The organism is Morganella sp. EGD-HP17 (assembly GCF_000512315.2).
GTDB lineage: Bacteria > Pseudomonadota > Gammaproteobacteria > Enterobacterales > Enterobacteriaceae > Morganella > Morganella morganii.
Map to the genome: position 1 here is coordinate 1 of NZ_AZRH01000002.1, position 115343 is coordinate 115343.

Consider the following 115343-nt stretch of genomic DNA (forward strand, 5'->3'; position numbering starts at 1 on the left):
CCGATATGGCTCCGAACATCTTCGGCGTGGCCGTGGGGGGCAGCCGCTGGGGCGGTATCCCGAAAGCAATTGGTGCAGGTATGAGCCTGGCAGCCTCCGCCACCAAAATTACTGCGGATAATATCAGCCAGTCTGAAGCATGGCGCCGCCGCTGTCAGGAATGGGAAATCCAGAAAAATAATGCCGAATCTGAAGTGAAACAGATTGATGCCCAACTGGAAGCCCTGGCCGTCCGCCGCACCGCCACAGAGATGCAGCGCGAACACCTGGAAATCCAGCAGGCGCAGACTCAGGCACAACTGGAATTCCTGCAGCGCAAATTCAGTAATAAAGCGCTCTACAGCTGGCTGCGCGGCCGTCTGGCATCCATCTATTACCGCTTCTATGACCTGACAGCGGCACGCTGCATGATGGCGGAAAAAGCTTACGCATGGCAGACCAATGATACGGCTACCCGTTACATCAAATCAGGCGCATGGCAGAGCAATAACGCCGGGCTGATGGCCGGGGAATCTTTGCTGCTGAACCTGGCAGAGATGGAACAGGCATGGCTGAAACGGGATAGTCGCTCACTGGAGGTCACCCGTACTGTTTCTCTGGCGGCAGTGTACCGTACTGACAATGTGACTCTGGCAGAAGGAATTGCTGACCTCCTGAAAGGTAATGGCAGCGGGAATATACCGGCATCAACCGGGCTTTCAATAACCGCCGATAACCAATTGCATGCCGCGTTCAATCTGAAAGCACTGAACATTAAAGATGACTACCCTGAGGCTCTGGGCACAACACGCCGTATCAAACAGATCAGCGTGACATTACCGGCACTCGTAGAGCCCTATCAGGATATGCGGGCCATATTCCGCTATGGCGGTAACTCGTTGCCGGCCGGCTGCAAAGCCATTGCGCTATCCCACGGTATCAATGATGACGGCCTGTTCCGGCTTGATTTCAATGACGGCCGCTGGCTGCCGTTTGAAGGTATCCCGGTGGATGATGATAACAGCCTGACCCTGAGCTTCCCGGACGCAACCGGTGAGAAGCAGAAACCACTGCTACTCAGCCTGACCGACATCATCATTCATATCCGTTACACCATTTGTTAATTTTTATCCTGGCGACAAGCTGCGGGTATCAGATTGTCGCCAATAAAAACAACCCGCAGTGATCAATAACAGCCTGTCATTCAGGCTGTTATTTTTTTATTCATACTGCAGACGGGTGACTTTACCCGGCGTGCAGTCAAAATTGATCGCGCGGGCGATAGCCCGTCCCTGCTCCTGAGAAAATGCCGGATTCGTGACCGGGCTGAACATATCTGCATAATCAAGACTGGCTTTGCCGTAAATAAACCCGCCGATAAGGGGATTATTCACTGAATACATTTGCGGCAGCATTGCCATCATTGAGGATACCGGCACACCGATAAGGTGCTTTTCAAGATCACCTTCCTGTATTGTGTCCTGAGGATAAAACCACAATGGCGTACTGATAAAAAAGCGGGCATTATCATTCATGTTGGTCAGGATATATCTGACCAGCTCAATGGCGGTATCTCTGTCCAGATGCTCAATCACATCCGGCAGACAAATAACATCATATTTGGCAAATAATTCCTGCGGGATATCCTGTGCCAGTCCGTGCCAGACATTCCGGTACCAAAACCGATATCCAGCACATTTACGGAAAGCTGAGTCATCAGGTCAGTTAACTGAAAAACCAACCCCCGGGGAGAGGCGGAGCTCCCGGCACTGATCCCCTGAAACATTTTTTGTCTGCCTGAAAAACGGTAATCCTTTACTGTCTGTACCAGCATTACTGCCCTCACTAATCAGGATATTTTCTTACACGGAAGTTCCTCATGCTACCTGAGCAGCATAAGAAAAATATAGGAATCACTGACATTCCTGCGGTAAAAAAAATGCCGGTCAAATCATGACCGGCATACTTCACAACAGGAGAGCCCGGATAAATCAGGACTCACACATATCAATGCTGAGCTCTGACGGCGGCAGGCCGATTTGCAGGATGACCGGCTCATAATCCGCTGAGCCGCTCCAGTGGCGGGCAATTTTACGCGCCAGCAGGAACCCGGCAGCGCCGCCGAGCAGGCCACCCGCGAGAACCGCAGACTGACTTTCCGCCAGTGCCTGCACCAGCCCCGCACCGGCAAATAAACCCAGCAGCGGCGTGAGATACACCAGCATTGCCGAGCGCAGCAGGCTGCCTTCCGGGATCCCGACTTCCACTTTCTGGCCGGTCACCAGCGGTTCACTGACCGGAATTTCAAGCTGATGCTCCGCTTCCGGCCCCAGTTTATTCAGCAGATAAGAGCCGCATGCCGCCCGGGCTTTGCAACTGCCGCATCCGGCAGATGACCCGTAACGCAACACCGCACGCCCGTCCTGCCAGCGCACCACGGTTGCCCACTCTTTTACCATATTAACCTCCGCTGAATGTCACACCGTCAGCTATCTGCCGGGCTGTCGCCGGGGGCAGTTCGCCAAAGACAGTGATCTCATTATCACCTTTACGTATGGTGTACAGCGTACGCGAACCCTGGCGCATTGTCTGTTGATTTTCTGGTGTCTTCACCGCTTTGGCGACATTCACGGAAAATGAGAACAGGCCGTCACTGAACATCACGGTCTCAACCCATTCCTGCTCACCCACCTGGCGGCGGTTGCGGGTCATTTCTTTAAACCCGTTCGGCAGACGCATCACATCCCAGTCAAATTTGATCTTTTCCGGCTGCGGAATAGCCAGTACCGGTGGCATAGTGACAGACTGTACCGCTTTCAGTGCTTCTGTCACACTGCTGTTATTCACGGAAGCAGAAACCACGCGGAACTGTTCGAGTGAGACATTATTCTGATCCAGCAGGTCCACCTGTAACGGCAGGCCGGTTTCTTCATCTGCGACCACAATATAATTGTAACGTGAGTTATCTTTTGAGGTGATGCGCACGACCCGTCCCGGATGATCGCCGATATGGATCCGTCCGACATCAATAAAATTGTAATAGGCTTTCAGCGCACTGAAGTCCGCGAAAATAATCGACGGCAGATAATCAACAATGTGATTACCGCTCAGGCTGAATGAATCCAGCCCCGGCTCATAGTAGCTGATCTCCTGACCACGCTGGACAATTTCCCGGCGGGAGCTGTCCATCTGCATAATCTGGGCGACAGGCTGACCATCCATAACCGCATAGCGGTAACGGACCGGCGTGATACCTTTCGGGGAGATGGTGATAAAAGAGAGTTCATAACTGAGTGTGCGGGAAGCGTTACCCATATTCTGCAGCAACGCCTCAGCACTTTGTTGTGCTGAGGCCGGTGCTGCGAGTAACAGGCTGCCCGTCAGAAAAGCAACGGATAACCAGATTCGTTTCATTACTACTGCTGTGGTTGTGAAGACGCGCGACCCTGTTCCGGGGTGGCTGTCTGTTTAACTTCAGGCTGACCATCCGTGTGTACACGGCGATCCAGTTCATACTGCTGGAAAATCGCATTCAGACGCGCACCGCGCTCCTGATCAAAACGGGTCTGCGGGGCAAGACCGGCGCCGTTTTTCAGATCGAGGCTGACAGGTGACGCACTGCCCATAAACGGAACGGTATTGAATGCGGATGCATCACCGTTAACCACGCTCTCTGTGCCGTCGGTATTATAGTGCTGAACACCGATAATCACGGCCAGTGATACACAGGCTGCCATACCGATTTGTGTTAACTGACTGGCCCACGGGCGCAGTTTTGCCACAAATCCGTAATCACGCCATGTTTTCGGTTCAGGCTGAGACTCAGGGATCGCCTGAGGTGCGATATAAACCGGCTCCTGCGCCAGTGCTTCAGCTACCCGTGACGCAATATCAAAATGCATAACATCCGGCAGGTCGCCGCGCATGGTATCACGGATAAGGTGATAACCAGCCCATTCTGCCTGCAGATCTGCATCCTGTGTCAGTGCGGTAACCACTTCACTGTCAAGAGTTTCTCCGTCCATCAGTGCGGAAAGTGTCTCTTTTTGCATGCCTACGTTCCCTTCAGTGTGATTTAAGTGCTCACTGATTTTGTATCAGTGGCTGAACTTTATTATCGATGGCTTCGCGTGCGCGGAAGATACGGGAACGAACCGTGCCGACCGGGCAATCCATAATCTCAGCTATTTCTTCATAGCTCAGACCATCGAGCTCACGCAATGTAATCGCCGTTTTCAAATCCTCAGGTAAGGAATCGATCGTGCGGAAAACCACCGCTCTTAATTCTTCAGACAACATTAAGTTCTCAGGGTTCGAAATTTCTTTTAACGCCCCTGAGGATTCAAAATTCTCAGCATCTCCGGCATCCACATCACTGGACGGCGGACGGCGCCCCTGAGCAACCAGGTAATTCTTTGCTGTATTGACCGCAATACGGTACAGCCAGGTATAAAATGCACTGTCACCGCGAAATGACCCGACTGCGCGGTACGCCTTAATAAAGGACTCCTGCGCCACATCCGGAACATCACTCTGCGGAACATAACGGGATACCAGACTCGCCACCTTGTGCTGATAGCGTACCACCAGCATATTAAAGGCTTTCTGATCCCCTTTCTGTACCCGATCAACCAGCATTTGATCCGTTAACTGCTCGCTCATTCGCAGTGTTATCTCCCGAAGCTCAGCTTCACCATTCTCTTTCCTGTTTCGCTTCACTTCATCATGAGCAAGCGATACTTTGAGTCAGCTAAAATAGCGAAGTTCATTTTTCTTTTAAAAAAATTACAAAAAAGATCCTTTTTGTGATCCTCACTACATATTTTCCGGATAAATCCTGCGTATTTATCCGCAGCCTGTTTTTCCGGCAATTAACGTTACAGATTACCACGTTTTCAGCGGTAATCCCTCTGATAATCACGGAAAATTGCCGCAGGACAGTGTAAATATCCTGTAAAATCCGCTTTTGACTGAAAAAAGCACCGCCGTAACCGCCACAGTGACGCAGTTCAGTATTTCAGATAAAAACCGGTGATAAATGATTTGAAATCAGCGCTGTAACGGCCCTCTTCCGTTTTAATACTCATCGTTTTGTGCAGCGCACTGACCGGACGGCGCGATAAGGCGATTAATGTCCGGTGAAAAGGGGTATCCGGTTTATCTGACACGGCAATCTGTGTGTGCAGAAACCAGTTCTGCTCACCGGCGGCAGCGATAAAATCCTGTCCTGTGGTGTACGGCAGCACCACACAGAGCAGACCGTCCGGCGTGATAAGCTGTGCCGCATGCTCCAGCAACTGAGGGTGATCCAGTGATGTGGTGTAACGGGCGGTTTCCCGGGCACTGTTACGGCAGGCGACCGCCGGGGCGAAATACGGCGGATTACTGACGATAAGCTCATAACGGGATTGCGGGCAGGCAGCGGTAAACTCACCGATATCCTGATGAAACACCTTCATCCGGCCACCCCACGGTGACGCGAGGAAATTCTCTGCGGCCTGCGCTGCGGCGTCAGCATCAATATCCACCGCATCAATCCGTGTATCCGGCAATGACCGCTGCGCCAGCATCAGCGCCACCAGCCCGCTGCCGGTACCGATATCCAGAATACGGCGGGCATTTTCACACGGTGCCCAGCCACCGAGCAGCACCCCGTCGGTACCGACTTTCATGGCACAACGGTCGTGGGCCACAAAAAATTGTTTGCAGGCAAAACCACGGCGGCGCGGAAGTTGTTTTTCGTTTGTCATCATCACGGAACTGTTTGTCTGTTAAAATAAAGAAAACCCGGCGACAGGATACGGACTTCTGCCCGCAGAAGAAAGTCCCGCACGCTGACAACTATTTTTGATGAAGATCCTGTCCAAGCCGTTTATAATCAGCGGTCCAAACAGAGGTATATAATGACTGCAACTACTTTTTCTGAACTTGAACTGAACGATGAACTGATCCGCGCACTGGATGCCAAGGGCTATGAGCGTCCGACCGCCATCCAGGAAGCCACTATTCCGGCTGCGCTGGATAATCGTGATATTCTGGGTTCAGCCCCGACCGGCACCGGCAAAACTGCCGCTTATCTGCTGCCGGCCATTCAGCACCTGTCTGACTTCCCGCGTAAAAAATCCGGGCCGCCGCGCGTGCTTATCCTGACTCCGACCCGCGAACTGGCTATGCAAGTGGCGGATCAGGCCAGAGAATTCTGTCAGTTCACCCATCACGATGTCGCCACCATCACCGGCGGCGTAGCTTATATGAACCACGCCGAAGTGTTCAGTGAGAACCAGGATATTGTTGTCGCGACCACCGGGCGTCTGCTGCAGTATATAAAAGAAGAGAACTTTGACTGCCGCGCGGTTGAGATCCTGATCCTCGACGAAGCTGACCGCATGCTGGACATGGGCTTTGCCAACGATATCGAAACCATCGCCGGTGAAACCCGCTGGCGCACACAGACTATGCTGTTCTCCGCCACCCTCGAAGGTCAGGCTATCCGCGATTTCGCCAAACGGATCCTGAACGAGCCGGTTGAGATCGAAGCTGACCCGTCACGCCGTGAGCGCAAAAAAATCCAGCAGTTCTACCTGCGTGCCGATGACCTGGAGCACAAGAAAGCCCTGCTCGCACATTTGCTGAAACAACCGGATGTCACCAAAACGGTGGTGTTTGTCCGCAAACGTGAGCGCGTGCGTGAACTGTCTGACTGGCTGCGCACACAGGATATTGTCTCCTGCTATCTTGAAGGCGAAATGGTTCAGGCGAAACGCAACGAAGCCATCAGCCGTATGACTGACGGCCGTGCTACTGTGCTTATCGCCACCGATGTGGCCTCCCGCGGGATCGACATCGAAGATATCAGCCACGTATTTAACTTTGACCTGCCGCGCACCGCGGATGTCTACCTGCACCGTATCGGGCGCACCGCCCGTGCCGGACGCAAAGGGGTGGCTGTTTCACTGGTGGAATCTCACGACCAGCCGCTGCTCGGCAAAATCATCCGTTATATTGAAGAGCCGGTTAAAATGCGCGTGATTGATGAGCTACGGCCGAAAACCCGTGCGCCATCGGAGAAAGCGACGCACAAGCCGTCGAAAAAAGTGCTCGCCAAGCGCAAAGAGCAGAAAATCGCTGAAACTGAGAAGAAGAAAAAAACCAAAATCCGTCATCGCGTCAGTAAAAATATCGGAAAACGACGCAAGCCAGGCGCAGATCACGCGGGACAAACTCCTGCGGCCGCTGAGCCACAGGAATAAACGGAACTCCTTCTCTCTGATAAAAGAAAACGGACTGTCACAGTCCGTTTTTTTATGCTTACTCCCGGATTTCATCCATCTGTTCCATCGCGGTAACCACCTGCGACAGGGTATGTGCCTTCACGCCGAGAACCAGTTTCTGCAAAACGGAATGCGCATGCTGCGGCGGATAATACTCCAGCGCTATCCGCTGCCCCAGTGCTTTCGGAAGATCCAGCCCGTCCTGGATATGCGTGAGCCAGTCATGCTCCAGCACATAATGACGGATAAGCTCTGCCCCGCGCGCACGCGCCGTCACCAGAGAAACGCCCTCTTCCGCCAGCGTATTTTCCGCCAGCCCCGCCGCATTGAATATCACCGCCGGCTGCTGCAGCACCACAGCACAGAATGATGCCAGCCCGCCGCCGAGAGAATGCCCGACAAACAGCCACGGACAAACGGATTGCGACAACAGATGTGCTGCCAGTGACACCGCCTCCTGATACTGCCGGGCCGGTAATCCGTGCCCCTGGCGGATATTGGTCATCATATCTGACATATCATTACTGCCCGCAAACGCCAGAATACCGGTATCACGGTAATGATAAATCATACTCTGCAGGCCGGACGGGCTGCTTAACTGCTCTTCCGTCAGCGAGAGCGAGGCCAGTGTCTGCGCATCAGAACGACTGACCCCGCCGATATCACGGCTGCCGGGCTGATAACTGTCTGAACACAGCCGGGCCAGGGTAATATCATCGGGAAAACCATCCTGCCGGATCCCGGCGGGTGCCGGCAGCAATAAATCCGCTGCGGTTAAATGCTGCCGCTGCAAAAGGGACTGACAATGCGGCGTGGATGAGAAAGCCAGTAACTGCGAAAAATAGTGTTCAATCAACATAAGTATACCTCCCCGGATACAGAAGGCTTCACTTAACGCTATTCATCACACTGTAACAATATCATTTTTTATCAGTGAGTTACCATATCCTTATCCGTCAGACATAAAAAAACCACGCCGGAGCGTGGTTTTCGGAACAAGGACTATTGCCGGAACGATTACAGGCTGGCAGTAAAAGTACGGGCAATAACGTCGCGCTGCTGTTCAGGAGTCAGTGAGTTGAAACGCACTGCATAACCGGAAACACGGATAGTTAACTGCGGGTATTTTTCCGGATGGTTAACAGCATCTTCCAGAGTTTCACGACGCAGAACGTTCACGTTCAGGTGCTGACCACCTTCAACACGGACGGTAGGCTGAACCTGTAAATTCACTTCGCGGTACTCGAAAGGACCTAATGCGGCACGGGAAACAACATCACCGTCTGCATATTGTTCTTTTGCACAGATGCAGCGTACTTCGTCTTTGCTGTCATCCAGCAGCCAGAAAGAGTTAACCAGTGCAGCGTTTTCGGATTTAGTAATTTGAATACCAGTAACCATGATGACCTCCGGGTGATTCGTTATCAATTTATTGATTGTCATTTAACTTGGAATATTGGTCTAACCAATGTCTCTGCATCTTATATACCAAGAATACAGGGGTGATTCTTTGACATATATCAATAAAAATCATATCAATTTTTAACCGCTATGGTAAAAGTCTGTTTTAAATCAAAATTTCATTTTTGCTATTTTCAGTTTTTTTTGTAAAAAATCAGCCATTTTCGCCCTGCCACTGCGGTTATCAGAACCGGCCCGCAAAAAAATCCCTTCTTATTTCCTAACAACGGATAAGTCAGGTAAGCTGAATGCAACTCTTGTAATAAATGAAGGATAACGACACGATGTCTGCATCACTGACCTGGCATGATGTCATCGGCCATGAGAAAACCCAGCCCTATTTCATTGAAACACTCCGTGTTGTCGCTCATGAACGAGAAATTGGTAAGACCATTTACCCACCACAGAAAGATGTCTTTAACGCATTCCGTTATACGGAGCTGTCTGATGTGCGGGTCGTGATTCTGGGACAGGATCCGTACCACGGACCGAACCAGGCACACGGTCTCTCTTTCTCTGTGCTGCCGGGTATTCAGCCGCCGCCGTCGCTCGTAAATATGTATAAGGAACTGGAAGCGGATATCCCGGGATTTACCCGGCCGAATCACGGCTGCCTCGTCAGCTGGGCACAACAGGGCGTGTTACTGCTTAATACCGTGCTGACGGTTGAACGCGGCCAGGCACACTCACACGCCAAACTGGGCTGGGAAACGTTTACCGATAATGTGATTGCGGCCGTCAATGCCCATTGTGAAGGTGTGATTTTCCTGCTCTGGGGCGCACATGCCCAGCGGAAAGGCCAATACATTGATCAGCAAAAGCATGTGATACTGAAAGCGCCACACCCGTCACCGTTATCCGCACACCGTGGTTTCCTGGGCTGCGGTCACTTCTCAAAGACCAATGCGATACTGACAGAGCGCGGTCAGGCACCCATCGACTGGCAGCCGGTGATCCCGGCAGAGCTTCAGCCCGGCGCATAATACTGAGACAAAAATGCCGCCCTTGCGGCGGCATGAGATTGCAGACAAAGCAGGATAAAACGGGATTTTTCCTGCTTTGTGTTATCAGCCGAAAATCAATAAATTGATTTTCCTGGTTTATTTTTACAACCTCTTTCGGCCGCCGCCAACCCCTGCGGGTTTGTCAACGGCCTGATGCCGCCTTTGCGGCGGCATTCCGTTGTTGCGTGGAAACGATCCTTATTTGGAGACCATCACCATCGCCGGACGCAGCAGGCGGCCGTTTAAGGTGTAGCCTTTCTGCATCACTGTCACCACATGGTTGGACTCGTGATCCGCAGCATCCACCATACTGATGGCCTGATGCACATCCGGATTGAACGGCACTTTTGTCTCTTCGACCACTTCGATACCGAATTTTTTCACGGCATCCAGGAAGGATTTCAGTGTCAGTTCCAGCCCTTCCAGCATACTTTTCTGTGCTTCATCTTCCGGATTCACCGCACTCAGTGCACGCTCCAGGTTATCAATCACAGGTAATAATTCATTAGAAAAACGTTCTAATGCAAACTTATGGGCTTTTTCAACATCCTGTTCCATACGGCGGCGGTTGTTTTCAATCTCCGCTTTGGCGCGCAGCATCGCTTCGCGTTCCGTTTTACGGGACTCTTCCAGCTCATGCTCCAGTTCCGCAATACGGGCCTGTGCTGCTGCGGCGGCATCCGCCTGCTCCGTTTCCGGCTGCTCTGCTGCCGTGTTCAGGGTCTCCGCTGCATCTGCAACAGGTTCTTCGTGCGTTTTTTGTTCGTGACTACTCATAAAATCTCCGCGTATTTCGCAATAATCCTGATTCTTGTTTATTATGGGGATCAAACTCAGAGATTCAAGGGAATGGCGATTAAGTGAGGCTAAAACGCACATGCTGACGGACAATACCGCAAAAAACAAATCGTTCCGCTGTATCGGAATTGTCGGCCATCCGCGCCATCCTGAAGCGCTGGCAACACACGAACTGCTGTATCACTGGCTGTTGAAAAAAGGTCTGCGTGTGATTGTCGAAAGTGATGTTGCCGCTGAAATGCGGCTGACCGATGCTGTCACCGGCACACTGCCGGATATCGGGCAGCAGGCCGACCTGGTGATTGTGATCGGCGGGGACGGCAATATGCTCGGCGCCGCCCGTGTGCTCTCCCGCTATGGCGCGGATGTGATCGGCGTAAACCGGGGAAACCTCGGCTTTCTGACTGATCTCGCGCCAGACAATGCACTCCAGCAGCTCGACCGCGTGCTGACCGGGGAATACCACGTCGAAAAACGGTTTCTGCTCGATGCCGGGGTACTCAGCCCCAACGGCAAACTGCGCCGCAGCACCGCGCTCAATGAAGTGGTACTCCACCCCGGAAAAGTCGCCCACATGATTGATTTTGAAGTCTATATTGATGAGCGCTTTGCCTTTTCCCAGCGTTCTGACGGCCTGATCATCACCACCCCGACCGGCTCCACCGCCTATTCACTTTCAGCGGGCGGGCCGATCCTGACACCCAATCTTGATGCTATCGCCCTGGTACCGATGTTCCCGCACACCCTCTCCTCGCGGCCGCTGGTGATCAGCAGTCACAGCACCATTACCCTGAAATTCCCGCAGACCAATATTGACTATGAAGTCAGCTGTGACAGCCAGATAGCACTGCCGATACAGGAAGGGGATGTGGTCAGGATCAAACGCAGCAGCAAAACTCTCGATCTCATACACCCGATTGATTATAACTATTTCAATACGTTAAGCACAAAACTCGGCTGGTCTAAAAAAATGTTCTGATTTTTTTCATTCCGCCTCTTTACCGGATACAAATCCTGATTATACTGTATGTAAAAACAGGTATGTGTATATCCACAGGAGAGGCGGCATGTTAACCCAGCTCACCATTAGTCAGTTTGCCATTGTCCGCGAGTTAGAAATCGACTTCCGCGCCGGTATGTCCGCCATCACAGGTGAAACCGGTGCCGGTAAATCCATTGCCATTGATGCACTGGGATTGTGCCTCGGCAACCGCGCGGATGCCAATATGGTGCGTCCCGGCGCTAACCGCGCTGATATCTGCGCCCGCTTCTCTCTGAAAGATACCCCGGCTGCCCGTCTCTGGCTGGAGGAACACCAACTGGATGATAATCAGGAATGCCTGCTGCGCCGCACTATCAACAGCGACGGGCGTTCCCGTGGTTTTATCAACGGCACAGCCGTACCGCTGTCACAACTGCGTGAGCTCGGCACACTGCTGATCCAAATCCACGGACAGCATGCCCATCAGCATCTGCTGGAAAGCAGTCACCAGAAAATTCTGCTGGATACCTATGCCAACCAGGGCTTACTGCTCGGTGAAATGAAAAAAGCCTGGCAACAATGGCACAACGCTTGTCAGGCACTGGCGCTCTATCAGCAGCAGGCACTGGAGCGGGAAGCCCGCCGGCAACTGGTTGATTATCACCTGAAAGAACTCGGTGAATTTGAACCCCGTGAAGGGGAATTTCCGGATATTGATGCGGAATATAAACGCCTGGCGAATGCCGGTCAGTTTCTGAGCCTGAGTCAGGGCACCTTAAACATTCTCAGTGAAAATGATGAAAACAACATTATCAGCATGCTCAATCATGCCCGTCATGAACTCAGCGAACTGATCTCACTGGATGAAAGCCTGTCCCCGTTACTGACCATGCTGGAAGAAGCCGCCATTCAGGTGGATGAAGTCAGCAATGAACTGCGTCACTACAGTAACCGCGTGGATCTCGATCCAAACCGGCTGTATGAACTTGAGCAACGAATCTCCCGTTACATCAGCCTGAGCCGTAAACACCACACCACGCCGGAAGAATTATATGTTCTGTATGCACAGTTGCAGGAAGAGCAGCAGATGCAGCAGGAGAGTGAACAGCACAGCGAAGAACTGAGTCGCGAAGCGGAACAATATTATCAGCAGGCGCTGACAATCGCACAGCAGTTACATATGGTCAGAGAACACTACGCCGCTGAACTGAGTGAGCTTATCACACAGAGCATGCACCATTTATCCATGCCGCACGGCCGCTTTACCGCTGATGTGATTTTTACCCCGGAACAACTGAGTATGGACGGCGCGAGCAGAGTTGAATTTAATGTCACCACCAACCTGGGACAGCCTCATCAGGCACTGGCGAAAGTGGCATCCGGCGGGGAGTTATCCCGTATTGCCCTGGCAATTCAGGTGATCACCGCGAAGAAAATGGACACTCCGGCACTGATTTTCGACGAAGTGGATGTGGGGATCAGCGGCCCGACAGCCGCTATCGTCGGGAAACTGCTGCGTGAACTGGGCGAATCCACACAGGTCATGTGTGTGACTCACTTACCACAGGTTGCGGGTTGCGGACATCAGCACTACTTTGTCAGCAAACACACCAACGGCACGGAAACTGAAACCGCCATGCAGTTGCTGGATAAAAAAGCACGGGTACAGGAACTGGCCCGGTTACTTGCCGGAACTGCCGTCACCAAAAATACCCTTGCCAGCGCAAAAGAATTGCTGGCAGCATGACAAACAAGCTGATTTCATCTAACTTTTATGCGATCCTGCGGTCATAGAAAAATGTAAAGGTTTTCAATTTGATTATTGTCGATTATCATCGTCACAAAGAATCCTAAAGGAATGAAATCACCATGCGTTGTAAATTGCTGATTGCCGCAACGACATCTTTGTTGCTGTTAACTGCCGGTTGTTCCACTCTGGAGCGTGTCGTTTACCGCCCGGATATCAACCAGGGTAACTACCTGACACCGGCAGACGTGGCGAAGATCCAGAAAGGAATGACCCAACAGCAAGTCGCCTATACACTCGGTACCCCGATGTTACGTGACCCGTTCGGAACACAGACCTGGTATTATGTCTTCCGCCGTGAACCGGGCCATGAGCCGGTGAAACAGGAAACACTGACACTGGTCTTTGACTCAGCCGGTACACTGAGCCAAATCACGAACACCAATTACAAGCCTGACGGCGGTGACGAAACAGCAAGTGAAATCGCCAGTGAGACTGTCACTGACTGATCACCTGTTGTCACGCTGAAACAACGTGTGGTTAACAACAAAAAACCCGCTGATATATTACAGATCAGCGGGTTTTGTTCATTTATCTGTTCCGGTTTGGTGTTACTGACTGGTGTCACCGGCCAGCCCGCCGCACACAATCCATTCATTGGATTTATAACGAATAATTATTCATCACCATGATTTATCACTCTCCGGTATTTTATCTGTTCCATCCTGGTAATAATCATGATACTCAAACATTACTTTCCTTATATTTCCGCCAATTAGCCGGAGATATATTATTTACCAGGGTAACCACACTATAAAAACGGATATAAATCATTAGTATAATTAACTTTTCAGAAATATCTCACTGACCGATAGTATCGTGCTAGTATTCACGATTATTTTATTTTCACGCATGTTTAATAAGTAAGGTTAATGGCATGTCTAATCGCTTAAAGCTACAGGACGGAAAAACGCTGACTCTTGCGTCTTTGGGTGGTGCGCTGGAATTTTACGATTTTATCGTATTCCTCACCTTCGCACCCTTTTTGCAGACACTCTTCTTTCCGAGTGACTCACCGCTGCTTTCGAGTATCATGACCTATCTGACCTATGCGGTCGCTTATTTTGTCCGCCCGCTCAGCGGCGTGATAATGGCACATTTCGGCGACCTGATTGGCCGCAAAAAAATGTTTATGCTCTCCCTGTTCCTGATGGCGATCCCAACCCTGCTGATCGGCCTGCTGCCGACCTATGAGCAGATTGGCTATGCCGCGCCGGTCTTGCTGCTGATTATGCGTCTGTTACAGGGCATCGCATTAGGCGGAGAAGTGCCGAGTGCACACGTCTTTGTCACCGAGCATGTCCCGCAGAACCGTATCGGTCTGGCGAACAGTATGATTGCCAGCGGCCTGACATTCGGCGTGGTTATCGGCCATTTCGCGGCTTACCTGATTTACACCAATTTCAGCAATGACCAGATCTTAAGTTTTGCATGGCGTTATCCGTTTATCTGCGGCGGGGTTTTAGGCCTGATTGCCGTGTATTTACGCCGCTATCTGCGTGAAACACCGGTATTCCTGGAGATGAAAAAGCGCAAAGAACTGATTGATATGCCAATCAAAGAGGTATTGAAGAGCTACAAACCTGCCACGATGATCTCTATTCTTGCCACCTGGCTGCTGACCACCGGTGTGGTTCTGGTCGTCCTGGCACCAAACCTGATGAAATCCGATATCTTTAAAATCGACCCGGAATTTGTCAGTAAAATTGCCATCCTCGCCACCGTCATGAACATGGTCGGCAGTATTATTGCGGGGATTGTGTCCGATAAACTCGGCATCCGCAAAACTGTTGTGATATACAGCATCCTGCTCGCCGCCACCAGCTATGCCTTCTTTAATTCCCTGGGCAGCGGTGACCACACCACGATCGGCTTCTTATATTCCCTGGCCGCCCTGTTCCTGGGTCTGGTTGCCTGTGTGCCGATTATTATTATCAAACTGTTCCCGGCCAATATCCGCTTAAGCGGCATCGGGTTCTCTTATAACATCGGTAACGCCCTGTTCGCCGGACTGACCACCTTCACCGTACCGGTTATCGCTGAACACGTTAACCCGATGTTTATCGCCTACTATATTCTGTTCCTCTGTGCTCTCGGCCTGTTTATCAGCTTCTGCCTCGGCAAAAAATCGATGAAGTTTTATGTCTGATAACGATATCTGATAACAAAGCGCAGTAATAAAAAACGGGGAATATTCCCCGTTTTTTATTTATCTGTGTGACAGTACACTTTTTATAAATCCAGTGACCGTTTCCACAGCAGAAAATCGAACTGCTCCAGACGGTCTGCTTTCACCTTATATTCCCCGCCTGCCGTTTCAATCACGCGCTCAAACAGCCCTTTGCTGATTTCCGGCAATGGCACACCTTCTATCACCGGACCGCAGTCGTAGTCAATCATATCTGACAAACGCTGAGCGATAGCGCTGTTGGTGGAAATCTTGACGACCGGCACGATAGGGTTTCCTGTCGGTGTTCCCAGCCCGGTGGAAAAAATAACAACGTTACAGCCCGCAGCCACCAATCCGGTCACCGCATCCACATCATTTCCCGGTGTGCAGACCAGAGACAGTCCGCTGTCCGGCATCGGTTCCGCATAGTCACACACCGCACTGATCGGCGATTTTCCGCCTTTTTTCGCCGCACCGGTTGATTTAATCGCATCGGTAATTAATCCATCAGCAATATTTCCGGGACTCGGGTTATCCGCGATAGTGGTATTAAAGAAGTTCGCGGTTTTCTCATACTGTCCCATCAGATCGAGGAATTTCTTTTTATCCTCAAAGCGGATGCAGCGTTTTACCATATCCCCTTCCGCACCGCACAGCTCTGGGAATTCCGCCAGGCCGGAAGCGCCGCCAAGTGTCACCAGCCAGTCAGACACCAGTCCCATCGCCGGATTGCCGGAAATGCCCGAGAACCCGTCAGATGCCCCGCACTTTACGCCGAGCTTAAGATATGACAGCGGTACATCCGTACGGCTCTGAGGTTTCACCGCTTTCATGCACTCATAGGTTTGTTTCAGCGCCGTCTGCATCATCTCTTCTTCGCTGTTCCATTCCTGCTGCCGGAAATAGAGCGCCGGTTTATCAAATGCCGGATTACGTGCCGCCAGCGACTCTTTGAACATCTTGCGCTGTGCTTTTTCACATCCCAGGCTGAACACAGTAATGCCAATCACATTCGGGTGGTCCGCATACGCAGCCAGTACATCACACATGGTTTTACTGTCAGAGGTGGCACCGCCGCAGCCGCTGGTCACAGTAATACAGCGCACGCCCTCAATATGCGGGAACAGCTTAGGTTTTGTGGCCTGCACCTGCTCACCGGCGGTCAAATCCAGAGCGAAACTTTTCAGGCTGTTATTGGTGTAGCCCAGCGCCTCATTCAATGCATCCGTCAGCTTGGTGACATTGCGGTTCTCACAGAACACCAGCGGGAAAATCAGCCAGTAATTAGCTGTTCCGACCCGGCCATCGTCACGGACATAACCTTTAAATGTCCGGTCTTTCCAGGCCGACACATCTGGGATCTGCCATTCATAATCTCCGTTCTCCTCCAGTGATACCGGGGCTGCATAATGGCGGATATTATCCACGGTAATCACTTCCCCGCGTGCAATCGGTTTTGTTGCTTTCCCGACAGCAGTGCCGTACATGGAGACAATGCCGCCTTCCGGCACCGCTTCCAGAGCAAACTTGTGTTTGGCTTTTACATTCGTGACCAGAGTGATTGATTCATCACCCCACTGATACACCTCACCGGCATGTAAATCCTTCAGTGCCACGATTAAATTATCAGTTTCATCAATACGTAATATCTTTTGCATAACTCACCTTCCGGTTATTGCCGCCAAAATGACGGCAATGAATCAGGATTATTTTTGTGTGTTCTTTTTCAGTAAGGCAATCAGGAGTGCACAGCCGACGGTGATCACCGCGAGTGTGATAATCCCCGCCGTATTGCTGTTCATCAGTTTATCCATTTCCACACGGATGATCGGTGCGAGGAAAGAACAGAATGCCCCCATCGTGGTACAGAACCCGATACCGGCAGCCAGTGCAGGACCGCTCAGTAACTGCGGCGGGAATGTCCAGAATACCGGCTGTACTGACAGGAAGCCAACAGCACTGAGACACAGCGCGGCGATGGCAAAGACCGGACTGGCAAAGGCGGATAATGCCAGACCAACTGCCGCTGCCAGCATACACATCACAGAGATAGCCACACGGCGGGACGGATTTTTATCAGCCAGACGCGGGATGTAATACACACCGAACGCCGAACATGCCCACGGAATAGCCGCCACCAGAGACGCTTTAAACCCGAGGCTCTGTCCCATCAGGGAAGCCACCTGCGACGGCAGGAAAAACATCAGCCCGTAGACCGAGATCTGGATGGTGCCGTAGATAAGTGCCAGATGCCAGACCTTGATATTCTTCAGTGCGGACAGCACAGACGTGGTTTCTGTTTTCGCATTCTCACTGGCTAACTGCTCTGTCAGGGCTTTCTTCTCTTCCGCTGTCAGGAAGCGGGCTTTCTCCGGGCTGTCATCCAGCCAGAAAAAGGCGAAGATCCCGATAACAACCGCCGGTAAACCTTCAATCACAAACATCCAGAACCAGCCCGGACGCCCCATCCAGCCGTGTAATTCCAGCAGTGCGCCGGATAACGGCGAACCGAGTGTCAGTGCCAGCGGTACGCCGAGAACAAAAATACCAATCACCGAGCCGCGGACTTTATTCGGGAAATAGATGGAGGCCAGTAATAAAATTCCCGGATAAAAACCCGCCTCACCCAGTCCCAGCAGAAAACGCAGCACAATAAATTGCGTCTCGTTGGTCACGAACCCGGTCATTGCGGATAACACACCCCAGATAACCGTTGTAATACTCAGCCACTTTTGTGCACCGATTTTATTGAGGATCAGGTTTGCCGGGATCCCGAACAGTGCATAAGCGGCGAAGAAAATCCCCGCCCCCAGCGCAAAAGCGGAATCGGACAGCCCGATATCCAGTTGCATAGCATCTTTCGCAAAGCCCACATTCACACGGTCAATAAATGCCACAAAATACAAAATAAACATCAGGGGTACTAAACGCTTCCACGATTTCTGAATCGCGGAATTTAAAGCAGCATTGTCATAAGCTGTGATAGTCGCCATGATAATATTCCCTGTCGGTAAGATGTTCTGTCGTTATAATCAGGAAAAATCAGCGTGCTGTTTCAGCATCCGCCAGTATCTGCATCAGCTGTTCAGTCTGCTCCGCATTCAGGCTGCTGAATGGCGCTGTGCAGTAGTCTGACTGAATAATGCCCCGCATCTGTAATGCTTTTTTAAAGGTCGGGATAAACGGTGAATGCACGCCGTAAACGGCCATCAGCTGATCCACTTTGCGCTGATGTGCCGCTACGGCAGCCATATCACCTTGTGCAAATGCCGCCATCCAGGAAGCGAAGAACTCAGGCACAATATTGGATAACCCGCCGATACAGCCATTTCCCCCCGCCAGCACAACATGGGCGAAGTTATTGTCATAACCGGCATAAACCTCAAAATGCGGGATCTCTTTTTTTACCGTCTGAATAATCTGCGACGTATGTAATGTATCGGGGATCGTATCTTTCAGCCCGATAATATTCGGATAGCGATCCGCCAGACGCAGACACACCTTCGGTGACACCGAGTAACCGGTACGTTCCGGGAAGTTATAGATAAAAATATTGGCTGACGTTTTTTCCGCGACCGCGCTGTAAAACCGGTAAACGCCCTCATCATCCAGCGGGAAATAGTACGGGCTGATAATCATGACCCCGTCCACCCCCTGCTCATGAGCATAGTTCGCCAGCGCGGCGGACTCATTCACATCCGGGCGGCTGGTCCCGGCATACACTTTCATTCCCCCTTTGTCATAACTGCCGCATAACCTGATCAGTGTTTTTGAGCTTTCCATATCCAGTGAAAAAAACTCGCCGGTACTGCCCATAACCACAAATCCGGAGACATGCCCCTTCAGAGAGTCATACACCCGCTGGTTTTGTTCGGTATCAATCCGGCCTTTGTCATCAAAAATTGTTACGGCCGGCGTGATGTAACGGCTTTCCATACCCACATTGTTCATATATACAAACCTTGTTAATAAATAAAAACACAGGTAAGTAATCATGAAACTCTGAGTGAGTCAAATTTTGTACATTCGCTGAAAAAACAGGCTAACAGGCTGTTTTAATTGCGGTTGAAAACTATATCTGCGGAAAAACCCGATCCGGATTGCGGTTATTTATTATTTATCTGTGAGGAGCAGCACATTACGGGAACAATAAAGCGGATTGTCGTGATACCGGCAGGCAATGTCACAAACGGACACCCGGACATGATTTACTTAGCGGGGCTTTGTACCTAGAATAACGGCATAAACTGTCAGGGAGGTGAATTGATGTCAACGGAGCATATGCCGACAATACGGGTGTTAGAGGTACTCAGCGTTCTGGCGGCAGAAAACACCGGGATTTCCCTCACGCAGCTGGCCGGGAAGACCGGCATCTTAAAAGGCACGCTCTACCCGATTCTGAAAACTCTGGCAGAACGCCGTTATATTAATTATGACGAAAACACCCAGCTTTATTTTCTGGGTATCGCCTGCTCGATTCTTTCCCGTTCATTCTTTGAAAAATCGTACTGGCTGAAAATGGTGCACCGCGAGATGAATAATATTGTCAACGAGTGCAACGAAGTGTGCCAGATGGGTATATTAGATGGCCCGGATGTGCTGTATATCGATAAAGTGCAGTCTGCGCAAAAAGTTCAGTTAGTCTCCAATATCGGCACCCGCTTACCGGCGGTTTATTCTGCATTAGGTAAAGCGATGATATGCCATTACAGCGATGATGATATTCTCCGCTTATATCCTGACGGCTTTACCCCGCTGACAAAATACAGTATCACCACCATTGCGGAATTACGTCAGCAACTGGAAGAGGTCAAAATAAATCATTACGCCACTGACAACCGGGAAATAAACGAAGAAACCCGCTGCTATGCCGTTTCATTACGTCAGCGCAATAAAATTATCGCCGCTATCAGTGTCTCCGTCCCGACATTCCGCAGTAATGATGAAAAAAACAACCAGATTATCAGTGTATTACTCAGCAGCCGCGAACGTATCGAGCAGGAATTGCATACATTGCAGGATGTGGAGTTTTATCAGTAAGGGTAATACAGGACGTTTTAGTCCGCGGCGTTTTTTAATTGAAAACGGAGCTGAATTGCTCCGCTCTGCAGCCTTTAACTAAAATCAAAATGCAGACGTAATTTTTTACAATGCAGGCAGCGGAATAAATATCCCTGTGCATCGCTGTCCTTATGTAACAGGCCGGATAACTCTTCAACAGAAAAACCATATTCCTGAATATCATCTTCCAGAGAAACAAATTCATCCAGCCGGTCTTTTATATCATCCCAGCAAACATACCCGATAAATTCACAGGGCTCATTGCAATGTGCCAGCCACACTTCCTGCTGCCATCCCCGGTAACCGGGTGTGCGTTTAACCAGTTCATCCAGCATTTCATCCGGATACGGGTTAGTAGTGTGTGAAAATTCACCATCGTCATCATATTCACAGTCAATTCCTTCCACGCTGGCGCTATCCTGGAATTCACCCTCAAATTTCCGGCTGGCGGAACCATCCGCAATACACCACGGGCATAATGCATCAATGTCAGCGACAGAATAAAACGGATTTTCATAGTAGGTATCAGTAGATTGCTGACAGCAATCACACTTAACTGTCTTGTCGTCTGAAAAAGCACCGGTTCCGAGCGGATCGGGATGATATTTAAAAACAGGTAATTTTCGGTTGTTTGGTGTCATGGGGAGTCCTGTTCAGAAGAAAATTAAACCATTGTAATCATTCCGGGAAGCATCAGCTATGATGACTGACACAGATTTTAAACTGATGTTTTTTATTTTCCATACAAAAAATGATCTTATCATTCAGAATGTTAACTATTAATATCATAAACATTTATGAGTAATTTAAAAAATAAATGTCTTGTTTGCATTAACAACATAACCGCATTAATATTTAATGAATCAGTATTATATTAAATAAACAAAAAATATTAAAAACAACAAGGCCGGTTAAGTCAAACCGCCTTATTATACAAAGAATTATGGACTATCAACTTAAATCATATAGCCAGAGCAACAAGAAAAAATTTTCCTCTGTTTTCCTCATCCTGGTTCCTTTTGGTATTTGGATAGCATTCATGTATTGGTCTATGTTTTTAGGCCAAAGCGTTGTGTTATTTAAATGGTTCCCTCAATGGACTATTTCCGTCATTTTTGCTGCTGTTGTGGGGATAATCGGCGGGATTTGGAGTATTTGGCGTCGCCCGATAAAACAGGTATTTAAAAGTTTTCTCTGGAGCGGATTCTTTGGCCTGATATTAATTGTCCCTGTATTCGATGTCATGGCGTATTTACTGACAAACAAAACAATTCACTATCAGACTGAATATGAAATTACATCACCGGGCCCTGCCACCAGCAGATTTGGCCGGTGCAAACACGGCATATGGATAAAAGAAGTCTATACGGAACGGTGGAAATTGCTTTGTATCGATAATGCAAAACTGGCAACTCAGAAAGGCACAGATACGGTTTGGGTCACAACAAAAACAGGTCCTATTGGTTCATATATAGTTGATTACCAGTTCTCACCTTCCAGCCCTTAACTATGATTCATAATCAGGGGAGTTTTTATCGTATTGACCTCTGCTGTTTTCAGAACAGAGAATCTAATTATAGTTGTTCCATTTTAGGGGAAGTGGACAGAGTGACCAGCTCACGCTTAAAAGCGGGCTTTAAAGCTTTTTTCGATAACGTCCTTCAGCGCCCGGTTCTCGTCCTCAAGCTCCTTAATCTTTTTAATATCAGATGCTTCCATTCCGCCGTATCTGGCTTTCCAATTATAGTAAGTGGCTTCAGAAACACCGGCTTCCCGGCAGACATCTTTAACAGTTCGTCCGGCTTCAACCGACTTAATCACAACGATGATCTGATGCTCAGTAAAACGGGCTTTACGCATAGCGATCTCCTTAGTTGGCAGATTGATTATGCCGGAGGATCTCTAAATGTGAATGGCACGATTATGCGGGATGTTTACATAAATAAACTAATGTATTCACTGATGTCAGAGGAATAACTGAACCTACTGATAGTGTCATATCTCTGGTTAAGAACAGCAATGGCTGGAAAGCCAACTAACAGTTTCCTCTAAAGATCTGTGAAGAGCAGAGCTAGGGGCTTATGAGGGCGAGTTGCTGCCCTCATCTGAATTTAATCTTTTCTTATTCAGTCGTGAAGTCAACGAGTGTTAATTATATTTGTATTTGGCATATTTTTATATATATCAAAATATAATTTCCCAAGCAAATATTTTCTATATTCCCTTTTGTCAAATCTTAACATACTACTTTCTGAGTTATTTCTAAAATAGGATATCCCAGTAGATAAAGCATATTCAAAATTTAATTTTGCAGTTGCAAATTCTATTGCTTCTATTATCATCTCTTGATATCTTTCGTTTATCAAAAAAGTATTTACTGAATTTTTAATTGAAGAATTTTCCATATCGAAAGATATATTTATTTTTATTTTTTCGGGTGATGAAATTATTCCATCTATTAATGTAAAAACGCCATCATCATGTGTTAAAACGAAATTTATAACTTCATCATCCCATAATGGATTTAAATGTTCATTTGCGAAGAAATCAATTTTGCCTTTAAGGCTTGAGTTACATGAGCTACAACTTGGGATTAAATTATTAATTACCAATGCAAGGTGAGGAAAGTCATCCTTACTATAAAAATGGTCTAATGTAGGACGAAACCCTCGATTCTTTTTTTGTATCGAAAAAGCATATGCTTGATTGCAATACGGACATGTTCTTGTTATTGATTTTTTACATAACGTATATGCATTCCATGATCCTGTTTTTCTAACAAATTTATTGTAATTAAAAACAGATCTTATTTCTTTGTCAAATTGCTTCGATATATCTGGTGTTATTAACAATCTATTTTTGTAAGCTCTGTATATATCAATACTCTCCAATATATCTTGTTTACCTGCAAGTATTAATAAATGATGTACATCCATAATAAATTTTTTAGCTTCGTCTAGTCCTTCAGAACGATGAGTAGTTTTATCCAAAAAATCGCATATCAAATTATTTAAATAATGTGTATGTGGTTTTATTGCTTGTTCCCAGTTGTTTTTAATTGAAATAATCATATATGAAGACCTTCAAGCCTTATACTGAATAATTAAGCGTTCGATTTCGCTTTTTATTAGAGGATTGTCTATGTTATTTATAAGGTAATGATCTTTTTCAGTCAGTGTTTCATTAGGTATTTTATCGATGATAGCTTCAATTTTATTTGTTGCAAATTCCCCAATGGTTTTAGTTCCAAAAGATTCATTTAGTAAAATATAAAGAGGAGATGCAAAACCACTTAACGTAGCATTTTCAATTGGTAGCCTACTTATAAAATCTTTGGGAACGTCTGTCGCTAACAATGGAGAGTGTGAGGCTAGAATAAGTTGTAAATTATCTATGCGAAGAGATGTTTTTAATAATCCTAACATTTTATTTAAATTAGAAATATATTTCCTTTGCCAATCAAGATGCAAAAAAGCGTCCCCTTCATCTATTAATAATAGTATTGATTTAATACCTCTCTCTGAAAGTTTATTAATAGAATCAGAAATGGCACCAATTTGAGCTAGAATAGCAATTTGCCCAGAACTCATATCAGAAAAGTCAATTTTAAAAATATCATTTAAATTATATTCTGTTAATAATTTTTGCCCTTCGTAAGGATCTATTTCGAATTCCAACCTTAAAGTTGATTCATTAAATCTTGAATCTTTAATAATTTCATGACCTTTCACCGCATACTTTAAAATTCTTACTAAACTATCTATTTTCCTTTCACATTCTAAATATAATTTAGTTTCCCTTAACTTTTTATTTAAACGAATATTTAAATTAAAATATTTGTTCAATAATGGAATTACTACGTTATCACTGAATTGTTTCTTTGTACTTGCCCAATCTATTATGCTGAATATGTAAAAGAGTTTTTCTTCACCTGCATTATGAAGTATTTCATCAATCAGATGGGCGGAGCAACGCTGCATAATATGATCAATTTCTGCTTGAATATTTTTATTGGCACTGTACTTTATAGTGTCTGAATTATTACCATCCATATTAGCATCAATTTTTTCACGCAATGATAAAATATCAAGGAGACCGTGATTCAGCAGTATACTATTCTGGTTAAGATCTTTATTATCCAGAGCAATATTAAGTATTAATCTTGCAACTTTACTAATATTTGTCATCTTCATGGCAACAACTTTTGGATAAATACCAAAGTCAGATATTAAGTCCTTATATCCGACAAGGTCAAATACAGTATTTTTTCCATTCGGACTTGGAGATGCGTTAATAAACCTATTATCTCTGATATCCAACTTTGGTCTAAACGGCAATGGAGTGAAATATATAACCCCCCAGCTTCTAATTTCAGAATGATCTATTTTTTCTCCGCGAGAGTTTAATATTGTACATTCGCCTATTATTTGCATATTGTTTTTAGGGAAAAAATAGTTAATTACGCTGCATAAGAATTTGGTCTTCCCTGAACCATTTATACCAATAAGTAAAGATAAAGAATCCATGTCATAAATATTAATGTCATTATCACTAATATTTCTTAGTTTTATTTTAGTGCCATTCATTGTAATTTCACTAATCATAATTTCCTTTTAATGCTATTTTTAATGAGAAGTTTAGTAATTCAAGATTTATATTAAATAAAAATATCACAAAACTTGTTCATATTGCAATTCATATTTATCTGGAATTTTATGCTCTAACATTTGGTTTATCTATGTTCATTTTTGACGATTTAAATTGATTATTTTTAGGGTGGAAATCCATACCTTTACCTGACTCTAATTGAACTTGCTTGAGACGGCTTGGAAAGCGAGTTATCTCCTCCTTGGCTGGTTGATAGTTATCACTGTTAAATTTAGCTCGTTTCTCATGCTCAGAGCGTTGAACTGTAGTGGTTTAATAAATTTAGCCACCTAAACAGAGGTGATATGCTTACCTCAGAATGACACAGGTGCCTTGATCTCTTCCCTTTCTTCAGTACCAGTATAAAGTAGATTTTCCGGCCTTTCTTCTCCTGAAAAAAGAGGTCATCTGACATGAAAAAGACACGTTATACCGAAGAACAGATAGCGTTTGCCCTGAAATAGGCTGAAACCGGTACTAGGGTAGAGGAAGTGTGCAGAAAGATCGGTATTTCTGAAGCCACTTTTTACAATTGGAAATCAAAATACGGTGGTATAGAAGCTGCCGATATTAAATGGCTTAAAGAGCCTGAGGATGAGATTGTCAGACTTAAAAAGCTATTTGCGGAAGTCAGCCTGGAAAATAATGCTATGAAGGAGCTTTTTGCAAAAAAGAGCTGGTGATGACCGAAAAAAAGACCTGCATTCAGGAATTAACTCAGTCAGGTTTATCGGTTATAGTCGCCTGTCGGTTATTCTCACTGCCCAGAACCACTTTTTACCTGATAAATACAAACTGGAGAATTAAGAATGATCCGGTTATTGAAGCGAGTTATACCGAACTGGAATTATCACCATGGGTCGGATTCTGGAAATGTTTTCACCGGATGCAACAGAAAAAGTACTCTTTTAATCATAAACAGGTTTATTGAGCGTTTTAACGGATCATTCCGCCGAGAGTTTTTAAATGCGTATTTGTTTAAATCACTGAGTCAGGTGAAAGAAATGGCCTAGTTCTGGATGCAGGATTACAACCGGAACCGGACACATGAAAGCCTGAATAATCTTCCGTCAGAGCTTTACCAGAAGCAACTGGAAAACTCTAATCAGAACCATTTCAGATAAGGAGAAGTGGATAATCAGAACCAACACACCAAGCCAAAGGATAAAGTGACCAAAAAATATGCAATGGACGCTAAGTGGATATCAGAAAAGACAAAGGGGCTACGCTTTCGCGTAACCCCTTGTTTTATTTGGTGGAGCTGGCGGGAGTTGAACCCGCGTCCGAAATTTCTACACCTTCGGTACTACATGCTTAGTCTGGTCTTTACATTCGCTTGCCAGCTGCGGACAGACACGCCACTAACAAACTAGCCCGATTCGTTTTAATGCTTTCTCCCCGGGCAGGAAGTCCACACGATCTCTTTTGGGTTTGACCTCTCTTGATCCCCGTCCTAAGAGCGGAGGCTAGGGAGAGAGGGCTCAGAGCAGGTTATTAAGCTGCTAAAGCGTAGTTTTCGTCGTTTGCGACTATTTTTTTGCGGCTTTTATCGTGGCCAACCGCCCCACGGCATGCACCTTGGGTTTCGCAAATCCCGTCGAATCCAGAATCAGCCCCAAGTTGTGAAACGCAGTATATCAGAAAATCAGTACGGAATACCAGTACTTAACGCCCTGCGTGCTTCATAATTCTTGCTTTGTCTAATTTCCACTCACGTTCGCGGATGTCATCGCGTTTGTCGTGTTCTTTCTTACCTTTGGCAATGCCGATTTTGACTTTGCACCAGGCGTTTTTCCAGTACAGCGACAGTGCAACCACGGTGTGCCCGTCACGGTTGATTTTGCCGTACAGGCTGTCCAGTTCACGCTGGTTAAGCAGCAGTTTGCGTGTCCGGGTCGGGTCGCAGACAACGTGGGATGAGGCCACGCTGAGCGGTGTGAAGTTGGCACCAAACAGGAAAGCTTCGCCGTCACGGAGGATGACGTAACTGTCCCCCAGATTGGCTTTACCTGCGCGTAATGATTTGACTTCCCAGCCCTGCAGCGCCAGACCAGCCTCTATCTCTTCTTCGATAAAGTAGTCGTGACGGGCGCGTTTGTTCAGCGCGATGGTGGCAGAGCCTGGTTTGTGAACTTTTTTCTTTGTCATAATGACCACTATTATACGTTATGCACACCCGAAATAAATTGCTTATTTATCCGTCGCACGGTAAATGCTGCTATTTTAAGCGCCTTTGCGGGTTTTCTGTCCCTGTACGCTGTTTTTAACATGTCAGCGGGATTTGGCAAGTGCTTTTTGTGACAAACATCTTTGTTGTCATTAAGATACATTCTGTCATCAGCGCGCGCCGTATTGTGCATTTATCTCCGCGCCGGAGCACAGTATAATACGATTTAACAGGCGGCGATAATTTCCGCCGTTTCGTGATTTTTGACCGCAGGATGTGTTATGCCGCAAATTAGCCGCTCCGCACTGGTTCCGTTCAGTGTGGAACAGATGTACAACCTGGTGAATGATGTCCGTGCGTATCCGGAATTTTTACCGGGCTGCGTGGGAAGCCGTATTATCAGCCACGAACAGGATGAGATGACCGCGTCTGTGGATGTATCCAAAGCCGGTATCAGTAAAACCTTTGTGACCCGCAATCAGCTGACCAGCAATCAGCATATCCGTATGCAGCTGGTGGAAGGCCCGTTCCGTAAACTGATGGGCGGCTGGTCGTTTATTCCGCTGAGTCCTGAGGCGTGCAAAGTTGAGCTGAATCTGGATTTTGAATTCACCAATAAGCTGGTTGAGCTGGCCTTCGGCCGTATATTTAAAGAGCTGGCCGGTAATATGGTGATGGCATTTACCAAACGGGCAAAAGAGGTTTACCGTGTCTGATATTTCTGTCGAAGTCTGTTATGCCCTGCCTGATAAACAGTTTCTGATCCCGGTGAAAATAAACGAAGGCGCCACGGTGGAAGCCGTTATTCTTGCCTCCGGTATTTTAGCGTTACGGGATGATGTGGATTTAACGCAGAATAAAGTCGGTATTTTCAGCCGTCCGGCAAAACTGACCGATATTGTCAGTGATGGTGACCGCGTGGAAATATACCGCCCGCTGATTGCTGACCCGAAAGAAATGCGCCGTAAACGGGCAGCAGAAGCCAGCCGTAAGAAAAAAGAAGAGTGAGTCTGTATTCCCGCTGATTTCCGGTTTATTTACCGGGCCGGCGGGAAATAACTGTCCAGATTATCCAGCCCCTGTTTTTCCTGTGAAAATGTCACGGTGGTCTCTGTCTGACTGCGGGTAATGGTCAGTATCCACAGACTGTCAAAATCATCACGCGGCCAGGCCGGCATATACGAATAGTCCCCGCCGGTCTGTTTCAGAATATCCCTCACCACTTTTATCAGATTATCGTGTTCCCAGACCACAAAGACCGTGTGCCCGTGATGGGCTTTATCCAGCAATGCATCGCGCAGAGCTTTGGTTTCTTTGGCGTGAAATTCCAGATGCACCGGCAGTGACAGGCGGACAGCCACCGGAGTGATGGTCTGAAGGGAACGCAGCGAGTGACCGAGCTTGCTTTGTTTCGGTGCGGCGGCATACAGGGCATCCGCCTTTCCGTAACGGGCGATCAGGAGATCCGCCAGCGCCAGTGCGCGGTTTAATCCTTTGCCGGTTAACTGGCCGCTGTCGTTATCCGGTTTTTCGCCGTGGCGCAGAAAAACCAGTGTCTGTACTGAATGAGTCATCCGGCTGATACCTGATTTGCAGAATACGGATTTAAGAAACCGGACGTCCATGACAATCCCTTTTGTTTCCGGAAGGATTCAGTGTAATCGTCCGCCGCCGGTTAGCCTACTTTTTTGCAGGAATTTTTATTTTTCAGAGAAAATGCACTTTCCTGCTTATGTCAGTATGTTACCCCGCTTATTTTATCGTCATCTTTCATTCTCAGACAGTTTGACCCGTGAAAAAGAAAATAACAGGAAAAAACGCGGTTACGCCATTTTCGCCTTCCCGGTCAGGCTTTTTCATTCCGTTGACGGGTACACTATTTCGATGCCATTAATAAGGGAATATAACAGTATTACATAAAGGATATTATTTATGCGCCAGATTACAATCCGCTTAGCCGACCCTTCCGATGCAGCGGCGCTGTGCGATATGCACCAGGATTTTACGTCTTATGCCAATACCTTACAGATGCCGTACACCTCGCGGAAGTTCTGGGAACACCGGATGAGTCAGGGTGATCAGTCTGCCACCCGGCTGGTGGCGGTTGTTGACGGCGTGGTGGTCGGGCTGCTGGGTATCAATCAGAACAGTAATCCCCGCCGCCGCCATGTGGTGAATTTTGGTATTACGGTAAATAAAAGCTACCGCGGCCAGGGTGTCGGCAGTGCATTAATGCAGGCAATGATTGATTACTGTGATAACTGGCTGGGCATCCGCCGTATTGAATTAGAAGTATTTGCCAATAATCCGGACGGCCTGGCGCTGTATGAAAAATTCGGTTTTCAGCGCGAAGGGATTGCCCGCGATTATGCATTCCGCGACGGACGCTATGTCGATGCTATTCTGATGAGCCGGATAAACGACCAACCCAAATAACCGGATAATCCGGAAAGACGAAAACGGAAACGGAAACGGAAACGGAAACGGAAACGGGAAATAATGTATGGAACATAAATGGGTCTGTATTCAGTGCGGGGAAAAAGAAATTCCGCAATACGCGGAATATTGTGATGAGTGTGCGGAAAAACGGATGTCGCGGATCGGCGGCTGGTTGTGGCTGCCGTTAATCACCCTTTTTCTGTCACTGGGTGCCGGTGGTTACACACTGAGTGAGTGGTATGATTTATATCAGCAAAATGCGGGGTATATTCCTGACCGCGTATTGCAGGTCATGTATATTAATATTGCTTTTACCATACTGACCATGCTGCTGATACTGACAACGCTGTATTATTTCTTCAGGCTCTCCCGTTATCTGCCGAAGCTGTTTATTGCCTTTATTCTTTTTGCCATCGCCTCGGAAGCCATTCAGGAAATCGTGCTGGTTAATCTGCTGGATGTTAATGTTGACTTCACTCTTTATTATCCGCTGATAAGATTGGTTATTTACGCTATCATCTGGGTTTCGTATTTCCTGGTGTCTGAACGGGTAAAAAGAACATTTGTTCATTAAATTAAGGGAAACAGCATGAATAAGTTTATTTTTCCGGCAATCGTTTGTGCCGCCACACTGGTCACACTGCCTGCGAATGCAGGTAAACTGCCGGATAATCCTTATTTATCGACTGCGGTACTCAGTAGTGCGGGTAGTGTCTACAGCTCTGTGATGATAAGCGGTGCGATTTTATCGCCGATCATTTTACCGGCTCAGCTGAGTGCGGAGTCTGTGGAAAACAATAAGAAAGAAAAAGTCACCACCATCACCGGCAAAACCGATAAAAATGAAGATGTCGCCCTGCTGGTTGCCACTGAAAAACTGGAGAAAACCCCGGTGAATCCGGGTGATAAACTGACACTGGAGCCGGCTGAAAAAGGCCCCGGTGCGTATCTGAAAAAGGACGGGAAAATCATTTCCCATATGGTAACTCAGGATGATCGTGAATTAACCCATCAGGAGAAGATGCCATAATATGCGACTGCTGAAATCCGTTTTTGCGGCTGCCCTGCTCACTGCGTCCGGCCTTGCATACAGCGGCAGTCAGAACTGTGCGGATAAATCCCCGCCCACGCCGCAGGAAGCCGCACAGCGCACCGCACAGGCCAAAGTACTGAATGACTGGCTGGAGAAACAGGGCGACCGGGTCGTTCTGCTGGTCCGTCAGGGTCAGGCACTGAGTGACTACGGGCTGAGCTTTTCCCATGCCGGTTATGCCGTACGGGAAAGGAACGGTACCTGGCGGGTGTATCATAACCTCAACACCTGCGGTACTGCGCAGTCTGAGCTGTGGATCCAGGGACTTTATCAGTTTATTGATGATGACCTGGCCGAGAATACCATCGCCACCCTGCACTTCCCGCCGGCCTTACAGTCCCAGTTGCTGAAAGTGCTGCGTGACCCGGAACTGCGCAAAGCCCTGCATAATCCGGCGTATAATATGGTGGCGCATCCGTTTGCGACCGACAGCCAAAACTCCAACGGCTGGGTGCTGATGGTATTCGCGGCAGCCCGCTCTCCGGGCGTGAATTCGGTTTCTGCCGGGGTAAACTGGCTGAAATCAGAATTCTATATCGGCTCCTCCGCCGAGGCCGGATTAATCAAACGGGCACTGGCGGACAGCCTGATGCCGCATATGTCCACTGACGGGCAGCCGGTGACCGGTATTGTCACCTTTAACTCCGGCGACAGCCTGCTCGGTTTTCTCAGCCGCTACGGCAAATTCCGGGTTGAGTGCAGTCACGGCAGCTTCGGCAGCGCCGTCTGTATGGTGCCGCTGCCGGAATAATTACCACCCCGGTTATTTTATATCCTGCTGCCATCGTTTCTGATGGCAGCATTTTTCGTCGATTTTTTGTTCTCCTTCCCGTTTATGTGATTTCCCTCCCCGCTTTTGCCGACAACCTGTCCGTTATATTAAATTTTCTTTTCCTTTTATTTTCATTAATTTAGTTGCAAACAATTACTTTACCAGGCTAATAATAAATCATAACAAGAGCATGGCCTTTTATTTTAAAAACACCTTTAGCGGCAACTGCCAACACCACGTAAGACAGGGGAAACACCATGAGCAAACACGAAACGTCATCCGCGCCTCCGGCGCATGACCACGATTTTATGTTTACGCCCATACCGATGACACACCGCCGCGAGACCTGGAAACAGGTACTGGTCTGGATAGGTTTCGGTTATGTGGCAACCGGGTTATTTATCGGCGGGGCCCTGGCCGGGGCCAACGGCGGACCGGGAATGTCATTCCCGATGGCGCTGCTGGCTATCGCCATCGGGATGGGATTGTTGTTTATTCTCACCTCACTGCTCGGCATTATGGCGCAACGCACCGGGCTGAGCCTGGCGCTGATCAGCCGTTTTTCCTATGGCCGTTTCGGTGCGAACCTGCCGATGATTGCGATGGGGCTGCTGACCCTCGGCTGGTTTGCGGCGATCACCGGGATGGTCGGGGATATCTGGGGCACGTTCCTGGGCAATCCCAGCGGGATCATTGTCTTTAACCCGGCAGAGCACGGCTACAACGGTGTGCCGATCACCCTGGAAGTCTTTCTTTCCTGTGTCATCGCCGGTCTGCTGTTTACGTACACTTCACTGCACGGCATGAAAGGACTGGAAATTATCGCCATTCCGGTATCGCCGATTATTATGATTATCGCCGTTATCACCGGTTATGCGATGTTGCAGGAGGGCGGCGGGTTATCGGTCTTTATTGAGAATTCCAACCGCAATGAAGGGCTGATGCTCTCCACCGCGATCACGATGGTGGTCGGCAGCTGGATTGCCGGGGCGGTGATGGGCGTGGATCTGTTCCGCTTTAATAAGAGTATTTCTGCGGTATTCTGGGGATCGGCAGCCTGTTTTATTTTCACCAACCCGCTGCTCAATGTGGTCGGTTATATCGGCACCATGACGGTCGGGATGCCGAACTACATTACCTGGATGATCGAGAAAAGCTTCCTGCTGGCGCTGATCGGGGTGATCACCTGGACACTGTCACTGTGGACCACCAACGATGCGGAACTCTACTGTAACTCGCTCTATACCGGGCCGGTGCTGGATTCCGTTGGTGTGAAAGTCAATAAAAACGTCCTGATTCTGACCACCGGGATTATCGGTACTGTGCTGGGCGCTATCGGTTTTTACCAAATCTTCTTTGCTGATTTTATTAACTATCTCGGCATTATGGCACCGCCGCTGGCCGGGCCGCTGCTGGCGGATTACTACATCACCCGCAAATGCCGTTACGACATCACGCAGATTAACAGCCAACCGAAATACAATTACGCTGGGGTGATCAGTGCACTGGCCGGGATGGCTTCCGGTCTGGTGATGGCATTGAACAATATTCTGTCTGACTGGCCGACCGGCCTGCTGGCATTAGTTATTACCGTTATTATTTATCTGATATTGCATCCGCTGCTGGCGGCAAAAGCCACCTCACCGGCCACAGGGAGATCATAATGAAAAAAGTTTATCTGAATGAGTTCACCACTGAAGGGCTGAAAAACCGGTTCGATAAAGGCGAGATCGACAGCGCCATTACCATTTTCGGCAGTTGTGAGAGCCACGGCCCGCATCTGCCGCTCGGTCCGGATCTGTTTGTGCCGGAAGCCGTTGCCCGCCGTGCGGCACAGCGTTTATCCCGTACCATTGTGGTACCGGGCGTGCCGTTCGGCACTTCCGCGCACTATAACGGTACACCGATGGCGATTAATATCCGCTTTGAAACGGTGATTGCGATTGCGGAAGATATGTTTGAGAGCCTGATTCAGTACGGCATCAAACACATTTTTGTCTTCAATGGTCACGACGGCAATATTCCGTCGCTGGATATCGCACAGCGGAATGTCAAAGCGCGTCATAAAGATGTGGTCTTTGCATTCCTGCCGGCCTGGTGGTCCGTACTCGGCGGCCGTCTCGGGGAGAATTTCTTCCGTGAATGGAACGGTCTGGGACATGGCGGTGAGGGGGAATCCTCCATTACCGCTGCGGTGTGTCCTGATCTGTGCGACCTGAGCAAAGCGGTGCGCCAGATGCCGGAAGACAGCATCCGCCACGGCGATAATGTGCAGATTATGTGGGATATCACCGAGGTTTCGGTGACAGGTGCCACCGGCGATCCGACTTACGCCAGCATTGAGAAAGGCGAAAAAATGCTGGATGCCCTGACTGACCTGGTGGTGGAAAGTATTGAGGCGCTGGAAAAAACCAACTGGAATTATGATTTACGCGCTAAGTAAACAGTAAAATGCCCCGCGATGCGGGGCATTTTTTCAGAGTCCGGCAAATTCAGGGATTGGCGGTCGTCCGTGTGATTCCAGAAAATCCAGTACCCGGCGCGGGGTGACATTCAGGATGCGCGCTTCAGGAAACTCAATTTCCCGCAGCATGGTCACCACCCGCTCAAAATTCCCCAGATAACCGGCATAGTGGGAATCTGAGCCCAGTGAGATCCAGCCGCCGTGGTCACGCACCGCCTCAGCAATCGCACGGCAATTTTTCTCGCTGCCCGCCCGCGAATGCAGAAATGAGGAGTTATTCATCTCCAGCGCCACATTGCACTCTTTTGCCGCCTGCACCACCGCATGAATATCCAGCGGATATTTCGGGTTTCCGGGATGGGTAATAATCTGCACTTTTCCGCTGCGGATAGTGGCGATCATGGCTTCGGTATTGGCGGCCTGTCCCTGCGGCTGCAACACCGGCTCGTGAAAACCGGCGAGGATAATATCCAGCTGCTGCGCCATTTTATCGGTGCAGTCCGTCTCTCCGGCCTGATTTTTAATATTAGCCTCAATACCGTACAGCAGCCCTGCACCGTTAATCATGCGCGGCAGAACCGGCATATTGGCAAAATGCCACGGATGCGGCCCGTCCGCCATTTCCGGCCCGTGGTCGGTGATCGCAAACAGGGTTATTCCTTTCTCCGCCGCTTCGGTAAAATATTCACGGACGGTACTGTAAGCATGGGTACTGGCAACCGTATGGGCATGTAAATCAACCGGATATATCACTCTGCTCTCCTTTCTGCGGTTAAGCACCTCTTAACCCTATCAGATTCTGAAACGGGTCTTCAACCCGGCACACGGATTAACACACTGGCGGGTGTCAGGGTTATCATGCACTTTTTCCGTTCTGTAACAGCTGTTCAATCAGCGCGGGCAGTTCCGGATGGTCTTCATGCCAGACCGTGATCCCGTTTGTCTCAAACAGCGCCGTTGCCACACCGTTGCCGGATTTAAGCGTGCCGTCAAATGCGCCGCTGTAGATCAGATCGCTGCCGCAGGACGGACTGTTAGCTTTAAGGATCACATGCGTGATATTCCGCTGTTGCAGATGTTCCAGTGCCCGCAGTGCGCCCTGTTTAAAGGCGTCAGTGACATCTTCGCCGTCACTGCCGGTAACCCGGGCGGTGCCAGCCCAGACATCACAGCCCTCACCGCCGGTGATTTCCGCCGGGGCGCGGGGCACCGGCAGACCGCCGAGGATTTCAGGGCATACCGGAACCGCCATTCCGCTGTTCTGCAGCGCTTTCAGCGGGGCATATAATTTATGGCTGCCGTCGTAACGGACGGCTTCACCTGCCAGACAGGCACTGATTGCAATCATCATATTCTCGCAGTGTATACCGGTATAATTCAGATAGTGATAATCAATACCTGATAGTAAATAACTTATGAGCGCGGGACAAGCCGGGCAGATGTCTCCTTTTGCCGGAAAAAATGCTAAACTCTGCACGATCACCTATTTAACCGGAGTATACCTCTTTATGCACGCACCCACCCCGTCAGAAAAACCGGTGTTATCCGTTTTTGATTTTGACGGCACGCTGACCCGCCGTGACAGCTTTGTTCCTTTCCTGCGTTTTGCCTTCGGGAAACGTGTTTTTTCCCTGCGGATGCTGCGTCTGGTTCTGCCGACACTGCGCTGCTTCTCACGTAAACTGACCCGCGACGAGCTGAAAGAAGTGCTGATCACCACCTTTCTGACCGGTACCGATGCCCGCTGGGTGGAGAAAAAAGCACAGGAATTTTGTGAACGTTACTGGCATAAGATGATGCGCCCGGAAGGTCTGCGCGCGGTGGCAGCGGAAATTGCATCGGGTGCGGAAGTCACACTCTGTTCGGCATCCCCGGAGCTGGTGCTGCGGCCGTTTACAGAGCGGCTGGGGATCAAGCTTATCGGCACTCAGCTGGAAGAGAAAGACGGCATTCTGACCGGGAAAATCAACGGCAACAACTGCCGCTGCGGCCAGAAAATTGCCCGGCTGCAACAGGTTTACGGCGATTTATCCGCTTACCATATGCGTGCCTGGGGCGATTCACGGGGGGATTATGAGCTGCTGTATGCCGCAGGCGAACCTCACTGGCGCCATTTTCACCGCAATCCGGCGAAATATGAAAAACGCCGCAAACAGTTTTCATCCCGCTGAAAACAAAAACGGGCTGTATCATACAGCCCGTCAATAATCACAGCGACCGTTATTTCGGCATTTGCTGTTCCATCATAGCTTTAGCCCGGGCTAACGCATCAATACCCTGTTTACAGGCTGCATCCTGTGCATCAGCTGGTAATTCCATAAACTGCTTTTTGAAGTGATAATGCAGCACGCCGTAACCGGCAATTTTGCCTTCACGCCGCAGCACAAAACAGACTTTCTGCTCAATCCAGCTCCGGATCGCCTCACAGCGTTGCGGCTCCTGTGCCGCAACGGTATCAAGGGCAATTAACGCCGTGAGATCCTGTTCCGTTGCCGGGGATATTTCCCCGGCGCTCCGGTTATTTGTCATCATGACGTTCAGGCATCCTCCTGAACAATGCCGGTTCCGGCCGGTTCAGATTTCTGTGAGGCCAGCAATTCAAGCAGTGCATACTGTTTTGCCGTCCGTTGTTCCGCTTTTTCCGCCAGAACAGCGGCTCTCGCCGGGTCACTACTGCTGAGGCGGTTAAAACGCTGCTCCTGATGCATCACCTCCGCCAGGGATTGTGACGGCGGACGGGAATCCAGTACCAGCGGCGCTTTGCCGGTTCCGTCACGACGCGGATCAAACCGGTACAGCGGCCAGAACCCGCTGGCGGTCAGGGCTTTCATCTGGTCGTAACTGAATGCCAGATCATAACCATGCTCCTCACACGGGCTGTAGGCAATAATCAGGGACGGGCCGGGATAGGATTCCGCTTCCTGAATCGCTTTCACCGTCTGATTCATCTGTGCGCCGATGGCTATCTGTGCCACATACACATTGCCGTACATCATCATGGACACGCCCAGATCCTTGCGGGATTTGCCTTTACCCTCCTCCCCGAATTTAGTGACGGCTCCCATCGGTGTCGCTTTTGATTGCTGGCCGCCGGTGTTGGAGTAACACTGGGTATCGAGCACCAGCACATTGACATTCTCACCGCTGCTCAGCACATGGTCGAGCCCGCCAAAGCCGATATCATAAGCCCAGCCGTCACCGCCGATCAGCCAGACGGATTTCGGCAGAAGGTAATGCGCATCCTCTGACAGCTCACGGGCTCGCGGATCCGGGTTATCCGCCAGTAATGTCCGCAGTTCCGTGATAGCCGCACGTTTTTCATCCGCAGACAGTGTCTCATCCGCCAGCCGCTGCCGTAATTCATCAGGCAGTTGGGCCGCAAAGGTCATCAGCAGACGTTTCACCCGTTTTTTGTGCTGGTCAGCCGTCAGGCGGAACCCCAGCCCGAACTCGGCATTATCCTCAAACAGCGAGTTGGCCCAGGCCGGACCGCGTCCCTCTTTATTGGTGGTGTACGGCGTGGTCGGCAGGTTACCGCCGTAAATAGAAGAGCAACCGGTGGCATTGGCGATCAGCAGTTGTTCGCCGTACAACTGGGTCAGCAGTTTGATATACGGCGTTTCACCGCAGCCCGCACAGGCGCCGGAGAATTCAAACAGCGGCGTGATAAGTTGTGATGTCCGGATATCAATGCGCTCAAGCCGGGATGCGGGAGTGTCCGGCAGTTGCAGGAAGAAATCAAAGTTGGCTTTTTCCTCTGCCAGATGCGCCAGCCGCGGCTGCATATTAATGGCGCGGACGGACGGATCCTCCCGGTCTTTTGCCGGGCAGACCTCATAACAGAGATTACAGCCGGTGCAATCCTCCGGGGCGACCTGAAGGACATAATCCATCCCTTTCATATCGCGGGATTTAACCGGCAGACGCTGCAGTGTATCCGGTGCACCGCTGAAATCCGCGGGATCGGCCACTTTGGCGCGGATAGCCGCATGCGGACAGGCCGCGACACAATAGTTGCACTGGGTACAGAGAGACGGTTTCCAGATGGGGATCATCTCCGCGATATTGCGTTTTTCCCAGCGGGTGGTGCCGGAAGGCCAGGTGCCGTCCGGCGGGAATGCCGATACCGGCAGGGCATCGCCGCGTCCGGCCAGCATCATGGCGGTGACGGTTTTGACAAAGTCCGGCGCGTTATCCGGCACGACCGGCGGACGTGGCTGACTGAGCGGATCTACCGCCTGCAACGGCACGCGGTGCAGGGCTTCCGGGGTGCGGGCTATCGCCATCAGGTTATCCTGAACGACACTTTCCCCTTTTTTGCTGTAGCTGCGGATAATCGCCTGCTGTAAATAAGACTGAATTTCTGCTGCTGGTAACAGGGCAGTCAGATAGAAAAACGCCATCTGCATAACAGTATTGATACGGGCACCGAGGCGGCATTCACGGGCAATGCGGTAAGCATTGATAACATACAGCTGCGCCTGTTTTTCCGCCAGGATCGCCTGAACATCCTGCGGGATATGATGCCAGACCTCATCCGCCGGATACGGGCTGTTGAGCAGGAAAATCCCGTCCGGCGCCAGTTTTTCCGCCATTTCATATTTGTCGAGGAACTGCCACTGATGACAGGCAATAAAATCCGCCTGCCGGATCAGGTAAGTAGAGCGGATCGGCTGTTCACTGATGCGCAGATGAGAAACGGTAAGGCCACCCGCCTTTTTCGAATCATAAACAAAAAAGCCCTGAGCATAGTTATCTGTATGACTACCGAGGATCTGAATGGCATTTTTGGCGGCTGAAACCGTACCGTCACTGCCCAGCCCGTAAAACAGCGCACTGAGGCGGTGAGTGACCGGCAGCTCCGCCGGAACCGGTGCCAGGGACAGCCCGGTGACATCATCAATAATACCGGACGTAAAGCGGCGTTTCGGCGAGGTTAACGTCAGTTCGCGGAAAATCGCCATCACACAGTCCGGATCAAACTCTTTGGATGACAGCCCGTAGCGTCCGCCGATAATACGCGGCAGCTGCGCCCGCTCCCCGTTCTGATACGCTTCGGCAAAGGCGGTCATCACATCCAGATAGAGCGGCTCCGCCTGGGCACCCGCTTCTTTGGTCCGGTCAAGTACAGCAATGTGCTGCACACTGTCCGGAATGGCATCAAGGAAATGCTGTGCGGAGAACGGCCGGTAGAGATGCACTTCCAGCACGCCGACTTTTTCGCCCTGCGCAATCAGTTTGTCCGCCACTTCCTCTGCCGGACCGGCGGCAGATCCCATCAGGATAATCAGGCGCTCTGCCTGCGGGTGTCCGTAATACGTAAACGGCTGATAATAACGGCCTGTCACCTCACCAAATGCAGCCATGGCATCAGTGACATGCTGATAAACCGCGTCATACCACGGGTTAGTCGCTTCACGGGCCTGGAAATAGGTATCCGGGTTTGCGGACGTGCCGCGTATTACCGGATGTTCCGGCGATAATGCTCTGTCGCGGTGAGCGCGGATCGCCTCTGCCGGGATCAGTTTGCTCAGCTCCGCACGGCTGACAGCAATAATTTTGTTCATCTCATGAGAGGTACGGAAACCATCAAAGAAATGAATAAACGGCACGCGGCTGTTCAGTGTGGCTATCTGTGAAATCACCGCAAAGTCCTGAGCCTGCTGGACGCTGTTGGCACACAGCAGAGCACAGCCGGTCTGGCGCACCGCCATCACATCCGAGTGATCGCCGAAAATAGAGAGCGCGTGAGTCGCGACCGTCCGCGCCGCCACATGCAGAACAAACGGGATCAGCTGACCGGCGATTTTATACAGGGACGGGATCATCAGCAGCAATCCCTGGGAGGACGTGAAAGTGGTCGACAATGCGCCGGTCTGAAGTGCGCCGTGAACGGTGGCAATGGCTCCGCCCTCTGACTGCATTTCCATCATGCGCGGGACATCGCCCCACAAATTGGGTTCCCCGGTCGCGGACCAGTGGTCAGCATATTCGGCCATGGTGGAACTCGGGGTAATAGGATAGATGGCGATCACTTCATTCAGCTGATACGCCATCCGGGCCACCGCCTGATTGGCATCAGTGGTGATCATGCTATGTATTTCGTTACTCACAATAAGACCCTTCATTTTTATTATTTTTTACAACATAACAGAATAAAAAATGCCGGATTATCGTGATTGTGGTTTGTTATCTGTCTGTAAGCGCGGTTTACTCCGCCGCCGTCAGTACATATTCCGCCGCTTCACAGCGGTATATTTCCGTGACCTGCGGACGGTCGCGCAGTGCCGGGAGTGAATCATCACTGACACTGAGGCGGATCCCCAGACCACAGGCTTTGCCCAGTGACGGCGGGATGTCCGTCACGGTGAAAGGCTGCCCGGCCGCTGTGAGATGCTTACGCATCGCCACCACACCGAGCATATTTTCAAATAAAATCAGATAGTCATTCATGAACGGATATCCCCGGAGGTCATGACGGCCTGTTTCTGTAACTGACGGATGCCGTAAATGGCCGCACCGATAGCACCGGCAAACTGCCCGTCCGGATGTGTGATTACCTCTGCTCCCAGGTGCTGTGAAAGCCGCTCACAGAACGTCTGACTGCGGCTGACCCCGCCGCTGAACAGCACTGACGGCACGGTACTCAGCCGCTTGGCAAACCCGGCGGTACGTTGTGCCATTGAATTCACAATTCCCGACAGAATCGACTCCGGCTCCACCCCGGCAGATCGCAGGCTGATCACTTCCGATTCGGCAAAGACCGTACACATGCTGGAGATAGCATGCGGCTCAATCCCGCGGATGGTGTCATCCACCGCCGTGATATCGGTACCGAGTGTCCGGCTGATCACATCCAGAAAACGCCCCGTCCCGGCGGCACATTTGTCGTTCATCAGAAAATCCGTGAGATGCCCCTGCTCATCAAGCCGGATTACCTTGCTGTCCTGGCCGCCGATATCAATAACCGTGCGGGTCTGCGGATGCAGCCAGCGCGCCCCGATACCGTGACAGGAGATTTCCGTGACCTGTTTGTCAGCAAAGTCCGCCAGCTTGCGGCCATAGCCGGTGAGGGTCAGATACGGTTTGGTGTCACATTCACCGCAGAGGGTTTCCCAGGCTTCCAGAATCGCGGACTGCGGCCGGAACGGAGTCGGGATCAGGAAGCGGCGCAGGATCACGCCGCCGTCTTCATCACTGAACAAAATCCCTTTGGTGGCCGTCGAGCCCGAGTCAATACCGATACTCAGCATGACGCCTCCTTATAACATCTCAATAAAGGCGGCAATGCGGGTAGCAAGCTGACCGGTGTCAGAGGTGGAATAATCTGTCTCAATCGCCATATCCGGAATATCGTGTTTTTCACGGATATGCCGGTTTATCAGCAGCGATTCCACCGCATAGGTGTGACAGGCCTGGAGGATCACATCAATCACCCCGTCCACCTGATAGTCCTGCACCATCTCACTGAGCATATTCAGACGCTGTGTGTTCGGTGAAATACAGGAGCAACCGATAGCAAGGTATTTTTCGGTCAGGGCATCATAAACATCGGCCTGCGGATTTTCATCCACACACTGTTCAGTGGCTTTCGCGCCTGTGCAGTTTTCATAACCGACCACCCAGCCGCCGTTCTCTTCGATAATCCGCACCACTTTTTCCGCCGCCCCGCCAATCGGGCAGCCGGTGATCAGAATGCGCGGACGCGGATCCAGCCGTTTACCGGCAGCATATTCCGCACGCACTTTGGCGGTCAGCGTTTCCAGCTCACCGATCAGAGCGCGTTTATCAAATTTGAAAGTAGCACCATAGACCACACTGAGGATCTCACGGCCGGTCATGGCTGGCGGATTGAGCTGCCCGAGGCGGTAAAATTCGGTTAATGCGCGGCGTTCGCGGTTGCGTAAATCAATTGCATCGCGGATCCCCTGTTCTGTAATTTCACAGCCGAACTGCGCTTCCAGCCGTTTCTGAAAACGGATGATTTCCGAGCGCCAGAGCGCGACAGATTCCGCACTTTCACTGTTATTCGGCAGTTGCATCACATGGACAGGTTTAAATTCCGCCATATATTCATACATTTTCTTTTTGCCGTCGCAGGTGGTTTCACCGACCACGATGTCAGAAAAATAGAAGTAGGGGCATTTATCGGTTTTACCGAATCCGTAGCTGCTTTTGATCAGAGGACATAAGTTGCGGGGTAAGGTTTTTTCCGCTTCTTCAATGGTTTCATCACTGGTTGAACAGAGGGAGACAACCGCTGCACCGGCGGCCATAGCAATCTCCTGCGGCATAAAAGTGCAATAGGTTCCCACCAGCGGGACACCCTGCTCTTTCAGTTCCATTACAGTGAGAAAGCCCTGTTGGCGGGCATCGGAGAAATCAGAAAAGATCGACGGAAGTTGTGTGACTAATGACATAAGTAGACCTACCATTATCATTATTAAAGTGTGGCGCCAGAGTAGACCTATTAATAATAAGGATAATTGAGGTAAATCATATTCAGGGTGAATATCCCTGACGGGACTAAATTAACGTGATCTTAAATCACAACGCCCGGCAACGGAATTATCTGGCACCCTGCGTTGTCAGTCAGTAAGCTTCAGGGTAATCATAAACCTGACTGATATTTTACCCTGAGAGCTTCCTGATGATGATAACCCCCCACCGTACAACCACTGATACGGCTTCCTTTCACCTGACTCAGACGTGCTGTTTATAACAGCCGGATGCTGACGGAGGATATATGTTAACAGGAATGAATCATCTGACCCTGGCGGTCGCCGATTTGGATCGCAGCCTGCATTTTTACCGGGACATTCTGAAAATGACGTTGCATACCCGCTGGAAATACGGCGCTTACCTGACCTGCGGCGAGTTGTGGATCTGTTTATCGGCAGACCCGGAAATCATTCACCGGCCTATTCATCAGGGTTATACCCACTACGCTTTCACCCTTCCTCCCGAACAGTTCCCGGCTTTCCGCTCACTTCTCGCCGCTCATCAGATAACACTCTGGAAACGTAACCGCAGTGAAGGTGATTCCGTCTATTTTCTTGACCCGGACGGGCATCAGCTTGAGGCACATTCCGGCGGGATACAGCAGCGGCTGGATGCCTGCCGTGAAGCACCGTATGAAGAGATGATATTTCCGGCACCCGGGCAGATTAATGTGTAAGATGGGATAAACCCTTATCTTACGGAGACACTGCTATGTCTGATTACCCAGCCGTTCCCGGTGTGCTGTTTGTCGCCGGTTTTGGTCCGGTGACCCGCGACCCCGCCCGCAGCAAACACTTCTTTGCGGATACTGTCGGCCTGCCGCTCAGTGAATCTGAAGGCGTGCCTGATTACCTGACCGCAGATCACAGCCTGCACGGTGTGAAACACTTCGCGCTCTGGCCGCTCAGCCACGCCGCTGTCTCCTGTTTCGGACAGGACAGCTGGCCGTCGTCACATCCGGAGCCGCAGGCATGGGTCGAGTTTGAAGTGCGCGACCTGGCAGCGGCCACGGAATTTTTACAGTCACAGGGCTACCCGCTGCTGGTGGCAAACAGAACCGAGCCGTGGGGACAGTCCGTCACCCGTCTGCTCAGCCCGGAAGGTTTACTTGTCGGGCTGACTATCACTCCGTGGCTGCGGGATAACACCGGCGAATAACCGCCGGTGCCGGCTTGCTGTGATCCGCTACTGACGCAGACTGACAGCAATCCGGTTGAAGGCATTCATCAGCCCTGCCGCGATTGTCAGATCACTCATTTCCGCATCAGAAAAATGTGCCTTCACACGCTGCCAGGTTGCCTCATCAGTATTCTGAGCCGATAACTGTGTGACAGCTTCCGTCCATTCCAGCGCCGCCCGCTCGCGATCACTGAAACGTTCACTCACGCGCCAGCCCGCCAGTGCGTCAAGTTTCTCCTGAACCATCCCCCGCTTGCGCAGTGCCGCCGTGTGCATTTCCAGACAGAATGCGCAGCCGTTAATCTGGGATACCCGCAGATACACCAGCTCAACCAGTTCAGGGGATAACGCGCTGCTTTCCAGTGCATTTTTACAGGCAATCAGCCCCGCATACGCTGCCGGACTGAGTTTCGGATAAGATAAACGTAGTGATGACATAACAGACCTGCCTTGATCAGAGTGAAAAAGTATCCCGGAAACCGGGCGCTATACCCGGCAATAATCCCTGGTGATATAACCAGTCACCCCGCTATATTATGGATAAATTCACAGTATCGTTATCGTCATTGTGTGGTGGCGGTTAAAACGGTCCTTTAAAAATAAAGAAAGCCCCGGCGGCAATAAATCCGAAGCCGATAAGGTGATTCAGCGTGATGCTTTCACCCAGATAAGCGACAGAAAATACCATAAAGACACACAGAGTGATCACTTCCTGCATAGTTTTCAGCTCGGCGGCACTGTAGTACTGATGACCGATCCGGTTGGCCGGCACCGCCAGACAATATTCCGCCAGCGCAATCAGCCAGCTGAAAAAAATCACCGCAATAAGGGGCTTACCAACAAACTTCAGGTGTCCGTACCAGGCAAACATCATAAAAATATTGGAGAGAACAAGCAGAAAAATCGGGAGAAACTTCGCCAGCATAGGGGGATCCGTCAGTAAAAAATAATATCAGCCGCTATTTTACGCCGATCTCTGATAAACGGATATATGATCAGGATGATAGTTACGGAAACAAACTTTCCCGCTATGTACTTATAAAATTTGCATTATACGCGTATTCAGCCCTTTATTCTTTCTGCTGATTTCCGGAAGATTGTACTGAACTGATTGTGCGGATAACCGCATCCTATTACACTTAATATTTGTAAAAACAACTATCCTGTTTATGCGTTTATTAACTTTCTTATTATTTTTTGTCTCTTTATCCGGTTATGCCGCCGGAGGGTCACTGAACGGCTATTACAAATGTGAGATTTCATCCGCCAGTTATCAGCGAAAACAGGGCGCAATGCGCGATTTTTATTTTCCGGATAAACAGCGTGAATCCGTCGTTCTGTTTCATAATGACCGCTTTACGGTGCTGGATACGCAACCGTCCCCCTATCATTCCCCGGCACTGACACCGATTAAACAGTTTGCCACCATGTCAAAGCAGGATTTACAGGAGATCGGCGAAGATACCCTGATTTATGCCGGTACCTTCAGCGGACTCGCTTATTTCACACCGTCACAGCGGCGCTTTGTTTTCGGCTTAAATAAACGCACCGGCGGTAATAACGGCTCATTTCTGCTGGAACTGCAAAACTGCCGCCGGACAACACACTGAGCATCAGTCACACACCCGCATCACCACTTCCCGCAGCCAGCCGAGTGCCGCATCCCCTTCACTGCGCTGGTGCCATAACATCTGAAAACTGAGCGGCGCGATAGTCAGCGGCGGCGTAAATACCTGTAATGACGGGCTGAGTATATCCGGCAGCGCCCGCTGCGCCACCGTCAGGATCAGATCAGTGCCTTCCGGTAACTGCGAGGCAATCTGCCAGTAAGGAACAGAGACCGCAATGCGCCGCCGGTAATTGAGCAGCTGTAACTGCCGGTCAATCTCATTGGCTTCATACGGCTTCATGCTCGCCAGGATATGCGGGTGCGAGAGCCAGTCCGCCATCGGCATCGTGCCGTTGGTGCAGTATTGTTTATCCGCAACACTGACCATGGTGTCCGTAAAAACCGTTTTTGTGCGGAGAGTGTAATCTGTGGCTGTAAATACCCCGAAGGCCAGATCGAGACTGCCTTCCTGTAATTTTCCCTGCATCTCCTCGCGGCTGCCCTGCCAGATTTGCAAATCGACCTGCGGCGCGGCAGTCCGCAGATAACGGATCAGTTTTCCGCTGAAAATCGCCGCCCCGTAATCGGACATGGCGATATTAAACCGCCGCGTGCAATTTTCCGGCCGGAAATCCTGCTGTGCGATCAGGTCATCGAGCTGGCTCAGTGCCTGCGTCAGCGGCGCATACAGTGCTTCTGCCTTACCGGACAGATGATAACGGCCCTGTCTGCGGATAAGCAGCGGATCCTGAAATAAATCCCGCAGTTGGTTCAGTGTGTGGCTGACAGCAGGCTGACTACGGTGCAGAGACACGGCAGCCCGGCTGACATGGCGTTCACGCAGCAGTGCATGCAGGGTAACCAGCTGATTCAAATCTAATTTCTTTATATTATTCATGATACGAATAGTGCCCTATAAAATTGATCATTTCCGGTTCTGCCGGGGATCACCTATGATTGATGTTAATAAAACGTTAACCAGGGAGGCCACTATGTCAACCTTATCATTATCCGCTATTGCTTTGATTGTTTGTGCTTTTTTTGCCGGTGCCATAGTACCGGTGCAAGCGGTCAGCAATGCCGTGTTAGCACGCCATCTGGGTCATCCGTTATGGGCCAGTCTTGTATCATTATTAATCAGTATTATTGTTTTAGCACCGTTATTATTAATATTTAAAGTTCCGAAACCGGTGCTGAGCGCAGATTTACTGCATCAGCCGTTCTGGATCTGGCTCGGCGGGATAGCCGGAATGCTGTATCTGACCTCCGCTCTGATCCTGGTACCGAAAATCGGCGGAATTACCTTTTTCGTGATGGTGATTGCCGGTCAGCTGGTGATTTCCGCGCTGATTGAACACTTCGGTCTGTTCGGAATGCCGAAACAACCGGTTCAGATAGCCAAACTCGCCGGTATCGGCCTGGTGGTGGCGGGTGTGCTGGTGATGCAGTTTGCGGGTGAAAAAAAGCCCCGCGATACTGACAGCGGGGCAGGAAATGCAACTCAAATCGAACAGACAATAAAAAGATAGGTTTGGTTTCCCGGAATATTACTGCACAGCTTCAGCTTCCTTCTCCGCTTCCGGGCGGCGCGAAGGACGCTGTAATAAGAAGACACCACTCATAATCAGCACCATCGACAGAATCTCTGTCACGCCAAGCTGCTCATTGGCGGCGAGGAACCCGACAATCAGTGCCACCACCGGCGGGATGTAGGTCACGGATGAAGCCACTACAGCCCCCAGATTCAGGATCAGATAGTAATACGTCAGATACGCCACCCCGGTACCGAGCAATCCCAGCCCGATAATCAGCCCGAGGCTGGCGGTGCTGTCCTGCGCAATTGCGGTGATGCCGGTAAACGGTGTGATGCAGGCAAGGATCAGCAGCGCAAGGCCAATCTGATAGGTGGTCAGCGCCAGCGGGGCAATCTGTTTATCCGCAAGGAATTTTTTGGCATACACAAAGGAAATCCCCACACTCAGTGATCCCAGGATCATATAACCCACCCCGGCGAGACTGATACTCTCCCCGCTGACCTGCCACGGCTTGGCGATCAGAATCACCCCGGCAAAGCCGAGCATCAGCCCGCACAGACGCATTACCGTGATTTTTTCCTGCCGCAGAAAAATCGCCGCGACAATAAACGAGAACAGCGGAATTGCCCCGCTGAGCACACCGGAGACGCCGGAGAGCAGTAATGAGGTGCCGGAAGCAAACGCCCAGTAATAAATCACCGTGGCCAGAAGCGCCATCACAAGGAAATGTCCGGTGTATTTCAGGTGCTCGCGGCGCACTGCTTTCTGCATCCACGCCATCACCGCAATCGGTACAAAGCCGCATAATACCCGCAGAAATACAATCTGTACCGGCGAAATCCACTCACTTGCCTGGCGCATAAAAATAAAGTTCGTTCCCCAGATAATGCCGAGGAACGCGAAGGCTGCTGCCGTTTTACTGTTCATACTATTGCTACCCCTTTTTTCTGATGGGGCTATTGTTCTGAATCCGGGGCTGTGCTACAACCGATTTAAATTACCTTATGAAAGAGAAAAACTATTTCATGAACCGTTATCCGCCAATGAAAGCCCTGCTGGCCTTTGAAGCCAGCGTCCGGCTCGGCAGCTTTATCAGAGCGGCAGAATTCCTGCATGTCACACCGGGTGCGGTCAGTCAGCAGATAAAAAAGCTGGAGGATGAGCTGGGCGTGATGTTGTTTCTGCGTGAGATCCGCAAACTGACGGTGACAGAGACAGGACAGAAATACTATCGCTTAATTCAGCCCGCGCTGGAACAGATCCGCGCCGCCGGTGAGACAATCCGCTATGCGGCACGCCATACCCTGACTCTGTCCATGCCGCCCGGGCTGGCCTCCAAATGGTTCTCCCCCAGGATGAGTGATTTTGTCCGCACTTTTCCGGGACTGGATCTGCATCTGAATGCCACCGCAGCGCTGGTTTCGTTGGAAAAAGACAATGTGGATCTGGCTGTCCGCTATACTGATTTATCCCGCACGCAACCGGCGCGGGTACTGTTATCTGACGCGCCCTGCCGTCTGTTTTGTCATCCCGCTTATGCCACGCGGCTGTCACTTCACAGCCCGGCAGATCTGAAAAATGCGGTACTGCTGCACACCACACTCTATCCTTACTGGGACAGCTGGCTGGAACACTATGCCGGGATAGCGTCCGGCGGCACACCGTTTACCGCCGGGCTGCATTTTGATCAGTTCTTACTGGCGATTGATGCGGCGGTGCATCAGCAGGGTATTCTGATTGCCAATGATTTCCTGCTGGAACACGAGCTGGCACAACAGACCCTTATTCCTTTGTTTCCGGAACTGACACTGCATTCCGGCAAAGGATTTTATCTGCTGCATAACCGCCACAGTGCCGATCAGGCGATGATCAGCGCCGTCAGTGACTGGTTTTGTCATGCATTTGCTCACACAGCGGAGAATACATAATAGAACCAGAATCTGTCACTGTGTGCCTTTTTCCTCTGCACCGCAGACGGGCAAACCGCCGCGTTTGCGGAAGCCTCTGTGCGGACAGATTATGTCAACGGCTGCCGCGAACCGGCCTCCGATACCTCACCGGATAACACCGCGTCGCAGCGGTTACACCGGGCTCCCGGGTTTACTGAAACCGAACGGGTGATCTTTTACTGTCAGCCACTCGCGCCACTGCTGCCGCCAGAGAAGCGGTAACTCACGCCGCCAGACCATACCCATCTTCCAGGATGCCTGTGCAAAGTCAGTCAGCGGGTAAAACGTGACATCCGGATGCCCCGGATCACCGGCTTCGCCGGGCAGGAGAGCGACACCGGCACCGGCCGCCACCAGGGCAATCAGTGTCCGGATATCACTGCTGTAGTGCACCGCCTGCGGGGTAACATGATTAGCATCCAGAAATGCCGTTATCTGGTGATACAGCCCCGCGCCCCGGTTTTCATGCAATGTCAGCAGCGGATTGCGGGTGATCAGTGACAATTCCTGACCGGGCTGCACTACAGTTCCGGCCGGTACCGCGAGAGATAATGTTTCCTGCTTAAAGGCTACAGCTTCCGGGCAGTGAACCGTATTTTCCGGCAGCGGCAGGCGCATAAAGGCGATATCCAGTTCACCGGAAAGTAATTTTTCAGTCATCACCTGAGAGGGGAAATCATCCAGAGACACCTGCACATCCGGCAGCGTTCTTTGCAGCCGGCTGACAAATTCAGCCGCTTCTTTAAATGCCGAAATACCGAACCCGACATTCAGCCGCGCCGGTAACTGACGGCTCAGTCGCGCCGCATGATGCATAAACTCCCGGCTCTGTGTCACCAGCGCCGTGGCTGCCGGTAATAATTCAGCGCCCTCCGCCGTCAGTTGAGCACCGTGTCGTCCGCGCACAAACAGTGTCAGCCCGAGCCTGTTCTCCAGCAGTTTTATCTGTTTGGTCAGTGCGGGCTGGGTAATGCAAAGGACGGATGCCGCCTCATGATAATGTCCGCAACCGGCCAGAGTCACAAATGCCCGCAGTAAACGCAGATCCATGCTGATTATCCTGTCTGAGATGCCGGTCATGAGCATAACCTGACCGGCATCACCGGGCAATCATCCTTTCAGCCGGGGTTCCGCCGGAGCGACCACCACAGCGTCTTCCGCAAACCGGACTGTCCGCGCATCCCGTTCATAACCCTGACGCTGTGTCAGGATCTGATACAGCTCCGGACGGCGGCCGGTTATCCAGCGCCGCCCGGTGGACAGCGGCAGCAGTGTCAGGTCGAGATCAGCCACCACCATGTCATCCTCAACAGCCTGACTTTCCGCCACAATCCGCCCGTAAGGATCAATCACCATGGCATTACCGGTGCGGACTTCATCATCATCCTGCCCCACACCGTTACTGAACAGATAAAATACCCCGTTATCATGCGCCCTTGCCGGCAGCCAGCGCATCAGCCAGCCGCGCCCGTGCTCTCCCTGAAAAGCCGCACGTAACGCTTCCGGATGTTTATCCCGTTCTTTCCACAGTGTCAGCGGAACCGGTTTCATTCCGTACGGGCTGCGTGAACAGGTGCCGCCGGTCTGGTGCGGAGCCAGAATGATATCAGCACCCATCAGCGCGCAGGCACGCGGGTTTTCCACCAGATTGTTGTCCCAGCAGATAAGAATGGCCGCTTTCACACCCCACGGTGTATCAAATACGGTGTATTGATTACCGCTGCGGATAACCGGATGCTCAAAGGCATGCAGTTTGCGGTGCGCATGATAAGTGCCATCCGGCATACAGGCCACATAGGTGTTATAGCAATGGCCGTCACCGCCGTCTTCAATCAGCCCCGCCCCGATAATCATACCGGTTTCCCGGGCGCGGGCGCAGAGATGCCGCAGTGACGGGCTGTCCGCCAGCGGCTCGCTGAGTGCGCGGACATCCTCATCCGGCAGTTTTGTCACATGCCAGTAGCCGGTGATGCACATTTCCGGCAGCACAAGAATCTGCACCTGCTCCGTGCGGGCGCGCTCAATAAACTTATCAATACAGGCAAGATTGTATTCTTTGTCGCCGGGGCGGTGCTGAAACTGCACAGTGGCGACCCGCAGTGCGGAGGGTGTGTTAACAGGCATCATCATTTCCTCATCAGAATGGACTCTCTGCCCCTATCACACCACAGCACAGAGAGTCCGTATAATGAGTTATCTGATTCGTCCGATAACCAACAGGAATGGAAAGTGAGGATTTATTCAGCTGCCGGGCGTTTCTGCTCCGCAATCCGCTCCATCATCTCTGACTGACGCTCTGCCAGACCGCGGATTTGTTCCTCATAGCATACGGTAAAGTCCGCCGGCAGCCGGGTAATTTCACCTTCCGCCACCTCAACCGGAGTGCCGGATTTATCCAGGCCCCAGATAATATTGCCGTCACCGACTACTTTCATCAGCGGCAGCACACCGGTAACTTCGTAATCAGCCAGCCGCTCACAGGCCGCCGTGACGGATGCCCACTCCGGCAGATCGGGGCTATCGAATCCGAGCAATACCACACCGCGCCAGAACGTCCATGCCGGTCCCACAGAATAGAGTTCCGCTTCCGGCCAGAACTCCTCCCGGGCCATCACGCACAGACCGTTGGTGCGCTGACAGAATGCAGAGTAATACGCCGGTACCGGCACGCCGGTCAGTGCCTCTGCTGCTGCGACAGCCTGCGGCTCCGGTGCGGGGGCGGCGACCACCTGAAAATAGTCGCTGTTGAGATCTTCCAGAATTTCCCATATACGCTGATGAAACTGTTCTGCTGTCATTGTCCTTCTCCCTGCTGATGACGGATAACGCAGGCATACACACGCTGGTGTCCGCTGTCATCCTGCTCAATATACGCCCCCTGCAATTCCGGTGCGAAGCCCGGAAAGCGGTCGGCAGTCTCTTCCAGCGCGAGGAAATAGCGCTGAACCGGGGCTTCCCAGACTTCCCCCGGCACCACACACAAAACACCCGGCGGATACGGCAGAGCCCCTTCCGCCGCGATACGTCCGGCTATCTCTGACACCGCCACCCGCTCTGTATTGCCGCGGACAAATTCAGTATGTGCCGCTTTCGGCGACATCCGTACTGCAGGAAAACAGCGGCGGCGGAACATCTCTTTCTGGCGCTGTTTAACATTATGTTTCACAAACAGATTGTGCATTTCCTGACACAACTGCCGCAGTGTATATCCCGCATAACGCGCCGGATACGTGCGGCACAGTGACGGCAGGACGATTTCCAGTGCCGCATCGCTGTCCAGCAGCTGCTCAAACCGGGCAATCTGCCGGATCAGCCGCTGCATTTTTTCCGGCGTTTCTGCCGGAGTCAGTAAAAACAGGATGGAATTCAGGTCACATTTTTCCGCGATAATCTGATTTTCACGCAGATAATACGCCAGAATCGTCGCCGGAACGCCAAAATCCTCATACTCTCCACTGCTGACATCCACCCCGGGGGTGGTCAGCAATAATTTGCAGGGATCGACAAAATACTGATCGTCCGCATAACCCTCAAAACCGTGCCAGCGCTCGCCCGGTACAAAATTGAAAAAACGCCGGTCTGCGGCGATAACACCGGTTTCCGCCTCTTCCCACGGACGACCGTCCACGGTAGCGGGGATAAAGGGACGGATATGCTGACACGTCCGCAGCAGCAGTTTACGGGCTTCAATCCCCGTTCTGACACATTCCGCCCACAGACGCCGTCCGGGTTCGCCCTCATGCATTTTCGCGTTCACATCCAGTGCGGCAAACAGCGGATAAAACGGGCTGGTGGAGGCATGCATCATAAAAGCGTTATTCATCTGCCGGAAAGAGACATAACGCGCCTGACCTTTGATATGTTTATCTTTTTTGTGGATCTGAGACGCCTGAGAGAACCCGGCCATCTGTTTGTGAACAGATTGCGTTACCAGAATGCCGGGGTCGTTTTCATTCAGTTCCAGCAGCATCGGTGAACACATCTGCATCACCGGGATAAACTGCTCATAGCCGACCCACGCGGAATCAAACAAAATGTAATCACACAGCGGGCCGATGCTGTCCACCACCTGACGGGCGTTATACACCGTGCCGTCATACGTCCCCAGCTGGATCACCGCCAGCCGGAACGGACGTTTGTCGCCCGCTTTTTCCGGTGCGGCTTCCGCCGCCAGTGCCCGCAGGTAATCCTCATCAAAACAGTGTGCGTCAATGCCGCCGATAAAACCGAACGGGTTACGTGCCGCCTCCAGATAAACCGGTGTGGCACCGGCCTGGATCAGTGCACCGTGATGGTTGGATTTGTGGTTATTACGATCGAATAACACCAGATCACCCGGTGTCAGCAGAGCATTCAGCACCACTTTGTTGGATGACGACGTGCCGTTGAGCACAAACCAGGTCTTATCAGCATGAAAGACTTTCGCGGCATGCTGTTGCGCGGCCAGCGCCGCCCCTTCGTGGATCAGAAGATCCCCCAGCGCGGTATCTGCATTGCAGAGATCAGCCCGGAACAATGCATCGCCGAAATAGTCGGTAAACTGCTGCCCGGCGGGATGACGGCGGAAAAACTCCCCGCCCTGATGGCCGGGACAGGCAAAGGAGATATTCTGCTGCGCGGTATAATGTTTCATCCGCCCGAAAAACGGCGGCAGCAGACTCTCTTCACAGGATTGTGCCGCACGCAGAAGTGTGTCACCGACCGTACGGCTGTCATCGCGGCAGAGATCGATAACTCCGCTGATACCATCCGGCAGCGCCTCTGCGTCACCGCCGCTGAGCACCATAAAAACCGGCTGGCCGAAGCCCTGTTGCCGGATCCGCGCCAGCTGGCCGTTGCCGGTATCTGCCGGTGCCACCAGACACACAGACACCGCCGTGAAATCACACTCACTGAGAGAAACCGTTTCAAACGGGAGATCCGGCATGCCGCTGAGCAGCTCACTGACCGCACATTTTTTCTTGTTCATGACAACCCTGCAAAGTCATCTCCGCTGACAACAGGTGTCAGCAGAGTACGGTACGGGAACCGGCAGGCAGACCGCCGGAAAAGCGGTCATCATAACATGCGGTGAGCCGGGCGCTACAACAGATTTTCCGGCATAATGTGATGGATAAGAAAGTGCTTAAATTGCTGATATTCTTCCGGATTAATAACCTGCGGATAACTCAGGATCACCAGCTCATGCGGCGGAAATTCCGGGCGGTAAGCCGGGTGATGATGAATATAGTCATTAACAGCAAAACCACAGTGCTGATAAAAACGCAGACGGCGTTGCGCCACCTCATCCGTCAGCGGATCAATCTCCAGAACAACCCGTTGTTTTTCCTGACAAAACAGTGACAACGCCCGTTGCCCGACTCCGCTGCCGCGCATCTGCGGCGCAATAGCAATGTGCTCAATATAAAACAGGGAACCCATCTGCCAGCAGCCGGTAAATCCGGCAAAGCGGTCATTATCCCTTATCTGATACAGATAATAGCCCGGCTGAGAAAACAGTTTTTCCCGCCCTGCCCGCGTGCGCTGTTCATGCAGCGGAAAAGCGGATTCATACAGCGGACGAATATCATCAAGTACCGGATCAGCCGGTGAGGTAACCGGAAGTAATTGCAGCATAAAAAAGGTTTCCAACCTGAAAAATGAGAATTACCTCACATTATCAGTAACGCCGGGTGACAGCAATCATCCCGGCAGCACCCGCAGAATCTTATGGAGTCACTTTCTGATTTGACCGGCTGTTTTCTGCATGCGGGAACCGGGTATCCGCCAGTTGAAAACGGAAATCATCGCGGTCAATCATGCCGGTGATACTGTCCGCGTCATACAGTTCAAGCGCAAACGCGGCCATTTCGTCACTGGTATGATAACGCCCGAAAGCCCGGTCATAATCATAAGAATCGGTATTATTCGCCACCTGACCCAATTCCGTCTGTGTGGCTGCCGGTGCCAGTACTTTTGCCCGCAATTTTGCCCCGTTGCGGATAAGCTCACGCGCCAGCCCTTCTGTATACGCACTGACAAAAAACTTCGTGGCGCAGTAAGTCACCGCAGAGGGAACAATCGTATAGCCGCCCGCCGAACTGATATTGATCAGTTGCGCACCTTCCGTATGCTGATAATCCTGCACATACAGCGCCGACAACACCATCAGGGCATTCACATTGAGGGCAAGCATCTTCTCCGCTTCCGCCACCGGCTGCTCTGCCACCGTACCGTAATAGCCGAAACCGGCATTATTAATCCACGCAATAATATTCAATGAAGACAACGAGTGATACAGCGCCGCCGCATTGCCGGGCACGGACAAATCACACACGCGGATTTCAACCATGATGTCCGGGTTCTGCTGCATCAGCTCCGCCTTCAGTGTCAGTAATGCATCCTCACGCCGTGCCACCAGCACCACATTATTACCCCGGCGTGCGAAAGCAGCCGCGATTGCCCGCCCGATACCGGCGCTGGCACCGGTGATCACCACATAATTCTGATTGTTCATACAAACCTCCTTTGACATTAGTCCGCTGAGCGTAAAAGATAGAGTTCACTCGAGGTCAAGAGGTTTCTTGCATGCATTATTCCATCAGTGAGTTTTCTGCCTTAACCGGTTTCAGTATCCATACCCTGCGGTTTTATGAAAAAGAAGGCATTTTGATCCCGCAGCGCCGGGCAAATAATCACCGTTGTTATTCCGCCCGTGATGCGGAGTGGGTGACGTTTATCACCCGACTGAAAGAAACCGGCATGCCGCTGAAATCCATCAGACATTATGCGGATTTACGGGCTCAGGGAGAGGAAACGGCACAGGCGCGTATGGATTTACTGCTGGCACACAGCGGGGAATTACAACAGCAGATAGCGGTGCTGAATGATCATTTTCAGCACCTGGAACGAAAGATAGATTACTACCGCGATTTACTGGCCACGGCAGCAATCTGAGCCGCGTCAGTCCGCAGCACTGAGGCGGAATTTCTGTACGGAGTTCTGCAGCGCCTGTGTCTGTAATTCCAGCCCGGCGGCGGTTTCAGAGACATTGCTGACCAGCGAGGCATTCTGCTGGGTCACAGTGTCCATCTGGGTGATTGCAGTGCCGACCTGTAAGATCCCTTTGGTTTGCTCCTCTGACGCAATGGCAATTTCTTTCATGATCTCCGTGACTTCACCGGAGGCACGGACAATCTCCTCCATCGTTTCCCCGCCGCCGGCGACCAGTTTAATGCCCTGATCAACACGGGACACCGCATTGGCTATCAGCCGTTCAATCTCTTTGGCGGCATCCGCACTGTTGCTGGCCAGTGTCCGCACCTCACCGGCCACCACCATAAAGCCGCGTCCGTGGACACCGGCCCGCGCCGCTTCTATCGAGGCATTCAGCGCCAGAATGTTAGTCTGGAAAGCGATACTGTTAATCACATTGGTGATTTCAGCAATTTTGCGTGAACTCTCGGAAATTTCGTCCATTGTGCGGATAACCGCAGCGATCATCTCATGGCCCTGATGTGCCGTTGAGGACGTTACTTCCGCCAGTTCGCTGGCATGATGCGCATGATCCGCATTCAGTTTCACTGTCGCGGTGATCTCTTCCATACTCGCCGCTGTCTCTTCCAGCGCCGCTGCCTGCTGTTCGGTACGCGAGGAGAGATCCGTATTGCCGCGCGCAATCTCAGAAGCACTGTCGCGCAGGGTATCACTGCCTTCACGGATAGAACTGACCGCATCCCGCAGACTGTCCTGCATCTCACTGAGCAGCGGGAACAATTTACCGACACAGTTACGCCCGGCTGCGTCACTTTCCACCGGCTGGCTGAGGTCCCCCCCGGCAATACGGCGGAAATGCTGACGGACATTGTTCAGCGGGCGCTGCATCATCTTCACCAGATAGCGGTCAGCAAAAATCAGGATCAGCAGACCAAACAGTGTGCCGCTGATAATCACAATCCGTGTGGTGGTCATCAGGCCGTCCACCAGGGTACGGGTCTGTTCGATCCGCGTCTCCGCCACCTGTGTAAATTCAAGGCTGGCAGCACCAAATTCTTTGCTCAGCTGCGGTGTGACATCATGGGACTGCTTACGGTAACCCGCCTGATCCCCCTGCTCCGCCAGCTGCATCTGGATTTTAACCCCCTCATCATAGAGTGCCTGCCAGCGGGCAATCACCTTTTCTGACATCTGTACATCCATCGGTCCCGGGGAAATCCGTTTCATCTCCGCCAGGTGCAGCCCCATATTCTCCATCGCTTCCGCAGACGGTTTTAAATCCGGTTCTTCCCCTTCCGCTTTTTTCTGCATTTCGCGGTTCAGCCGGGAAATAAACCGGAAATACTGGTCATTTCCCTGATTCAGTACCGTCAGCTGCCGGACTAGCTGACGATCGGTCGCATTGCCGTCAGACACTCTCGACAGTGACCAGTCACTGTAAAAACTGACACATCCGAGTGTCAGACACAAAATACCGAGTATCGACAGCATGACGAACCGGATGGATAAGTTTCGAAGTAACTGCATACAGTTTCCTTTAAGGGGCGATAAAATGATCTGGCAGGGCCATACGGATACTGTTATCGGCAGAAAATTCAAAAGTTATAATTTTTTGTGATTTTTTAAAATTTTGTTGTTTTTCAGGTTAATAGCTGCACGTTTTTCGGTGGATCAAGATATTTTTCTGTCTGTATGTCTCAAATTCACACAAAAACAGACAATTCCTGATAAAAAAATACAAACTACTGCACACTACATACAGATATTTACACTCCTTGCGGATATAAAAGGTAAATTCATTTAATATTAAAAGGTTAACTTTTGTATCGCACGATAACCGAGCGATAACACTCTTTACCGGTAATAAAAAGAATGAACATAGACGGGCTTCGCGGAAGTATTATTCAGAGTCTGGTGTTGTGGATTGAGCAAAATCTGGAATCTGATTTATCACTGGATATCATTGCCGCACGGGCGGGTTATTCCAAATGGCATTTACAGCGCTTATTTAAAGAGCACACCGGTGTCGTGATCGGAAAATATATCCGTGCCCGGCGCTTATCCTGCGCAGCGAAGGCATTGCGGATCACCCGCAGCAGTATTCTCGATATTTCCGTGAAATACCGCTTCGATTCACAGCAGACATTCTGCCGCGCCTTTAAATCCCAGTTTAATACCACTCCTTCCGCCTACCGCAAAAAAGCAGGCTGGGACAGCAACGGCTTTTGTTTTCCGTTACAGGCGGAAAACCTGATTCCGTTTCAGTCTGAACTGACCGAATTACCTGAAATATCGTTAGCGGGCTCTCATCATTATCACCGGAAACATCTGTCTGACTGGCAGACTGAAAACCGGAAATTCCGGCGTGAATTCTGGGAGAAGTTTTTTAAGGAAGTGGATATTATTCCGGCGGATTTGTATGCCATACATGCCCCGTATGAATCAACCGCAGATGATATCAGTTATGCCTATACCACAGCGGTTATTCCGTCCGTATTATCAGCGGACAGCATCCGCCGCGCTTCACTTTCTCCGGTGACCTTACCGGGCGGGCATTATCTCAGAATTACCATTGATCCGGCTATGCTGAAAAATCTGCCCGCTGATTACAACAATATTATTCATGCCGCCTATTCCGGTACGCTGGCAGAAATGAACCTGCTGCGCAGACGGGGCCCGGATATTGAACACTATAAACTGCTGCCCGCAGAGCGGCATGATGAGTTTATTGCCAACGGCCTGCAGTATGTGGAAGAGATTAATTACTACATCCCGGTCATGCTATAACAACGCATTATGTACGGCTTGTGTGAAGACAGAAGCCGGCGGCGGCCCGGAAATACGGGCAAACTCCTGTTCACTCCGGCGGCACGGCTCACAACAGGGTGCATAAAAACGGATCACCGAAATCCCGTCACCGTGCTCAATACCGGCAAAATTGCTTTCTGTGTAGTCCGGTATCATAGGTTCTCTCCCTTCTCAGAATGAAAAATGACGGCATTCCGCCCCTCTGCTTTTATAGCGTAACCACCGAAAAATCTAAAGTCTTCCGGATAACCGCCGATAATAACCTGTAGCCCTCCGGCAATGCACATCACAACATAATGATTGATATGATTTTTTTTCACACTGCGATACATTCTGTCTTTTTTATCGGATAAATTACTATTCGGCCTGTAATTACTCATAATATGTGTTAATTTGCATTTACGCTTTAAACTTGTGAACAGGCATATTGTGGTAATAATTTGTAATATTTCAGATGTTTTGTATTTAAACCGATATAACATCATGAAGTATAATGATTTTTATAATTTTACATTATGAAATATATGTTTTTATTGTGTATAATTTATGTTTAAAAAAACACAGAAATTTATAATTTTACCCATCACGACACATTTTTAGTGCAAATGATGACTTTATTTTAAAAACAAAACAATAAATAATAACAAAATAACGATAAATTGTGTTTTTACATTATTTTATTTTTGATATACACGTATTATTGATATTTTATCAAAAAAATGAATTATTGATTAAATTTTTTATTTATTTTTTATACTTTATAAATCAATGGATTAAAAACACATATATGTAAAAATAGTAGCCATGCATAGTAAATGAAGGCAATCTTCACTTACAAAAGAAATATAAATGTAATGGTAATTTTATTTACTTATTTATCAATAAATTACAAAATCAGTGGAAAATAAAAACATATTTTTTTGATAACCGTAAAAATTGTTAACATATAAAAAAGATTACAACGATCAAAAAATCATTATTGATAGTTTTTATCAATCAATAATTGGCCTTTGATCGTTATAACTAACTTTACTTAGCCTGTGTAAGCGCTAATACTTAATCCCGAAATGCAACCACGCTTTTCCTGCCATATTTAATTATGACGGAATTCGGGTCTGTATTATCTGATTAGTTATTCAGAATACCTTGCATATTATTCCCATAAGAAACCCGGTAATTTTTGAGTACGACTCATGATGAATATAAATAAAATTGTTGGAGAACAAATCAGAGCACACAGAAAAGAACAGGGATTATCCGGTTCAGAATTAGGTGACAAATTAAAATTAAGTCAGCAGCAGGTTTCACGCTATGAGCGCGGGGAATGCAATATTCCGCTTGATATGCTGTTTACTATTTCACTTGTTCTGGAAGTGCCTTTTGTAAAGCTGTTTGGTGATCTTAACAACAGCCGGGATTATATGTTTTAATTTTAGAATTTTACGTTTTTTCATTTCTGATACACACAACACTCAAATTGTATCTGAAGATTAACCTCTTCAGATGTAGTGGTTTACTATTCTGTTGAGATAGTAAAATTTGAAGATGGCGTTTATTTTTTAGGAATTCAGTATTATGAAATTAAATATTATTGGTGCATCTGTTGTATCCGCTTTATTATTCTCCGCTGCTGCATCAGCAGCAGATCCGGTAATCGTAAACGGCGGTACAGTTCATTTTACCGGGGAACTTGTTAACGCAGCATGTGCAGTCAGCACTGAAAGCAGCAACCAGACTGTGGAATTAGGTCAGTACCGTACTGCTAAATTAGCAGCTTCCGGTGACATGTCTACTCCGGTTCCGTTCAAAATCAAACTGGTTGACTGTGATCCGGCTGTGGCAACCACTGCTGCTGTTGCATTCTCAGGCCAGAGCATGACCGGCGACGCTACCTTATTAGCGGTTAACTCCGGGACTAACGCACCGGCTGCACAGAACGTCGGTATTCAGATCAGTGATACCGCATCTAAAGTATTATCTCCAAGCGGTGCTGATTTCTCAGCAACTAAAACCTTAATCCAAGGTACTAACGTATTAGATTTCACTGCCCGTTATGTTGCCAAAGGCGCAACTACCCCGGGTCAGGCAAATGCTGATGCAACTTTCGTTGTTAAATACGAATAATCAATTACCGAACGTAATTAATTAAATAAATAAAAACTCTCTCTGCACAGAATTATTTTTCTTAATTCTGACGACGGATTGTGCCTGTAACAGGGAGCGGAGAGAGTTTTATATATCACCTTCTGTATTATAAGCCACCCCGAAAAATGAAATACCATACTCTATGCGTTATTTCTGACAGAGAATATTAAGAGGTACTTTTGTGATTTCTGATTATTTTAAAAATAGTGCATTGATATTGTTTTTCACACTGATGTCAGGGTTTGCTTATTCAGCGTCAAATCAGAACTCAGGAATTGCACTGGGTGCAACCCGGGTCATTTATCCTCAGGATGCAAAACAAACATCACTGTCTGTGATTAACCACAGCCCGAAAGAACGTTTTCTGATCAACTCATGGGTTGATAACGACAATGGCAAAGAGAAAGATTTTGTTATCACGCCGCCATTATTTGTGATGGAGCCTGCCAGCGAAAATATTCTGCGGATTGTTAACCTGGCTCAGGATTTACCGAAAGACCGCGAGTCTGTTTTCTGGCTGAACGTAAAAGCGATTCCGTCCGTGGATAAAGAATCACTGGAAGGAAAAAACGTGCTCCAGCTGGCTATTTTGTCACGGATTAAATTGTTCGTCAGACCGGTAAATTTACCGATCCAGACAGAAGATGCGGCAGAAAAAATTACCATCACGCAGAAAAGCGGCACGATTACGATTGATAACCCGACGCCGTATTACACCACTTTCGTCAATATTATTTTAGACGGGCGTCCGCTTGAGAATGTCATGGTCGCGCCATTCAGTACCCATCAGATTGCCGGTAAAAACGGCCGTAAACTGACTTATCAGACAATTAATGATTACGGCGGACTGCGCAAACAGCGCGAAGTGAATCTGAATTAAGACATTCATTATTTTATTGTTGTCATGCAGGGAACAGGGTGAAATGAGTAACATCAAAAAGGTTTTCACACATACGCCGGTTTATTTTGCTGTGCTTGCCGCGGTGACGTGTTTTTTCCCTGCGGGAACCGCCGGTGCGAAACCTTCCTTTAACGCCGCGTTTTTAACCGATGACCTGTCTGACGCGGATGTCTCTGATTTATCCCGCTTTGAATCGGGCGGCTATCAGCCGCCCGGTACTTACCTGGTTGAACTGTCTGTTAATAATGACTTTGTTTCCTCCTCTGAAATCACCTTTACCGAACTGAAAAATAAAGAGGGTGAGCCTTATTTATTCCCCTGCTTCAGTGCGGAGACCATTATCGGTTTCGGGGTAAATATCGCCCGTCCGGAGGAATTAACAGAGCAGGATAAACAGTGCTTCCCGTTTACCGAAAAAATTCCCGGTTCAGAATATCACTTTGATTTTCAGAAACAGCGGCTGATGCTCAGTTTCCCTCAGGCCAGTCTTTCCGGGCAGGCCCGCGGCTATATTCCGCCGGACAGATGGGAATCCGGTATTCCGGCACTGTTTATGAACTATTTCGCGTCCGGGAATAACAACTCGGATAATACCAGCAGCTACTACGTGAACCTGAACTCGGGGTTTAACCTTGGTGCGTGGCAGTTCCGTCAGTCAAGCTCCTGGAATTACAACAAAAGTAAAAACACCAGTAACAGCCAGTGGCGCAGCCTGATGAACTATGTTCAGCGGCCGATTATTGCCCTGAAAAGCCAGCTGGTTATCGGTGACGGCAACTCGGACGGCAGTGTCTTTGATTCTGCCGGGTTCCGTGGTGTGCGGCTGTTTTCTGTCGATAATATGTATCCGGACAGCCAGCAGGGCTATGCCCCGACCGTGCGCGGTATGGCAAAAACGGATGCCAAAGTGGTTATCCGCCAGAACGGCTATGTGATTTATCAGGTCTATGTCCCGCCGGGCCCGTTTGTCATAAATGACTTAAACCCGGCCACCTCCAGTGGTGACTTACAGGTCACCGTCGAGGAGAAAGACGGCACTCAGCAGCAGTATATTGTTCCCTACTCCACACTACCGGTGCTCCAGCGTGAAGGCCGTGTGAAATATGATGTGATGGCCGGGGAATTCCGCAGCGGTAACAGCAACCAGGATAAACCGAAGTTTGTCCAGGCGACCCTGCTCGCCGGTCTGACACGGGATATCTCCGTGTATACCGGGACACAGCTGGCAGACAAATATAAATCTGTACTGGTGGGTGTCGGTCAGAATATCGGCCGCTTTGGTGCCTTCTCCTTCGATGTCACCCATGCAAACAGTGAACTGGCGGACGGCTCGAATCACAGCGGGCAGTCCTTCCGTTTCCTGTACGCGAAATCCCTGAACACCACCGGGACCACGTTCCAGTTATTGGGTTACCGCTATTCCACCAAGGGCTTCTATACCTTAAACGATGTCGCGTATAAGCAGATGTCCGGCTATGAATATGCCCCGGACGGCGAGGATGGCGATGACGGCAAGCCGATCATTATTAATTATCACAACCTGCTTTATAACAAAAAAGGGCGCTTCCAGGTCAATATCTCGCAATCATTTGACCAGTACGGCTCGCTCTATATATCCGGTAACCAGCAATCTTACTGGAACCGCAGCGGTAAAGATGAATGGTATCAGGCCGGGTATTCCAACAGCTGGAACGGGATAAATTACTCCGTTTCCCTGAGTACCACCAAAGCGCTGGAACTAAAAGAGCGCGATAACATGCTGTCGGTGAATGTGTCCGTACCGTTCTCCTCATTCTCGTCGCGTAATGCGCGCAGTAATGATGCCTTTAATAACGCGTATGCCACCTTCTCCGCCACCAATAACTCCGGCGGCCGCGAGGCTTACCGCGTTGGCGTGAACGGCACACTGCTGGAAGACAGAAACCTGAGCTATTCCGTCTCACAGGGGCATGTCAGCCAGCAGGGTTATAACGGCTCAGCGGGCCTGGATTATCAGGGCACTTACGGCGATTTCGGGATCAGCTATAACTACGACCCGGATCAGAATCAGCTGAACTACCGGGCCTCCGGCGCAGTGCTGCTGCATGAAAACGGATTGACATTCGGCCAGTCAATCAATGACACCACCGTGCTGGTCAAAGCACCGGGTGCCGCCGGTGTGGCGGTGGAAAACTACACCGGGGTGAAAACGGACTGGCGCGGTTACGCCATTATTCCTTATGCCTCGGCATACCGTAACAACCGTATTGCCCTGAATCCGGATTCATTTAATGACAATACGGAAATTAAAAATAATGTGCAGAACGTGGTACCGATCAGCGGGGCTGTTGCCCGCGCCACGTTTGATACCAGTATCGGGATCCGGGCGCTGCTCTCGCTGACCCACAACGGCAAACCGATCCGCTTCGGCAGTATGGTGCAGGAAACCGGCTCTCAGATCAGCAGTATTGCCGATGATGACGGACGTGTGTATTTAACCGGCCTGCCGCTGACCGGGAAATTACTGGTGCAGTGGGGGAATCAGCCGGGTGACCAGTGCACCGCGGATTATGATTTTACCCGTCAGGAAATCAAAGGGCCGTTACTGCGGACCGCGCTTGAATGTAAATAGAGAGTTAATGATGAAAAAGAGATACGCAATCCCGTTATTAATGGCATTTTTACCTCTTCCGGCGCTGGCTGTGGTATGCAGTAATGCGGCGGGCGGAACCAGTGAGGTCTTTTACGATCTGACCGACAGCTTTACCTCCGCCAATAACCAGGTGGGTCAGGTAAAAGTGTTAACCAAAAACTTCAGCGAACGGGTTGAGGGAATATGCCCTGTCCACTCCGGCAATAACCGGACAATGCGCAGCTATGTCGCCAATATGCCGGTGGTGGAAACGGAAGGATCCTATAAATACCTCCAGCTGAATGATTATCTGCGGGGGGCGATGAGTATTACCGACAGCTCTGCCGGTACATTTTACCCGCCGCAGGACTATGTTCTGATGGGCACACACCCGAACGTGACCAAGGGAAAACCGTTCGGCATTATGGACAGTAATTTTACCTTCCGCCTGAAAGTCACCCGCCGTTTCGTTGACCAGGTGGTGATCCCGAAAAAGACCTTATTTACCGTCTATGTCACGACGGCAAATACTGACCCGCTGAGCACGCCGGTTTATACCATCAGTTACAGCGGCATTATTAATGTACCGCAGCAATGCAAAGTCGGGGTTAATGATATTGTGGTGATTAACTTCGGTAAAATCGGTTCACAATTATTCAGCCAGGCCGGTGCCGGTAATAAGCCCGCTACGGTGAATAAAAAACTCGAAAATATCGCGATTCAGTGTACCAACGTGGAAGCGAAAGCCTATCTGACATTGCGTATCGAAGCGGAAAAAGTTAACGGCAATATGATTGTCTCCGATAACCCGGATGTCGGTTTTATTGTCGGTGATCAGAACGGTAATGCATTAACCCCGAATAATATCGGCAGTGTTATTCCGTTCCAGCTCGACGGCGCCGGTTCTGCCCGGACAGCAATTACCGCCTGGCCCGTCAGTGTGACCGGTAATAAACCGAAAGAAGGTGTTTTCCAATCCCGCGGTTATTTACGCGTTGACTACGAATAACAGGCACGGCAATGAAGAAACACATTAAACAGACTCTGCTCCCCCTGCTTTGCGGCAGTCTGCTGATCCATTCAGCCGCCGCCTATGAACTCGGCCGGGTCAATATTGAGTTGTCCGGTGAAATTGTCGCTTACAGTTGCGGGGTCGAAGTTTCCCAGGCAAATAAAAAAGTCGAACTGGGGCGCTGGGCACTGAAAAATTTCCGCGCCGCCGGTGATAAAACACAATCCATGCCGTTCAGTTTTCAGTTACAGAACTGTCCGCCTTCTTCTGCCGTCACCTTTGTCTTCAGCGGTAAGAAAGATAAACAGGACAGCTCACTGCTGGCGATAAATGAAGGGGCAAGCGCCGCGGGCTCTGTAGCGGTAGAGATCCTCGACAGTCAGAAAAACCGGCTGCCGGTGGAAACCAAAAGCCCGAAAATTGCTATGGATATTAACGGCAACGGTCAGGCACAATTTTATGCCAACTATATCGCCACCGGAAACCGCCCGACCCCCGGCATCGCTGACGCAGATGCCACTTTTATGATTACCTACGATTAATCATAGCCCTCTTTCCCGGCGTCTGCCCTGCTGACAGCCCCCGGCTGTCAGCGGGTAAATCGTGCTGTTTCCCCTGAAGTTGCATCTAAAATACTTTTTAAATTTTGAAAAGTATTTTAAGATTAAGCCTTAATCATGTGTTTAACTTCAGGAGAACACAGATGGAACGCATCATCATTCCGACTAACTACATTCATGTCCGCAGCACCCCGCTCTGGACCAAAGAAACCGCACCGAAATCTATCTGGCAAAGACATCTGGATAAAGGCACCCGTCAGGGCGTTTATCCTAAACTGTCTGTTATGCAGGGCACGATTGTTTACTATTCCTATGCGGATGAAACCAGCCCCGAACCAACAGACACCCTGGTAATCCAAGCCGGGCAGTTCGGTGTCTTTCCGCCGGAAACCTGGCACCGGATAGAAGCGGTTACTGACGATACTGTGTTCAATGTCGATTTTTATGTCGCCCCAGAGATCCTGACCGAGGAGTAACACAATCATGAACGACGAAAACAAAGGCTTTTTATTAGAGCTGATAAATGAAAGTAACGGCCTGAAAGCTGAAAAACTCTTTCTGAATCCGAAAAAGTTATATATCCCTGAGATTGCAGCGGAAGAAATCGCGTTGCTGGTCAGTGAATTAGACGGCAAAGAAAAGATTAATGATGCGGCACTGATGGTCACCATGACCAATAAAAATAATGGTGTGTCAGTGGATAAAGACGTGGATTCCGCTGCTGAATTAGCCGATGCTGAAAACGCGGCGCAAATCGTCAAGGATCTGATTAATATTATCCGCGGCTACGATATGGATGAAGAAACCAATATCTGCGGATGGTAACTGTTCTGTCTGTGCCGTGAGGGGAAAACCGGTTTCCCCTCCGGCATTGTGCATTACCCGGCGTGACGGATATCGTCATACTCACGGGTTTTATCAAACACGCTTTTGGCAAACGGACAAAGCGGAATAATTTTCCGCTGTTCACGGCGCATTTTCTCAACCACCGCCGCAACCAGCTTATTACCGACTTTCTGCCCGCGCAGGCTGTCATCCACCATAGTATGGTCAATAATCACCAGATTATCCCCGGTATATACAAAGGTGATTTCCGCTATCCGGCTTTTGCCGTCCTCAAACAGAATATAAAAACTGGTTTCATCTTCACGAATATCCATCACTTATCTCCTGCGGCTTAAAATAATACTATATGCAAAACCGTGCGGATGAGAATACCGATCAGTGCTGCCGGGATCACATAACGGAATAAGCGGACAAACCGAGAACTGATACCGAGAAAAATTCCGATCCCCGGTAAATCAAATGTCTGGATGAGTAAACCGGCAGACGCATTAATCTGATTGGCGGTTACCGCGCCCTGCTGCACCAGGTCAGAAATCACCCCGAAATAGGCGGTACCCCCGGCCACACATTTCACCAGGGCGGGCAGCACAAAACTGTCCGGAATATGCATAAAATTCAGTACCGGCATCAGAATATGGTGCAGCCATTCAATCACCCCGGCGGCCTGCATTAATCCGACAATGGATAATGACAGGATAAGCATCGGGATAGCCCCGAGTGCCAGACGGATAGCATCCGCCCCCGCGCTGTTGATAACCGACAAAATTCCCTGATTATTCTGCTCCGCATCCGGCAGCGGCTCTGAACTTGCGGTCTCTGTTGCGGATAACCGGCGGCCGGTGACATACCAAGTGAAAGCCGCCGCACACAATCCCCCTGCAACCGAGATAATAATGGAGGTTGTCCAGTGCAGCCCGAACGGCATCAGCGGATAAAACACATTCCCCTGCCCCATAGCAAAACACATCGCCAGGGTGGCGGCCATATGGCGATCAGAGACACCCCGCTTATCCATAATCGCAAGTGTTGCCAGTGGTGCGGCAAAACTGACAAAGTTTATCTGGATCAGCGCGAATGCACTCATCCCGGTTAAGCCGAAAGGTTTGAGTAAAGGTGCCAGCCAGCGGACTATCACATCCAGCACGCCTCTGACAGACAGGTATTTCATTATGATCAGCATCACGACCATAATCGGTAATAAGGTATAAAGTGCGACATCAACGGAGGATTTACCCGCTGAAATGATAATACTGATGACATCCATGGAATGAATACGGAAAGTAACTGAATCGGTTTTCCGGATTATAACCCTGTGATTTCAGAAGTAATTCAATTTCTTGAAGTGGTTCAAATAAAGCAGATAAAAACAGCCAATCCTGTATTTGCAGATAATTTATTCAGCCGGATGCTGTTTTGCGGGATCAATAACCAAAAAATAACCCTGCATGACAGACTGCCACCGTCTGCTGTATCTATCCGGCTGATTTACATCATAATTCAGAAAGATGACCAGAGCAGCGACAGCGGCATCACCAGTACCAGTGCCGGAAGCAGGTTAATCACCGCAAACATTTTAATACCGCAGATCCGAAGCCCGGTCGCGATTAATAATACCCCGCCCGCCGCAGTAAAATCCGCCATCATGGCCGGTGTGGTAAACGGCATTAATAACGCACCGCTGCCCGCCAGTGCCAGCTGAATAATCAGCATCGGTGCGGCAATAACCGACACCGCAATACCCAGTGAGCAGGCAAATATCATCGCGGTGAAAAAATCCATAAAAGCTTTGGTCAGCAGAACGGTCGGATCACCGGTCATGCCTTCATGCATCGCCCCGAAAATTCCGGTACCGCTGACACAGAACAGGAATATCAGCACCACATAGTTTTCGATAAAACTTTCCTGAGCCCCGCCCCGTGCCGGAAGCCGGGTCTTTATTTTACCGGCCACCGCATTAATTTTATTTTCCAGGCAACACAGTTCACCGATAACCGCCCCCAGCAGCACCGACAACACCATCACCGGCATATTGGCACATTTTATAATCAGCAACACCCCGATGGCGAGCGAGGCCAGGCCGAATACAGAGGGCATGGATGTCCGGATACGTTCCGGCAGCCGGTGGCTCAGCCCTGCCCCGGCAATTCCGCCGATTAATACTGCGGCGGCATTAATAAAAGGTCCGGTAACCAAAGATCACTCCTGCTTTTTTTATTTGAATCTCATTATTATACGGAACCGGTACAATACTGTACGTGTACCTGTCTGCAAAACAGGATCAATAAAATATAAAGCGGGTATTGACTCTTACGTCACGTAAGGCCGCAGTCTGAGCAGCATTACAAGAGGGAAATATGTTACTTCAGGTTGGTGAAATTGCTGAGAAGACCGGACTGACAGTATCGAACGCCTTACCCGGATTCAGATATTGCGGCAGATAGGCGTCAAACTAAAGGATATCGGTAAAATACTCGATGGTCACGGCGGGGATATGGCGAATCTGCTGAAAGAGAAGGTCAGTGTATTAACGGCGCAGATGCAGGAATAAGAACGTGTTTCACTGCGTACCGGTGAGCGATGCGACCTCAAATTTGCCTGTGAACAATTCCGTCTTTTTCTGTCCGGAAAAGTTCCGTGCAACGATTTTCAGGCCGCCATCATTTCGTTACCCTTTTTTAATTTCCATCCGCCATTGCGCATCACCGATTTGTTCAAAATCAGTAACTTCATGGCCGGCTTCTGCCGCCCAGCGCGGAATATTTTCCGTCGCCTGAGCGCAATCGTATTTGATGACCAGTACATCACCGGTCGCTAATGTTTCAATGGCTTTTTTTGCTTCAATTAACGGAAAGGGGCACAGGTGCCCGCGGGTATCTAATTCCAGCGTATTCATAGTTTCACCTTATTACTTTATTTTCTGAGGACGTATGATCGTAAAATAACTGACAATCCAGCTGCCGGCGATAATGCAGGGAATAAACGCCCAGCCCTGCCAGGAGAACCAGGCCGTATTGACTAAGGTATTTCCCAGCATACAGCCGCCGGCAAGGCCGCTGCCGATACCCATGAGTAATCCGCCGGTCAGGCTTTTTATCATCACGGGAAAACCCGGGTTGCGGAAACGAAATTCCCGGCTGCCTTTTGCGGCGATAAACGCCCCGGCAAAAATCCCGATCAGCAGATAACCCGCCCAGTTAAAGAATTTCAGGTCGCCGGCCGTCACCAGTGAAAATAATTGTGCGCTCGGGCCGCTGATCCCTAACCCGCCGACACGTCCGTCCGCCAGGCTTGAAGGCCAGGCAAGCAGAGCAATGACACCAATTATCAGGGCAGAAACAAACGGATGCCAGCGGGCTTCAAACAGCAGGTGAGCGACCCCGGTTTTCCGGGCTTTCATTTTGGGAATGTGAACAGATTTGTATTTATTCAGGTGACGATTCACCAGAAAAACCGTCAGCAGCACCAAAACAATAATCGCGATATACGGCGGGATATTCAGTGATTGTGTGATAGTCGGGGAATCCAGCTTCGGTGTGGTAACCGGAGAAAAGACCTGTTTTACGGCAGACTGACGGATAAACCAGCTGGCAATAATAAAACCGCCGACGGCTGTAATGCTGCCTGCCAATCCTTCCGCAGTCCGGTAATAAGCACCGGTTGAGCAGGACCCGGCAAATGCCATCCCCATGCCAAAAAGTAATCCGCCGGCCAGAGTTGCCAGCCAGGGAAATGTGCCTCCGGGGATTTTTGCAATACCGAAATAAGAAAAAATGAAGAGTCCGATACTCTGGACAGAGATGACAATCAGAATAGCAATCAGCATTCTGCTGTCGCGGAAGAGATAGAGATCGCGCAAACCACCGGCTAAACAAAAGCGGCCGCGCTGCATAACAAAACCCAGTAATACCCCTAAGAATAAACCGGATAGATGAGATAAACTTATCATAGACATCGCTCCTTTAAGAGCGCTATCTTAGCGAAATATCTTTTTGATTATTTGAGGAAAATCACAGAAAACGGAAATATTGTTTTATGTGCGGGCAGAAATAACCGGCAGGGGACATTTTCCGGCTGACGATGACACCAGTAATCACAGGGGACTCATCTGCATCCGGCGGCTGCCGGCTTTTTGTGTTTCATTCAGTAATGATGTGGTATAAAAAACCACAGAGTGCTGTAAAACACCCTGTGGTCACATGGTATTAAATGTATTCCGTTTATTGAATCTGGCTTTCTGCTGTTTCAACTAAACCGATTAACCGGTTCCGCATGACAGCATATTTTTCTTTGACTAGAGCTTCGGCCTCTTTCTGATTATCAATTCTGATCACTCTCGCCGCACAGTATTTAGTTTCCGGTGTTTTGGATACCGGATCCAGATTATCCTGTGTCAGTTCATTACAGGCACCAATCCACCACTGATATGTCATATAAACCGCTGGTTTATTAATCGTTTCATTGATACTGCACCGGGACATCACTTTCCCTCTGCGTGACTCCACCCACACAATATCCTGGTCTTTAATTCCCAGCTTTCCTGCGGTTTCCGGATGCATCTGCACATATCCCGGTTCGTCAGCCAGAGATGCCAGCGCCTTACAGTTACCGGTCATAGAACGGCATGAATAGTGCCCGACCTCACGGACAGTGGAAAGGATCAGCGGATATTCATCATCCGGCAGTTCCGCCGGCTTCCGCCACGGTGCGGCAAACAGCAGTCCTTTGCCTGACGGGGTATCAAAGACGTTATTCTGATAGAGGTATGGTGTCCCCGGATGATCTTCTGACGGGCACGGCCACTGAATATGTGCCAGCCCTTCCAGTTTTTCATAGGTGGCACCGTAAAACAGCGGACACAGTTCTCTGAGTTCATCCCAAATCTCTTTGTTGTCAGTATAAGACATCGGGTATCCCATCTCTGTCGCCAGCAGACTGATAATTTCCCAGTCCCGTTTTACATTTCCCTGTGGTTCAATGGCTTTCTCAAACCGCTGAAAGCCCCTGTCCGCGCAGGTAAAGATACCGCCGTGCTCACCCCAGCTGGTTGACGGCAGAATAACATCGGCCTGCTCCGCTGTTTTGGTCATAAAGATATCCTGCACCACCACAAATTCCAGGGCATCAAACCCATTGCGGACGAGTTGTAAATCCGCTTCTGTCTGCAGCGGATCCTCCCCCATGATGTAATAGGCTTTTACCTTTCCCTCAATGGCCAGATGCGGGACTTCCGTAATACGGTAGCCCGCCTCAGGGTCAAGGGATTCATACGGGATCCCCCATGCCTGCGCAAATTTACGTCTGACATTTTCATCTGTCACATTCTGATAGCCGGGGAACATATTAGGCAGTACCCCCATATCACAGGCACCCTGAACATTATTCTGCCCTCTGACCGGTGCAACCCCCACACCGGGTTTTCCCAGATTGCCGGTTAATAACGCCAGTCCGGAAAGGCCTTTGACGACATCCACCGCCTGCCCGAATTGTGTCACCCCCATCCCCCACATAATGGTTGCGGTTTTTGCACGCGCATAGGTTCTCATCGCCTGACGGATTTGTGAGGCCGGAATGCCGGTAATATCCTGAACCACTTCAGGGCTGTAATCCTGAACGGCTTTTTTGTACTCCTCAAATCCCTCTGTAAACCGGCTGACATAATCTTTGTCATACAGATTTTCATCGATTAAGGTATAGGCGAACGCATTAACCAGCGCCATATTGGTACCGTTCCGCAGAGGAAGGTATTGTGTGGCAATTTTAGCTGTTTCTATTTTTCTCGGGTCGCAGACAATAATTTCCGCGCCGTTCTCTTTTGCTTTTATCACCCGGCGGGCGACAATAGGATGAGAATCCGCACAGTTATACCCGAATACCAGCAGGCAACCGGAGTGTTCAATATCCGCGATGGAATTGCTCATTGCCCCGTTACCCAATGTCACCTGTAATCCGGCCACTGACGGGCCGTGACACACCCGGGCACAGCAATCCACATTGTTGTTACCCAATACTGCACGGGCAAATTTCTGCATCACAAAGTTGGTTTCATTGCCGGTTCCGCGTGAGGAGCCCGTACACATAATGGATTTTGCACCGTACTTTTCTTTAATCTGTTTCAGCCGGTGAGCGGTATAATTAATCGCCTCCCGCCAGCTGACAACTTCAAACGGTGCGCCTTTTTCTCTGCGGATCATCGGCTGATTTATTCTGGCTGTCAGTAACTTGTTATCATTAAGAAAATCCCAGCCATATAACCCTTTCAGACACAGCTGCCCCTGGTTGGTAACACCATCAGCACCTTCTGCTTTGATTATTTTTCCGTTTTCAACACAAAGATTCAGTTTACAACCGGCACCACAATACGGGCATACAGATATGACTTTATTCATTTGACGTCCTTTCCCCTGACCAGGGAGTAAAAGAGTAAGAAAAGAAATGTCATCTATGCATATTACATGCCAGTAAAAAATAGCTTTATAATCAATGAAGGATCGGTTTTTTGATGTGTCAGACAACAATAATCGACATTTTTGACGAAACGGGAAGGGAAATATTGCCGGAAAAAATATTGTGCTAATCAGCAGCATGATGCTGAATGCGGCGACATCAGCTTCCGGCCGGAGTGGACAGTCCGCCTGAAGAAAATTATCTGAGAAAACTGTTTCGGTTCAGGGAACAGAGAAACCTTTTATTTATCACGGATAATTTTTTGTGAGAAAATCACGCTTTATTACCATTAAATTAAGGGTATCTGAGGGATGAAAATTTTCGGTATTATTGTCGTTACAATCGGATGTATTTTATTACAAGGCTGCGATACTCAGGAAACGAAAGTCGTAAAATATATGAAGTGCAGGATTGCCGTTGATGAAATCGGAGATCAACAAGCGAAGGTTAATTTTCGCATGAATGGGGTAACATCTGTTTTTGGTGATGAAATACCTAAAATGAGCGGTTACGATAGTATGCGTTTACAGCAGGAAGCAAGAGATGATTTAAAAATGGATGTTCCGAACAAAAGACTCTCTGTGGAAAATTTAATCGATGAATATGAAAAAAGCTACTGTGCAGATATTCATCAGTCGCCGCAAAAAGAAAAAATAAAAAAACTGAAATATATTTTAAACCTTTAACATTGTTAGAAGTTAAACATAAAACTCCGGTGACCCAATACAGAACGAATCAGACAGAGCGAAGTGGCACCATCATAATATCACGCCCTGCACTCTGTTATATCTGACTTCAGCGAAATTCATACTGTGCAGTTTGGTGAGGTTTTCGCTGATAGCCGGGCAAATAACGTTACTGTAAGGAATGATTTATCAGGAATTGAGAGACTTCAGGAGATACTGGGAGACGTTGAGATGGCGGAGGAGGAGAGATTCGAACTCTCGGACGGTTTCCCGTCGGCGGTTTTCAAGACCGCTGCCTTAAGCCGCTCGGCCACCCCTCCGCAATGACGTGCACTATAGTCCCCTCACTGTGCCTTGTAAAGTCCCGGATAGTTTAAATGCCGGAAATTTAGTCATTTCTCAATGTGTTAGCTGATTTTATCATCATTATCACCGCTTTCTTTCTTCTGATGCTTGGGGTAGCGGCAGATTTTTGCTACATTTTCATTCTCATTTTCAGCAGGTTCAGATTATGTTTGTGTTTGAAGGGCGTGAAATCGCCACTGACCCCCACGGCTATTTACTCAATGTGCAGGACTGGCAGGAAGCAATGGTGCCGCTGCTGGCTGAACAGGAAGAAATCACCCTGACAGAACAGCACTGGGAAGTTATCCGCTTTGTGCGGGATTTTTATCTGGAATTTAATACCTCACCGGCTATCCGCATGCTGGTGAAAGCCATCACACAGAAGTATGGCGAGGAGCGCGGGAACAGTCGTTATCTGTACCGCCTGTTTCCGAAAGGCCCGGCCAAACAGGCAACAAAGCTGGCCGGTCTGCCGAAACCGGTGAAATGTATCTGACCGCCGTTTATTCGTGGCGGACACGGAATACCGCAACTTCCCTGTAATCACAGGGGGTTGCGATGATATCTGTCACTTTCGCCCCCGGCGGCCCGCCAGCTTCCAGCCATGCGGTCATGGCCTCCAGCACACTTTCATCGCCATACGCTTCAATTTCCACACTGCCGTCCTGACGATTGCGGACAAACCCGGTCACATTATGGCGTTTTGCCCAGTAAAACGTTTGATAGCGGAAACCAACGCCCTGAACGCGTCCGTATACGGCAAAATGTCGTCCGATCTTCATTATGTCGCTCCTTTTTCCGAAAATGTCACTATTTTAATCTGTATCGCTGTCCGCCGGTTGTAATTTTACCCACTCCCCGATAACCTGAAATTGTCAGCTGTTGCTGATTGCAGTGATAGGAAACAACAATCTGTTAAGGGATTGAATCTGTCATCAGTACCCCCCATATTAGTAACAGAGCAAAGTTTCTTCGGAGGTGATTATGATGATTTCAAGTAAGTTCGGTATCGGACAACAAGTTCGCCATAAGCTGCTTGGCTACTTGGGCGTGATTGTCGACATTGATGCTGAATACTCACTGGATCAGCCGGAAGAGGACGACATCGCATCCAATATGAACCTGCGCTCTGCGCCCTGGTACCACGTCGTGATGGAAGACGATAACGGTGAGCCTATCCATAGCTATCTGGCAGAAGCCCAGATCACCTATGAGATGGATGAAGACCACCCCGATAACATCACTATGGATGAACTGGCTGAGTCCATCCGCAACCAGTTACAGTCTCCCCGGTTGCGCAATTAACAATACGAAGAGCCCCGCCACTCACATGCCGGGGCTTTATTTTTACTTACTTTTCCAGCCCCAGACGCGGGATCTCAATTTTCGGGCAGCGATCCTCAACAAACAGCAGCCCGGCGTTTTCCGCCAGCGCTTTCGCCTCACTGCTGATAATCCCCTGCTGCAGCCACAGCACTTTCGCTTTTATGGCAATCGCTTCCTGCGCAATACCCGGTGCGGCATCCGCATTACGGAAAACATCCACCATATCCACCGGCTCCGGAATATCGGCAAGCGTGGCATACACCATCTGCCCGATCAGGGTTTTTCCCGCCAGTTTCGGATTCACCGGAATCACCCGGTATCCCTGTCCCAGCAGATACTCCATCACATGATAAACAGGGCGGTCCGGTTTATCACTCGCCCCCGCCACAGCGATCGTTTTTACCTGCTGAAGAATACCGGTCAGAAATGTGTCATTCATAGAAGCCTCTTTTATCATCCTGCGCAACAATCTGAGTTATAGCATACTGAATTGAAAATCACCTGTTGGCGGAACCCTTTTTTTCGCTTATGTTATTGAATAACATTTTATTCGCCGGAAAAGAGAGCGTTATGGAATCGACCACCCGAGTACTGACCAAGCATAAAAAAATCGCCCTTGTGGCTCATGATCACTATAAAACCAAATTACTGGACTGGGTTAAACGCAATCTGGCTAAATTAGAAGGCCATGAGCTGTTCGCCACCGGCACTACCGGCAAACTGATCAGCCGCGAAACCGGGCTTGAAATCACCGGCATGCTGAGCGGGCCGATGGGCGGGGATCAGCAGATAGGCTCAATGATTGCGGAAGGGAAAATTGATGTGCTGATTTTTTTCTGGGATCCGCTCAATGCCGTGCCTCATGACCCGGATGTGAAAGCGCTGCTGCGCCTGGCGACCGTCTGGAATATCCCGGTGGCAACCAATATGTCCACAGCTGATTTTATTATTCACTCGCCGGATTTCGATAACGATGTGGATATTGTTATTCCGGATTACAACCGCTATTTAAGTGAGCGGACTCAGTAACGGCTTTCTGCGGCGGTGATAATTTACCGCCGCTTCTTTCATATTTCAGGGCTTTTTCACCCGGCTGACGCCCATATCCGCCAGTTCTTCCGCGAAGCAGGACGGCGAGTCTTTGTCATACAGCAACCAGACCTGTTTTTTTGCCCGGGTCAGCGCCACATACATCAGGCGACGCTCCTCGGCATGTATAAACTCCTCTTCCCGCGGCAGTAATCCCTGCTCAATCACCGATTCCCGTGCTGCAGCCGGGAAACCGTCCCGTTCATCCGTCAGTCCGGTAATAATGACGTAATCCGACTGCTGACCTTTCGAGGCATGCATGGTCATAAAACGGATATTGAGATGCGGCCAGCGGGTTGCTGCCACCGACAGAATCTCCGGTTTAAGGTGGTGATAACGCGCCAGGATCAGAACCGTTTCTTCTCCGGTCACATAACCGCTCATTTTATTCAGTAATGCTTCCAGCTGACTGTCCGGCAGTAACAGCACCGCTTTTTTATCCCCTTTCGTCAGGCTGTTCAGGGGTTTGGTTAACTGCTGCGGGTTACGCTGAATAAATTCGTTGGCGATCTCCCCGATACGGCTGTTAAAGCGGTATGTGGTATCCAGCGCACACTGTCCCCCTTCGCCGAAGACCGCGCTGAAATCCGTGGTCAGTGTCAGTTCCGCACCACTGAAACGGTAAATAGCCTGCCAGTCATCACCGACAGCAAATAGTGTGGTCTGCGGGTTCTGGGCCCGCAGGGCATGGATCAGTTTTGCCCGCAGCGGTGAGATATCCTGGAACTCATCCACCAGCACCGCTTTCCACGGCGAGATAAAGCGCCCTTTTTCAATCAGGTTCACCGCCTGATGGATAAGCCCGGAGAAGTCTGTCGCCCCCTCGTCTTTCAGGGCACTTTTCCAGGCTTTTAAAAACGGCGCCATCAGTTTGATTTGTTTTGTGAATTCCGGTGCAATATCCGGCGGTGCGGACTCAATCATCACTTTCTGACTACCGCCGTTCATGCGCATCAGGCTCAGCCAGCGGTCAATCCTCGGCACCATGCGGCGGCACAGGGTTTCATCTTCCCAGTATTCCTCCTCATCCACCAGCCAGTTCATACTGCCGCTGATAAGTTCGCGCCAGCCTTTTGCCTGTGCTTTTTTCTCACGGCACTGAGTCTGCCAGACGGATTTAATCAGTTCATGACGGGCGGCTGTGTCACTTTCCAGCGCACTGATAACCGGCGATTTATTGGATGCTTCGCGGATAATATGCAGTGCGAGGGCGTGAAAGGTTTTACTGCGGATATCTTCTGTATGCAGACAGGTGCGTATCCGTTCATTCATCTCATCTGCCGCCTGCCGCCCGAAGGCGAGCATCAGGATCTGCTCCGGCAGCGCCTGCTGACGGCGCAGCAGCCAGCCGGCCCGTGCCACCAGCACCGATGTTTTACCGCTCCCGGCTCCCGCCAGTACCAGCACGGAAGGCTCACCATTAACCACCGCCTCACTCTGCGAAGTATTCAGCGGGGAGGATTCCACACTGGCAAAGAAATCCACGTAGGTTTCAAGGCATTGTTGTGTCCATTCGCGGTTGCGCTGACGGCGTTTTTCATCGGTGTGGCTGAGCCAGTCCAGACAAAACTGATAAGACTGTGCACAATTATCAAAACCGGCCAGACGCGCACGGGGCAGCGGCAGTGCCGCAAAGGCGTGCAGAATGTTGTCACGGAGTTTCTGACTTTCCGGTTGTGTCAGCCAGCGGTCGGCCTGAATCACCGACTTAATTTCACTGACCTGTTTATCCAGCACACCCGCGCTGACCACGCTCATCTCTTCACTCCAGCGTGACCAGATATCGGTAAGATACTGATAGAATTCCTGAGTTTCCTGCCACTGGGTACCGTGCAGACGCACAACCTGCTCATCCGGCAGTTCAAATTCCAGTTCGCCCCAGACGATACCGCGTTTACATTGAATATTGATTAACTCATTGAAAGGAATAACATACCGGTGTTTTGCCCCGCTGACTTCGATACCTGCGTTAAGTAACCGCACGCGGTTGTAAGGATGCCGAGCCAGTGTCTGCCCCATTTGTGTTGATTTTAATTCCATGTGTTCCGCACCGTTACAAGATTGAAATCAATATGTGATAAAACCAGATGTGGTAAAACGTATGCCAGCGCCATACCATTGCCATATTACAGGAAAGACACAATTAGTTTACTGCCAAATTCCCGTTAAGGGTATTTCTGACTCATTGAGGTTATTGTGCTTGCAGCGTTTCTCGGCTTCAGCCGGTATATTTATAACAGCCATTTTCTTTATTATTTCCGCATCCTGATTGCGCTGACAGGTACCACACTGGTGCCGTGGCTGCTGCACATGCCGCCGAAAGTCACCATTGCCCTGACACTCGGGATGGTGGCCGCCGCACTGACAGACCTGGATGACCGGCTCGCCGGGCGTCTGCGTAATCTGTTTATCACGCTGATCTCTTTCTTTGTCGCGTCTGCGGCCATTGAACTGCTGTATGACCACCACCTCCTGTTTATGGCAGGACTTGCGGTATCAACCAGCGGGTTTATTCTGTTGGGTGCGCTCGGGCAGCGTTACGCCACCATTGCTTTCGGGGCACTGCTGATCGCGATTTACACCATGCTGGGTAAAAACCTGTTTGATGACTGGTATCAGCAACCGCTGTTACTGCTGACCGGTGCGGTCTGGTATAACCTGCTGACCCTGACCGGGCACCTGTTTTTCCCTGTCCGTCCGCTGCAGGATAATCTTGCCCGCTATTATATGCAGCTATCCAATTATCTGGAGGCAAAAGCAAACCTGTTTGACCCGGATATAGAAGAAGATTATCAGCAGTCCGTCTTTGAACTGGCGATGGCGAACAGCGCACTGACGGAAGCCATGCATCAGGCAAAAATGACCCTGTTTTCCCGCCTGAAAGGTGACCGCGGCCAGCGCAGTACCCGCCATGCCCTTCATTATTACTTTGTTGCCCAGGATATTCACGAGCGGGCGAGTTCGTCTCATATCCAGTATCAGAATTTAAGCAATGAACTGCGTTACAGCGATATTATGTTCCGCTTTCAGCGGCTGATGACCATGCAGGGACATGCCTGCGCCGCTGTTGCGCAGGCCATTTTGCAGCGCCGCAAATATCACCATAACCCGCGTTTTGAGCGGACATTTTCTTATCTGGAAAACTCCCTCAACCTGCTGGAGCAGCAAAAGCCCGGTAACAGCAGTGTCATGGCTCTGCGCCATCTGCTGACCAACCTGCGCGGTGTCGATTCCCAGCTTAAAGGACTGACCGCAGAGCAGACTCAGCTTCCGGCGGAAAAGATGCAGGAAGATGCACGCCTGTCCAACGAAAACCTGCAGGGACTGCGTGATATCTGGGCGCGGGTCAGGCAGAACCTGACACCACGCTCCGCCCTGTTCCGCCATGCTATCCGGATGTCGCTGCTGCTGTGTGCCGGTTACGCCATTATCCTGACCTTCGATCTGACCCGCGGTTACTGGATTATGCTGACCAGCCTGTTTGTCTGCCAGCCGAACTACAGTGCCACACGACGCCGCCTGATGCTGCGCATAGTGGGGACTCTCGCCGGGATCCTTATCGGCCTGCCGATCATGTATTTTGTGCCGTCTTATGAGGGACAGCTTATTCTGATGGTACTGTCCGGGCTGATGTTCTTTGTGTTCCGCACCAGTCAGTACGCCCAGGCCACCATTTTTATCACCCTGCTGGTGCTGTTCAGTTTTAACCTGCTGGGTGAAGGATTTGATATCGCTATTCACCGCATTATTGATACCCTGATCGGCTGCGGACTCGCCTGGTTTGCTGTCAGCTATATCTGGCCGGACTGGAAATACCGCCAGCTGCCGCTGGTGATTGACCGCACCATGCAGGCAAACGGCCGTTATCTGGAACAAATCCTGCAACAGTATTACAACGGTAAAACTGACAGCCTGGAGTACCGGGTTGCCCGTCGTGATGCGCATATCAGCGACGGGGAGTTTGCCTCTGTGGTAGCGAACATATCCTCAGAGCCGAGCAGTTACCGTACATCTCAGGATGAGGCGTTCCGCCTGCTCTGTCTCAACCACACCCTGCTCAGTTATATTTCCGCGCTCGGGGCTCACCGCACCAAGCTCACGGATGACACTATTCTGCGTCTGCTGAATGATGCCATCCGCTATATCGAGACCGCACTGCAAAAAGGACATCGGGAAGATTTGCAGATTCAGGCTATTTCAGATGCGCTCGCACAGCGTCTGGATAAATGTACCTGTGACAATAACAGTACCGAGCAGCTGGTGCTGGAGCAGATTCGCCTGTTACTCAGCCTGACACCGGACATTACCGGGCTTATCCGGCAGATCAATGATAAAGAGCATAATCTGCAGCCTTCCGCCGGGCGGTTCCGCCGCAAAAAACAGACTGCGGCGGAAGAAACACCGGACAGCTGATGTCTTCCCGGGGAAAACATTTCCCCGGGATACCTGCGCCGTTTAGTTCAGCCGGCCATGCCAATGGATAAGATCCTCCCGCAGTGCTTTCGGTAATACCGCACTGTGGCACCCCTCAATGGCTCCCGCGATGGCAAACAGTAATTTCAGCTCATTCTGCGGCCGGGCTTTGACCTTCAGAAAGCTCGCTTTGGCACCCAGCAAATAGAGGTCATCCACCCGGCGGATCCCCGCCTGCCATAAGCGGCGTTCCAGAGCTCTGTCCACATTCGGCAGATCTTTAATCCGCGACGGCAGTTGCTGCTGTGACTGTGCATGTTCCCGTGCATGCAGGTAGGTCTGGTAAAAAAGGAACTCACTCTGCTGAGGGCACTGCCATACCGCGTCCGGAACACGGTAATAGTTAATCCGCATCGGCAGGATCCGCTTGGGATAAGTAAACCGGTCACTCAGTTCCAGCCGGCAGAACAGCTCGCGGGTGGCCTCTGTGCTTTTCAGCCAGAGCTGACTGTTGGCTATCAGTGCGAAAGTGACCCGGTCAATGGATAATCCCATACACCCGAACTGTGATTTCAGGCGGATCCGGCCGAACGGCTGTGTACTGTGTTGAAGACGATCAAACTGAACATCTGACAATTTCAAATAATCCTTCATATTATCAGTCCTTTGAAAGCAGGTTAAACGTATCGTTGTGTCATTCCCTGACTGAGCTCAGCTGTCGCCACAAAATAAGGAATGTTTCCCCGATTGCCAACGATAAATTCGTATTTGTATCCGGCAAACCTGAATTTTGCGAGTTGTATGGAAAAAATTTACTTGATCTGAGCGGAATTGGATTATACTGTACACATATACAGTATCACTATGTGAGGTTAACTATGCGCCAGCAGGCAACCCGGGAATACGTCCCTGTTACACCGGCATCTGTGTCACCCGCCCTTGCGGGGGAACGCCGTCTGAACGGAATGGTCAGCGAACTGGTTTATCGCAATAATGATATCGTCCTGACCCACATTCTGCTTCCTTTATTACGTCAGCTTGCCGGGGAGTCCCGCTGGCTGTTATGGCTCTCTCCGGGTGCAAAACTTAACCGCACCTGGTTATCGCAGAATCAGCTGCCGGGTGATAAAATCATGCAGTTGTCCCGCATCCCGGCAATCAACAGTGTTGCCGCTATGGAGAAAGCACTCGCCAGCGGTAACTACAGTGTGGTTCTGGGCTGGCTGCCGGTACTGACTGAGCAGGAAAATGCCCGGTTACAGCGCGCTGCGGAACAGGGCGGCTGCCTCGGTTTTATTATGCGTCCGCAGGAATGGCATCATGACAGTGCACCTGTTGCACGACAACTGAATACATTACAAATTCACTCTTTCCCTTATCATTAAGGAAAATTAAGAATATTCTCAGAGTTTTTTACATGCCCGTATCATTTGCTCTGCTTGGTTAATAAAATTACACTATTTCAACGTGTTAAGCCAAATATCCAAAGAAATTGACTATTTTGTATGTTTATGAATCAGTACAGTTTTTTACATTTTTTTAGTCGAATTCCACAGGACAGGCTTGTAACTTTTATAGTTCGCTGTAGACTTTACACCGTTAAGGTAGTGCTTAAAATTCCCTGTTGGGAGCTATTTACTAAATAGCGCACATAATCCCTGACTATTTTTAAAAACCAAAGGCGATAATAAGGCTATTAAGCCAGAGCCAATTTGGATGATAACGAGGCGTAAAATGAAAAAGACAGCTATCGCAGTAGCAGTGGCAGTGGCAGCTTTCGCAAGCGTTGCGCAGGCAGCTCCAAAAGACAATACCTGGTATACCGGTGGTAAATTAGGTTGGTCTCAGTATCAGAACACCGGTACTGGTTTTGACGGTGAAAGCTTAGGCAACACTGGTCCGGTTCATAAAGATCAGCTCGGCGCTGGTATCTATGCTGGTTATCAGCACAACCAGTACATGGGCTTTGAATTAGGTTATGACTGGTTAGGTCGTATGCCTTACAAAGGCGACGGTAACAACGGCGCATTCAAAGCACAGGGCGTTCAGCTGACTACCAAACTGAGCTATCCGGTAATGGATGACTTAGACGTTTATACCCGTCTGGGTGCAATGGTATGGCGTGCAGACGCAACCGCATCTTACAACGGTGAGCGTATCAAAGATAACGACACTGGCGTTTCTCCGCTGTTCGCACTGGGTACTGAGTATGCAATCACCCGTGATATCGCAGCTCGCGTAGAATATCAGTGGATCAACAACATCGGCGATAAAGAAACCACCATGGCACGTCCTGATAACGGCATGCTGAGTGTTGGTGTTGCTTACCGTTTCGGCCAGGATGAAGTTGCTGCACCAGTTGCAGAACCAGCTCCGGTTGTTGCACCAGTTGTTGAGAACAAACGTTTCACCCTGCGTTCAGACGTTCTGTTCAACTTCAACAAATCTACTCTGAAAGCTGAAGGTCAGGAAGCTCTGAACCAGCTGTTCAACGAACTGGCGTCAATCGACCCGACTCAGGGCAACGTCCTGGTTATCGGTTACACTGACCGCATCGGTTCCCAGAACTACAACCTGCCACTGTCTCAGAAACGTGCACAGAGCGTTGTAGATTACCTGGTCGCTAAAGGCATCCCAGCCGGCAGCATCCGTGCAGAAGGCCGCGGTAAAGAAGATCCTGTTACTGGCAACAAATGTGACAATATCAAACAGCGCGCTGCTCTGATCGAATGTCTGGCACCAGACCGTCGTGTTGAAATCGAAATCCAGGGTGTAACTGAACAAGTCTCTCAGCAGGCTGCTCAGTAAGTTCTGAATTCGGTTGTATGATGCAATGAATTGTATAAACCCCATCTCCGGATGGGGTTTATTTTTTGTCTGTTCCCAGCAGGCTTTGCAGATCTTCCTTCAGCGATGTCATCTTCGTCGCGTACTTTTCCTTGCGCTCCGCATCTTCCAGCAACTGCACAATCGTGTCCGATAAGGTACTGCCGCGCCGCTGTGATAACGCCGACAGCCGCTGCCAGACCAGAAACTCCAGATCAACCGATTTTTTGCGGGTATGCTGCTGCTCAGCATTAAAATGCCGCTTGCGCCGTGCGCGGATAGTCTGACTCATCCGGTTCGCCAGTCCCGGTGCCATATGTTTTTGTATCCACGCCGTCACTTTTACCGGATGTGACTCCAGTTTCAGTAACTGCGCCACTGCTTCCTCAGCCCGGCTTTTTTCCGTATAACGGGTAATTTCTTCACCTTCGCGGTGTTTTTTGACCAGATATGCCCACTTCCAGCCACATTCAAGATTCTCTAGTTGCTGATATTTCATGATTTTTCTCAGTGACAGGGTAACACTGACATAAGCATAGCAATATTCCCCGTAAAAAACCGCTCCTCTGCACAATTCTTTCCGCTCAGGACGGGTAAAAATAAACGCCGCGAGGATAGCTATCCGGCCTGCTTACGCGCTACAATGTCCCGCTATTTTCGTTACTATTCAAAGGCGGTGCTGATAACCGCACACTGCGGGGAGCACCAGATCCTGCCGCAACGATTAAATCCGACATTATCAAAAGCAGACAATACCGAGTGAATATTAAACAGCTGACCTGGCAGGCATTACTGCCTGATGAAAACAGTTACCACACCATCCTGCAAACCGCTTCTGAACTGCCTGCTCAGCAGGCTGATATCGTGCAGCCGCGTTTACAGGAAAGCCTGTCACTTTTCAGCCATCCGGCGGCAAAACGCCGTTTTATGCTGGTCAAAAGTGACGAAAGCGAGTGCTACCTGAATACCATAGCGCAATTACTGCCACCGGAAGTCAAAATCCGGCAAAAACGCACTATGGGCGGTGAATACCACTTCGATAATCACAGGTTTGTCTTTACACCGTCGGATAACGGCCATTTCAGTGCAGTGCAGCCGTTTGCTGTCTGTGACTGGATTGAACCGGAGCAGCTGTTCGGCCAGGTCTATACCCATCACCAGCATGTGCAGTTGCAGCCCGGTATTATTCATCAGGTTAATGGCGGCTTTCTGATCATGTCACTGCGCAGCCTGCTCGCACAGCCGCTGATGTGGCTGCGTTTAAAGCAGATGGTCTGCGCACAGCGTTTTGACTGGCTGGCTCACACCGAACAGCATCCGCTGCCGTTCCCGGTTGACAGCATGCCGCTTAACCTGCGGGTCATCGTGGTGGGCGATCGTCTGAGTCTGGATGAGTTTATGCTCTCCGAGCCGGAACTGAGCGAAGAAGCGCTGTACGGCGAATATGAATTTGATTGTCAGCTGGAAGAAACAGAACAGCTGACCGTCTGGTGTCAGTTTGTCAACGGGCTGCTGAAGCAAAATCAGCTGCCGCCGCTCAGTGCTGACGGCTGGTATGAGCTGCTCCGTCAGGGGATGCGTTTTCAGGAAGATAAAAGGACCCTGCCGCTCGACCTGACATGGCTGACCACTCTGCTGCGCGATGCCGCCACCCTGCTGCCTGCGGACACCATCACCGCAGAAGCGCTGCGCAAAATCAAAGACAACCGCAGCTGGCGCCACGGCTATCTGGCCGATCGCGGGCTGGATGAGATTCTTCAGGGTCAGGTGTATATCCAGACTCAGGGCAGTGCTGTCGGCCAGATCAACGGACTGTCCGTTCTGCAGTATCCGGGACACCCGGAAGCGACCGGAGAGCCCTCCCGTATCACCTGTGTGGCACATATCGGTGATGGTGAATTTGTTGATGTGGAGCGCAAATCAGAGCTTGGCGGTAATATTCACGCCAAGGGTATGATGATTATGCAGGCTTACCTGATTGCGGAGCTTAAACTGGAACAGCCGTTCCCGTTCTCCACCTCCGTGGTCTTTGAACAGTCCTACGGCGAAGTGGATGGTGACAGCGCCTCTCTGGCTGAGCTGTGCGCACTTATCAGTGCCCTCTCCTGGCAGCCGGTTGACCAGCAGATTGCCGTGACCGGTTCTGTTGACCAGTTCGGGTTTGTGCAGGCCATCGGCGGCGTAAATGAAAAAATCGAAGGTTTCTTCCGGCTGTGTCAGGCCAGAGGGCTGACCGGCAAACAAGGTGTGATTATCCCGGCCTCCAACGAGCGTCACCTGGTCCTGTCAGATGATGTGGTTGAAGCGGTACGTCAGGGTGAATTCCACATATGGACAGCAGGCCACGTCTCTCAGGCGGCCTCACACCTGATGAATATGCCGTACTATGAAGAGGACGGTAATCCGTCCGGAGAACACCTGTTAGCTATAATTCAGGATCGGATTTTCCTGGCGAACAATCAGGATAAACCAAGAAATTCGTGGTTTTCCCGCTGGTGGAAATAGCACAATTTTTATCTGATCGGACTTGTTCAGCGTACAAGTGTAAGCTATTGTGTAGCCTATCTGATAAACAAGGCAAAGATTGAGTTATGGTCGCAAAACAAGAATCCTACACAAAGCAAGAACTTGAAGCCTCAGGACGGGGCGAACTCTTTGGTGAAGACGGGCCGCCGCTGCCATCCGGCAACATGCTGATGATGGATCGCGTCATTAAAATGAGCGAAACCGGCGGGCATTTTGATAAAGGCTATATCGAAGCTGAGCTGGATATCAAACCTGAGCTGTGGTTTTTCGGTTGCCATTTCGTCAATGATCCGGTCATGCCGGGCTGTCTGGGCCTGGATGCCATGTGGCAGTTAGTCGGTTTTTATCTCGGCTGGCTGGGCGGCGAAGGGAAAGGCCGTGCACTGGGTGTGGGTGAAGTGAAATTTACCGGCCAGGTACTGCCGACCTCGAAAAAGGTCACCTACCGCATCCACCTCAAGCGTGTGATCAACCGCAAGCTGATCATGGGCATCGGTGACGGCGAAGTCTTTGTTGATGATAAACTGATTTACACTGCAACAGATCTGAAAGTGGGTCTTTTCAAAGACACCAGCGCGTTTTAATCTTTCCTGCCGTGGTGTTATTGGTGTTATCCGTAAAAAACCTCCGCACAGCGGAGGTTTTTTATCCTTCAAACCGGGTTACGCAATGACCGCCCTTTTATCGATGGCCTCGCGCCAGCCTCCCAACCAATGAGAACGTTCGTCAATTTTAAGATACGGGCAACTCTCTTTAGAACGTCCTAAAATACCCGCCTGATAACCTTTGGTTAATGCTCTGGCTAAACGATCACGCTTTTGTCTTTTCATGCCGTTACTTCCCTCATGTTATTCAGTGCTGAAAACAGGTTGATTTTTATTCAACCCATAATAGAAATACGCTTTCGGGCCGGAGTTTGCAAGTAAAGAAGGTTCAGGGTGTGTCAGTTCCGCTTTTCATAAAAATACACAATAAAAACAGGGCTGTTATTTTACCAGCGTAATCAGATTATTAGTTTTCAGGGGACCGTAAAGGTATTCAGAAGGATGTTTCAGACGAAATAAGAATCGTTTTAGCGATCAGCAGATTAAGCGGATTAATGTGGCGTGTTTCACAAATTTGTCATTTTGATGACAATTTACTCTCTGCACATCCGGTGCAGAGAGTAAACCAGCAATTACTTACGCAGCTCGTCAGCCACCGATTTTGATACCTGCGCCCAGCCTTCCCCCAGCGTACGTACCAGCGCCGGATAGCCGTTTTCCGCCTGTTCCAGTACCAGATTAAACGGGTGGCGGATAACCGCGTCACCGTGGGTGTAAATCCAGCTGCCCGCCACAATCACTTTGCCGTCATAACGGCCGTGGAAACCGGTGACAGTGACAGTCAGGGTATCCGGTTTACTTTCCAGCGGCTGCACCGAAACCAGTCTGTCCGGCAGTGCCTGACTGAGTTCCGTCGTCATTACTTCCAGCAACTGCTGCTCCAGCGGACCGGCCCATAAGTTAGTGCTGCCGATGTTGTATTCCACATCACTGGTCTGATAGACAATCCCGGCATTTCCCAGCACATCCCCGAGCGTGATACGCTGGATCCATAACTGCGGATGGCGGTTGTCACTGCCGGTACTGCGGAAGCTTGTCTGTTCACTGCTGCTGTCCGCAGCCGCCACCACTGGTAACTGATAATACTGTTTCACCGGGGTGCTGCTGCACCCCGCCAGTACAAAAACGCCCAGGAATGCCAGTGCTTTTGTCAGTTTCTTCATCTTAATTCTTCGCCTTCTTAGGTTGCGGATCCGCCTGCGGCGCGGCTTCAAAGACCAGAGCATTGCTCTTGTTATTCAGGGTACGCAGTACCGGCTGTAATTCACGCAGAACCTGATCCAGACGCTGCATATCATCAACCAGTTTGTTGTACGCCGGTGACCCCGGCTGGATACCCTGCATACTGCGGTTCAGTTCACGCAGCGTGGCCTGCATATCTTTCGGCAGCGCTTTGAACTCTTTGCTGCTGAGTAACACATTCAGCTCAGACAGTGTTTTCTGTGCTTCAGCGATGGTTTTTTCGCTGGCACGCAGTGTCTCTGTCGCCTGTTTCATCATCGGTTCAATCGGCATGCCGTTGATTTTATCCAGCGCCGCCAGTACTTTTTGCTGCAGCTGAACCAGGCCACCGCTGGTGGTCGGCAGAATGTCATAATCCGCAATTTTCATCGGTGCTTTCCACGCCGGCTGATCCGGGTAGAAATCGAGATCAACATACAGTGCGCCGGTCAGTAAGTTACCGGATTTCAGTGAGGCGCGCAGCCCCTGCTGTAATGCGGTTTCCAGTTCCTGTGCCAGTTTGAAATCTTTACCTACATCTTTCTCGAAACGCTCGGGCTCGATATGGATCAGGACCGGGATGCGGAAATCCTGATCAAATGTCTGCCCCAACCCTTTGGCGTAGAACGGAACCTGTGCCACTGTACCGAGACGGATACCGCGGAATTCCACCGGTGCGCCCGGAGACAGGCCGCGCACAGAGTCGGAGAAGAACAGCAGATAACTTTTATATTCGGTGTAGAGTGAATTTTGCGTGCTTTTCTGGTTATCAAACAGCTTAAACAGGGTCTTAGGATTCACTTCCTCACCCGGCTGCCAGCCGTCCGGCACATCAAAACTGACGCCGCCGCTGAACAGTGTGGAGAGCGAACCGACCTGTACACTTACCCCCTGCGAGGACATGTCAAAGGCAATACCGCTGTCCTTCCAGAAGCGGGCGTTGGTGGTCACCAGTTTGTCATAAGGTGCGTTGATAAAGAGCTCATACTGCATCTCGCGCTCATCAAGATTAAATTCTGCCGTTTCCACGGAACCGACACGGTAACCACGGAACAGCACAGCATCCCCCGGATTCAGTTGTCCGGCCTGCTGACTGGTTAATATCACGCGGATCCCTTTGGCGTCCGGAGACGCCAGCGGCGGTGAATCAAGCAGTTCAAATTCACGGCGTTCGCCGCCGGTATTGGCAGGCTGCACCTGAATATATGCCCCTGACAGCAGTGTGCCCAGCCCGGAGACCCCTTCACGGCCGACCGTCGGTTTCACCACCCAGAAAACGGTATCTTTACGCAGAACGTCTTTCATCTCTGCGTTCAGGCGGGCCTTGATGATCACGCGGCTGTAACTCTGATCCAGCATGACACTTTCAACCACACCGACATCCACGCTGCGGCTTTTGATTTTGGTTTTACCGGCTTCGACCCCTTCCGCGTTATAAGTGATCAGGGTGATTTCCGGTCCCTGTCCGCGAAAGTGGCTGATAAGGATCCAGGCACCAATCAGTACCGTGACGATGGGAATTATCCAGACCGGTGACCAGCTTTTCAGTTTGCTGACCTTCGCTTCTGTCAAATCATCAGTTTTATCGTTCAACCTGAGGCTCCTTAGCACTCTCCGCCCGTTTTTTTTCAAGCCGATCCCACGTCAGGCGCGGGTCGAACATTTCGGCGGCAATCATTGTCAGAATGACCACCATCGCAAATAAAATCACACCGATATCCGGATAGATGCTCATCAGACGCCCCATCCGCACCAGTGCCGCCAGTACGGCTATCACAAACACATCAATCATGGACCAGCGTCCGACAAACTCCACGATTTCATAAATAAAGTGCATCCGGCCGGGATCACGCCAGCCGTGACCTTTGGCATCCAGACACAGCCAGCCGATGGCCAGCATTTTCAGGCTCGGCACCATGATACTGGCGATAAAAATCACCATCGCCACCGGATAAGAGCCATCCCCCCACAGCAAAATCACCCCGGCCATAATGGTCGAGCCGAAATCACTGCCGAGGGATTCGGTGATCATAATCGGCATCAGGTTTGCCGGGATATATAAAATCACGGAGGTAAACAGCAGTGCCATGGTCAGTTGTAAGCTGTTCGGCCGCCGGGCATGACCCCGGCTGCTGCAGCGCGGACACTCATGCATATCTGCCGGCAGAATCGCCTGACAGGTACCGCACAGCCGCACCCCCTGACACAAACCGCCTTTTCCTGCCTCCAGCGCCACCGGCAGCGGCGGACGCGGTGCAATCCGCTGCCAGACCCAGTGTTTATCCAGGCACTGGAATGCCCGCACCTGCATCACACAGAACAGACAATATGGCAGAAAACTCACGCCCAGCCCGATATCCCCGTACGCCATCAGTTTCACGAAACTGACCAGCACACCGGCGAGGAAAATCTCCGCCATACACCAGGCACGCAGCCGGAACAGCAGCCGCGTGACCGGAATGGCCAGCGAAGGCGGCAGACGGATCCCGCTGCACAGTAAGGTAATGGCAAACAGGCAGAAGGCCGGTACCGCCAGCACAAATCCCATAAAGAACAGTGCCAGCCCGCCGTAGTTATCCCCGAACATCACAGACGGTATCTGATAAAGCGTGATTTCGCTTTCAATACCTGCCACTTTCATCGAGACAAACGGAAACATCCCGGCGAGTACAAACATCACCAGGCCGCTGAGTGCATACATCAGCGGCTGGCGGCGCGGTTCACGCCAGCGGGCGGCCAGGTGAGTGTGGCAGCGCGGACATTCGGCTTTGGTTCCCCGTTCCAGCTCAGGGATTTCCACCACCAGGTCGCACTGCGGACACAGCACCGTGACTGAATCATGTGAATGATGAGCACACACTGTTTCGTTATTTCTCCAAAATCACAGGCGGGATCAGTTCCCGCTCTGCATTGCTTCCAGCGTCTGCCAGCGCTCAAACGCCTCTTCCAGCGCATGCTCTTTCTCTGCCAGCAGCTTCAGTACTTTATCTGTTTCATCATGCGGCTGGTTAAAGAATTCAGGCGCACTGACCTGACTTTGCAGTTGCTGAATTTCCTCGTCGAGAGATTCCAGCAATGACGGCAGTTGTTCAAGTTCCCGCTGTAATTTATAACTTAATTTTGCAGATGTATTTGCTTTTTTAATGTTATCTTTACGTTTTTCTTCCGCCGCTTCCGGTTTCGCTGCTTTCTCCGCCGGGGCTTTCAGCGACTGAACCTGTGCCCTCTGCTGTTGTGCATCAAAGTAACCGCCGACATAACGCCCGATGGTACCATTGCCTTCAAAAATCCAGCATTCGGTCACGCAGTTATCAACAAACTGACGGTCATGGCTGACCAGCAGGACAGTGCCCTGATAGTTATCCACCAGCTCTTCCAGCAGTTCCAGTGTTTCGACATCAAGGTCGTTGGTCGGTTCATCGAGGATCAGCAGGTTGCTTGGTTTCAGGAACAATCTTGCCAGCAGCAGACGGTTACGCTCCCCGCCGGACAGGGCCCGCACCGGTGTTCTCGCCCGTTTCGGATGGAACAGGAATTCGTGTAAATAGCCGAGCACATGGCGCGGTTTGCCGTTAACCAGCACTTCCTGTTTGCCTTCCGCCAGGTTATCCATCACGGTTTTATCCGGATCCAGCGCTGCACGGTGCTGGTCGAAGTAAGCCACTTCCAGTTTGGTACCGATGTGTACACTACCGTCGTCCGGCTGTAAATCACCGAGCATCAGTTTCAGCAATGTGGTTTTACCGCAGCCGTTCGGGCCGACCAGGGCAATTTTGTCCCCCCGGTTTACCTGAGCACTGAAATGACTGACCAGATCCTTACCGTCAATACCATAGCTGATATCATCGATTTCAAAGACGATTTTGCCGGAGCGGGTCGCCTCTTCCACCTGCATCTTCGCTTTGCCCATCACCTCACGGCGTTCCGCGCGTTCGCTGCGCAGGGCTTTCAGGGCACGGACGCGCCCTTCATTACGGGTACGGCGGGCTTTGATGCCCTGACGGATCCAGACTTCTTCCTGCGCCAGCTTGCGGTCAAATTCCGCATTCTGCATCTCTTCGACACGCAGTGCCTCTTCCTTGGCCACCAGATAATCATCATAACTGCCCGGCCAGGAGGCTAATTTACCGCGATCCAGATCGATAATCCGTGTCGCCATATTGCGGATAAATGAACGGTCATGGGAAATAAAGACAATGCTGCCGCTGAAATTTTTCAGGAAGCTTTCCAGCCACTGGATGGTTTCGATATCCAGGTGGTTGGTCGGTTCATCCAGAAACAGCACTTTCGGCCCGCTGACCAGTGCACGGCCGAGTGCCGCTTTACGCAACCAGCCGCCGGACAGTGCGGATAATTTTTCATCCGCCGGTAATTCCAGGTGCGCGATCACATCCGCGATCCGGCTGTCGAGCAGCCATAAATTCTGAGTGTCTAAAATTTCCTGCAGTTCCGCCATTTTTGACAGATTTTTATCACTCGGGTCACTTTCCACTAATTTTGAGATCTGATGGAATGCCTTGATATGCTGCGCCTGCTCTGCCACCCCTTCGGCGACAAAGTCAAACACGGTGCCTTCCACATCACGCGGCGGATCCTGCTGCAGACGGGCAACAATCAGATCCTGTTCATAGATAACCGTACCGTCATCCAGCGGCTGCTCTTTGGTCAGCACACGCATCAGGGTGGATTTCCCCGCTCCGTTGCGTCCGACCAGACAGACACGCTCATTTTCTTCGATATGCATCTCCGCATTTTCCAGCAGCGGAGCATCACTGAATGCGAGCCAGGCGCCCGCCATATTAATCAACGACATAATTTCTGTTATTCCTCGCCTGCGTGGCGGATAAGCCAGCAGTTATGGATCTGACGGTTACGGGCAAAATCCTGTGACTGTGTTTTGGCGGTGATCTCCTGAGCAACCAGCCCCAGAGCATCCATACCGTCCTGATCTAATTTAAAACCGCGTTTGTTGTTGGAGAACATCAGGGTGCCGCCGCGGCGCAGCATACGTTTCAGATGTTTCATCAGGTCGATGTGATCACGCTGGACATCAAAGGTGTCCTCCATCCGTTTGGAGTTGGAGAACGTCGGCGGATCGATAAAGATCAGATCAAACTGTTCCGGGGTCTGTGCCAGCCAGCTCAGGCAATCCGCCTGAATTAAACGATGCTGTCTGCCACTCAGGCCGTTGCTCTGCAGGTTGCGTTCCGCCCACTCCAGATACGTGCGTGACATATCCACAGACGTGGTGCTGCGCGCGCCGCCGAGACCGGCGTGAACCGTTGCCGAGCCGGTGTAGGCAAACAGATTGAGGAAGTCTTTGCCTTTGCTCATCTGTCCCAGCATTTTGCGGGCAATACGGTGATCAAGGAACAGACCGGTATCCAGGTAATCAGTCAGGTTAACCCATAACTGTGCGTTATACTCTTTCACCAGGAAGCTGTTCTGTTTCTCCGCCAATTTTTCATATTGCTGTTTGCCTTTCTGGCGCTGACGGGTTTTCAGGATCAGCTTGTGCGCCGGTAACTCCAACACGGCCAGTGTCGCGCTGATCACATCAAACAGGCGCTGACGCGCTTTGTTCGGATCCACGGTTTTCGGCGGCGCATATTCCTGAACCACCACATAATCCGCATAGCGGTCAACCGCGACATTATACTCAGGCAGATCGGCATCATAAAGGCGATAACATTCAACGCCTTCCTGCTTCGCCCATTTTGCTAATTTTTTCTCATTCTTGCGCAGGCGGTTGGCAAAATCCGCCCCGATATCCTGCGCTGTTGCCGGTGGTGTGTCACTTAACTGATAGTTTTTCTGCACACAGTCCAGCGGACCGTTTTTCGCCTTGAATTCACGCTCTGCACGCAGCTGCAGGCTGCTGAGGAGTTCCGGGGAAGCACTGAATAATGACAGACGCCAGCCGGGGAAACGGGTTTTCACCACACGGCCGAACACACTGTGCAGGGCAATCAGTGCCGGTTCGCTTTCCAGCCGCTCGCCGTACGGCGGGTTAGAAATAATGGTGCCTTTCGGGCCTTCCGGCAGCGGATTTTCCAGTTTGGTGGCATCTTTCTGCTGGAAAGTGATCAGTTTATCCACCCCGGCGCGGCGGGCGTTGGCGCGGGCCATATCCAGTACACGTTTATCAGTATCAGAGCCGAAGAAGCGCGCGGTTGCGCTGACCAGGCCGGCATTAGCGCGTTCGCGGGCTTCTGCACGGACAGATTCCCAGACCGCTTTATCGTGGCCGCCCCAGGCTTCAAACCCCCAGTGGTGGCGGTTCAGGCCCGGTGCACAATCAGAGGCAATCATCGCCGCTTCAATCAGCAGGGTGCCGGAGCCGCACATCGGATCCACCATCGGGGTCTCTTTTTGCCAGCCGGAACGCAGAATAATCGCCGCCGCCAGGTTCTCTTTCAGCGGTGCCTGACCGGCCAGTTCGCGGTAGCCGCGGATATGCAGGGAATCCCCGCTCAGGTCGATTGCCAGCGAGGCTTTTTCTTTATTGAGATAGACATTGATGCGGATATCCGGCTGCTGTTTTGCCACATCCGGGCGCGTGCCGGTTTTGCGGGTAAAGCTGTCGACGATAGCATCTTTGACTTTCAGTGCGCCGTACTGGCTGTTACGGATCTCATCGTTAGTCCCGTTGAAATGCACGGCAAATGTCTTGTCAGCAGAGAACACCGACGGCCAGTCAACGGACTGTACCGCGAGATAAAGATCCATGTCGCTATAGACATTAAACTCATTCAGCGGTAATAAAATACGGGATGCCAGACGACTCCACATCAGACACGTGTACATCGTACGCGGCTGCGCCCGGAAGTGAACGCCACCCTGCGTAATACTGAGATCCTCAGCGCCCAGTGTCGCTAATTCATTTTTTAAGAGTTCTTCGAGCCCGCGGGCGGTGCTGGCAAAATACGCGTTCATCATGGTTTACCGTTGAAATAAAAAATTGGAGCGCATTATAGCGGATCCGGGCGGTAAATCATAAAATTGACGTTCACCTTTTTCCGGATAAACCGGGATGCCATTGTGGTATTACTGATAATAACGAAAAGAACGGATAACAATGACGACAACACCCATCACACTCTCCCGTTTATACACCTTTCCTGTGAAGTCAATGAAGGGCATCCGCCAGTCACAGAGCCATGCCGGGGAAACCGGGCTGGGCTTTGACCGCAATTTTATGATAACGGATGAGACCGGAAAATTTATTACCGCCCGCCGCTACCCGCAGATGGTCCTGTTTACCCCGGTGCTGCTGAGCAACGGAATTTACCTGCGCAGCCCGGAGGGCAGCGGCGCCACGATCCTGTTTGAGGATTTCCGCCCTGATCACCTCCCGTGCGAAGTCTGGGGAAACCATTTCACCTCACTGCTTGCACCGGAAAAAATCAATCAGTGGCTGTGTCAGTTCTTTGATATCCCGGTACAGCTGCGCTGGCTCAGCCCGCAATCCACCCGCAGAGTAAAAAAATTCCCGGACACTGCGGTGTCGTTTGCCGACGGTTATCCCTATCTGGTGGTCAATGAAGCCTCTTTCCGTGAGGTGCAGCGTCGCTGCGGTGCCGGTATTAAAATCGAGCAGTTCCGCGGCAATATTATTGTCACTGGTGCAGAGCCGTTTGCGGAAGACCGCTGGAAAACCATTCAGGTCGGTGATGTGGTGTTTGATCTGAAAAAACCGTGCAGCCGCTGTATTCTCACCACTGTCAGTACGGATAAAGGGATTAAACACCCGGAAATGGAGCCGTTCCACACCCTGCAAACCTTCCGGAAAGCCGCAGATAATGATGATGTGGATTTCGGTATGAATGCCATTGCCCGCAACAGTGGTGTGATTCAGGTCGGTGATACCGTCACCATACTGGAAACCCGCGAGCCGCGTCAGTATCAGGAACAGGAAGTGGAAAAGGTGCAGGCCGCGCCCGCACAACCGGAAGCAGCACTGGAACTGACATTCAACGGTAAACTCTACCCGGTGAATAATCAGCACGTCTTACTGGAGCAGCTGGAAGGCCATCAGGTCAATATTCCGTATTCCTGCCGTGCCGGTGTCTGCGGTTGCTGCAAAGTCACGCTGGTCTCCGGCGAAGTGACTCCGCTGAAAGCCGGGGCGATAAAAGAGAACGGCGATATTCTGGCATGCAGTTGTATTCCGAAAACCAATATTACTATTCGTCACGGATAACCGGCCGTCACGAATAACCGGTAAAAAAATACCCCCGGCAGATAAACTACCGGGGGTATTTCCGGCTGAATTGATCACTTATTAATAATAAGGATCCGCCGGGGGTTATATAACGTTATCTGATCCTGATTATGATCGTTTACCGGACAGCCTCAGACAGCTCTGCCCATTAATAAACTCCGTGTTACCGGGGTTCTTGGTAATAAACGATCATTCATGATCTTTATCGGATCACAAAAACACATGCTCCGATCGTGTAATTCAAGTACCGGATCAACCAGCAGACATAAACTGGCACTGTCCCCTGCTTCCGCCACAATAAAGTTGCTGCGCTGACGATTGTTATCCGCCACCACTTCAACCAGCTGCCCCTGCTCCGGTTTTGTCATTGCGCAGAACAATGAAAAATACCAGCTCTTCGGCATTTGCGGCTTTAAAAAACGCGATGCAATTAACGCATTCAGTGTTAATTCAGCACACTGCTGTGCCGGAATATCTAATTTTTTAATCTGTTCTTCAAAGATAAAAAATAACGCGGCATCATCAACAGAAAACGGGCTGTGACACCGTGCGTACGGCGCCAGCAGACGTGGTGCAAAATGGGAGCGGAATACCATTCCGTTGGCAAGATCCAGCATAATACGCTCATGCGTATCATCGTAATACCACTGCCATTGATCGTCAGGTTTTATTTTCATCTGATCACATTCCCGGCTAATACCTGATTAGCGATTTATATTTTCACTACACATTAAATAAAATAATTAAAAGTGATTGTTTGCTTTAACGTGCATTGCCTGTCAGTGACAATTTTTCAGGCAACATCTGAAAATATAAAAGAAACAGGGGGAAAAATAAACCCCCTGACAGGAATAATAGTGAAAATTACAGGCAATTTACAATATTTTTAATTAATTTGGGCCCGTGGTAGATAAATCCTGAATAGATTTGGATCAGAGATGCACCCGCTTCCATTTTTTCCCGGGCGGCAACCAGGGAATCTATTCCGCCGACACCGATGATTGGTAATTTCCCGTTCAGCTCTTTCGATAATAAACGGATAATTTCGGTGCTCTTACTCTGCACCGGGCGGCCACTTAATCCACCAGTTTCATTACAGTGATTTAATCCCTGCACTAATGAGCGGTCTAATGTGGTATTGGTGGCAATCACACCGTCAATATTATGGCGCACCAGGCTGTCAGCGACCTGAATTAATTCTTCCGCTGTTAAATCCGGGGCAATTTTTACCGCGACAGGTACATATTTTCCGTGCTTCTGATGCAGTTCCTGCTGCTTTATTTTTATTGCTGACAGCAGGTCATCCAGCATATCGCCGTATTGCAGTGTCCGTAATCCAGGGGTATTCGGTGAGGAGATGTTAACAGCGATATACCCGGCGTGGGTATACACTTTGTCCATACAAATCAGATAGTCATCCTTTCCCTGTTCAACCGGTGTATCTTTATTTTTACCAATATTAATTCCCAGAATACCGCCGAAACGGGCCTGTTTAATATTCTCAACCAGGTTATCCACCCCGAGGTTATTAAAACCCATCCGGTTAATTAACCCTTCTGCTTCGACAATACGAAACAGACGCGGTTTATCATTTCCCGGCTGTGGTTTCGGTGTGACCGTACCGACTTCAACAAAACCAAAACCCATTGCATCAAATGCTTCAATACATTCACCGTCTTTATCAAGACCGGCGGCTAATCCGAGCGGGTTTTTAAAAGAGAGTCCCATGCACTGAACGGGTTTGGTGGCGACATGCTGCTGAATAAGAAAACGGAAAGGAGAGCGGGAAAGACGTTTAAGCTGGTGAAAGGTGAATTCGTGGGCGCGTTCCGGATCAAGGCGGAACAGGGCCTTCCTGACTAGCGGATAATACATCTTAAATACCTTTTGCTATAGATATGTGTTTTCGGCACAACACGCCGTACCGGGCAATTTCTCTGTAACAAAATAGGTCGTGAATCATAGCTGAAACAGCGGGAGCCTATCTCAGGCGGCTATAATAGGTGAAATACGTCCGTTCTGCACGGCTTTTTTACGCAGTAAATGACGCACAAAGAATGTGCGTCATTTATTATCAGATCACCAGCGACCGGATGCCCCGCCGCCACCGCTGCGTCCTCCACCTCCGGATGAGGATCGGCTGCTGCTCCGGCTGCCCCCGCTGTAACCACCGCCGCTGCTGCCCCCGCCACGGCCGCCGCGCCCTGAACCACTGCCGCCTCCGCCGCCGACAGTAACAAAACCGAAATAGTGCCCGATCCCGACAAACATGCCGAATCCCACTCCCGCCACCACACCGGCGGCCAGACTCCCCTCTGAAAACAGTAATCCGAAAATAAAAGCAAATCCGCCGAACAGAAAACCAACACAGATTGAAACCCGCAGCTTCTGAGGCCGGACAATTTTCGTCAGTATCCGGTACAATCCGCCGAGCGTAAGCAGGAATAAGAAGAAGGCCGCGATAAACATGGTGAATGTCAACACTATCACCAGCCAGAACGGCAGAATCTGCAGGAACAGGAACTGACTCCAGCGCGGTAATTCTGTGTAGAGAAAATCTTCCCCGAAATGAATACCGTTTCCGGCCGGATTATTAAAGCCGCCGGCGTACCAGGTCAGATAAAGAATAATGGCGATCGGAATTGCCGCTTTCAGTTTAAAGCGTTTCACCATGCCATACAGGAAAGCGCCCCACAGATATGCACTCGCGGCCAGTACCGCACCAAGCACAATATCAATACAGCCGACGGGCCCTGCCTGTTTGGCAATAAAGAATGCCGGAGTGGTAACCGGTGGCAGTGGTTCATTGCGGACTCTGGCAATCAGCGCATCGACGGTATCATTAATACCACCGGCATAATTTCCCATTTTAAAATTCGGAATGAAATAATCCTTGAGAATACGGTTTGCCACCGCATCACTCACCGCTCCTTCCAGCCCGTATCCGACCTCAATCCGCATCGCGCGATCATCTGACGCCACCAGCAATAAGATTCCGTCATCAATATTGATACGACCAAGGCGCCACTGGCTAAAGACTTTTTCCGCATAACTTTCAATATCGCGCGACCCGGTAGTGTTCACCGTCAGTACCGCAATCTGCGTACCGGTCCGCTCGCGCAGTGCATTCAGTTTCTGCTCAATACTGCTGCGCTCACCGGCGGTCAGCAATCCGGCGGTATCGGTGACCGATCCCTGCATACGGGGAAATGTCTCCGTCTGAGCAAATGCCGTCACAGCAAAGAGCAGCAAAAACAGGGAAAATATCCCCTGTAACCAGCGACTGTACCGGTTTATTTCATTTCTCATCACGAAATCCTTTCTTTTATATACAGGTCGTCATTGGCCTGAGTTTACCGTATCCGGTTAAAAATAACGCCCTGTTACTGTGACAATGTATTGCAGTGCAAAAAAAAACACCTCCGGGGAGGTGTTTGTCTGAATCAGCTTCAGTGAAGTCGCTGACAGCGGGCAAAAACGAAAAGTCGCTGTAAATACCTCCCTGTACGCTCAGGCGCGTCATCCATGACGCGCATGCTTTTCGTTTCTCTGCCCGCTATCGCTCCTTTATCCGCAAAAGCAATGATCAGTTCTCATCCAGTGCTTTTGTGATTTTTTCAAACAGATCACCGGAGAGATTTTCCAGCCCTTTCAGGCGCAGCAATGCATCACGCATTTTGCTCTGACGGCTGTCGTCATACCGTTTCAGGCGGATCAGCGGTTCAATCAGACGTGACGCCACCTGCGGGTTACGGCTGTTCAGATCACAGAGGATCTCCGTCAGGAACTCATAGCCTTTACCGGATTTATCATGGAACGCTTTCGGGTTATTCATCACAAACGCACCGACCAGTGAGCGCACCCGGTTCGGGTTCGCCATGGTGAAGGACCGGTGAGTGAGCAGTGATTTCACATTATCCAGCACATCCGCATCCGGACGTGTGGCCTGAAGAATAAACCACTTGTCCATCACCAGACCATCCTGATGCCATTTGTTGTCGTAATCCGCCAGCAGTTTATCGCGGCACGGCAGCGCGGCCTTCACCGCCGCCGTCAGAGCCGCCAGAGAATCGGTCATATTGTCGGCCTGCGCATACTGTTGTGACACGCGCTTATCCGCCTGCGCTTTGTCCTCATCCAGTGCCAGATAGCCCAGACAAACATTGCGCAGATCACGTTTTGCAATATCCGCATGATCGATTTGATATGCCCCGGTTTTCATGCTGACATACACCGCATACAGCTCATCCGCCAGTTCACGGGCAAATGTGCCGGCGATATAGGTCATTACCGCATTAATTGCATCCGGATCCACCACCGGGAACCATTCCGCAACCTCGGTTTCTGACGGCAGGGTCAGAATCTGAGCTGCCAGTGCCGGATCGATCTGCTCATCAAGCAGCACTGCACGGAAAGCATCGGTTACCCCTTCCGGTAATTGCAAGTCTTCACCGGCCTGATAACGGCGGATGTTTTCCTTTATATGTGATGCCAGAAGAGACTGTGCGGCATCCCAGCGGGCAAATTCATTACGGGCGTGCTGCATCAGAAATGCCAGCTGTGCATCAGTGTACGGATAATCCACTTTCACCGGCGCGGAAAATTCGCGGAACAGTGACGGTACCGGCTTTTCACTGACATCATCAAAGGCGAAGGTCTGTTCATCACGGGTAATATTCAGTACTGAATGAAGCGGCTCCCCTTCATGACGCAGCGCAAGCACGTCGCCGTTACTGCCGTACAGTTCAATATCAAACGGGATATGCAGCGGCTGTTTGTCCTGCTGATCCGGTGTCGGCGGGGTCATCTGGGTCACATGCAGCTGATACTGTTTTTTATCCGCATCATAGCTGTCACGTACAGTCACCAGCGGCGTACCGGACTGGCTGTACCAGCGGCGGAACAGTGTCAGATCGACATTAGACGCATCTTCCATCGCCTGCACAAAATCATCACAGGTCGCGGCGCTGCCGTCATGGCGGTGAACATAAAGCTGCATCCCCGCCTGGAACTGCTCTTCGCCGAGCAGCGTGTGGATCATGCGGATCACTTCAGAGCCCTTCTCATACACCGTCAGCGTATAGAAGTTATTCATTTCAATGACTTTGTCCGGACGGATCGGGTGCGCCATCGGACCGGCGTCCTCGGCAAACTGAGCGGCACGCATCACGCGGACATTATTGATACGGTTTACCGGGCGGGAACCGAGGTCAGAGCTGAATTCCTGGTCACGGAAAACGGTCAGCCCTTCTTTCAGGCTGAGCTGGAACCAGTCACGGCAGGTGATACGGTTACCGGTCCAGTTATGGAAATATTCATGACCGATAACAGATTCAATCCCGAGATAATCTTTATCCGTCGCTGTTTCATTCTTCGCCAGCACATATTTGGAGTTAAAGACATTCAGCCCTTTGTTCTCCATCGCGCCCATATTAAAGAAATCAACAGCCACAATCATATAGATGTCGAGGTCATACTCGAAACCAAAGCGCTCCTCATCCCATTTCATGGCATTTTTCAGGGAGGTCATCGCCCAGCCGGCACGATCGAGGTTACCTTTGTCGACAAACAGCTCCAGCGCCACATCACGGCCGCTGCGGGTGGTAAAAGTATCGCGCAGCACATCAAAATCACCGGCCACCAGAGCAAACAGGTAACTTGGTTTCGGGAACGGGTCTTCCCATTTCACCCAGTGTTTATCCCCGGATTCCCCGGCATCAATCCGGTTACCGTTGGATAACAGATACGGATAACGGGCTTTGTCCGCCGTGATCCGGGTGGTGTAACGCGCCAGCACATCCGGGCGGTCAGGGTAATACGTGATATGACGGAAACCTTCCGCCTCACACTGTGTGCAAAGTGCATCACCGGACACATACAGCCCCTCAAGTGCGGTATTTTCCGCCGGGCTGATTTCATTAATAATTTGCAGGGTGAATTGTTCAGGCACATTCATAATGCGCAGCGAACCGGGTTCTTCGCGGTAATCTGACCAGACTTTGCCGTCAATGGTCAGCTGCTTCAGGGTCAGCCCCTCACCGGCAAGCACCAGCTCAGAGGCGTTGTCATTCAGGCGCTTCACCTGACTGACGGCAGTCACCACTGTCGTCTGCGGGTCGAGCGCAAAATCGAGATCAATATGGGTAATGGTATAGTCAGGAGCCTGATAGTCCTGACGATACTTCGCCTGCCGCTGTTGTGTCATGGTTTTCTCTTCACTGTTTTATTAAATGATTACAATTACGCTGTACTTAGGCTCTCATAATTCAGGCGCCGTGGTAAACGAAATTTTAGCAGTTTGTGATACGCCCTGATTTCCTGACGGTGCGGTACAGTACTAAATATGAATAAAATGTTAACAAATAATGTGATTGCGCGCTGAACATCACGCACAGGGAAAATAACGTGTTACTATACGCAGATAATAGTAAGCTATAACCTGTTTAGGTTGATTGCTCCGTGAGGATGCTGAAAGCGCCATGAATTCAGAAGCAACCCCGATTATCACATCACTGCTGGATACCGATGCGTATAAGCTGCATATGCAGCAGGCAGTGTTCCATCATTACCGTTCAATTCCTGTGGTCGCGGAATTCCGCTGCCGGAGCAGCAAACGGCTGGGGCAGTACGCAGATGAACTGCGCCGCCGGGTGGCAATGATGGCAGAGCTGTCAGTCAGTGATGACGAGTATAACTACCTGGCCCGCCTGCCGTTCTTTTCGGCGGACTACCTCGCCTGGTTCCGTCAGTTCCGTTTTGATCCGTCACAGGTAAATATCCGCTGTGACAGCAACGGCCAGCTGGCTGTCCGTATCAGCGGCCCGTGGGTGGAGGTTATCCTGTGGGAAGTGCCGTTGCTGGCGCTGATCAGTGAACTCGTCCACCATCATGAATCACCGCAGGTCACGCCGGAAGATGCCGTTATCCGTCTGCGTGAGCTGGTGGCGCGTTTTTATCAGGATGCCGAACAAGCCGGGCTGGATCTCAGCCGCTTTAAACTGATGGATTTCGGTACCCGCCGCCGTTTCTCTTTTGATGTTCAGAAAGCCATTGTCACTGAACTGAAACAGCATTTCCCGTATCTGGTCGGCACCAGCAATTACCTGCTGGCGGAAAAACTCGATCTGGAGCCGGTCGGCACCCAGGCGCATGAATGGTTCCAGGCACATCAGCAGATCAGTGCGGAACTGGCCAACAGCCAGCGCGCCGCTCTCCAAACCTGGCTTGATGAATATCCGGATCAGCTCGGTGTCGCACTGACAGACTGCATCACAATGGATGCTTTCCTGCGCGATTTCGATACCCCGTTTGCCCGCGCCTATCAGGGTCTGCGCCACGATTCCGGGGATCCGGTGGAATGGGGTGAAAAAGCCATTGCTCACTATGAAAAGCTGGGTATCGACCCGATGAGCAAAACGCTGGTCTTTTCAGATAACCTGGATTTCCGCAAAGCCCTCGCGCTTTATGCCCATTTCTGTGACCGGATAAATCTAGTATTCGGTATCGGCACCCGCCTGACCTGCAATATCCCGGATGTCGAGCCGCTCAATATTGTTATCAAGCTGGTGGAATGCAACGGTAAACCGGTTGCCAAGCTCTCTGACAGCCCCGGCAAAACCATCTGTGAAGATGATGAATTTGTCGATAAACTGCGCCGCGCATTTGATATTCCCCACGTTCAGCGCGCCTGCTGATCCCTCCTTTTATATACCTGCTCCCGGAGAACAGAAAAAGACGGTTATTTTTTCTGTTTTTCGGGCTGTTACCCCCTAATTTCTGCTTGTTTCCTGAGAGTGAGCAAGTAACATAGTGAGATTGCCCGTTTGACGGCAACTGATGACTATTCTGTTACTCACATCTCAGAGGATGGCGGGTAACGCGTGTAACAGACCTATATATAAGAAGAGAGAGTTTCAACTATGAGCATAGCGCCTGTGGTCGATGTACTGCAAGGCCGTGTACCTGTTGACAGCGAAGTCACGGTACAGGGTTGGGTCCGTACAAGGAGAGATTCAAAAGCCGGGATCTCATTCCTCGCCGTCTACGACGGTTCCTGCTTTAATCCGGTACAGGCCGTCATCGAAAATAATTTACCTAATTATAATGATGAAGTGCTTCATTTAACGGCGGGCTGTTCTGTTGAAGTTACCGGGAAAGTGGTTGCTTCCCCGGGCCAGGGACAAAGCTTTGAAATCCATGCCTCACAGGTTCGTGTGGTCGGTATGGTTGATGATCCGGATACCTACCCGATGGCGGCAAAACGCCACTCTGTCGAGTATCTGCGTGAAGTGGCGCACCTGCGTCCGCGCACTAACCTGATTGGCGCGGTTGCCCGTGTCCGTCATACCTTATCCCAGGCATTACACCGTTTCTTCGACGAGCAGGGTTTCTTCTGGGTATCCACCCCGCTGATCACCACCTCCGATACCGAAGGTGCCGGTGAAATGTTCCGCGTCTCCACTCTGGATTTCCACAACCTGCCGCGTAACGACAAAGGCGAAGTGGATTTCAGCGAAGACTTTTTCGGCCGGGAAGCCTTCCTGACTGTATCCGGTCAGCTGAACGGTGAAGCTTATGCCTCTGCGCTGAGCAAAATCTACACCTTCGGCCCGACATTCCGTGCGGAAAACTCCAACACCAGCCGCCACCTGGCGGAATTCTGGATGGTTGAGCCGGAAGTGGCGTTTGCCAACCTGAATGATATCGCCGGTCTGGCCGAAGCCATGCTGAAATATGTCTTCAAAGCCGTTCTGGAAGAGCGCCGCGACGACCTCGAATTCTTTGCTGAGCGTATTAATAAAGAAGCAATCGAACGTCTGGAACGTTTTGTCACTTCCGATTTCGCACAGGTTGATTACACCGACGCGATCAAAATCCTGGAAAACTGCGGCAAAACCTTTGAAAACGACGTGTACTGGGGCGTGGATATGTCCTCTGAGCACGAGCGTTACCTGGCGGAAGAACATTTCAAAGCGCCTGTGGTCGTTAAAAACTACCCGAAAGCGATCAAAGCCTTCTATATGCGTGAAAACGAAGACGGCAAAACCGTGGCAGCGATGGACGTGCTGGCACCGGGAATCGGTGAAATCATCGGGGGTTCCCAGCGTGAAGAGCGTCTGGACAGACTCGATGCCCGCTTCGATGAACTGGGTATGAATAAAGAAGATTACTGGTGGTACCGTGATCTGCGCCGCTACGGCACAGTGCCGCACGCCGGTTTCGGTCTGGGCTTCGAGCGTTTGGTATCATATGTGACGGGTGTCTCAAATATCCGTGAAACCATCCCGTTCCCGCGCACCCCGCGCAGCGCCACATTCTGATTTTCATCAAAAATATTGAATGTAAAAAGCCGGCCTTCAGGTCGGCTTTTTTTATGTCTGATGATCTGACTGTTCAAAAAGTTCCCGATTATTTACATTTTGAAATACTTTTTTGCCATTTGTTACAGATTCTTCGTTTTTGTAGCACTTTCAGGGTAGATAAAATATTTTACCAATGGAACACTGGTCGCCGACACAGACGACACTAAACTCTCATAAATAGTTCCAAATTTTTTTCAGAACTATTTCTGGCAGTGGCAGGTGTCCGAATAACACCAATGAGGGTAATAATAATGAAACGCAATATTCTTGCAGTGGTTATCCCGGCTCTGTTAGTTGCTGGTGCAGCAAACGCAGCTGAAATCTACAACAAAGACGGCAACAAAGTAGACCTGTACGGTAAAGTTGACGTTCGTCACATGTTCGCTAAGTCTGATGACAATGGCTCTAAAGAAGATGGCGACGATTCACGCGTTCGTTTCGGCATCAAAGGTGAAACTCAGATCACTGACCAACTGACCGGTTTCGGTCGTTTCGAAAACGAAATCAAAACCAACGGCGTTGAAGGCGACAACAAAAACAAAGTACGTTTAGCTTACGCTGGTTTCAAATTCGCTGAATTCGGTTCAATCGACTACGGCCGTAACTACGGTGTGGTATATGACACTGCAGCATGGACCGACGTTCTGCCACTGTTCGGTGGCGACACCATGGCACAGACCGACGTATTCATGACCGGTCGTAATGCTAACCTGCTGACCTACCGTAACACCGACATGTTCGGTTACGTTGATGGTCTGAACTTCGCTCTGCAGTATCAGGGTGCTAACGACGATAACTCTATCGCAGCACGTGACAGCGCTAAAGCGAATGGTGACGGTTATGGTTTATCATCTTCTTACGACCTGGGCTGGGGCGTGACTCTGGGTGCTGGCTACTCTAACTCTGCTCGTACTATCAACCAGCAGAAAGGTATGTTCGGTGCTGAAGGTAAACGTGCTGAAGCATGGAACGTTGGTGCTAAATACGACGCTAACAACCTGTACCTGGCCGCTCTGTACGGTGAAACCCGTAACATGACCAAATACGGCGAAGCTGATGACATCGCTAACAAAACTCAGAACTTCGAATTAGTAGCACAGTACCAGTTCGACTTCGGTCTGCGTCCATCCATCGCTTACCTGCAGTCTAAAGGTAAAGACCTGGATAACGGTAGCAAAGGCAGCGAAGACCTGGTTAAATACATCGACCTGGGTGCTTACTACTACTTCAACAAAAACATGTCTGCAGTTGTTGATTACAAAATCAACCTGCTGGACAACAATGACTTCACCCGCGGTGCTAAAATCAACACTGGTGATGTTGTTGGTTTAGGTCTGACCTACCAGTTCTGATTTAGCTTTAACGCTAAGTATGAATACAAAACCCACGGCTTGCCGTGGGTTTTTTGTTATCTGTTTAACGCGTTTTGTGATGCATTTTCATGCAAACCTCAACAGGACGTCACCCACTTCACAAGATCTTCGTCTTTTTTCTGTAAACAGTTGGCAAATGATTTACAGGGAGTTAACCTGATAACCTTGTGACAGTCCTCTTATCCGCACTATCAGATACTATTGGGATCAACAACTATGTTTGAGAATATTACTGCCGCGCCTGCCGACCCGATCTTAGGTCTGGCTGACAGCTTCCGTCAGGACCCCCGTGAAAACAAAATCAATTTAGGTATTGGTGTTTATAAAGATGAAACCGGTAAAACACCGGTACTGAGCTGCGTTAAAAAAGCGGAAAAGTATCTGCTGGATAATGAAACCACGAAAAACTACCTGCCGATTACCGGGATCCCTGAATTCGGAACAGTAACTCAGGCACTGCTGTTTGGTGATAACAGTGACATCATCACCGCCAAACGCGCCCGTACCGCACAGGCGCCGGGCGGCACTGGTGCGCTGCGTATCGCGGCTGATTTCATTGCTAAACAAACCAGCGCAAAACGTGTCTGGATAAGCAACCCGACCTGGCCTAACCACAACGGTATCTTTGCCGGTGCCGGTCTGGAAATCTGCACTTACAATTACTATGATGCCGAAAACCATTCACTGGATTTCAATGGCATGCTGGCAAGCCTGGAAGCGGCGCAGGCCGGTGATGTGATCCTGCTGCACGGCTGCTGCCACAACCCGACCGGTATTGACCCGACTGCTGAGCAGTGGGCACAATTATCTGTTCTGGTAAAAGAAAAAGGTCTGCTGCCGGTCTTTGACTTTGCTTATCAGGGCTTTGCTGCCGGTCTGGATGAGGATGCTCAGGGGCTGCGTATTTTCGCAAAATCTCATCCTGAAATGCTGGTGGCCAGCTCTTATTCCAAAAACTTCGGCATGTACAATGAACGTGTCGGTGCCTGCACCCTGGTTGCGGCTGATCCGGATACCGCTGATCGCGCGTTCAGCCAGATCAAAATCGTTATCCGCACCAACTACTCTAACCCGCCGTCACACGGTGGTGCTGTGGTAACAACAGTATTGTCTGATCCGGAACTGAAAGAAGAGTGGATCCAGGAACTGACCACCATGCGTGAGCGCATCAAGCGTATGCGCCAGCTCTTTGTGAACACCTTACAGGAAAAAGGCGCGAAGCAGGACTTCAGCTTTATTATCCGCCAGAACGGTATGTTCTCTTTCAGCGGCCTGACCAAAGAGCAGGTTGCACGTCTGCGTGATGAATATGCGGTCTATGCCGTCAGCTCCGGTCGTATCAACGTTGCCGGTCTGACACTGGAAAATATGGTTCCGCTGTGCGAAGCCATTGTCGCAGTACTGTAATTTCGTTTTGACCATAAAAAATGCCTGACTGTGTCAGGCATTTTTATTTCTGCAATGATATTGCTTACCAGACCGGTTGCTCATCCTGCAGGAACGGATTTGTGCGGCGCTCTTCCCCGAGTGTGGACATCGGGCCGTGGCCCGGGATAAAACGGTACTCATCCCCCAGCGGCAGCACTTTTTCTTTAATGGAGCGGATCAGATCCTGATGATTACCGCGCGGGAAGTCACTGCGGCCGACACCCCCTCTGAACAGCACATCACCCATTGAAATCAGTTTGTCCTGCTTATCCACAAACACCACATGACCCGGCGTATGACCAGGGCAGTGCAGCACATCCAGCTCAAGATTGCCGACAGTGACCTTGTCGCCCTCTTCCAGCCACTGATCCGGGGTAAATGCACGACATGGCTCCACACCGAACATCTGGCTCTGCTGTGTCAGCCCCTCAATCCAGAAAGCATCTTCCTTCTGCGGGCCGACGATCGGCACATTAAAGTGCTCTGCCACATCCGCAGTTGCGCCGACATGATCAAAGTGACCGTGAGTCAGGAGGATTTTTTCCAGTTTCAGACCGCGTTGTTCAATTTCACGGATAAGACGCGGCGCTTCACCGCCGGGATCGACAATAGCAGCGGCTTTAGTTTCATCGCACCAAACCAGGGTGCAGTTCTGCATAAAGCCGGTGACAGGGATAATATGATATTGCATGACACAAAACTCCGGTTAAAGCGGGTAATAACAACAGATTACCACGTTCTGACCGGTCCTGTATCCATATGAACGAAATTACTGGACGGATAGTAACCCACACCACCAGCCCGCATTTTCATGGCTGCTTTACGAACCTGACTTAACTGGATACCCGGAATACGGAAATCCATTGCCTGTCCGCGGGTGTGATAACTTTTCTTCGCCACACCGGAGGTGGTTCTGCGCAGTTCATTATTAGTGACCAGAGAACGGTAACCTGACACCAGCTGAATAGGTTTATTGATGTTCATCATCACCTGCAACAGATACATCTGGTCAAACAGGTGCGGGTCAATGGTTTTGACTTTATTACTGCGGTGGTCGCGGAACAACTTGTTCAGGCGGGCCAGTTCAGAGCGGTTATAACGTTTACCGTCAAAAAATTCTGCTTTCAAAAATTCACCGGTATTGAGATTTTCAAACCGTAAAATTTTCGGCCGGGGTGTGGTCAGGGACGCAAATGCGTGATTCGGTAATAAAGCCAACCCCAGCGCCGCCGCACCAAAACCCAGCCATTTACGGCGGTCGTTATCAATTGTATCCATTGACGGTAATCACTCTTTATCTGATTAAATATTACATGGCCGGACAGCGATAATTGTGTTCACCGTTCAGACCCGCAGCGGATCGGTTTTGTCTATTTCTGTAAATTTTCGTCAGGTTATTTCAATATTAATGTCAATATGAAAAAAACAGCAATAAACAAAACTGACCGTCTATTTTTTACCGATTCAATCCCCCGGAGTCAAATAAAAAAACACATTTTTACTCAGAAAGTAAACCTCACCGACATTTTCATGAACACCCGGTGTGTGACGGGCACGATGCCGCATCCGCTGAGCCTTTGCCGGGAACGGTGATATGACAAAATTAATCATTTTTAGTTAATTAACAGAATGACAAAATATAATATTGCGCAGTGAATTATTTTTTATCTGCACATCGCTTTTCGGTTAATTATATTTCAGAAGAAAAAAGCCGCTTATTTGTAATAAATAAACGGCTTCATGTGATCAGCTTTTTATCAGGAAAGGCGTGATATCAGTTAATTTATCAATACCTTTCAGGCTGCTGTCATCGTAGCGGTAAATATCCGCGCGATATTGCGGGATATTCTCCGCGTTTACCCAGGCAGTCTGATAATAGAGATAAACCGGAATACGGTTCGGGATAGAGACATAACGGGTACTGCCCGCTTTCAGTGCACCATCCACACGGGTTTCGTTCCAGCCCGCATCACCAAGGAGTATCGCCGCGAGATCTTTGGCTTTATTCACCCGCACACAGCCGGAACTGATGGCCCGCATATTTTTATTAAACAGGCTGTGGTTCGGGGTGTCATGCAGATAAATCGCCTCTGAGTTCGGCATATTGAATTTATAGCGTCCCAGCGAGTTGGACGGGCCCGGTGCCTGGGTTATCCGGTACGGGAAGTTTGACGGCGTGATAACACTCCAGTCAATGCTGTACGGATCAACCACAGAGGCGTTGTTACTCCAGCCGTTATAGATAGTGTAACCACGGCTGCTGAAATAGCCCGGATCAGCCCTGCCGCGCGGCACAACATCCTGGCGGCTCATGGTCGGCGGAACCGTCCACGGCGGGTTAATCACCACATTATTCAGGGCGCTGGACATAATCGGCGTTTTGCGCTCCGCACGGCCGACAATGGTTCTGGATTCCAGGATCAGATTATTATCCACATAGAAATACAGGGAAAAATCCGGAATATTGACCAGAATAGCGGTCGGTTCATTGTCCGGCGTAATGCGCAGACGCTGAATATTCACCGCCATAATGGCAGCACGCATCTGTGGTGTCTTATTCAGCCACTCACGGGTCTGTTTACCGATAACACCATCAGCTTCCAGACCGTGTTGTAACTGAAACTGTTTAACGGCCGCCACCAGCGTTTTATCGTAAACGGCACCGGCACTCATCATGTCATTGGCAGAGATCAGATTAAAGCGGTGCAGGATCTCACGCAGTGCCCCGACAGATTCATGGCTTTCCCCCGGACGCAATGTCCGGTTAATCACCATTTCCGGCCACGGCGCGGTATCCGCCAGTTCTGTCAGCATGGCTTTGCGCATCGGCTGATACATCTTATTCGCCGGTAACAGCGTATCGGTAAATGCCGCCAGAGTGCCGTTATGAGCCGCTGTATTCAGCCGCGCCAGTGACGGGGCACTGACAGCCGCAAACGTGAACGGACGGGCGCCGTACAGCCATTTATCGCCTTTGGTGCTCACGTTGTCGAGGTAATAGAGATAACCCAATGCCGCATCCGTTAAAATCATATCCCGCGCCAGCGGGGACAGATCCGGTTGTGCCAGGGCATTCAGCCAGGCCGTGAACTGCGGCTGGAATCCGGCAAGTGCGGCTTCCGCCAGCTGATTTTCCAGGGACAGACGCGCTTTTTCATCAGTCCACAGCGGTTTCAGCTGATGTTCCGCATAAATGTTTGTCAGTGTGTCGGTATAAAGTAACGGTGTTGCCGCCGGAACTTCACGGCGGATACTGTCAGCGACATCGCTCAGAGGCAGTGCATTAACACCGGCCACCGGCTCTGCGGCCTGTGCTTCTGTACTTTCCGGTGATTCTGAAAATGCTTTCAGATTTTCCACTTTGGCATCTGCTTCAGTCAGATGCGTTACCGGTGCTGTTGAGGCCCACGAAACAGGCGTCAGTAACAGTGTTCCTATCATGGCGGAAATGGGAACAACTTTTTTAACTCCCGTCACCATAACATCCCTCTCTTATTTTTTATTATGTCTGTTCCGGCCAATTGTTAATACTTATGGTCAGTATAGTAAATGTATCGTTTAAATGACTTCCCTGCTGATTTTACCTGTCAGAGAATAATTGAAAATAGGATAACGAAAAAATCGTAGAAAAAAGGCGCAAATACATCTTTTTAAGAGGAATACACTGCACTAATTACGCAAACGCATGTATTGAGTGCGATGAAATACATCTCATTCTCTGCTTTTCTTCCCGGATAAACAAATCTGCGCCGGACAATAAACAACACAAATAAAAAACTCCGCCGGGGGCGGAGCTTAGATGACTGACAGGTTATGATTAATATTCGGAATTAATAACCACTTCCTCGCCGAACTGACCGGCTTTCGGCAGCGGCTGATACGAGGAGTTCGAAGCACGTAATACCCGGATACCGCGGATATTCAGTTCCCGTGCTGCGGCAATATCGGCATCCGCATCACCGTAATAAATTTTCAGTTTGTGATCACGCATCCAGCTGACTTTATTATTCTGCCCTTCCTCATCACCGGCAAAAATAACCGGGTTCATTTTATCTGCCGGGATACGCAGCCCTTCCTGAACATATTTGGTGACCGTTTCTGTTTTGGTTTTGCTGCGCCCGGTGATGAAATAAACGGTATCACCACGTTTCAGGTGCATCTGAACCAGTTCCATACCGGATTTTTTCGGCATACTGAATTTATCCCACTCATTATTCATTTTTTCCCAGAATTCCGGGTTTTTCAGATAACTGTAGTCGTCCGGGGAGTATTCCAGTTTGCCGCGGTAAAAGCCCGGGCTTGAGAATAAGACAGTGTCGTCAATATCAAAGCCCACCGCCATCGGCGGCTGCCCTTTCAGGCTCTCTTCAATCTGTTCAACCGAAATCCAGTGAATGGCATGCTGTTCTGCCAGCTGAGCAACGGTCACGCCGTCACTGACTTTTTCCGGCATGTACACTTTGGCATCAGCCACACTGTTGAGGCTCAGAGCGAGTGCCAGGGCACTCAGGGTGAGGGTCAGTTTACGCATTGTATATCCTTAATTTTCTGTGTCGATCACGCGGAGTGAGAATCTAACCATTCCGGTTTCATATTAACGTTATTCAGATCACACGGTGAGGAATCCCCGCCGCTTTATACCGGCTGACAGCCGCATGATTGTTCTGAATTCAGAACATTGTTTATCAATATCCGCACTACTCAGCTTTTCGCTTATGGATTAATTTTAATCCGCACAACAGAACGTTTCTGAGAAACACACTGTTTAAACAAAAATCACCATCAAATTACCATAAGTGAGGGTCTTAAAATGAGTAATCCGGCAAACTTTAATGGTCAGCGTCCTGTTATTAATCCTGATGATGCACTGATGTTGTTAATCGATCATCAGAGCGGATTGTTCCAGACTGTCGGCGATATGCCGATGACTGAATTACGCGCCAGAGCCGCTGTGCTGGCAAAAATGGCAACGCTCGCCAATATTCCGGTGATCACCACCGCGTCTGTGCCGCAGGGTCCGAATGGACCGCTGATCCCGGAAATTCACCAAAATGCACCACATGCTCAGTATATTGCCCGTAAAGGTGAAATTAATGCCTGGGATAACCCGGAGTTTGTGGCTGCAGTGAAAGCATCCGGTAAAAAGCAGTTAATCATCGCCGGTACCATTACCAGCGTTTGTATGGCATTCCCGGCGATCAGCGCCGTGGCTGACGGTTATCAGGTGTTTGCGGTAATTGATGCTTCCGGTACCTATACCAAGATGGCTCAGGAAATCACCCTGGCGCGCGTTGTCCAGGCTGGTGTGGTACCGATGGATACTGCAGCGGTGGCCTCTGAACTGCAAAAAACCTGGAACCGTGCGGATGCGGCAGAATGGGCACAGGCGTACACACAGATTTTCCCGGCCTATCAGTTACTGATTGAGAGCTATACCAAAGCGCAGGACGTTGTAAATAACAACGAGATTTTAGATTCACAGCGCTGATATAAAAAAACGGATGAGCGCACTGCTGCGCTCATCTCAGGCCGTTGACAAACCTGCAAGGGTTGGCAACGACCGACAGGGGTTGTAAAAATAAACCAGGAAAATCAATTTATTGATTTTCGGCTGATAACACAAAGCAGGAAAAACCACGTTTTATCCTGCTTTGTCTGCAATCACGGATGAGCACAGCAATGTGCTCATCCGCTTCAGAGAAAAGACCGGAGGGAGAAATTAATCCTGCTCTTCTTCCCCGTCATCCTCCTCTTCCGTCACCGGCTCAGGCAATGCTTCCGGTGCCGGCGTTGGTTCCGGCTGGCCGAAGCCGCGCAATCCCACCACATGCACATGTTCCTGATTATTGAAGACTTTACGTACCAGTTTGTACGTTGTGCCTTTCTCCGGACTGATATTTTCTGGTGCCGCAATAATCAGCTGCATCTGTAAGCGATCGCACAGCTCAAACAGGGTGGCTATAGATTTCGCATCCAGACGCGCTGCTTCATCCAGGAACAGCAGACGGCACGGCGAAATATCTTTGCTGCGCAGACGGCGGGATTCTTCTTCCCAGCTCTGCACCACCATCACCAGAATGGACATCCCGGTACCAATCGCCTCACCGGTGGATAACGCGCCGCTCTCGGCTTTCAGCCAGCCGTCAGAACCACGGTTGACTTCCACTTCCAGCTCGAGATAGTTACGGTAATCCAGCAGTTCCTCACCGATGGTCTGCGGCAGACGCTGCCCCATATCCACCTGCGGGTTCAGACGCTGATAGAGTTTCGCCATCGCTTCAGAGAAGGTCAGACGCTGGCTGGCGAACAGGTCCTGATGCTGCTCGTGCTCTTCGGACAGCACATCCAGCAGTATCGCGTGGCTTTCGCGGATATTCACATTCAGGCGCACCCCTTTGACCTGACCGAATGCCACGGCCTGCAGGCCCTGGTTAAGCATGCGGATACGGTTCTGTTCGCGCTGAATAGTTTTGCGGATGATATTGGCCACACTTTTCGAGCTGATCGCCAGTTTCTGTTCACGGGCGGTCAGTTCGTCGGTCAGCCGTGCCAGCTCGATTTCCATCTGTTCAATAGCGTCAATCGGATCATCAGTTTTGATAATATCCTGGCGGATACGTTCGCGCAGGTGGCGGTACACTTCGATAAAGAACTGTACTTTGCGTTCCGGACGCTTCGGATCTTCGGACAGGCGCAGTGCATCACGCAGATGTTCGTTATCCGCCACG

The 115343-nt window shown here is 50.3% G+C and carries 109 protein-coding genes, 1 tRNA gene, 1 other RNA gene and 3 pseudogenes (1 of these 114 running past the window's edge); 49 read left to right on the forward strand and 65 right to left on the reverse strand.

What is annotated here, in order from left to right; genetic code table 11:
• Positions 1 to 1103 (forward strand): annotated as a pseudogene (locus X965_RS19505) (insecticidal toxin protein); the annotation flags it as partial.
• Between the two features lie 96 nt (positions 1104 to 1199).
• On the opposite strand, the gene X965_RS02410 reads toward X965_RS19505, so the two are convergent.
• From X965_RS02410 to X965_RS02440, 6 genes are all read right to left on the reverse strand, one after another.
• Positions 1200 to 1574 (reverse strand): hypothetical protein, encoded by a 375-nt coding sequence (locus X965_RS02410; protein WP_036416890.1) that lies wholly within the window; start codon positions 1572 to 1574, stop codon positions 1200 to 1202.
• A gap of 396 nt (positions 1575 to 1970) precedes the next feature.
• Positions 1971 to 2438: a SoxR-reducing system protein RseC gene (rseC, locus tag X965_RS02420; RefSeq protein WP_036416892.1), complete on the reverse strand. Its 468-nt coding sequence runs from the start codon at positions 2436 to 2438 to the stop codon at positions 1971 to 1973.
• A gap of 1 nt (position 2439) precedes the next feature.
• Positions 2440 to 3393: a sigma-E factor regulatory protein RseB gene (rseB, locus tag X965_RS02425; RefSeq protein ID WP_004241907.1), complete on the reverse strand. Its 954-nt coding sequence runs from the start codon at positions 3391 to 3393 to the stop codon at positions 2440 to 2442.
• Positions 3394 to 3395: 2 nt separating this feature from the next.
• Entirely contained in the window at positions 3396 to 4031 is a 636-nt protein-coding gene (gene rseA / locus X965_RS02430; RefSeq protein ID WP_036416894.1) for an anti-sigma-E factor RseA, read from the reverse strand.
• A gap of 31 nt (positions 4032 to 4062) precedes the next feature.
• Complete coding sequence (gene rpoE / locus X965_RS02435; protein WP_004236997.1) at positions 4063 to 4641, reverse strand: RNA polymerase sigma factor RpoE; 579 nt, start codon at positions 4639 to 4641, stop codon at positions 4063 to 4065.
• Between the two features lie 347 nt (positions 4642 to 4988).
• Positions 4989 to 5732 carry a tRNA1(Val) (adenine(37)-N6)-methyltransferase gene (locus tag X965_RS02440; protein ID WP_036416896.1) on the reverse strand — a complete coding sequence of 248 codons (744 nt, stop codon included), beginning with the start codon at positions 5730 to 5732 and terminating at the stop codon, positions 4989 to 4991.
• Positions 5733 to 5882: 150 nt separating this feature from the next.
• Between X965_RS02440 and srmB the strand changes: the two genes are divergently transcribed.
• Positions 5883 to 7229, forward strand: a complete 1347-nt coding sequence (gene srmB, locus X965_RS02445) for an ATP-dependent RNA helicase SrmB (protein WP_004236999.1) — start codon at positions 5883 to 5885, stop codon at positions 7227 to 7229.
• A 58-nt stretch (positions 7230 to 7287) separates the two neighbouring features.
• Here the strand turns inward: srmB and X965_RS02450 are convergent, their stop codons facing one another.
• Together X965_RS02450 and grcA are read right to left on the reverse strand one after the other, a co-directional pair.
• Positions 7288 to 8109: an XLPA gene (locus tag X965_RS02450; protein WP_036416897.1), complete on the reverse strand. Its 822-nt coding sequence runs from the start codon at positions 8107 to 8109 to the stop codon at positions 7288 to 7290.
• 158 nt (positions 8110 to 8267) lie between these two features.
• The gene (gene grcA / locus X965_RS02455) at positions 8268 to 8651 is read right to left on the reverse strand and encodes an autonomous glycyl radical cofactor GrcA (RefSeq protein ID WP_004237002.1); all 384 of its coding nucleotides are present in this window, start codon (positions 8649 to 8651) and stop codon (positions 8268 to 8270) included.
• Between the two features lie 344 nt (positions 8652 to 8995).
• On the opposite strand from grcA, the gene ung reads away from it, so the two are divergent.
• A complete protein-coding gene (gene ung, locus X965_RS02460; protein ID WP_036416902.1) occupies positions 8996 to 9694 on the forward strand; it encodes a uracil-DNA glycosylase in 699 nt (232 codons plus the stop codon).
• A 219-nt stretch (positions 9695 to 9913) separates the two neighbouring features.
• Here the strand turns inward: ung and grpE are convergent, their stop codons facing one another.
• The gene (gene grpE / locus X965_RS02465) at positions 9914 to 10492 is read right to left on the reverse strand and encodes a nucleotide exchange factor GrpE (RefSeq protein ID WP_004237004.1); all 579 of its coding nucleotides are present in this window, start codon (positions 10490 to 10492) and stop codon (positions 9914 to 9916) included.
• A 100-nt stretch (positions 10493 to 10592) separates the two neighbouring features.
• On the opposite strand from grpE, the gene nadK reads away from it, so the two are divergent.
• The 4 genes from nadK to X965_RS02485 all read left to right on the forward strand — a co-directional run bounded on the left by nadK (position 10593) and on the right by X965_RS02485 (position 15451).
• Positions 10593 to 11492 carry an NAD(+) kinase gene (nadK, locus tag X965_RS02470; protein ID WP_004237006.1) on the forward strand — a complete coding sequence of 300 codons (900 nt, stop codon included), beginning with the start codon at positions 10593 to 10595 and terminating at the stop codon, positions 11490 to 11492.
• 88 nt (positions 11493 to 11580) lie between these two features.
• Positions 11581 to 13242, forward strand: coding sequence for a DNA repair protein RecN (recN, locus tag X965_RS02475; RefSeq protein WP_036416908.1), 1662 nt, complete (start codon positions 11581 to 11583; stop codon positions 13240 to 13242).
• 122 nt (positions 13243 to 13364) lie between these two features.
• Positions 13365 to 13751: an outer membrane protein assembly factor BamE gene (gene bamE / locus X965_RS02480; RefSeq protein WP_004241898.1), complete on the forward strand. Its 387-nt coding sequence runs from the start codon at positions 13365 to 13367 to the stop codon at positions 13749 to 13751.
• Between the two features lie 428 nt (positions 13752 to 14179).
• A complete protein-coding gene (locus tag X965_RS02485; RefSeq protein WP_004241895.1) occupies positions 14180 to 15451 on the forward strand; it encodes an MFS transporter in 1272 nt (423 codons plus the stop codon).
• An 83-nt stretch (positions 15452 to 15534) separates the two neighbouring features.
• Here X965_RS02485 and X965_RS02490 read toward each other — a convergent pair whose 3' ends face one another.
• From X965_RS02490 to X965_RS02500, 3 genes are read right to left on the reverse strand one after another with little or no spacing between them, the layout of a single operon-like run.
• On the reverse strand, positions 15535 to 17130 hold the full coding sequence (locus X965_RS02490) for a UxaA family hydrolase (protein ID WP_036416909.1): 1596 nt from the start codon (positions 17128 to 17130) through the stop codon (positions 15535 to 15537).
• Positions 17131 to 17178: 48 nt separating this feature from the next.
• Positions 17179 to 18465, reverse strand: coding sequence for an MFS transporter (locus X965_RS02495; protein ID WP_036416910.1), 1287 nt, complete (start codon positions 18463 to 18465; stop codon positions 17179 to 17181).
• 49 nt (positions 18466 to 18514) lie between these two features.
• Positions 18515 to 19408, reverse strand: coding sequence for a dihydrodipicolinate synthase family protein (locus X965_RS02500; RefSeq protein ID WP_172794080.1), 894 nt, complete (start codon positions 19406 to 19408; stop codon positions 18515 to 18517).
• Between the two features lie 330 nt (positions 19409 to 19738).
• On the opposite strand from X965_RS02500, the gene X965_RS02505 reads away from it, so the two are divergent.
• Complete coding sequence (locus X965_RS02505) at positions 19739 to 20512, forward strand: IclR family transcriptional regulator (protein WP_036416913.1); 774 nt, start codon at positions 19739 to 19741, stop codon at positions 20510 to 20512.
• A 74-nt stretch (positions 20513 to 20586) separates the two neighbouring features.
• Here X965_RS02505 and cbrC read toward each other — a convergent pair whose 3' ends face one another.
• On the reverse strand, positions 20587 to 21174 hold the full coding sequence (gene cbrC / locus X965_RS02510) for a PF03691 family colicin E2 tolerance protein CbrC (protein WP_036416915.1): 588 nt from the start codon (positions 21172 to 21174) through the stop codon (positions 20587 to 20589).
• Between the two features lie 302 nt (positions 21175 to 21476).
• Here cbrC and X965_RS02515 point away from each other — a divergent pair, with 302 nt between their 5' ends.
• Positions 21477 to 22040 carry a hypothetical protein gene (locus tag X965_RS02515; RefSeq protein WP_036416919.1) on the forward strand — a complete coding sequence of 188 codons (564 nt, stop codon included), beginning with the start codon at positions 21477 to 21479 and terminating at the stop codon, positions 22038 to 22040.
• 106 nt (positions 22041 to 22146) lie between these two features.
• On the opposite strand, the pseudogene X965_RS02520 reads toward X965_RS02515, so the two are convergent.
• The 3 genes and pseudogenes from X965_RS02520 to X965_RS02530 form a co-directional block, all read right to left on the reverse strand.
• Positions 22147 to 22393 (reverse strand): annotated as a pseudogene (locus X965_RS02520) (transposase); the annotation flags it as partial.
• 278 nt (positions 22394 to 22671) lie between these two features.
• A complete protein-coding gene (locus tag X965_RS02525; RefSeq protein ID WP_036416928.1) occupies positions 22672 to 23604 on the reverse strand; it encodes a hypothetical protein in 933 nt (310 codons plus the stop codon).
• A 12-nt stretch (positions 23605 to 23616) separates the two neighbouring features.
• Positions 23617 to 25137: an AAA family ATPase gene (locus tag X965_RS02530; protein WP_036416929.1), complete on the reverse strand. Its 1521-nt coding sequence runs from the start codon at positions 25135 to 25137 to the stop codon at positions 23617 to 23619.
• 456 nt (positions 25138 to 25593) lie between these two features.
• Between X965_RS02530 and X965_RS19215 the strand changes: the two are divergent.
• Positions 25594 to 26304, forward strand: a pseudogene (locus X965_RS19215) (transposase).
• Positions 26305 to 26433: 129 nt separating this feature from the next.
• Here X965_RS19215 and ssrA read toward each other — a convergent pair.
• Together ssrA and smpB are read right to left on the reverse strand one after the other, a co-directional pair.
• Positions 26434 to 26797, reverse strand: a transfer-messenger RNA (tmRNA) gene (gene ssrA, locus X965_RS18855).
• Positions 26798 to 26845: 48 nt separating this feature from the next.
• Entirely contained in the window at positions 26846 to 27328 is a 483-nt protein-coding gene (gene smpB, locus X965_RS02545) for an SsrA-binding protein SmpB (RefSeq protein WP_004238509.1), read from the reverse strand.
• Positions 27329 to 27628: 300 nt separating this feature from the next.
• Between smpB and X965_RS02555 the strand changes: the two genes are divergently transcribed.
• Both X965_RS02555 and X965_RS02560 read left to right on the forward strand, forming a co-directional pair.
• Positions 27629 to 28063 (forward strand): type II toxin-antitoxin system RatA family toxin, encoded by a 435-nt coding sequence (locus tag X965_RS02555; RefSeq protein ID WP_004238510.1) that lies wholly within the window; start codon positions 27629 to 27631, stop codon positions 28061 to 28063.
• Positions 28056 to 28355, forward strand: a complete 300-nt coding sequence (locus tag X965_RS02560) for an RnfH family protein (protein WP_015422599.1) — start codon at positions 28056 to 28058, stop codon at positions 28353 to 28355. Before X965_RS02555 ends, X965_RS02560 begins: the two co-directional genes overlap by 8 nt.
• Positions 28356 to 28384: 29 nt before the next feature.
• Here X965_RS02560 and X965_RS02565 read toward each other — a convergent pair whose 3' ends face one another.
• On the reverse strand, positions 28385 to 28921 hold the full coding sequence (locus X965_RS02565) for a histidine phosphatase family protein (protein ID WP_225310102.1): 537 nt from the start codon (positions 28919 to 28921) through the stop codon (positions 28385 to 28387).
• A gap of 358 nt (positions 28922 to 29279) precedes the next feature.
• Here X965_RS02565 and X965_RS02570 point away from each other — a divergent pair, with 358 nt between their 5' ends.
• The 6 genes from X965_RS02570 to X965_RS02595 all read left to right on the forward strand — a co-directional run bounded on the left by X965_RS02570 (position 29280) and on the right by X965_RS02595 (position 34094).
• Positions 29280 to 29783: a GNAT family N-acetyltransferase gene (locus X965_RS02570; RefSeq protein ID WP_036416932.1), complete on the forward strand. Its 504-nt coding sequence runs from the start codon at positions 29280 to 29282 to the stop codon at positions 29781 to 29783.
• Between the two features lie 67 nt (positions 29784 to 29850).
• Positions 29851 to 30360: a DUF2569 domain-containing protein gene (locus X965_RS02575; RefSeq protein ID WP_004241876.1), complete on the forward strand. Its 510-nt coding sequence runs from the start codon at positions 29851 to 29853 to the stop codon at positions 30358 to 30360.
• Positions 30361 to 30375: 15 nt separating this feature from the next.
• Entirely contained in the window at positions 30376 to 30816 is a 441-nt protein-coding gene (locus X965_RS02580; protein WP_036416935.1) for an STM0539 family protein, read from the forward strand.
• A gap of 1 nt (position 30817) precedes the next feature.
• Complete coding sequence (locus tag X965_RS02585; protein ID WP_036416937.1) at positions 30818 to 31630, forward strand: DUF2145 domain-containing protein; 813 nt, start codon at positions 30818 to 30820, stop codon at positions 31628 to 31630.
• A 278-nt stretch (positions 31631 to 31908) separates the two neighbouring features.
• Positions 31909 to 33315 (forward strand): cytosine permease, encoded by a 1407-nt coding sequence (locus X965_RS02590; RefSeq protein WP_036416943.1) that lies wholly within the window; start codon positions 31909 to 31911, stop codon positions 33313 to 33315.
• Positions 33315 to 34094: a creatininase family protein gene (locus X965_RS02595; protein ID WP_036416945.1), complete on the forward strand. Its 780-nt coding sequence runs from the start codon at positions 33315 to 33317 to the stop codon at positions 34092 to 34094. The genes X965_RS02590 and X965_RS02595 overlap by 1 nt, the downstream gene beginning before the upstream one ends.
• A 33-nt stretch (positions 34095 to 34127) precedes the next feature.
• Here the strand turns inward: X965_RS02595 and X965_RS02600 are convergent, their stop codons facing one another.
• On the reverse strand, positions 34128 to 34865 hold the full coding sequence (locus tag X965_RS02600) for a phosphatase (RefSeq protein WP_036417143.1): 738 nt from the start codon (positions 34863 to 34865) through the stop codon (positions 34128 to 34130).
• Positions 34866 to 34971: 106 nt separating this feature from the next.
• Positions 34972 to 35466 (reverse strand): DUF523 domain-containing protein, encoded by a 495-nt coding sequence (locus X965_RS02605; protein ID WP_072144553.1) that lies wholly within the window; start codon positions 35464 to 35466, stop codon positions 34972 to 34974.
• 157 nt (positions 35467 to 35623) lie between these two features.
• Here X965_RS02605 and X965_RS02610 point away from each other — a divergent pair, with 157 nt between their 5' ends.
• On the forward strand, positions 35624 to 36286 hold the full coding sequence (locus X965_RS02610; protein WP_015422595.1) for an HAD family hydrolase: 663 nt from the start codon (positions 35624 to 35626) through the stop codon (positions 36284 to 36286).
• A 49-nt stretch (positions 36287 to 36335) separates the two neighbouring features.
• On the opposite strand, the gene X965_RS02615 is transcribed toward X965_RS02610, so the two are convergent.
• The 5 genes from X965_RS02615 to X965_RS02635 form a co-directional block, all read right to left on the reverse strand.
• On the reverse strand, positions 36336 to 36647 hold the full coding sequence (locus tag X965_RS02615; RefSeq protein WP_051997304.1) for a DUF5339 family protein: 312 nt from the start codon (positions 36645 to 36647) through the stop codon (positions 36336 to 36338).
• A gap of 5 nt (positions 36648 to 36652) precedes the next feature.
• Positions 36653 to 40207, reverse strand: coding sequence for a pyruvate:ferredoxin (flavodoxin) oxidoreductase (gene nifJ, locus X965_RS02620; RefSeq protein ID WP_036416947.1), 3555 nt, complete (start codon positions 40205 to 40207; stop codon positions 36653 to 36655).
• Between the two features lie 118 nt (positions 40208 to 40325).
• Complete coding sequence (locus tag X965_RS02625) at positions 40326 to 40568, reverse strand: putative Se/S carrier-like protein (RefSeq protein ID WP_004238527.1); 243 nt, start codon at positions 40566 to 40568, stop codon at positions 40326 to 40328.
• On the reverse strand, positions 40565 to 41368 hold the full coding sequence (locus X965_RS02630) for an acyl-CoA dehydratase activase (RefSeq protein ID WP_004241861.1): 804 nt from the start codon (positions 41366 to 41368) through the stop codon (positions 40565 to 40567). Before X965_RS02630 ends, X965_RS02625 begins: the two co-directional genes overlap by 4 nt.
• Positions 41369 to 41377: 9 nt before the next feature.
• On the reverse strand, positions 41378 to 42535 hold the full coding sequence (locus X965_RS02635; protein ID WP_036416949.1) for a double-cubane-cluster-containing anaerobic reductase: 1158 nt from the start codon (positions 42533 to 42535) through the stop codon (positions 41378 to 41380).
• 326 nt (positions 42536 to 42861) lie between these two features.
• On the opposite strand from X965_RS02635, the gene X965_RS02640 reads away from it, so the two are divergent.
• Both X965_RS02640 and X965_RS02645 read left to right on the forward strand, forming a co-directional pair.
• A complete protein-coding gene (locus tag X965_RS02640; protein WP_004238530.1) occupies positions 42862 to 43293 on the forward strand; it encodes a VOC family protein in 432 nt (143 codons plus the stop codon).
• Positions 43294 to 43328: 35 nt separating this feature from the next.
• On the forward strand, positions 43329 to 43775 hold the full coding sequence (locus tag X965_RS02645) for a VOC family protein (RefSeq protein WP_032098439.1): 447 nt from the start codon (positions 43329 to 43331) through the stop codon (positions 43773 to 43775).
• A 27-nt stretch (positions 43776 to 43802) separates the two neighbouring features.
• Here X965_RS02645 and X965_RS02650 read toward each other — a convergent pair whose 3' ends face one another.
• Together X965_RS02650 and X965_RS02655 are read right to left on the reverse strand one after the other, a co-directional pair.
• The gene (locus X965_RS02650; RefSeq protein WP_032098440.1) at positions 43803 to 44234 is read right to left on the reverse strand and encodes a carboxymuconolactone decarboxylase family protein; all 432 of its coding nucleotides are present in this window, start codon (positions 44232 to 44234) and stop codon (positions 43803 to 43805) included.
• Between the two features lie 142 nt (positions 44235 to 44376).
• Complete coding sequence (locus X965_RS02655; RefSeq protein WP_036416952.1) at positions 44377 to 44721, reverse strand: DMT family protein; 345 nt, start codon at positions 44719 to 44721, stop codon at positions 44377 to 44379.
• A 244-nt stretch (positions 44722 to 44965) separates the two neighbouring features.
• On the opposite strand from X965_RS02655, the gene X965_RS02660 reads away from it, so the two are divergent.
• Positions 44966 to 45406 (forward strand): hypothetical protein, encoded by a 441-nt coding sequence (locus X965_RS02660; protein WP_004238535.1) that lies wholly within the window; start codon positions 44966 to 44968, stop codon positions 45404 to 45406.
• Positions 45407 to 45409: 3 nt separating this feature from the next.
• On the opposite strand, the gene X965_RS02665 is transcribed toward X965_RS02660, so the two are convergent.
• A complete protein-coding gene (locus tag X965_RS02665) occupies positions 45410 to 46279 on the reverse strand; it encodes a LysR family transcriptional regulator (RefSeq protein WP_225310103.1) in 870 nt (289 codons plus the stop codon).
• Positions 46280 to 46397: 118 nt separating this feature from the next.
• On the opposite strand from X965_RS02665, the gene X965_RS02670 reads away from it, so the two are divergent.
• Positions 46398 to 46934, forward strand: coding sequence for a DMT family transporter (locus tag X965_RS02670; protein ID WP_036417147.1), 537 nt, complete (start codon positions 46398 to 46400; stop codon positions 46932 to 46934).
• Between the two features lie 18 nt (positions 46935 to 46952).
• Here X965_RS02670 and X965_RS02675 read toward each other — a convergent pair whose 3' ends face one another.
• Positions 46953 to 47867 (reverse strand): DMT family transporter, encoded by a 915-nt coding sequence (locus tag X965_RS02675; RefSeq protein WP_036416955.1) that lies wholly within the window; start codon positions 47865 to 47867, stop codon positions 46953 to 46955.
• A gap of 98 nt (positions 47868 to 47965) precedes the next feature.
• Here X965_RS02675 and X965_RS02680 point away from each other — a divergent pair, with 98 nt between their 5' ends.
• Positions 47966 to 48868: a LysR substrate-binding domain-containing protein gene (locus X965_RS02680; protein WP_015422593.1), complete on the forward strand. Its 903-nt coding sequence runs from the start codon at positions 47966 to 47968 to the stop codon at positions 48866 to 48868.
• A gap of 153 nt (positions 48869 to 49021) precedes the next feature.
• Here X965_RS02680 and X965_RS02685 read toward each other — a convergent pair whose 3' ends face one another.
• From X965_RS02685 to X965_RS02710, 6 genes are all read right to left on the reverse strand, one after another.
• Positions 49022 to 49939, reverse strand: a complete 918-nt coding sequence (locus X965_RS02685; protein WP_015422592.1) for a LysR family transcriptional regulator — start codon at positions 49937 to 49939, stop codon at positions 49022 to 49024.
• A gap of 60 nt (positions 49940 to 49999) precedes the next feature.
• Positions 50000 to 51013 carry a nitrilase family protein gene (locus tag X965_RS02690; protein WP_036416957.1) on the reverse strand — a complete coding sequence of 338 codons (1014 nt, stop codon included), beginning with the start codon at positions 51011 to 51013 and terminating at the stop codon, positions 50000 to 50002.
• A gap of 113 nt (positions 51014 to 51126) precedes the next feature.
• Positions 51127 to 51687 (reverse strand): hypothetical protein, encoded by a 561-nt coding sequence (locus X965_RS02695; protein WP_004238542.1) that lies wholly within the window; start codon positions 51685 to 51687, stop codon positions 51127 to 51129.
• Positions 51684 to 53858, reverse strand: coding sequence for an ornithine decarboxylase (speC, locus tag X965_RS02700; protein ID WP_004238543.1), 2175 nt, complete (start codon positions 53856 to 53858; stop codon positions 51684 to 51686). The genes X965_RS02695 and speC overlap by 4 nt, the downstream gene beginning before the upstream one ends.
• 113 nt (positions 53859 to 53971) lie before the next feature.
• Positions 53972 to 54505 carry a GNAT family N-acetyltransferase gene (locus X965_RS02705; protein WP_015422590.1) on the reverse strand — a complete coding sequence of 178 codons (534 nt, stop codon included), beginning with the start codon at positions 54503 to 54505 and terminating at the stop codon, positions 53972 to 53974.
• A gap of 91 nt (positions 54506 to 54596) precedes the next feature.
• A complete protein-coding gene (locus X965_RS02710; RefSeq protein WP_036416959.1) occupies positions 54597 to 55385 on the reverse strand; it encodes an SDR family oxidoreductase in 789 nt (262 codons plus the stop codon).
• Positions 55386 to 55456: 71 nt separating this feature from the next.
• On the opposite strand from X965_RS02710, the gene X965_RS02715 reads away from it, so the two are divergent.
• Positions 55457 to 55825 carry a MerR family transcriptional regulator gene (locus X965_RS02715; protein ID WP_004238546.1) on the forward strand — a complete coding sequence of 123 codons (369 nt, stop codon included), beginning with the start codon at positions 55457 to 55459 and terminating at the stop codon, positions 55823 to 55825.
• A gap of 6 nt (positions 55826 to 55831) precedes the next feature.
• On the opposite strand, the gene X965_RS02720 is transcribed toward X965_RS02715, so the two are convergent.
• A complete protein-coding gene (locus X965_RS02720; protein WP_015422589.1) occupies positions 55832 to 57391 on the reverse strand; it encodes a methyl-accepting chemotaxis protein in 1560 nt (519 codons plus the stop codon).
• Between the two features lie 345 nt (positions 57392 to 57736).
• On the opposite strand from X965_RS02720, the gene X965_RS02725 reads away from it, so the two are divergent.
• Positions 57737 to 58651 carry an effector binding domain-containing protein gene (locus X965_RS02725; RefSeq protein ID WP_036416961.1) on the forward strand — a complete coding sequence of 305 codons (915 nt, stop codon included), beginning with the start codon at positions 57737 to 57739 and terminating at the stop codon, positions 58649 to 58651.
• On the opposite strand, the gene X965_RS02730 is transcribed toward X965_RS02725, so the two are convergent.
• A complete protein-coding gene (locus X965_RS02730; RefSeq protein ID WP_004238550.1) occupies positions 58646 to 58828 on the reverse strand; it encodes a hypothetical protein in 183 nt (60 codons plus the stop codon). The two genes, X965_RS02725 and X965_RS02730, sit on opposite strands and share 6 nt — an antisense overlap.
• 1037 nt (positions 58829 to 59865) lie before the next feature.
• Between X965_RS02730 and X965_RS02740 the strand changes: the two genes are divergently transcribed.
• The 8 genes from X965_RS02740 (at position 59866) to X965_RS02775 (ending at position 66726) form a co-directional block, all read left to right on the forward strand.
• On the forward strand, positions 59866 to 60102 hold the full coding sequence (locus X965_RS02740; RefSeq protein ID WP_004241835.1) for a helix-turn-helix domain-containing protein: 237 nt from the start codon (positions 59866 to 59868) through the stop codon (positions 60100 to 60102).
• Between the two features lie 145 nt (positions 60103 to 60247).
• Positions 60248 to 60796, forward strand: a complete 549-nt coding sequence (gene fimA / locus X965_RS02745; protein ID WP_032098450.1) for a type 1 fimbrial major subunit FimA — start codon at positions 60248 to 60250, stop codon at positions 60794 to 60796.
• Positions 60797 to 61001: 205 nt separating this feature from the next.
• A complete protein-coding gene (locus X965_RS02750; RefSeq protein WP_370531216.1) occupies positions 61002 to 61697 on the forward strand; it encodes a fimbria/pilus periplasmic chaperone in 696 nt (231 codons plus the stop codon).
• A 43-nt stretch (positions 61698 to 61740) separates the two neighbouring features.
• Positions 61741 to 64329, forward strand: a complete 2589-nt coding sequence (fimD, locus tag X965_RS02755; protein ID WP_036416967.1) for an outer membrane usher protein FimD — start codon at positions 61741 to 61743, stop codon at positions 64327 to 64329.
• Positions 64330 to 64336: 7 nt separating this feature from the next.
• Positions 64337 to 65338, forward strand: a complete 1002-nt coding sequence (locus X965_RS02760; RefSeq protein ID WP_004235893.1) for a fimbrial adhesin FimH — start codon at positions 64337 to 64339, stop codon at positions 65336 to 65338.
• A gap of 11 nt (positions 65339 to 65349) precedes the next feature.
• Positions 65350 to 65883 carry a fimbria assembly protein gene (gene sfmF / locus X965_RS02765; protein WP_004235892.1) on the forward strand — a complete coding sequence of 178 codons (534 nt, stop codon included), beginning with the start codon at positions 65350 to 65352 and terminating at the stop codon, positions 65881 to 65883.
• A gap of 161 nt (positions 65884 to 66044) precedes the next feature.
• Positions 66045 to 66377, forward strand: a complete 333-nt coding sequence (locus X965_RS02770; RefSeq protein ID WP_004235891.1) for a DUF1971 domain-containing protein — start codon at positions 66045 to 66047, stop codon at positions 66375 to 66377.
• Positions 66378 to 66384: 7 nt separating this feature from the next.
• Positions 66385 to 66726: a DUF1869 domain-containing protein gene (locus tag X965_RS02775; RefSeq protein ID WP_004235890.1), complete on the forward strand. Its 342-nt coding sequence runs from the start codon at positions 66385 to 66387 to the stop codon at positions 66724 to 66726.
• 53 nt (positions 66727 to 66779) lie between these two features.
• Here X965_RS02775 and X965_RS02780 read toward each other — a convergent pair whose 3' ends face one another.
• From X965_RS02780 to fdhF, 6 genes are all read right to left on the reverse strand, one after another.
• Positions 66780 to 67061 (reverse strand): GNAT family N-acetyltransferase, encoded by a 282-nt coding sequence (locus tag X965_RS02780; RefSeq protein WP_036416971.1) that lies wholly within the window; start codon positions 67059 to 67061, stop codon positions 66780 to 66782.
• Positions 67062 to 67078: 17 nt separating this feature from the next.
• A complete protein-coding gene (locus X965_RS02785; RefSeq protein ID WP_004235888.1) occupies positions 67079 to 68011 on the reverse strand; it encodes a nucleoside recognition domain-containing protein in 933 nt (310 codons plus the stop codon).
• 233 nt (positions 68012 to 68244) lie between these two features.
• Positions 68245 to 68940, reverse strand: coding sequence for a DUF554 domain-containing protein (locus tag X965_RS02790; RefSeq protein ID WP_004235887.1), 696 nt, complete (start codon positions 68938 to 68940; stop codon positions 68245 to 68247).
• A gap of 472 nt (positions 68941 to 69412) precedes the next feature.
• Positions 69413 to 69640, reverse strand: coding sequence for a sulfurtransferase TusA family protein (locus X965_RS02795; protein ID WP_004235884.1), 228 nt, complete (start codon positions 69638 to 69640; stop codon positions 69413 to 69415).
• Positions 69641 to 69652: 12 nt separating this feature from the next.
• Positions 69653 to 70693 (reverse strand): YeeE/YedE family protein, encoded by a 1041-nt coding sequence (locus X965_RS02800; protein WP_036416973.1) that lies wholly within the window; start codon positions 70691 to 70693, stop codon positions 69653 to 69655.
• Between the two features lie 271 nt (positions 70694 to 70964).
• A complete protein-coding gene (gene fdhF, locus X965_RS02805) occupies positions 70965 to 73133 on the reverse strand; it encodes a formate dehydrogenase subunit alpha (RefSeq protein WP_036416976.1) in 2169 nt (722 codons plus the stop codon).
• A 369-nt stretch (positions 73134 to 73502) separates the two neighbouring features.
• Between fdhF and X965_RS02810 the strand changes: the two genes are divergently transcribed.
• Positions 73503 to 73877, forward strand: a complete 375-nt coding sequence (locus X965_RS02810) for a hypothetical protein (RefSeq protein WP_036416979.1) — start codon at positions 73503 to 73505, stop codon at positions 73875 to 73877.
• Positions 73878 to 74109: 232 nt separating this feature from the next.
• On the opposite strand, the gene X965_RS02815 is transcribed toward X965_RS02810, so the two are convergent.
• A tRNA-Ser gene (locus tag X965_RS02815) sits at positions 74110 to 74197 on the reverse strand.
• 191 nt (positions 74198 to 74388) lie between these two features.
• Here X965_RS02815 and tusE point away from each other — a divergent pair.
• Positions 74389 to 74718, forward strand: a complete 330-nt coding sequence (gene tusE / locus X965_RS02820) for a sulfurtransferase TusE (protein WP_004241806.1) — start codon at positions 74389 to 74391, stop codon at positions 74716 to 74718.
• A gap of 7 nt (positions 74719 to 74725) precedes the next feature.
• Here the strand turns inward: tusE and X965_RS02825 are convergent, their stop codons facing one another.
• Entirely contained in the window at positions 74726 to 75004 is a 279-nt protein-coding gene (locus X965_RS02825; protein ID WP_004235877.1) for an acylphosphatase, read from the reverse strand.
• Between the two features lie 202 nt (positions 75005 to 75206).
• Here X965_RS02825 and hspQ point away from each other — a divergent pair, with 202 nt between their 5' ends.
• A complete protein-coding gene (gene hspQ / locus X965_RS02830) occupies positions 75207 to 75527 on the forward strand; it encodes a heat shock protein HspQ (protein WP_004235876.1) in 321 nt (106 codons plus the stop codon).
• A 46-nt stretch (positions 75528 to 75573) separates the two neighbouring features.
• Here hspQ and X965_RS02835 read toward each other — a convergent pair whose 3' ends face one another.
• On the reverse strand, positions 75574 to 75987 hold the full coding sequence (locus tag X965_RS02835) for a CoA-binding protein (RefSeq protein WP_004235874.1): 414 nt from the start codon (positions 75985 to 75987) through the stop codon (positions 75574 to 75576).
• Positions 75988 to 76118: 131 nt separating this feature from the next.
• Here X965_RS02835 and X965_RS02840 point away from each other — a divergent pair, with 131 nt between their 5' ends.
• Positions 76119 to 76577: a methylglyoxal synthase gene (locus X965_RS02840; protein WP_004241804.1), complete on the forward strand. Its 459-nt coding sequence runs from the start codon at positions 76119 to 76121 to the stop codon at positions 76575 to 76577.
• 45 nt (positions 76578 to 76622) lie between these two features.
• Here X965_RS02840 and helD read toward each other — a convergent pair whose 3' ends face one another.
• Positions 76623 to 78677 (reverse strand): DNA helicase IV, encoded by a 2055-nt coding sequence (helD, locus tag X965_RS02845; RefSeq protein WP_036416982.1) that lies wholly within the window; start codon positions 78675 to 78677, stop codon positions 76623 to 76625.
• A 156-nt stretch (positions 78678 to 78833) separates the two neighbouring features.
• On the opposite strand from helD, the gene yccS reads away from it, so the two are divergent.
• Positions 78834 to 81050 (forward strand): YccS family putative transporter, encoded by a 2217-nt coding sequence (yccS, locus tag X965_RS02850; RefSeq protein ID WP_004241802.1) that lies wholly within the window; start codon positions 78834 to 78836, stop codon positions 81048 to 81050.
• Between the two features lie 42 nt (positions 81051 to 81092).
• Here the strand turns inward: yccS and X965_RS02855 are convergent, their stop codons facing one another.
• Positions 81093 to 81704: a TfoX/Sxy family DNA transformation protein gene (locus X965_RS02855; RefSeq protein ID WP_004235870.1), complete on the reverse strand. Its 612-nt coding sequence runs from the start codon at positions 81702 to 81704 to the stop codon at positions 81093 to 81095.
• Between the two features lie 224 nt (positions 81705 to 81928).
• Here X965_RS02855 and sulA point away from each other — a divergent pair, with 224 nt between their 5' ends.
• Entirely contained in the window at positions 81929 to 82435 is a 507-nt protein-coding gene (sulA, locus tag X965_RS02860; RefSeq protein ID WP_004241800.1) for an SOS-induced cell division inhibitor SulA, read from the forward strand.
• A gap of 349 nt (positions 82436 to 82784) precedes the next feature.
• Entirely contained in the window at positions 82785 to 83858 is a 1074-nt protein-coding gene (ompA, locus tag X965_RS02865) for a porin OmpA (RefSeq protein ID WP_004235868.1), read from the forward strand.
• Between the two features lie 58 nt (positions 83859 to 83916).
• Here ompA and matP read toward each other — a convergent pair whose 3' ends face one another.
• Positions 83917 to 84375 (reverse strand): macrodomain Ter protein MatP, encoded by a 459-nt coding sequence (gene matP, locus X965_RS02870; RefSeq protein WP_015422583.1) that lies wholly within the window; start codon positions 84373 to 84375, stop codon positions 83917 to 83919.
• A 260-nt stretch (positions 84376 to 84635) separates the two neighbouring features.
• On the opposite strand from matP, the gene X965_RS02875 reads away from it, so the two are divergent.
• Together X965_RS02875 and fabA are read left to right on the forward strand one after the other, a co-directional pair.
• The gene (locus X965_RS02875; RefSeq protein WP_015422582.1) at positions 84636 to 86381 is read left to right on the forward strand and encodes a Lon protease family protein; all 1746 of its coding nucleotides are present in this window, start codon (positions 84636 to 84638) and stop codon (positions 86379 to 86381) included.
• 86 nt (positions 86382 to 86467) lie between these two features.
• Positions 86468 to 86986 (forward strand): bifunctional 3-hydroxydecanoyl-ACP dehydratase/trans-2-decenoyl-ACP isomerase, encoded by a 519-nt coding sequence (gene fabA, locus X965_RS02880; RefSeq protein ID WP_004241796.1) that lies wholly within the window; start codon positions 86468 to 86470, stop codon positions 86984 to 86986.
• Between the two features lie 78 nt (positions 86987 to 87064).
• Here the strand turns inward: fabA and rmf are convergent, their stop codons facing one another.
• The 6 genes from rmf to rlmKL form a co-directional block, all read right to left on the reverse strand.
• Positions 87065 to 87232 (reverse strand): ribosome modulation factor, encoded by a 168-nt coding sequence (rmf, locus tag X965_RS18865; RefSeq protein WP_015422581.1) that lies wholly within the window; start codon positions 87230 to 87232, stop codon positions 87065 to 87067.
• A 347-nt stretch (positions 87233 to 87579) separates the two neighbouring features.
• Complete coding sequence (gene pqiC / locus X965_RS02885; RefSeq protein ID WP_004235863.1) at positions 87580 to 88170, reverse strand: membrane integrity-associated transporter subunit PqiC; 591 nt, start codon at positions 88168 to 88170, stop codon at positions 87580 to 87582.
• A gap of 1 nt (position 88171) precedes the next feature.
• Positions 88172 to 89821 (reverse strand): intermembrane transport protein PqiB, encoded by a 1650-nt coding sequence (gene pqiB, locus X965_RS02890; protein WP_004235862.1) that lies wholly within the window; start codon positions 89819 to 89821, stop codon positions 88172 to 88174.
• Positions 89811 to 91088: a membrane integrity-associated transporter subunit PqiA gene (gene pqiA, locus X965_RS02895; RefSeq protein WP_015422580.1), complete on the reverse strand. Its 1278-nt coding sequence runs from the start codon at positions 91086 to 91088 to the stop codon at positions 89811 to 89813. The genes pqiB and pqiA overlap by 11 nt, the downstream gene beginning before the upstream one ends.
• Positions 91089 to 91121: 33 nt before the next feature.
• Positions 91122 to 93041, reverse strand: coding sequence for an ABC transporter ATP-binding protein (locus X965_RS02900; RefSeq protein ID WP_036416985.1), 1920 nt, complete (start codon positions 93039 to 93041; stop codon positions 91122 to 91124).
• 8 nt (positions 93042 to 93049) lie between these two features.
• Positions 93050 to 95164, reverse strand: a complete 2115-nt coding sequence (gene rlmKL / locus X965_RS02905) for a bifunctional 23S rRNA (guanine(2069)-N(7))-methyltransferase RlmK/23S rRNA (guanine(2445)-N(2))-methyltransferase RlmL (protein WP_032098462.1) — start codon at positions 95162 to 95164, stop codon at positions 93050 to 93052.
• A gap of 196 nt (positions 95165 to 95360) precedes the next feature.
• Between rlmKL and X965_RS02910 the strand changes: the two genes are divergently transcribed.
• Entirely contained in the window at positions 95361 to 96431 is a 1071-nt protein-coding gene (locus tag X965_RS02910; protein WP_004241790.1) for an MOSC domain-containing protein, read from the forward strand.
• Positions 96432 to 96583: 152 nt separating this feature from the next.
• Here the strand turns inward: X965_RS02910 and X965_RS02915 are convergent, their stop codons facing one another.
• From X965_RS02915 to pepN, 4 genes are all read right to left on the reverse strand, one after another.
• Positions 96584 to 97129, reverse strand: coding sequence for a cell division protein ZapC (locus X965_RS02915; protein WP_004235855.1), 546 nt, complete (start codon positions 97127 to 97129; stop codon positions 96584 to 96586).
• Between the two features lie 187 nt (positions 97130 to 97316).
• Complete coding sequence (gene pyrD, locus X965_RS02920) at positions 97317 to 98327, reverse strand: quinone-dependent dihydroorotate dehydrogenase (RefSeq protein ID WP_004235854.1); 1011 nt, start codon at positions 98325 to 98327, stop codon at positions 97317 to 97319.
• Positions 98328 to 98531: 204 nt separating this feature from the next.
• Complete coding sequence (locus X965_RS02925) at positions 98532 to 99761, reverse strand: YgcG family protein (RefSeq protein WP_004235853.1); 1230 nt, start codon at positions 99759 to 99761, stop codon at positions 98532 to 98534.
• 277 nt (positions 99762 to 100038) lie between these two features.
• Complete coding sequence (gene pepN, locus X965_RS02930) at positions 100039 to 102657, reverse strand: aminopeptidase N (protein WP_036416987.1); 2619 nt, start codon at positions 102655 to 102657, stop codon at positions 100039 to 100041.
• Positions 102658 to 102931: 274 nt separating this feature from the next.
• On the opposite strand from pepN, the gene pncB reads away from it, so the two are divergent.
• From pncB to X965_RS02950, 4 genes are all read left to right on the forward strand, one after another.
• A complete protein-coding gene (pncB, locus tag X965_RS02935) occupies positions 102932 to 104146 on the forward strand; it encodes a nicotinate phosphoribosyltransferase (RefSeq protein WP_032098465.1) in 1215 nt (404 codons plus the stop codon).
• A 225-nt stretch (positions 104147 to 104371) separates the two neighbouring features.
• Positions 104372 to 105772 (forward strand): asparagine--tRNA ligase, encoded by a 1401-nt coding sequence (gene asnS / locus X965_RS02940; RefSeq protein WP_004235849.1) that lies wholly within the window; start codon positions 104372 to 104374, stop codon positions 105770 to 105772.
• A 293-nt stretch (positions 105773 to 106065) separates the two neighbouring features.
• Positions 106066 to 107166 carry a porin OmpC gene (gene ompC, locus X965_RS02945; RefSeq protein ID WP_032098466.1) on the forward strand — a complete coding sequence of 367 codons (1101 nt, stop codon included), beginning with the start codon at positions 106066 to 106068 and terminating at the stop codon, positions 107164 to 107166.
• A 237-nt stretch (positions 107167 to 107403) separates the two neighbouring features.
• Positions 107404 to 108594: an amino acid aminotransferase gene (locus X965_RS02950; protein WP_004235846.1), complete on the forward strand. Its 1191-nt coding sequence runs from the start codon at positions 107404 to 107406 to the stop codon at positions 108592 to 108594.
• A 64-nt stretch (positions 108595 to 108658) separates the two neighbouring features.
• Here X965_RS02950 and X965_RS02955 read toward each other — a convergent pair whose 3' ends face one another.
• The 4 genes from X965_RS02955 to aphA form a co-directional block, all read right to left on the reverse strand.
• Entirely contained in the window at positions 108659 to 109306 is a 648-nt protein-coding gene (locus X965_RS02955; RefSeq protein ID WP_036416989.1) for an MBL fold metallo-hydrolase, read from the reverse strand.
• 38 nt (positions 109307 to 109344) lie between these two features.
• Positions 109345 to 109893 carry a YcbK family protein gene (locus tag X965_RS02960; protein ID WP_004235843.1) on the reverse strand — a complete coding sequence of 183 codons (549 nt, stop codon included), beginning with the start codon at positions 109891 to 109893 and terminating at the stop codon, positions 109345 to 109347.
• A 468-nt stretch (positions 109894 to 110361) separates the two neighbouring features.
• Positions 110362 to 112095 carry a L,D-transpeptidase gene (ldtD, locus tag X965_RS02965; protein ID WP_036416992.1) on the reverse strand — a complete coding sequence of 578 codons (1734 nt, stop codon included), beginning with the start codon at positions 112093 to 112095 and terminating at the stop codon, positions 110362 to 110364.
• Between the two features lie 337 nt (positions 112096 to 112432).
• Positions 112433 to 113146, reverse strand: coding sequence for an acid phosphatase AphA (gene aphA, locus X965_RS02970; RefSeq protein WP_036416994.1), 714 nt, complete (start codon positions 113144 to 113146; stop codon positions 112433 to 112435).
• Between the two features lie 279 nt (positions 113147 to 113425).
• On the opposite strand from aphA, the gene X965_RS02975 reads away from it, so the two are divergent.
• Positions 113426 to 114103 carry a hydrolase gene (locus X965_RS02975; protein ID WP_004235839.1) on the forward strand — a complete coding sequence of 226 codons (678 nt, stop codon included), beginning with the start codon at positions 113426 to 113428 and terminating at the stop codon, positions 114101 to 114103.
• Positions 114104 to 114334: 231 nt separating this feature from the next.
• Here X965_RS02975 and mukB read toward each other — a convergent pair whose 3' ends face one another.
• Positions 114335 to 115343, reverse strand: the 3' portion of a protein-coding gene (gene mukB, locus X965_RS02980) for a chromosome partition protein MukB (RefSeq protein WP_036416996.1). It continues 3479 nt past the right edge of the window; only the last 1009 of its 4488 coding nucleotides appear in the window; its start codon lies off the right edge, out of view — the gene reads right to left on this strand; it ends in the stop codon at positions 114335 to 114337.

Coding starts and splice junctions, on each gene's coding strand:
- rseC (WP_036416892.1), bottom strand. CDS start 2,438: ATGGTAAAAGAGTGGGCAACCGTGGTGCGCTGGCAGGACGGGCGTGCG.
- rseB (WP_004241907.1), bottom strand. CDS start 3,393: ATGAAACGAATCTGGTTATCCGTTGCTTTTCTGACGGGCAGCCTGTTA.
- rseA (WP_036416894.1), bottom strand. CDS start 4,031: ATGCAAAAAGAGACACTTTCCGCACTGATGGACGGAGAAACTCTTGAC.
- rpoE (WP_004236997.1), bottom strand. CDS start 4,641: ATGAGCGAGCAGTTAACGGATCAAATGCTGGTTGATCGGGTACAGAAA.
- X965_RS02440 (WP_036416896.1), bottom strand. CDS start 5,732: ATGATGACAAACGAAAAACAACTTCCGCGCCGCCGTGGTTTTGCCTGC.
- srmB (WP_004236999.1), top strand. CDS start 5,883: ATGACTGCAACTACTTTTTCTGAACTTGAACTGAACGATGAACTGATC.
- X965_RS02450 (WP_036416897.1), bottom strand. CDS start 8,109: ATGTTGATTGAACACTATTTTTCGCAGTTACTGGCTTTCTCATCCACG.
- grcA (WP_004237002.1), bottom strand. CDS start 8,651: ATGGTTACTGGTATTCAAATTACTAAATCCGAAAACGCTGCACTGGTT.
- ung (WP_036416902.1), top strand. CDS start 8,996: ATGTCTGCATCACTGACCTGGCATGATGTCATCGGCCATGAGAAAACC.
- grpE (WP_004237004.1), bottom strand. CDS start 10,492: ATGAGTAGTCACGAACAAAAAACGCACGAAGAACCTGTTGCAGATGCA.
- nadK (WP_004237006.1), top strand. CDS start 10,593: ATGCTGACGGACAATACCGCAAAAAACAAATCGTTCCGCTGTATCGGA.
- recN (WP_036416908.1), top strand. CDS start 11,581: ATGTTAACCCAGCTCACCATTAGTCAGTTTGCCATTGTCCGCGAGTTA.
- bamE (WP_004241898.1), top strand. CDS start 13,365: ATGCGTTGTAAATTGCTGATTGCCGCAACGACATCTTTGTTGCTGTTA.
- X965_RS02485 (WP_004241895.1), top strand. CDS start 14,180: ATGTCTAATCGCTTAAAGCTACAGGACGGAAAAACGCTGACTCTTGCG.
- X965_RS02490 (WP_036416909.1), bottom strand. CDS start 17,130: ATGCAAAAGATATTACGTATTGATGAAACTGATAATTTAATCGTGGCA.
- X965_RS02495 (WP_036416910.1), bottom strand. CDS start 18,465: ATGGCGACTATCACAGCTTATGACAATGCTGCTTTAAATTCCGCGATT.
- X965_RS02500 (WP_172794080.1), bottom strand. CDS start 19,408: ATGGAAAGCCGTTACATCACGCCGGCCGTAACAATTTTTGATGACAAA.
- X965_RS02505 (WP_036416913.1), top strand. CDS start 19,739: ATGTCAACGGAGCATATGCCGACAATACGGGTGTTAGAGGTACTCAGC.
- cbrC (WP_036416915.1), bottom strand. CDS start 21,174: ATGACACCAAACAACCGAAAATTACCTGTTTTTAAATATCATCCCGAT.
- X965_RS02515 (WP_036416919.1), top strand. CDS start 21,477: ATGGACTATCAACTTAAATCATATAGCCAGAGCAACAAGAAAAAATTT.
- X965_RS02525 (WP_036416928.1), bottom strand. CDS start 23,604: ATGATTATTTCAATTAAAAACAACTGGGAACAAGCAATAAAACCACAT.
- X965_RS02530 (WP_036416929.1), bottom strand. CDS start 25,137: ATGATTAGTGAAATTACAATGAATGGCACTAAAATAAAACTAAGAAAT.
- smpB (WP_004238509.1), bottom strand. CDS start 27,328: ATGACAAAGAAAAAAGTTCACAAACCAGGCTCTGCCACCATCGCGCTG.
- X965_RS02555 (WP_004238510.1), top strand. CDS start 27,629: ATGCCGCAAATTAGCCGCTCCGCACTGGTTCCGTTCAGTGTGGAACAG.
- X965_RS02565 (WP_225310102.1), bottom strand. CDS start 28,921: ATGACTCATTCAGTACAGACACTGGTTTTTCTGCGCCACGGCGAAAAA.
- X965_RS02570 (WP_036416932.1), top strand. CDS start 29,280: ATGCGCCAGATTACAATCCGCTTAGCCGACCCTTCCGATGCAGCGGCG.
- X965_RS02575 (WP_004241876.1), top strand. CDS start 29,851: ATGGAACATAAATGGGTCTGTATTCAGTGCGGGGAAAAAGAAATTCCG.
- X965_RS02580 (WP_036416935.1), top strand. CDS start 30,376: ATGAATAAGTTTATTTTTCCGGCAATCGTTTGTGCCGCCACACTGGTC.
- X965_RS02585 (WP_036416937.1), top strand. CDS start 30,818: ATGCGACTGCTGAAATCCGTTTTTGCGGCTGCCCTGCTCACTGCGTCC.
- X965_RS02590 (WP_036416943.1), top strand. CDS start 31,909: ATGAGCAAACACGAAACGTCATCCGCGCCTCCGGCGCATGACCACGAT.
- X965_RS02595 (WP_036416945.1), top strand. CDS start 33,315: ATGAAAAAAGTTTATCTGAATGAGTTCACCACTGAAGGGCTGAAAAAC.
- X965_RS02605 (WP_072144553.1), bottom strand. CDS start 35,466: ATGATGATTGCAATCAGTGCCTGTCTGGCAGGTGAAGCCGTCCGTTAC.
- X965_RS02610 (WP_015422595.1), top strand. CDS start 35,624: ATGCACGCACCCACCCCGTCAGAAAAACCGGTGTTATCCGTTTTTGAT.
- X965_RS02615 (WP_051997304.1), bottom strand. CDS start 36,647: ATGATGACAAATAACCGGAGCGCCGGGGAAATATCCCCGGCAACGGAA.
- nifJ (WP_036416947.1), bottom strand. CDS start 40,207: ATGATCACCACTGATGCCAATCAGGCGGTGGCCCGGATGGCGTATCAG.
- X965_RS02625 (WP_004238527.1), bottom strand. CDS start 40,568: ATGAATGACTATCTGATTTTATTTGAAAATATGCTCGGTGTGGTGGCG.
- X965_RS02630 (WP_004241861.1), bottom strand. CDS start 41,368: ATGCTGAGTATCGGTATTGACTCGGGCTCGACGGCCACCAAAGGGATT.
- X965_RS02635 (WP_036416949.1), bottom strand. CDS start 42,535: ATGTCATTAGTCACACAACTTCCGTCGATCTTTTCTGATTTCTCCGAT.
- X965_RS02640 (WP_004238530.1), top strand. CDS start 42,862: ATGTTAACAGGAATGAATCATCTGACCCTGGCGGTCGCCGATTTGGAT.
- X965_RS02645 (WP_032098439.1), top strand. CDS start 43,329: ATGTCTGATTACCCAGCCGTTCCCGGTGTGCTGTTTGTCGCCGGTTTT.
- X965_RS02650 (WP_032098440.1), bottom strand. CDS start 44,234: ATGTCATCACTACGTTTATCTTATCCGAAACTCAGTCCGGCAGCGTAT.
- X965_RS02655 (WP_036416952.1), bottom strand. CDS start 44,721: ATGCTGGCGAAGTTTCTCCCGATTTTTCTGCTTGTTCTCTCCAATATT.
- X965_RS02660 (WP_004238535.1), top strand. CDS start 44,966: ATGCGTTTATTAACTTTCTTATTATTTTTTGTCTCTTTATCCGGTTAT.
- X965_RS02670 (WP_036417147.1), top strand. CDS start 46,398: ATGTCAACCTTATCATTATCCGCTATTGCTTTGATTGTTTGTGCTTTT.
- X965_RS02675 (WP_036416955.1), bottom strand. CDS start 47,867: ATGAACAGTAAAACGGCAGCAGCCTTCGCGTTCCTCGGCATTATCTGG.
- X965_RS02680 (WP_015422593.1), top strand. CDS start 47,966: ATGAACCGTTATCCGCCAATGAAAGCCCTGCTGGCCTTTGAAGCCAGC.
- X965_RS02685 (WP_015422592.1), bottom strand. CDS start 49,939: ATGGATCTGCGTTTACTGCGGGCATTTGTGACTCTGGCCGGTTGCGGA.
- X965_RS02690 (WP_036416957.1), bottom strand. CDS start 51,013: ATGCCTGTTAACACACCCTCCGCACTGCGGGTCGCCACTGTGCAGTTT.
- X965_RS02695 (WP_004238542.1), bottom strand. CDS start 51,687: ATGACAGCAGAACAGTTTCATCAGCGTATATGGGAAATTCTGGAAGAT.
- speC (WP_004238543.1), bottom strand. CDS start 53,858: ATGAACAAGAAAAAATGTGCGGTCAGTGAGCTGCTCAGCGGCATGCCG.
- X965_RS02705 (WP_015422590.1), bottom strand. CDS start 54,505: ATGCTGCAATTACTTCCGGTTACCTCACCGGCTGATCCGGTACTTGAT.
- X965_RS02710 (WP_036416959.1), bottom strand. CDS start 55,385: ATGAACAATCAGAATTATGTGGTGATCACCGGTGCCAGCGCCGGTATC.
- X965_RS02715 (WP_004238546.1), top strand. CDS start 55,457: ATGCATTATTCCATCAGTGAGTTTTCTGCCTTAACCGGTTTCAGTATC.
- X965_RS02720 (WP_015422589.1), bottom strand. CDS start 57,391: ATGCAGTTACTTCGAAACTTATCCATCCGGTTCGTCATGCTGTCGATA.
- X965_RS02725 (WP_036416961.1), top strand. CDS start 57,737: ATGAACATAGACGGGCTTCGCGGAAGTATTATTCAGAGTCTGGTGTTG.
- X965_RS02730 (WP_004238550.1), bottom strand. CDS start 58,828: ATGATACCGGACTACACAGAAAGCAATTTTGCCGGTATTGAGCACGGT.
- X965_RS02740 (WP_004241835.1), top strand. CDS start 59,866: ATGATGAATATAAATAAAATTGTTGGAGAACAAATCAGAGCACACAGA.
- fimA (WP_032098450.1), top strand. CDS start 60,248: ATGAAATTAAATATTATTGGTGCATCTGTTGTATCCGCTTTATTATTC.
- fimD (WP_036416967.1), top strand. CDS start 61,741: ATGAGTAACATCAAAAAGGTTTTCACACATACGCCGGTTTATTTTGCT.
- X965_RS02760 (WP_004235893.1), top strand. CDS start 64,337: ATGATGAAAAAGAGATACGCAATCCCGTTATTAATGGCATTTTTACCT.
- sfmF (WP_004235892.1), top strand. CDS start 65,350: ATGAAGAAACACATTAAACAGACTCTGCTCCCCCTGCTTTGCGGCAGT.
- X965_RS02770 (WP_004235891.1), top strand. CDS start 66,045: ATGGAACGCATCATCATTCCGACTAACTACATTCATGTCCGCAGCACC.
- X965_RS02775 (WP_004235890.1), top strand. CDS start 66,385: ATGAACGACGAAAACAAAGGCTTTTTATTAGAGCTGATAAATGAAAGT.
- X965_RS02780 (WP_036416971.1), bottom strand. CDS start 67,061: ATGGATATTCGTGAAGATGAAACCAGTTTTTATATTCTGTTTGAGGAC.
- X965_RS02785 (WP_004235888.1), bottom strand. CDS start 68,011: ATGGATGTCATCAGTATTATCATTTCAGCGGGTAAATCCTCCGTTGAT.
- X965_RS02795 (WP_004235884.1), bottom strand. CDS start 69,640: ATGAATACGCTGGAATTAGATACCCGCGGGCACCTGTGCCCCTTTCCG.
- X965_RS02800 (WP_036416973.1), bottom strand. CDS start 70,693: ATGATAAGTTTATCTCATCTATCCGGTTTATTCTTAGGGGTATTACTG.
- fdhF (WP_036416976.1), bottom strand. CDS start 73,133: ATGAATAAAGTCATATCTGTATGCCCGTATTGTGGTGCCGGTTGTAAA.
- X965_RS02810 (WP_036416979.1), top strand. CDS start 73,503: ATGAAAATTTTCGGTATTATTGTCGTTACAATCGGATGTATTTTATTA.
- tusE (WP_004241806.1), top strand. CDS start 74,389: ATGTTTGTGTTTGAAGGGCGTGAAATCGCCACTGACCCCCACGGCTAT.
- X965_RS02825 (WP_004235877.1), bottom strand. CDS start 75,004: ATGAAGATCGGACGACATTTTGCCGTATACGGACGCGTTCAGGGCGTT.
- hspQ (WP_004235876.1), top strand. CDS start 75,207: ATGATGATTTCAAGTAAGTTCGGTATCGGACAACAAGTTCGCCATAAG.
- X965_RS02835 (WP_004235874.1), bottom strand. CDS start 75,987: ATGAATGACACATTTCTGACCGGTATTCTTCAGCAGGTAAAAACGATC.
- X965_RS02840 (WP_004241804.1), top strand. CDS start 76,119: ATGGAATCGACCACCCGAGTACTGACCAAGCATAAAAAAATCGCCCTT.
- helD (WP_036416982.1), bottom strand. CDS start 78,677: ATGGAATTAAAATCAACACAAATGGGGCAGACACTGGCTCGGCATCCT.
- X965_RS02855 (WP_004235870.1), bottom strand. CDS start 81,704: ATGAAGGATTATTTGAAATTGTCAGATGTTCAGTTTGATCGTCTTCAA.
- sulA (WP_004241800.1), top strand. CDS start 81,929: ATGCGCCAGCAGGCAACCCGGGAATACGTCCCTGTTACACCGGCATCT.
- ompA (WP_004235868.1), top strand. CDS start 82,785: ATGAAAAAGACAGCTATCGCAGTAGCAGTGGCAGTGGCAGCTTTCGCA.
- matP (WP_015422583.1), bottom strand. CDS start 84,375: ATGAAATATCAGCAACTAGAGAATCTTGAATGTGGCTGGAAGTGGGCA.
- fabA (WP_004241796.1), top strand. CDS start 86,468: ATGGTCGCAAAACAAGAATCCTACACAAAGCAAGAACTTGAAGCCTCA.
- rmf (WP_015422581.1), bottom strand. CDS start 87,232: ATGAAAAGACAAAAGCGTGATCGTTTAGCCAGAGCATTAACCAAAGGT.
- pqiC (WP_004235863.1), bottom strand. CDS start 88,170: ATGAAGAAACTGACAAAAGCACTGGCATTCCTGGGCGTTTTTGTACTG.
- X965_RS02900 (WP_036416985.1), bottom strand. CDS start 93,041: ATGTCGTTGATTAATATGGCGGGCGCCTGGCTCGCATTCAGTGATGCT.
- rlmKL (WP_032098462.1), bottom strand. CDS start 95,164: ATGAACGCGTATTTTGCCAGCACCGCCCGCGGGCTCGAAGAACTCTTA.
- X965_RS02910 (WP_004241790.1), top strand. CDS start 95,361: ATGAAGGGCATCCGCCAGTCACAGAGCCATGCCGGGGAAACCGGGCTG.
- X965_RS02915 (WP_004235855.1), bottom strand. CDS start 97,129: ATGAAAATAAAACCTGACGATCAATGGCAGTGGTATTACGATGATACG.
- pyrD (WP_004235854.1), bottom strand. CDS start 98,327: ATGTATTATCCGCTAGTCAGGAAGGCCCTGTTCCGCCTTGATCCGGAA.
- X965_RS02925 (WP_004235853.1), bottom strand. CDS start 99,761: ATGAGAAATGAAATAAACCGGTACAGTCGCTGGTTACAGGGGATATTT.
- pepN (WP_036416987.1), bottom strand. CDS start 102,657: ATGACACAACAGCGGCAGGCGAAGTATCGTCAGGACTATCAGGCTCCT.
- pncB (WP_032098465.1), top strand. CDS start 102,932: ATGAATTCAGAAGCAACCCCGATTATCACATCACTGCTGGATACCGAT.
- asnS (WP_004235849.1), top strand. CDS start 104,372: ATGAGCATAGCGCCTGTGGTCGATGTACTGCAAGGCCGTGTACCTGTT.
- ompC (WP_032098466.1), top strand. CDS start 106,066: ATGAAACGCAATATTCTTGCAGTGGTTATCCCGGCTCTGTTAGTTGCT.
- X965_RS02950 (WP_004235846.1), top strand. CDS start 107,404: ATGTTTGAGAATATTACTGCCGCGCCTGCCGACCCGATCTTAGGTCTG.
- X965_RS02955 (WP_036416989.1), bottom strand. CDS start 109,306: ATGCAATATCATATTATCCCTGTCACCGGCTTTATGCAGAACTGCACC.
- X965_RS02960 (WP_004235843.1), bottom strand. CDS start 109,893: ATGGATACAATTGATAACGACCGCCGTAAATGGCTGGGTTTTGGTGCG.
- ldtD (WP_036416992.1), bottom strand. CDS start 112,095: ATGGTGACGGGAGTTAAAAAAGTTGTTCCCATTTCCGCCATGATAGGA.
- aphA (WP_036416994.1), bottom strand. CDS start 113,146: ATGCGTAAACTGACCCTCACCCTGAGTGCCCTGGCACTCGCTCTGAGC.
- X965_RS02975 (WP_004235839.1), top strand. CDS start 113,426: ATGAGTAATCCGGCAAACTTTAATGGTCAGCGTCCTGTTATTAATCCT.